The sequence below is a fragment of the Rhodococcus sp. SGAir0479 genome (genome assembly GCF_005484805.1).
Classification (GTDB): domain Bacteria; phylum Actinomycetota; class Actinomycetes; order Mycobacteriales; family Mycobacteriaceae; genus Prescottella.
This window is the reverse complement of the sequence record NZ_CP039432.1, coordinates 1943514-2057275: the sequence shown is the minus strand read 5'-3', so window position 1 is coordinate 2057275 and position 113762 is coordinate 1943514. Positions and strand designations below refer to the sequence as shown.

Here is a 113762-nt window from a genome sequence, read left to right as displayed (position 1 = left end):
TACACGACACTGCCGGCGAGCTGCCGACCCGTCCACGCCGCGTCGGTCCACCGCGCCGGGTCGACGTCGTGCAATCGGGACGGAAGGTGCACGCCCTCCGGTTGCCGCGGCGAGCGCGGATCGGGCAGCACCGTCGGCGAATCGTCGAGCACGAAGCCGTACCGCGCTCCCGGAGCGGCGGCCACGTCGGCGCGCCACCACCCGTCGGGGGAGCGGATCATCTCGTGCTCGACTCCGTCCACGTGGACCCGGACGGTAGACGGGATCGGGGCCCAGACCTCGAAGGTGTGCACGTGATCAGCATGCACCGATCCCGGGCCCACCGCAGCCGACCGGTCAGCGGATGAGGGTGCCCAGATCCACCGGCAACTGGATGCCCGTGACGTGCCGGGCTTCGTCCGAGGCCAGCCACGCGACCGCCGCGGCGATGTCCTCCGGCTGGCTGATCTGGTCGGGGAGGCTGCCCATGAAGATCGGGGCGAGGGTGTCGCGATACTCCTGGACCAGCGCGTGCATGTCGTTGACCTGCATGCCCGTTTCGACGCCGTTGGGGTGGACGGTGTTGACCCGGATGTTGTGCGCCCCCAGCTCCACCGCGAGGGTCTTGGCGAGTCCCGTGACACCGTGCTTGCTGGCGACGTAGTGGCCGAGGAACGGCAGCCCCCGCAGGCCCGCGACCGAGCTGGTGATGACGATCGACCCGCCCTCACCCTGCTCGATGAGGTGCGGAATCGCCGCCTTGACGGTGTGGAACACCCCGGTGAGGTTGACGTCGAGGGTTTCCTGCCACTGCTCCGGGGTGATCTCCCACGACATCGCTCCCGAGCAGATACCCGCGTTCGCGACGACGACGTCGAGCCGGCCGAGGGTCGCGATGCCGTCGGACAGCGCGTCGCGCACCGCGGCGAAGTCGCGGACGTCCGCCTTGGTTGCGACGATCTTGCGCCCCACTCCCTCGACCAGCGCGACGGTGTCGGCGAGGTCGGCCTCGGTGGCGCCCTCGTACGCGGTGGACGCGAAGTCGGTGCACGCATCGACGGCGATGATGTCGGCGCCCTCGGACGCCAACCGGACCGCCTCGGCGCGGCCCTGACCGCGCGCCGCGCCGGTGATGAATGCAACCTTGCCGACGAATCGGTTCGCGCTCATGGGTTCTGCCTCCGGTCTTCGGGCGATTGTGTGACCGGGACCATATTCGGCGGCCAGTATGGAGGGAGGGACGGTCTCGGTCACCGGGAGGATGACCATCCGCACGCCAAAGGAGGTACGCGATGAGTCGACCGCACGGGGTGGGTGCGACGGCGGTCTTCGTGGCGGCGGCACGCGCCCTCGAGAGCGAGCGTGCCGACAGGCTGTTCGACGACGTCTGGGCGGGCGAGTTCGTCCGCCGGTCCGGGTGGCAGCCGCCGTCCGAGCAACTCGACGGCGACGACCGGGAGGTGCTGACCACGTGGGTGGCCGCGCGGACACGATTCCTCGACGAATACGTCACCGTCGCCGTCCGGTCCGGTTGCCGGCAGGTGGTGTTGCTCGGCGCCGGTCTCGACACCCGGGCGTTCCGGCTGTCGTGGCCCCAACCGGTGACCGTCTACGAGCTCGATACGCCCGACATGGTGGAGTTCAAGTCCGGCGTGCTCGGCGACGCCGCCCCCGGTGCGGTCGCCCGTGTCGTCGTGCCCGTCGACCTGCGCGAGAACTGGCCGGCCGCCCTGCAGGACGCCGGGTTCCGGTCCGACCTGCCGACCGCGTGGATCCTGGAAGGTCTGCTGATGTACCTGCCGGACGACGCGGTGGATGCGCTCATGACGCGGGTGGGTGAGTTGTCGGCACCGGGCAGCGCCCTCGGCGCGACGATCACCGACATCGACGTGGCGGCCGCGCTCGACGACTCTCCACTGTTCCGGGACAGCCCGATCAGCCGCGAGGACTGGCTGGCGATGCTCCGGTGGAACGGCCCCGCGGACCCGGTGGCCTGGTTCGATTCGTACGGCTGGCACGCCACCGCCGTGCCGGTCGACGACCTCGCCGAGAGATACGGGCGAACGGTCCCGGACTCGGCTCGGCTCGGACGCCTGCGGCCCGGCCACCGGTGGCTGGTGTCGGCCGAGCGCAAGTGAGCGGCCGACCGAGCGGTCAGGGCCGATCGAGCCGGACCAGCAGGGCGATCGGCAGTCGGTCGAACATCTCGGACAGGGGTACCGACCCGGAGTACAGCTCACCGGTGAGGCGGTCGAACCAGCTGCCCGTGGGCAGCGCGACGCTGGAGCTGCCCCAGCCCTGCTCGACGAGTCGCACGCTGTGCCGGGTGGCCAACGCGATGACGTCGGACGCGCCGCCGGCCGGCCCGCGCGCGAAACCCAGCAGGTGATCGCGGGCCGAGCCGACGCCGAACACGGGAACGTAGTGGCCGCCGACGAAGCTGTCCGGCCGCTCCCGGCGCAACCGCAGCGCGATGCGCGTGACGTGCAGTTTCGCCGCACCCGACTCGTCGAGCGCCGGGGATTCCACGCCGGGCACGTCCATCGACTTCAACAATGTCCGACGCACCTCGTAGTCGACGGTGCGCCGGTTGTCGGGGTCGACGAGCGAGTCCTCCCACAGTTCGGTGCCCTGGTACACGTCGGGGATGCCGGGCCCGCACAGCTGGAGCAGTTTCTGGCCCAGCGAATCCGACCACCCGTGCGGTGCCAGCTGGCGCGCGATGAGGCCGATGCTGCGTCCCACCGGGCCGTCCACCACGCGTTCGATCCAGGCGTGCACGGCACTCTCGAAGTGGTCGTCGACGGCGGTCCACGAGGTCCGCGTGCCAGCCTCTCGTACCGACTTCTCGGCGAATCGGTGCAACCGACCGCGAAATTCCGGCGACGGTGGCGCATCGTCCACCGGCCAGACACCGAACATGTTCTGCCACAGGAAGAGTCCGGTGACACCGTCCGGGCTGGGCGCCGACATCTCCCAGTCCGCGACGCAGTGTGCCCACAGCTGGGGGACCTGCGACAGGACCCCGATGCGGGCGCGCACGTCCTCGCCGCGTTTGGTGTCGTGGGTGGACAGGGTCGTCATGGTTCGGGGCCACCGACGCGCGCGGTCGCCGTTGCGCAGATGGAATTCGGCCGGTGACAGCCCGAAGCGCCCGGGGTCGCCGCCGACCTCCTGCAGGGAGACCAGGCGCGCGGTGCGATAGAAGAGCCCGTCCTCGACGGCCTTCGCCGTGAGCGCACCGCAGAGTTGGTGGAAGCGGGTCCGGGACTCGGAGCCGGCGACCATCGCCGCCGCGAGGGCGGTCAGCGCCGGTTCCCAGTCCGGATTGTGCTGCAACACTTCGGCGATCATCTGCGGCAGGGCCCCGGCCACCGGCGTGTAGTCGGTCCGGTAGGCCGGGGCGACCGCGAGCACTTCGGTGAGCGCATCCCGCAGGGTGTCCGGGTTGCAGAAGACCGGCGAGTCCCGCAGGACCGCCCGGCCCAGCCGCCGGAGATCCGGTGCGAGGTCGCCGTGTGCCGCCTGCCGGCGCAGCTCGACCTGCTGCTCGTGCAACCACGACCGGTCACCGGCGGCGCCCGCGCGGGCGGCGAGCTCGGTCAGCGTCGCCGCGCCCGTCGGGTCGACGAACACGCCCCCGTACGTGGCCAACGCGTCGTACCCCGTGGTCCCGTCGATCGGTAGCGTCGGATCGAGTGGCTCGTCCGCGCCGAGGATCTTCTCGGCCACGATCCAGCGCTCCGGCCCGACGATCGCGCGCAGACTCTCCAGATATCCGGCGGGATCGCTCAATCCGTCCGGGTGATCGATCCGGACGCCGTCGACGAGGCCGTCCCGAACCCACGTCGCGAACTGGTGGTGGGTGGTGTCGAACACCCGCGGGTCCTCCTGGCGGATCGCGGCGAGGTCGTTGACCGCGAAGAAGCGCCGGTAGCCCACCGCGCCCTCCCGCCACCCGACCAGCCGGTACGCCTGCCGGTCGTGGACCTCGGCGGGGTCCCCGTCCTCGGTGCCGGGGGCGATCGGAAAACGCAGGTCGCCCACCGCGAGGAGCGGGGTGCCGTTGCCGCGGTCGATCCGCAGGTCGCGCAGGTCCGCCCGGTCGCTCAGGACCGGCAGTGCGATCTGGCCGTCGGCGCCGTTGTCGTCACGCCAGTCGATGTCGAAGAAGCGCGCGAAGGGCGATCGTGCGCCGTGCGCGAGAACGTCCCACCACCAGCGGTTCTCGGCCGGGCGCGCGATGCCGGCGTGGTTCGGGACGAGGTCGACGACCAGTCCCATGTTGCGCTCGCTCAGTTCCGCCGACAGCGCCACCAGCGCGGCACGGCCGCCCAGTTCCGCCGAGACGGTGGTGGGATCGGTGACGTCGTACCCGTGCGTGGACCCCGACGTCGCGGTGAGGATCGGGGACAGGTACAGGTGGGAGACACCGAGCCGGTCGAGGTAGTCGGCGAGACGTCGGGCGTCGTCGAGGGTGAACGCGTCGCCGCGCAACTGGAGCCGGTAGGTGGCCGTGATCGCCCTCATGACGTCCGCTCCCGTCGGAGCACCAGCAACGAGCGGGACGGTACCGCGAGGACGTCGCCCGGCACGGCCACGAGATCCGAGGTCCCGGTGGGGGAGTCGGTGTCCAGCTCGCCGACCCACCGGACGTCGGGATCGTCGCGGGGGACGGTGAAGTCGAGATCGTCGTCGTGAGCGTTGAACAGCAGCAGGAACGAATCGTCGACGACGCGGCGACCACGGTGGTCCGGTTCGGGGATCGCGTCACCGCCCAGGTACACGGCGAGCCCCTTGCCGAAGCCGCTGTCCCAGTCCTCCGTGGTCATCTCGCGTCCCGACGGCGTGAGCCAGGCGATGTCGCGGCCGCGCTCGTCCCGCACCGGACGCCCGGCGAAGAAGCGCCGGCGCCGGAACACCGGATGTGCGGCCCGCAGCCCGGCGACCCGGCGGGTGAACTCGAGAAGATCGGCGTTCTTCTCGACCAGCGACCAGTCCATCCACGACAGCGGGGAGTCCTGGCAGTACACGTTGTTGTTGCCCAGTTGGGTCCGGCCGATCTCGTCGCCGTGGGCCAGCATCGGGGTGCCCTGACTGAGCAGCAGCGTCGCGAGGATGTTCCGGCTCTGGCGAGCCCGCAGCGCCCGGACCTCCGGATCGTCGGTGGGGCCTTCGACACCACAGTTCCACGACCGGTTGTGGCTCTCGCCGTCTCGGTTGTCCTCACCGTTCGCCTCGTTGTGCTTCTCGTCGTAGGACACCAGGTCGGCGAGCGTGAAACCGTCGTGGGCGGTCACGAAGTTGATGCTCGCGCTCGGGCGACGACCGGTGGCCTCGTACAGATCCGACGATCCGGTCAGCCGTGACGCGAATTCGCCGAGCGTGGCGGGTTGTCCGCGCCAGTAGTCGCGGACGGTGTCGCGGTATTTGCCGTTCCACTCGGTCCACAGCCCCGGGAAGTTGCCCACCTGGTAGCCGCCCTCACCGACGTCCCACGGTTCGGCGATCAGCTTGACCTGGCTCACCACCGGATCCTGCTGCACCAGGTCGAAGAAGGCGGACAAGCGGTCCACGTCGTGCAGTTCCCGCGCCAGCGTGGACGCCAGGTCGAAGCGGAAGCCGTCGACGTGCATCTCGGTGACCCAGTACCGCAACGAATCCATGATGAGTTGCAGGGTGTGCGGGTGCCGGGCGTTGAGACTGTTGCCGGTGCCCGTGTAGTCCCTGTACAGGGCGGGATCGTCGTCGTCGAGGCGGTAGTAGGCGGCGTTGTCGATGCCGCGGAAGATCACCGTCGGACCGCGATGGTCGCCCTCGGCGGTGTGGTTGTAGACCACGTCGAGGATCACCTCGATTCCGGCCTCGTGGAACGCGCGGACCATTGCCTTGAACTCCGTGACCACACCGCTCGGCTCGGTTGCCGACGCGTAGCCCGTGTGCGGCGCCAGGAAGCCGAGAGTGTTGTAGCCCCAGTAGTTTCGCAGTCCCCGGTCCAACAGGATCTGGTCGTGCATGAACTGGTGCACGGGCATCAGCTCCACCGCGGTGACGCCGAGGGAACGCAGATGCTCGAGCACCGCGGGATGGGCCATCCCGCGGTAGGTGCCGCGCAGGTTCTCCGGCACACCCGGATGCGTCGCGGTCATCCCTTTGACGTGCGCCTCGTAGATGAGGGTCTCGTGGTACGGCGTGCGCGGCGGCCGGTCGGAGCCCCAGTCGAAGTACGGGTTGATCACCACCGTCGTCATGGTGTGACCGCGGGTGTCCTCGCCGAACGCGTACAGCGACGGGTGCCCGTCGAACACGCCGTCGAAGGCCTTGCCGTAGGGATCGAGGAGCAGCTTGGACGGATCGCAGCGCAGACCCGACGCGGGATCGTGCGGGCCGTGGACGCGGAAACCGTACCGCTGGCCCGGCCCGATCGACGGGAGGTAGGCATGCCACACGTACCCGTCCACCTCGTCGAGCGGAACCCGGGTCTCGGTACCGTCCCCGGCGATCAGACACAACTCGACGGCGTCGGCAACCTCGGAGAACACCGAGAAATTGGTGCCCACCCCGTCGTAGGTGGCACCGAGGGGATAGGCGCTGCCCGGCCACACCTCCACCCGCGAGGGTTCGTGCGGGTCGAGACGTTCCATGCTGGGAAACCTTAGCCGTTCGGTGACCGGTTCTCCTGCGGGACGAGACCGTCCGTACCGGTTCCCCGCTACGGTTGGAGAGGATCACGGGCACGAGCGAAAGGTGCGGACGATGACCTCGATGACGACGACGCGCAGGGTCGCGTCGGTACTCGCCCCCACGGCCGTCGCGATCGGTGCGTTGGTGGGCGCCGGGCCGGTGGCGGCGGCGGAACCTGCCCCGGCGCCGGGCATCCTCGGTGTCGAACTCGACGAGGAGGAAGGTCGCCCGACGCTCGAGGTCGACTTCGTCGACCTGCAGGGCGTCCACCGGGAGATCGACATCGACCTCCAGACCGGACGCATCGTCGAGGACGAGCCGGAGGGCTGAGACCGGCTCAGCCCGAACGGGTTCCGTGTTTCTCGAGGGGCACCGTGTTGGGGCCCACGACGAGCTGGCCACGGTGGACCACCAGCAGCCACACCGGCAGTACGGCAATGCACAGCACCGGAATCACCCCGAACGAGGCGACCATCGTGGCGCCGATGAACAAGCCGAGCCAACAGCTGCGCACCGCGACCACCAGCGCCCCGAGTACCGCGCACGATATCGAGAGCGCGAGCGGGACGGCGTCGACCACGGCGTGCACCCACAGTCCGACGTTCAGTCCCACGAAGACGGACGCGAAGGTGCGCCCGCCCCGGAACCCGCAACTCGACGCGACGAGCAGTGCGACGAGGTTGATCAGGGCGAAGGCGGCGAGCCGTCCGGCGGACTGGTTCGGGGCGTCGGCCGTGACCCGCGCCATGTTGTCGGCATCCTTGAACAGGGTCTCGGGCCCGCCGATGGCACCGAGGACACCGAGAACCACGCCACCGAGCCCGATTCCGAGCACGGGATTGGGCAGTGCGTGGAACAGCGCGTGCAGACGATGGAACAGCGGTACACCCAACAGGAACAAGCCCGCCGTGCCGACGGCGACGAGCGAACCGGCGAGCACGTGCCAGAGCGTCGGCGCACGGTAGTCCGGTACGTCGACGATGAGCATCGGGCGGTCCAGCAGGAACATCGTCAGCGTGCCGGCCCCCGCCGCCACGAGCGGAGCGAACATGTTCTCCCACAGTTCACCTTTCGGCCGCCGGCCCGCGAGCTCGACGAACGCCAGCGGCCCAGCGAGCGGTGTGGCGAACAGGACGCCGATCGTCGCCGACGTCGTCAGCCACACCACCCGCTTCGTCGGCACGCGGGGCCACAGACGACCCAGAATCCACGCCGCCACCGCCACGTTGATTGCGATCAGGGGGTTCTCCGGACCCAGACTGACTCCGGCGCCGAGCGCCAGCACGACGACGACCGCGAGCGACGGCAACGAGCCGAGCGGGATGGGTGGGCCGACGAGGCCGGCGGTCGCCGGATCAGGGCCACCGTGGCCCGGCAGCTTCCACACCAGGAACCCGACGAGAAGCCCGACCCCGGTGAGCACGGCGAAGATCCACCACCGGGCGAACCCGTCGAAGCCGACGAGGTCGGGAATCCAGGTGTAGAGCAGGTCGGTGACGCGGTCGGTGACGACCACCATGGCTATGGGAATGACGGCGGCGGCCGCACCCACGACGACGGAGGGGATCGCCTCACGAGCGATCGTCGCGGTGCTCGGGAAGACGATGTCCACCTGTGCCTCCGGCGGTGTTCGACTCGGAGTGCTCGTGCTGCCACGCTACGACGGTCGGGCCGGACTTCGCACCGGGTCCGGCGCCCGCGGTCGATGTGCCCGACCGTCGGGTAGGGCCGCGCGGAACAGGATCACCGGTACCGAGCATCGGCACGCTCCAGTGGCAGCCCGGCTCACGGCACGATCACGGCACGGCCGCGTAGCGTCCCCGCCGCGAGCCGGCGGTACGCCTCGACGCCGTCGTCGAGCGAGAAGCGTTCGACCGCGATGTCCAGCACGCCCTGCTGTGCCAGCTCGATCAACTCGATCAGTTCGCTGCGCGAACCCCAGTACGGGGCTGCGACGTTCGTCTCGTACGCCCCGGTGAAGAAGCCGACGCGGGCCGCCGACTTGCCGTCACCGAGGCCGACGATCGTGACGTCCGAGCCCACACCGGCCACCGCGGTGGCGACGTCGAGGGTCGGCTGGATACCGACGAAGTCGAGCACCAGCGCCGCACCGGCCGGACCGGTGATCTTGCGGACGTTCGCGGCCGCGTCGGCGTCCGAAAGCACGGTCTCGTGGGCGCCGACCTCGCGCGCGAACGCGAGCTTCTCGTCGTTGACGTCGAGCGCGATCACCCGTGCGGGGGAGAGGTGTCGGAGCAACTGGATGCCGACGTGCCCGAGTCCGCCGGTGCCGATCACGACGGCGTACGCGCCTGCGCGCAATTTGCCGAGAGAGCGTTTGATGGCGTGGTACGGCGTGAGCCCCGCATCGGTCAGGGGCACGGTGGTGACCGGGTCGAGGTCACCGATCGGCACGAGGTGGCGCGGCGAATCGACGATCATGTATTCCGCGATCGCGCCCGGTGCGCCGAGGCCGGGTGGTGCGATGCCGAGCTCGGCCGCGCGGGAGCAGTAGTTCTCGAGTCCCTGCGCGCAGTGCCAGCACCGTCCGCACCCCCACGGCCCGTACACGACGACGTCGGTGCCGATGTCGAGGTCGGTGACGCCTGCACCGACGGCGGCGACGCGCCCGGCGCCCTCGTGGCCGAGAGTCAGCGGTAGGCCGTAGCCGAACTGTTCGGCGGGCAGGCTCATCACGAACTCGTCCGAATGGCAGACACCGGCAGCGGTGATCTGGAGGAGGACCTCACCGGGGCCGGGCTCGGGGGTCGGGATCTCGACGAGTTCCGGCTCCTCGCCGATACGGGTGTACTGGATTGCCTTCATGGGGTGCCCCTTCGACTGTGTGTCGTCCGACGGCCTCGTGATCGAGCATGGCACGTATCCGCGTACCGCACGCGTTCTCCGGACAGTGCGGCGGGAGTGGTGCGCACGCTGTTGTGGGAACCGGTCGGGTGTTCCTCGCTTTCGGGACACAATCGGTGGGAGGAGCTGTTCGTTGAGGGAGGGGCGATCCGGTGACCGGCGGGGCGGGCGGGGTGGGCGACCATCCGCGGGCGCAGCGATGGCTGCGGCGATATCTCACGTCCACCCTCACCCGCGAGGATCTCGACGCCTTTCTCTCCAACCTCGAACAGTCGTTCACCGGAGACGTGCCGGCCCTCGCCACGGACGCCGAACTGCAGCGTGACCTGCGCTCCGCGATCCGCAGTCAACTGGAGGCGTTCCTGAAAGCCGGTGGGGCCGACGCCTCGTCCACTGCACCCGTATCTGCCGACGCGCATGCGCTCGCGCGGACCGTCGCGCAGCGTGGGCTCGAGCTCCGGGTGCTCTCACAGCTGTACCACGCCGGGCACCGCGCGATGCTCGGGTTCGCAACCGCGTTCCTCGATCAGGAGGACCTCGACCCGCAGTTCAAGCTCGAGGTGCTCACCACGATGTGGTCGCAGACCAGCGAGCTGCTCAACGCCATGCTCGACGAACTTGCGGTCACGTACTCACAGGAGCGTGAACGGCTCCTGCAGGGCGCATTCGCCTCCCGCGTGGCCACGATCCGCGAAATTCTCGACGGCAACGGAGACGCCGAGCAGTCCTCGGCGCGCCTCGGGTACCCGCTCCGACTCGCCCACACCGCAGTCGTCGTGTGGACCGACGAACCCATGCACGGCAGTGGTTCGCTGGACGGGGTCGTGGCCCGGATCGCGGGCCCGCGTCGAAGCCTGTCCATTCCGTCGGGTGCACACGGCGTGTGGGGGTGGATCGCCGACGATGCCCCCGATGCCGGACCGCCCACCGTCGCTCAGCGCATGATCCCCGCGGGTGTCCGTGCCGCGGTGGGCGGGAGTGCAGCCGGCATCGAGGGGTTTCGGCGCAGTCACCGGGAGGCGCAGGCGGCGCAGCGGGTGGCCGAGACCGGACGACGGCGTGATGCGGTGACGCACTACCCGGATGTGGAGGTGGTGTCCATGCTCTCCGCGGACCTGTCTGCGATGCGTGCGCTCATCGAGCGGGAGCTCGGCGGACTGCTCGGGGACGACGCGGTCTCCGCGCGTCTGCGCGACACGATGCGAGCGGTGCTGTCCTGCAACGGTAACCAGGAGGCTGCTGCGCGGCGGTTGGGTATCCACAAGAACACGGTTCGCTATCGCATGCAGCGGGCCGAGGAAATCCTCGGCGTCGAACTGCTCGAGCATCGTCAGAAGCTCGAACTCGCCCTGGAAAGTTTGGACGTCTTCGGGATGTGATCGATCGCCTCCGCCTGGGAGAGTTCCGATCGATCGCGACACGCGACGTCAACTGGCGTGTGCGTCACGATTTCGTCTGTCAGCGAGAGCGTGGTGCAGCAACGGCAGCAGCAGGCCGGCTACGAGGAACGCGATGAGGAAAGCGGTGTTGTTGTTGTCGGAAACGCACCATACGAGCGCGCCGAGTGCCGACAACACCAGAACCCAGCCGGTACCCCGCGTGAGCGGCGCTCGGTTCGGCCGTCGAATCCACCTCGTTGCCGCTGCGGTGACGACATATGCCACCACAGCCACCGCCACGCCTACTACGACCAACATGACTATCCCCCCGGTTCCACGCTCGCGGCAGTTTCCGTGAGAGTAGTCGCCGACATTCGGAACCCGACTCGGAACTTCACTGCTCATGACGAGGAAGCGCCCGGTGACAGCAGCCTGCGGTGGGGCGTCGTCTACCGGGCGGTGGCAACCCCGGAACCGAGCCCGGAACGGGGGAGCGGATGGTCACGTGCTTCCGGCCGGCACCCGCGCAGGTGCCGGCTGAGAAGCCCTCATGCAACGCGCGGTCCGGCGCGGTTGTTCGCGGGCATGGGTTTCTTGTACGGGTCCACCAGTGACGGCGGGGTGAACCTGGGGGTCCCCCCTGCACGGAGTGCTTGGGGGCGGATGGTGGTCGGCGCCGATCTGCACTTCCCAGTGGGAGTGGTGCAGGAGTCGGTGGTGGTAGCGGCAGAGTAGGACGAGGTTGTCGAGGTCGGTGGGTCCGCCGTCGGCCCAGTGGTGGATGTGGTGTCCTTCGCAGTGGGCGGGCGGGGCGCCGCAGCCGGGGAAGGCACATCCGTGGTCGCGGGCGATCAGCGCGCGGCGTTGTTTCTTGGACACGGTTCTGGTGGTGCGGCCCAGGTTCAGCGGTACGCCGTCGTCCATCACGACCGGGGTGAGGTGGCAGTCGCAGGCGAGGCGGCGGGCGGTGGCGATGGTCAGCGGTCCGAGGTGTGGGAGGCGAGCGACGTCCTTGTCGTGAAATTGTCTGATGCCGAACAGGTCCGGGGTGTCGGCGTCCGCGTCTCGGATCGTCCACTTCTCGTGGTCGTGGTCGTGGTCGTGGTCGTGGTCGTGGTCGTGGTCGTGGTCGTGGTCGTGGCCGTGGTCGTGGTCGGCGCGGGCGAGGTCGCGGGCGTGCACGTGTAGCGACAGGTGGGGGCGCTCGCCGCCCTCGATGGGTGCCTCACCCGAGTCGAGGTAGCGGCGCAGGATCTCGGCGAATGCCTCCGCGCGGCGCTGTCCCGCGGTGCGGGTGGCCGCGGGGTCGTCGTTCGGGTTCCGCGGCTTGGTCAGCGCGGACAGCGCCGTCAAGAGCATCTCGCCGGTGACGGCATCCAAGTCACCCTTGACCGCGACGCGCCCGTTCAACGTCTTCGAGGCGTGGAATTCGTTGCGGTCGCTGTCTTCGCTGGGCGGGAGTTCGTCGGATTCGAAGATCCGCTCGAGCCGCGAGATGCAGGTGCGCACACTCATCGTGGTCGCCGCCGGATTCGCCGCGCAATCCAGGAGCACCTGTCGGCACGACGGAAGGGCCTCGTTCGGCATGCCACGCGGCGGCTGTTCGCAGAACCTGGTGATCAGAGCGGCATGCTCGCCGGAGATGGCGCCGGCGTTGAAGGCGTCAGCCACATCGGGTTCCCGCCGCAACGCCTTCCCCAACGCCAGAATCCGCGCCGCCGCCGGTACTTCCAACAGCGTGTTGGCCGCGAGCCACTGCTTGACACTGCGAAACCCCAGCGTGTCGAACGAGACTGCGCGCTCGTCGATTTCAGCTACCGCGGTCACCCGCAGGGCTTCGAGCTGCTCGATCAGACGCGAGAGATCCACCGTCGTACGCACCAGGTCCAACTCGGCCAGCCCGCGCACATCATCGTGACCGAGCGCCACGAGTGCGGCTGCTGTGGTGTTGAGTCCCCCCGGATTCATGACTCGAGGTTAGTTCGAACTGGTGTTCGAGTCAAGGTGCCGTTTCTTTCTGCGCCCGCCGCACAGCACTGGATATGTGCGGGTCGCACAGTTTCCTCTCTCTCCACTGTTCGCATAGTCCAAGCGGCACCACCCGCTTGCGTGTGACCATGGTCACGAGTCGGCCGGTGTGTCCGCACCGGCTCCGGATTGAAGGAGTGTGGCGTGTCCGTTCCCGGTGTTCCCGAGGGTTTCGACTTCACCGACCCCGATGTCTACGAGCAGCGTCTACCCGTTGCCGAGTTCGCGGCGCTCCGCAAGGCCGCTCCCGTGTACTGGGTGGCGCAGCCTCCGACGAAGGGTGGTTTCGCCGACGAGGGTTATTGGGCGGTGAGCCGGCACGCGGACGTCAAGGAGGTCTCGCGGAAGAGCGATGTCTTCTCGACGTGGGAGAACACGGCCATTGCGCGCTTCTCCGACGACATGCCGCGCGAGACGGTCGAGATGATGCGCCACCTGCTCATCAACAAGGACGCGCCCGAGCACACCAAGCTTCGCAAGATCATCGCCCGGGGCTTCACACCGCGGGCGATCCAGAGCCTGCGTCCGGCATTGAAGGACCGAGCCGAGAAGATCGTGCGGGATGCGGCCGCTGCCGGCACCGGCGACTTCGTCGAACAGGTGGCGTGTGAGTTGCCGCTGCAGGCGATCGCCGAGTTGATCGGTGTGCCACAGGAGGATCGGCACAAGATCTTCGAGTGGTCGAACAAGATGATGGGATACGACGACCCGGAGTTCGCGCAGGAATCTGCGACGGCGTCCGCCGAGATCCTCGCGTACTCGTATGCGATGGCCGAGGATCGGCGCAAGTGTCCGGCCAAGGACATCGTCACGACGCTGGTCGAGGCCGACATCGACGGCGACGCCCTGGCGTCCGAGGAGTTCGGTTTCTTCGTGCTGTTGCTCGCGGTCGCCGGCAACGAGACCACCCGCAACGCGATCACCCACGGGATCATGGCTTTCATGGACAACCCCGACCAGTGGGAGCTCTACCGACGTGAGCGTCCCGCCACCGCCGTCGACGAGATCATCCGGTGGGCCACCCCGGTCGTCGGGTTCCAACGAACGGCATTGACGGACACCGAACTGGGAGGGCAGACAATCCGTGCGGGCGACCGGGTGGTGATGCTCTATTCGTCCGCGAACTTCGACGAGGACGTCTTCGAAAACCCGCTGACGTTCGACATCACCCGCGTAGACAACGATCACCTCAGTTTCGGTGGCACCGGTGCCCACTTCTGCATCGGCGCCAACCTCGCGCGTATGGAGATCGAGTTGATGTTCAACGCGATCGCCGACCACATGCCCGATATCACCAAGCTGGGTGATCCGCGGCGCCTGCGGTCCGGGTGGATCAACGGGATCAAGGAACTGCGGGTGGACTATGGCGGGAAGTGCCCGGTGGCGCACTGACCCTGCCCGGTGGCGCACTGACCCTGCCCGGTCGCGCGCGGTCGGTGACGGTACAGGCGGAGCCCGGCGGTCCCCACCCATCGCACGTGCAACCGGGGTGGTGGGCTGCGCGCCCCCGCGCCGGGGTTTCTCGCGGAGCGGTGGAATGATGCGGGGGTGTTCCAGAACCGCGTGCGTGAGACGACCGGCCCCGTGTGGCGGCCGTTCGCCGGGATCGCCCGCAGGGTGTCGGCGGCGTTCGGGCGATCCAGCCTCGCACTGACGGGACACCGTGAGCACTTCGATCCGGCTCACCCGTGGTTCCTCACCGGCACGGAGCGGGGGAATGCTCACACCCGGATCCGGCCGTGGACGGACGGCAACGAGGTCACGCCGCTGGTCCATGGCAAAACGTACTTCGCGGCCCTGGCGGATGCTCTCCACCGTGCCGGCCCCAACGACCTGGTGCTGTTCACCGACTGGCGCGGCGACCACGATCAACTACTCGTCGAAGGCCTCACCGTGGCCGACGCGTTCGCCGGCGCCGCCCGCCGGGGCGCGACGGTCAGGGGCATCATGTGGCGCTCGCACATCGAGACGCTCGGGTTTCCCGGTCGCCGCAACCGCAAACTCGCCGAGATTCTCGAGGAGGCCGGTGGCGAGGTGATCCTCGATCAACGGGTTCCCTCGCTGGGCAGTCATCACCAGAAGTTCGTGGTGGTGCGCTACGCCGACGACCGCACGCCGGATGTTGCGTTCGTCGGCGGTATCGATCTCGCCCGGGCACGACGCGACGACGCCGACCACTTCGGTGATCCGCGCAGTCGTCCCTTTCCGCCCCAGTACGGCGAGACACCGGCATGGCACGACGCGCAGCTGCAGATCCATGGCCCCGCCGTGCGCGACGTCGAGGACGTGTTCCGCGAGCGATGGGAGGACCCCGCGGCGTTGTCTCGGTTGCCGTGGCACGCGCTGCCGGACATCGTGCGCGGGCTCACCCGGTCGCCGTCCCGATTGCCTTCTCCTGCAGCGCCGCCCGCGCCGTACGGCACCTGTTCGGTGCAGTTGCTGCGAACCTATCCACGTCGCCGGCCGGCCTATCCGTTCGCGCCGAACGGGGAGCGGAGTGCGGCCAGGGCCTACGCGAAGGTGCTGTCCCGTGCCCGCCGCCTGGTGTACGTGGAGGACCAGTACCTGTGGTCGGTGGATGTCGCACGGGTGTTCGCCGAGGCCCTGCGCCGCGAACCGCGACTGCGCTTGATAGCGGTCGTCCCGAAATTCCTCGACGACGACAGCCCCGTCACGATCCCGTCGGCGTTGCTCGGACACTCGTCGGCGCTCGACACCATCCGCGACGCCGGTGGCGATCGCGTGCTGGTGCTCGACCTCGAGAACGACCGGGGCATACCGGTGTACGTGCACTCGAAGGTGTGCATCGTCGACGACACGTGGGCGGCCGTCGGCAGCGACAACTTCAATCGTCGCTCGTGGACCCACGATTCGGAACTGACGGCCGCTGTTGTGGACGCCGAGCGGGACACGCGCGCGCCGGTCGACCCGGCCGGTCTCGGTGACGGTGCGCGGCGTTTCGCGCGTGATCTGCGGCTGCGGTTGGCCCGCGAGCACCTGGGCCGCGACGACGGCGACGACGCGGACCTCATCGACCCGGATCGATTCTTCGACGTGGTGCGGTCCAGTGCCGACGCCCTGGACAGCTGGCACGAGGCTCCCTCGGCGGGTACGCGGCCGGCCGGGCGACTGCGCCGCCATCACATCGACGTGCCGCCGCAGTGGCAGCAGCGTGCTGCCGCCCTCGTCTACCGACTGGTGGTCGACCCGGACGGGCGACCGCTCCGGATGCGTCTGCGCCGCTCCTACTGAGTCGCCCGGCAGGTCGAGGCCACCGCGGGATCCCAGTTGCCGTCCTGGCGTTCGAGCGCTGGTGGTGCGCGCGGCCGTCGGCTGGGCGGGACGGCTACCAGGGCACCTCGCCGGCGTCCTCGAAGAAGCCGCCGGTGGGGCCGTCGTCGGGCAGGATTGCCAGCCGAACGGCGACCGCCGCGCCCTGCTGAGGTGTGCGGACGCCACGGAAGTCGTTCGGGTCGGTGGCCACGAATCCCGGGGCACGCGGCGTTGATCAGGATGTCCGTGCCGACCAACTCCTGGACGTACTGCAACATGACGGCGTTGAGGAAGGTCTTCGGTGTGCGTACGCCACGGCCACCGGACCCGTCGTGGTCTCGCCCAGGGCACCCGCCTGACCGGTCGACGACCCGACGCTGCTCGGCATGTTCACGATCCGTGGTGACGCTCCGCGGCGGAGCAGCGGCAACATGGCGTTGGTGACCCGGACGACACCGATGACGTTGGTTTCCATCACAGTTCGGGCGACGGCGGGGTCCACGGCGGTGGGTTGTTGCGCGGTGTGTCACCGGTGATTCCGGCGTTGTCGACCAGGACGTTCAGGCGGCCTTCACGTTCCGCGATCAGCTCGGCGGCGGCCGTGACGCTGTCGTCGTCGGTGACGTCGAGTGGAACCGCCGATCCCCGGAACGTCGTCCGTGGCACACCTCGAGGAGAACGTGGCCGCCGCCGGAATCGAGCTGTCCGACAACGACTTCGCTGCCCTCACCGACATCGGGCAGACCGACCTCCGTAGACGGTCGAGGCGTGCCCGAATCCGGCCGGGCGGCGCAAGCTCCGGAGAGCCGGGGACTAAGGGCCGACGATGAACTGGGAGCAGCTGACCTGACCAGTGGCGCGCACCAGCACCGGTGGACCGTCGATGCTGGTGGCGTTGCCGGTCACCTCGAAAGTGACGGTCGGCGGCGTGCGGTTGTCGCGGATCGAGGTGTTCTCACCGTCGACTCCGCTGAGTCGGTAGTGCAGACCGTCCAGGCCTGTGAACTGGATCGTGACCGAGGACGGTGACGGGGTCCCGTCCGGGTAGGTGCCGTGGTCGTGGACGAAGACGTCGATGTCGAAGTCCTCACCAGGCCTCTCGCCGCCGGAGTCTTAGTCGGTGAAGTCGCTGGTTCTGGCCGCGTATTCGTAGGACCCGCCGGAGCTGGTGGGGAAGTGGGAACACTCGGCCCGCCGCAGGTCTGGCAGTGCGACTTGCCGGGGCCATGCCCCAGCCACGCGAAGCCATGTGCCCCGTTCGTCAGCCGAACCGATGTGGAGTGTCGCGTCGGTGTCCTCGGAGTACCGGTCCCCACCGCACCCCGCGAGCACCACGATGCCAGCGGCGATCAGGATCGGTCCGGCGCCGCGTCTGCTTCCTCTCTGCACGGACTCTTCGATCAGTTGTGCACGCCGGCGAAGGCCTCGGGCCGGGTTGCCGGCTGTCGGCCGTTGTCGCTCGGGTCGTGGGCGTCCCGGGCGTACTCCTCGGCGGTCACCGGCTCGGGCCCGACGACGCGGGGATCCTTTTCCCGGTCGTGGGCGGCGCCGTCATCCGGCGCGGACGTCATGACCGGCGAAACCGGGTGCGGGTCGGTGCCTTCGGATGAAGCAGGCGCGGTGGCGATCACGCCGGCGGCACCGAGCGCGACAGCACCGAGGAAGGCGCCGAGTAGAACTCTTGTCACATCAGTCCTCCGTCGCAGTGATGATCGCCCGGGCGTGCGCGACGCACTGGCTCGATTCGGTCACGGCAGGTGGGCGAGTGGAACCGTGCTGTCCGGTGGTCCGCACCCGCCCCATTGTCGACCCTTCTCGGGCGAGGGTCGGGATTGAGTCCCGGCGTGTCCGCGGTCCGACAACTCTCCGGCGGGCTCAGCGGTCGAGCGGGAACCGGTAGACACGGGACTCCCGGGCCCGGAAGCCGAGATCCTCGTACAGTCGGTTGGCCGCCACCCGGTCGGGCCTCGATGTCAGGTCCACCGTCCGAGCGCCCGACTCTCGCGCGATCCGCAGCGCCTCGCCGGTGAGCAGGCGGGCGACACCGTGTCCGCGCGCCGCGGTGTCGACGACGACGTCCTCGATTCGTCCCCGGACACCGGAGGGCAGCTGGAGCAGCACCAGTGTCAAGGTGCCGACGATGCCGTGGGCCGTGCGGGCCACCAGCAGCGTGTTGGCGTCGTTGGCCACCATCCGACGGACGGCGTCGTGGTCCACGGGCTCGGCGGTTGACGACAACTGCGGCAGCAGCCTGCCGAGCGCCCCGACGAGCTCGTCACTTGCCGTTGCGATCGCTTCCACCCGAATGTCCATGCCGCGAAGCCTATCCAGCGCCGGCTTCCCACCCGGTGTACTGCGACAGGTGTTGCGCGATCGACTTATAGTCACATAGACTAAAAGCATGACCACGACGAGTGAGGCCCTGACGGCAGTCGAGACCGCCACGACGCCGGACGATCTGTTCGGCTCTGCCGCAACCGATCTCACGGCACAGCGCGCCGCCCGGCGCCGGTTCCACCGGCTGTCGATGCTCATCCACCCGGATCGCGTCGCTCCGGCGGACGCTGCCCGCGCGGCAGCCGCGTTCAGTCGAGCCGCGGAACTGTACCGTCGATGGCAGACCGGGGGAGGCGCGGGAGCGGACGGGGAAGGCGCGACGACCTTGACCGGCCGGGCCGGCAGTTACGTGCTCGGCGCCCGCTGTGCGCGGGGATCCGTCGCCGACGTCTTCCGGGCCGTGGACGGCGACGGGGCGCCCGTCGTGGTGAAGATCCCGCGGGCGGCCGGGTCGAACGTGCTGATCGAGGCCGAACGCCGCGCCCTGTCCGACATCGCGGCGTCGGCGAAAGGCGGCAACGACTGGCTGTTGCCGTACTTTCCGCGCCTGGTCGATCGCGTCACCTGCGTCGACGCGGGCGACGGTGCGCGACGTGCGGTGAACGTCCTCGACGACCTGACCGAGGGCTTCGTGTCGCTCGCCGACATCCGCACGGCCGTTCCGGGCGGACTCGACGGCCGGGACTGGGCGTGGATGCACCGACGGCTGCTCCGCGCGGTCGCCGCCGCGCATCGGGCCGGGTGGGTGCACACCGCCCTCACCGCCGACAACGTGCTGATCCATCCCCAGCGGCACGGTGTGGTCCTGGTGGGCTGGTCGTTCGCGACCCGGCCGGGATCGGTGCCGACCGCGACGATCGGATCGCAGCGCAACGCGTATCCGCCGGAGGCCGCCGACCGCGCTCCAGCGACACCCGCGTGGGACGTCTACATGCTGCACGCGCTGATGCTGGACATGCTCGACGGATCCGCTTCGAAGCCGTTGCGGCGCTTCGCCTCCGGATGCATGCAGGCTCGGCCGCATCGCCGCCCTGAGGCCGCGGATCTGCTCACCGAGTTCGACGACCTCCTCGACCGACTGTACGGGCGGCGCCGATTCCGCCCGTTCACGATGCCCACCACGAAAGGAAAGTGATCCTCATGGGATACGGAAAGTGGGACGACGACACCTACGCCGCGGCCAAGACCTTCCGCGCGGCCCGCGGTCTCGACGACTTCGGCTACACCGCAACGATGCGGACCCGGCCGTACACCGAATGGACGGTCGATCCGAGCCTCGACCCGTTCGGGGTGAGCGTCCGCGAATCACGCGATTCGGCCGGGCACCCGGATTCGCTGCCCATCGCGGTGCTGTTCGACGTCACCGGCTCGATGGGCGTGGTGCCGCGGATCATGCAGGACAAGCTCGGCAAGCTGCACGGTCTGCTGCAGCGGAAGGGGTACGCGGACGACCCGCAGATCCTGTTCGGTGGCATCGGTGACGCCGACTGTGACCGGGTGCCGCTGCAGATCGGCCAGTTCGAGTCGGACAACGCGATGGACGAACAGCTGCGCACCGTCTTCCTGGAAGGCGGTGGCGGCGGCCAGAAATCCGAGAGCTACGAGTTGGCCGCGTATTTCATGACCCGGCACATCGCGACGGACGCGTGGGAGAAGCGGGGGCAGAAGGGCTACCTGTTCATCATCGGCGACGAGTTCAACAAGTCACGGCTGTCGGCGCGTCAGGTCCGCACGGTGATCGGAGACGACCTGCGTCGGGACGTGACGGTCGAATCGGTCTACCGGGAGCTCGAAGAACGCTGGAACGTTTACTTCGTGCTCCCGAATCAGTCGGCCTACTACGACGATCCGGAAATCGCGCGGCACTGGACCCGGCTGCTGGGGGAGCGGTTCCTGAAACTCGACGACCCGGCGGCGGTGTGCGAGCTGATCGCGCTCACCGTCGGCATGGGAGAGGACCGGATCGACCTCGGCGAGGGTCTGGCGGACCTGCGTGACATCGGCTCGGTGGCCGAGGCCGACTCGGTCGGCACCGCGCTGGTGACGCTCGGCGCGGGCCGCGCGCCGGTGACGACCGCGCGGGTGCCACTCGGCGACGCCGACGATGACGACGTCTCGTTCACCTGACACCACCCGGCTGGCCCCGGCCCGGCACGAGCCGGGACCAGTCCCACCTCGGAAGGAACGCACCGTGAGCGAGATCTTCGGAGACCGCGACATCATCGTGGTCGACCTCGGCTTCGGGGACGCCGGCAAGGGCGCCACCGTCGACTGGCTGTGCGCACCGGAAACCGGCCTGGACGTGGCCGCCGTCGTCCGCTTCAACGGCGGCGCGCAGGCGGCCCACAACGTCGTCACCGACGGCCGCCACCACACCTTCTCGCAGTTCGGGGCGGGCACGTTCTCCGAGGTGCCGACCGTGCTCTCGCGTCACGTGCTCGTCGAACCGATCGCGCTCGCCGCCGAGGCGCGCGCACTGGCCGCACTGGGGGTGGCGAACCCGCTGCGACTGCTGCACGTCGACGCCCGCGCCCTGCTCACCACGCCGATTCACGTGGCCGCGAACCGGGCCCGAGAGGATGCGCGCGGTGTGGGCCGGCACGGATCGTGCGGCAAGGGCATCGGTGAGACCGCCGCCTACGCGCTGACGCACCCGGACGCGCCCACGGTGGGCGATTGCCGGACTCCGGCCGCATTGCGCCGCAAACTGGAAGCGCTGGCGGCGCACTACCGGCCACTGCTGGCCGACGGTCGGCACCCGTTCCCCGGAGTCGACGACATGGTCGCGCTGTACGTCGAGTTCGCGGCTGCGGTGCGCGTCACCGACGACGGCGATCTCGCGGATCTCGCGGCACGCGGGCGGCTCGTGTTCGAGGGCGCGCAGGGTGTGTTGCTCGACGAGTGGCGCGGTTTCCACCCACACACCACATGGTCGACGGTCGAGCCCTCCCATGCGCGGAAGCTGATCGACCGACTCGGTCGCCGCGGCTACGTGCTGGGCGTGACGCGCACCTACACCACCCGGCACGGGGCCGGGCCGCACCCCACCGAGGATCCGGCGCTCGCGGCCGCGCTCCCCGAACCACACAACGGCACAGGCGACTACCAGGGGGCCTTCCGGGTGGGGCACCTCGACGAGGTGCTGCTCCGGTACGCGGTGGAGGTGTGTGGAGGCGTCGACGGCCTCGCGGTCACCCACCTGGACGCGGTCGAGCGCGCGGCGGCGGCCGGGACACCGATCCGGGCAGGGCAGTGCTATCGCCATGTGGGAGAACGGCTCCCGTTGGGACCCGCACAGGACCTGGCGTATCAGCAGCGCCTGACCGAGACGCTGGGCCGAGTCACCGTCGCCCAGGTGCCGCTGCCGACCGGCCGCGCGGAACTTCTCGCGCACTTGGAAACGGTGGCCGGGGCACCGGTGGCCGTTGCCGCGGACGGCCCGGACCGGGCCGCCCGCACCATCGCCTCGGCACTTGCCGCATGATCGCGGGTATGGACCAGTCCGCCGTCTCCGTCGATGTGCTCGCGTTCCGGTTCGGTAACCCCGAACCCGGGAAGCTGCGATTCGCGGTCGCTCCCCGCCGCTGGGAGCCGTACACCGGGCAGCTCGCGCTGCCCGGTGTACTCCTCGGCGCCGGGGAACGACTCCGGGACGCCGCCCGCCGCGCGGTCACCAGCAAACTCGGCATCCCCGACGACGCGATCGTCGCGATCGGTCAGCTCGCGGTGTTCGACGAGCCCCACCGCGATCCCCGCGGACCGACACTCTCGGTGACCATGTGGGCGGTGGTCACCGGCGCCGACTTCCGCGTCACCGCCGACACCGCGGTGCAGTGGCGGCCCCTCGACGCGCCCGGGGACCTGGCCTTCGATCACAACCGCATCGTCGCCGACGGCCGTGCGGTCGCGGGAAGCCGCCTGCTCTGGCACGACATCACGTTCACCCGCGCGCTGCTGGGCCCGGAGTTTCCCGCGACGTACGCGGTGGAGGTCACCACCGCGCTCACCGGAACACGGCCCGACGCAGGCAATCTCAACCGCACCCTCAAAGCACTTCCCGGCCTCGAACGCACCGACGAACGCGTCCGCGTCCAGGCCACGGGACGCCCGGCCGTCGTCTGGCGGTGGGTCGCCGACTAGGTCGCTCGTCGCCGCGGGCCGGCCGCTCGGATCGAAGCCACCGCCGCGTCGACGATCTCGTCCAGCTCGCGCGCGGCATCCACGGGCACGCCGTTCTCGTCCGGGCCGAGCGGTTCCAGCGCCGCCAACTGGGATTCCAGCAGCGCCGCCGGCATGAAGTGGCCGGTGCGCTGGTCGAGGCGGTGTGCGATCACCGCGGGATCTGCCGTCAGCTGCACGAAGAACACATCGAACGCGCTGCGGCGCAGCACGTCACGATGACCGTGCTTCAGTGCCGAGCAGGCGACGACGCCCCCGGTGCCGGCGCCGCAGTGGTTCGCCAACCAGTCGCCGACCGCCTCGAGCCACGGCTGCCGGTCGGCATCGTCGAGAGGTATCCCGCGCGTCATCTTCGCGACGTTCCGTGGCGGGTGCAGGTCGTCGGCGTCGATCCACGGCAGCTCCAGCCGCCCCGCGAGACGGCGCGCGACCGCGGTCTTGCCGACCCCCGACACCCCCATGACGACCACACACCGCCGTGTCCAGGCCACCGCCATCACGTCTCCCACCGTTCGGGTGCTGCGGATCCGACGTCATGGTAGGACCGTCCGCACCGCATCGTGCGGCGGTCACCACCATCCGGACGCGGGACCGAGAACACGATCGAGGTCCGGTGTCAGTGTGCGCACGTAGGACGCCGTGAGGTGGTTGGAGTCCCGGTAGATCAGCACGTTGCCCTCGATCACTCGGCAGCGGTCGGGGCCGCAGACGGCGTCCGAGAGGTCGAGCAGCCGAACGTTCGGCAGTCCGTCCGCCGCGGCCTGCGCGGGATCGACCTCCGAGAAGACCTGGGCGCGATCGATGCCGCAGGAGTCGGCGTCGCCGCCCCGGCCGGCCAGACAGTCCGCGGCCCGCCACTGGATCCCTTCGAGTTCGAGCCACGGCGTGTCCCGAATCCCGATGAGCGGTAGTTCGCGCTCGGCGAGCGCTCGCCACAATGCGACGTAGTTGTCGGGCGTGAAGTCGCCGGCGGCGCCCTCGGGGTTCGGCCGCGTGGACGTGCTGAAGACGATGTCGGGGCGGGTCGCACCGAGCGCGTCGAGGACGGTGAAGGTCCACTCGTCGCACTCGCCGACCTCGGCGTCGGGGCCCGGCGGCAGCACCGCCGGACAGCCGACCTTCAGATATGTTTCCACCCGGAAACGGTGCTGACGGCCGAGCTCGTCGAGCGCCGGCAGCCAGTGCTCGGCGTGTGAGCCGCCGATGAGCGCGATCGAGCGATCGGCGTCCGGGTCACCGTAGGTGCACGTGAGCGCGTCGGTCTCGCCGAACTGCGACATGCAGCCGTCGAGGGTCGCCGCCGGCAGGTCGGCATGCGCGACGAAGCGGGACGGCTGCTCCCGGACACGGGGGGCGTCCACGCCGGACACCAGCGCCGCCGCACCGGGGTAGAGCTGCGGATCGAGCTCGGTCTGCTCGGCCCACTGCTCGGAGCGGTGATCGATGAATCGGCTCCAGGTGAACGACCCCACGGTGGTCGCCACCGCGATCGTGGCCACGAGGGCGACGAGTGCGGTGCGGGTACGCCCGGACTCGGACGGCCGGCGGATCGGGGTCTCGATCAGACGCGTGGTGAGCTCCGCGAGGACGAGCGAGAGCCCGATCACGAGGAGCCCGCCGTACAGACCCACGCTCGTTTCGTCGCGCAGCACGAGGTAGGCGATCAGGATCGGCCAGTGCCACAGGTACAGCGAGAAGGCGACGGATCCCAGGCGCAGCAGCGGGCGGGTCTCGAGCAAGCGGGTGACGGGATCGAGGCCGCGATCGGGATCGCGCTCGCCGGATCCGGCCACGATCAGCGCGAGCGCGGCGCCCACCGGCACCAGCGCCCACGGTCCGGGGAACAGGCTGCGGCCGTCCAGCAGCATCCCGCACGCGAACACCACGACGATGCCGGCGACCGACAGCATGATCCGCCACGCGCGCGGCACCCGCAGTTTCGGTGCGATGCACGCCAGCACCCCGCCCGCGAGCAGCTCCCACAGCCGGGCTCCGGTGTCGTAGTACAGCCACGACTGCGGCATGGAGCTGACCGTCGCGTATACCAGCGACGCCACGGTCAGCGCGGCCAGCAGGAGCGTGAGCGGACCGCGCACCGGCCGTCCGCGGGCACGGAGCAGCCACGCCGCGCCGAACACGACGACGAGCGCCGCCAGATAAAACTGCCCCTGCACCGCGATGGACCACAGGTGTTGCAGCGGACTGACCGAGGGATCGGCCGCCAGGTAGTCGCTCGCGGTGTCCGCGAGATGCCAGTTCTGCAGGAAGAACATCGACGCCGTCGTCTGCTTCGCGGTCTCGTACCACGCCGTCGCGGGGTGGTGCAGGACCGTGAAGACGCCCACCGCGGCGAGGACCACGACCAGCGGCGGCCCGAGGCGTCGTGTGATTCGTCGCACGACCGGCACCGGATCGAGGGGATTCGGCGATTCGGCGGCCCGCAGGAGCGAACCGACGAAGAAGAAGCCGGACAGCACCAGGAAGATGTCGACGCCGCCGGACACCCGGCCGAACCACACGTGGTAGACGACGACCAGGGCGATCGCGAGACCCCGAAGGCCGTCGAGATCATTGCGGTGAGCTGGGCGAACCGGGGTTGCGGAGCCCACTGGACCCGAGAACGGGACGGTGGTGCGGGCGGACACGCAATCCTCTCCGGTCGGCTGCAGGGCAGATCTTGTCGAGCGCCGACCGCGAGGCGCCGTCGGAAGCCTCCTCACGTTACCTGCCGTGCGAGCGCGCTGCCCGGCTCGCTTACAGTCGGGCGGCGTGAACCCCCTGCGCATGCCCTCCGAACGGATCGTCCAGCTCGACACGACGCACCTGTGGCACCCCTACGGTGCGTTCCCGGCATCGACCGCCCCGCTCGTCGTCGAGTCCGCGTCCGGTGCCCGGCTGACCCTCGCCGACGGCACCGAGCTGGTCGACGGCATGAGTTCGTGGTGGTCGGCGGTCCACGGCTACCGCCACCCGGTGCTCGATGCGGCCGTCACCGACCAGCTCGGCCGGATGAGCCACGTGATGTTCGGGGGCCTCACCCACGCGCCGGCCGCGCGGCTCGCCGAACTGCTGGTCGAGATCACCCCCGCGGGCCTGGACAAGGTCTTCCTCGCCGACTCCGGGTCCGTGTCGGTGGAGGTGGCCGTGAAGATGTGTCTGCAGTACTGGCGGAGCAGGGGCAGGCCCGACAAGCATCGCCTGATCACGTGGCGGGGCGGCTACCACGGGGACACCTTCGCACCGATGAGCGTGTGCGACCCCGACGGCGGCATGCATTCGATGTGGACCGACGTGCTGGCGCGGCAGGTGTTCGCACCGGCGCCACCGCGGGACTTCGACCCGTCCTACGTCGCCGAGTTCGAGCGGACCGTCGGCGAGCACCGGGACGAACTGGCGGCGGTCATCGTCGAGCCGGTGGTGCAGGGCGCCGGCGGAATGCGGTTCCACCACCCCCACTACCTGAGCGAACTTCGACGCATCTGCGACGAGTACGACCTGCTGCTGGTGTTCGACGAGATCGCGACCGGCTTCGGTCGCACCGGCGAGCTGTTCGCGGCCGATCACGCCCGGGTGGCGCCCGACGTGATGTGTGTCGGCAAGGCCCTCACGGGCGGCTACCTCACGCTGGCCGCGACACTGTGCACCACCGAGGTGGCCGAGACGATCAGCGCCGGCGAGGCCGGCGGCGTCATGCACGGTCCGACGTTCATGGGCAACCCGATGGCGTGCGCGGTCGCGGTGGCGGCGGTGGAGCTGTTGCTCTCGCGGGACTGGCGAAGCGAGGTGGCGGCGCTCGGGGCGGGCCTCGAGCGCGGTCTCGCGGCCGCGCGGGATGTGCCGGGGGTGGTGGACGTCCGGGTGCTCGGCGGCATCGGGGTCGTCGAGCTCGACGCCCCGGTGGACATGCAGACGGCGACCGACGCCGCGGTCGGGGCGGGGGTGTGGCTGCGACCGTTCCGGAACCTGATCTACGCGATGCCGCCGTACGTGTGCACCGCCGCGGAGGTCGAGGGCATCGCAGCCGGGATGGTTGCCGCCGCGCGCAGCCAGTCGCAGACCTCCGTCGAAATGTGATCTACGTCGCTACAGTCCGGGTGTGGACAGCGACGAGGTGCCTCGTGCCCGACCGGTGACCGGGCTGCTCGTGTTCGCCGGCGTGGTGGCGGGTGTAGTCGGGGCCCTGGTGTGGCACCTCGCCGCGGCTCCCGTGAATCCGGGGTGGCTGCCCACTCTGGCGCTGTTCTCGGGCACCGGGGCGGCGGTCGGGTGGTTCGTTGCCGCGTGCGCCAACGCCGAGGGGTGGCGCGTGGTGCGTGCCCCGGTCGCCGGTCCGGGGCCGCTCGTGGTGGCGGTGTGCGGTACGGCTCTCGTTGCGGGGCTGTGCCTCGCGTGGGTCTGGTCGCTGACGCCGCCGCCCCTACCGCCCGCCGCCGGGTCGTCGTCCGGGTCTCCGGCGGCGGATCCGGACGGCGACACCCCGGTGCGGCAGCCGGGCGGGCTCGGCACTCCGCTCTGCGGAGACGCCGGGGTGATGTGCGTGTTCGTGGGTACCGAAACCGAAACTGAAACCGGGACCGGAGCCGAGGCCTCGGCGCCGCCCGTTCCGGAGCGTGTCGGCGTCGGCTCGCCGTGGCTGACACTGCCGATCCTGTCGGTGCTCGTGTCCTCGGCCACCGCCGTGCCGGTGCTGGCCGGCGGGGTTCGTGTCGTGCGCTGGGCGGTCCGCCGGGACTGACGCAGGGGTGCAGCCAAGCCCACTTGAACGGCGTTCAAGTGGGCTTGTATGGTGCTGCGGGTGGGTAATGATCACGCCGAGAACGATGCAGGCACCGTGCTGGACTGGCTGGACGACGTCGAGACGGCGCGCCGCGCGGCCGGACTGCGCCGAGTGCTCCGGCCTCGCCGCGAGGACGACCCGGTGACCGACCTGGCGTCGAACGACTACCTGGGTCTGGTGCGCCACCCCGAGGTGATCGCGGGTGCCGTGGACGCGGTCCGCCGATGGGGCGGGGGAGCGACCGGCTCGCGGCTGGTGACGGGCACGACGTCGGACCACGACCTCCTCGAGCGCGAGTTGGCGCGCTTCGTCGGCGCCGAAGCGGGGCTCGTCTTCGCCAGCGGCTATGCCGCCAATCTCGGTGCCGTGACGGCACTGTCGGGTCCCGGATCGCTCGTCGTCTCCGACGCCGGCTGCCATGCCTCCCTCGTCGACGCGTGCCGGCTGTCGCGGGCACGGGTGGTCGTCGCGCCGCACGCCGACGTCGACTTCCTGCGCCGCACCCTGGCCGAGCGGGAGGAGGACCGCGCCCTCGTGCTCACCGACTCCGTCTTCAGTGCCGACGGCGACCTCGCGCCACTGGCACGGATGCACCGAGTGTGCCGCGAACACGGCGCCGTCCTGGTGGTCGACGAGGCCCACGGCCTCGGCGTCCGCGGCCGCGGCGGGCGGGGGCTGGTCGCCGAGGTGGGCCTGGCCGGGGAGCCGGACGTCGTCGTCACCGCGACGCTCTCGAAGTCCCTCGCCAGTCAGGGCGGCGCGGTGCTCGCGTCGGCGCGGGTGCGGGCGCACCTCGTCGACGCGGCGCGGACGTTCATCTTCGACACGGGACTGGCGCCGGCGGCGGTGGGCGCGGCGCGAGCCGCGCTGTCCGTGCTGGTCCGCGAGCCCGAGCGGGCGACCGCGGTCCTGGACCGCGCCCGGGACCTCGCGCGGATCACCGGCGGCGCGGAGCCCGAATCCGCCGTCGTGTCTGTCGTGCTGGGGGACCCGGACGTCGCGGTCGCGGCGGCCGCGGCGTGCCGCGACCGGGGACTGCACGTGGGTTGTTTCCGGCCGCCGTCGGTGCCGGAGGGCACGTCGCGATTGCGCCTGACCGCGCGCGCGACACTCGGGGAGTCCGAGATGGCGCACATCGAAACCGTTCTGGCCGAAGTGCTTTCCGGCCTGCAGGTGGGGGCCCCGGCGTGAGCGTCCTGCTGGTGTCCGGAACGTCCACCGACGTCGGCAAGACGGTCGTCACGGCGGCCCTGGCCGCGGCGGTGCTTCGGAGCGGATGTTCGGTGGCGGTGTGCAAGCCCGCCCAGACCGGTGAGATGCCCGGCGCCCCGGGCGATCTGGCCGAGGTCGTCCGGCTGGCCGGGGACGCCACGACCGTCGAGCTGGCGCGCTATCCCGAACCACTCGCCCCGGACACGGCCGCTCGGCGCGCCGGGCAACCGATGGTGACCCGGGACGAGGTCGTGTCGGCGGTGCGGGAACTCGATGCGCGACACGACGTGACGCTCGTCGAGGGTGCCGGCGGGTTGTTGGTCCGTCTCGGCGCCGACGGATTCACCGTGCGCGATGTGGCCGCGGACTTGAACGCACCGGTCGTGGTGGTGGCGGCGCCGGGTCTCGGTACGCTCAACCACTGCGCGCTCACCGCCGAGGCGCTCGCCTCCGCGGGCGTACCCTGCAGCGGCTTCGTGCTCGGGTCGTGGCCGAATGATCCCGACCTGGCGGCCCGCTGCAATCTCGAGGACCTGCCGGCGGTCACGGGCTCGCCGCTGGTCGGACGCGTACCGCACGGTGTCGCGGGGCCCGACGTCACAGCGTTCCGGGCGGGGGCCACGGGGTGGTTCGACCCGGACTGGCTTCGCGCAGCACTGCTCACACGATGATGCGGCCGTCGAGGGCCGCCGCCGCGTCCTCGTCCGAGGACGCGCAGAAACAGTCGGTGATGTGCGGACACGGTTGGCCCCGTTGCACGCAGCCCTGACGTCGGACGGCTGCTCGCGCTGTGGAAGTTCGAAGCCGACGGAACAGGGTGGTTTCCCGAAGATGGGCGCAGGGCGTGGAGCAGTGGACGCGGCCGGTTCGGCGGTGACAGTCGCCGAACGCACGCGACCCCGGGTCCGACACCGATCGGTGTCGGACCCGGGGTCGGGTGGGAGGGTCTGCTAGCCGGTCACGGCCGCCGACTCGCTCTCCGGTGCGCTGGTGCGGATGAGGTGGTCGAACGCGGACAGTGCCGCGGTCGCGCCGGCACCGGCGGCGATGACGATCTGCTTGTACGGCACCGTGGTGCAGTCGCCCGCGGCGAACACGCCGGGCACGGACGTCTGACCGCGATCGTCGACGACGATCTCGCCGCGCGGCGACAGCTCGATGCTCCCCTTCAACCACTCGGTGTTGGGCAGCAGGCCGATCTGCACGAACACGCCCTCGAGTTCGAGCGTGCGGGACTCGTCGGTGGTGCGGTCCTTGTAGCTGAGGCCGGTCACCTTGCCGCCGTCGCCGATCACCTCGGTGGTGAGCGAGCTCAGCAGGATGTCGACGTTGGGCAGACTCCGCAGCTTGCGCTGGAGCACCTCGTCGGCGCGCAGCGCCGAATCGAACTCGATCAGCGTCACGTGCGCGACGATGCCGGCGAGGTCGATCGCGGCCTCGACACCCGAGTTGCCGCCACCGATCACGGCGACGCGCTTGCCCTTGAACAGCGGGCCGTCGCAGTGCGGGCAGTACGTGACGCCCTTGTTGCGGTACTCGGTCTCGCCGGGCACGTTCATCGAGCGCCAGCGCGCACCGGTCGACAGGACCACGGTACGGGCCAGCAGGGACGAGCCGCCCTCGAGCTCCACCTCGACCAGGCCGTTGTCGGTGGCGGCCGGGACCAGCTTGGCGGCCCGCTGGGTATTCATGATGTCGACGTCGTACTGTCGGACGTGGTCCTCGAGCGCGGCGCCGAACTTCGGTCCCTCGGTGTAGGGCACCGAGATGTAGTTCTCGATCGCCATCGTGTCGAGCACCTGACCGCCGAACCGCTCGGCGGCGATGCCGGTGCGAATGCCCTTGCGGGCGGCGTAGATCGACGCGGCGGCGCCGGCCGGGCCACCGCCGACGACGAGCACGTCGAACGGATCCTTCTCGGCGATCGCGGCGGCGGCACGGTCCGCCGCACCCACGTCGAGCTTGCGGACGATCTCCTCGAGGCTCATCCGGCCCGAGTCGAACAGCTCGCCGTTGAGGTAGACAGTGGGAACCGCCATGACCTGGCGACCGTCGACCTCGTCCTGGAACAGCGCGCCGTCGATCGCGACGTGGCTGATGTTGGCGTTCAGCACCGACATCAGGTTCAGTGCCTGCACCACGTCGGGGCAGTTCTGGCACGACAGGGAGAAGTAGGTCTCGAAGTGGAACGTGCCCTCGAGGTCGCGGACCTGCTCGAGCAGCTCGGGCGCTTCCTTCGACGGGTAGCCGCCGACCTGGAGCAGCGCGAGCGCGAGCGAGGTGAACTCGTGGCCCAGCGGGATGCCGGCGAAGCGGACCTCGATGTCGGTGCCGACGCGGCGGATGGCGAACGAAGGTCGACGCTCGTCGTCGTCGAGACGGTCGTAGGTGATCTTGTCCGACATCGCCGCGATCTCGGTGAGCAGTTCGGCGAGTTCGGCCGACTTGGGTCCGTCATCGAGGGAGGACACGAGCTCGATCGGCAGGGTCAGCCGCTCGAGAAGGGACTTCAGTTGGCCGGCGAGGGAAGCGTCGAGCATGCGGATCTACTCCATCCATGGGGAGGACTGTGATCTGGGGGTGGACCGGGGGACGGTGCGTCCGGAAGAGGAGTCGGGGCGCTGCTGACCGCGCCGCCGGAGGTGGGGCCGTGCCCAGCGGGGGCACGGGCCCGGACGGATCCGGGCCCGTGCCGCCGGTGTGGCTACGTCGGAGCCGAAATCAGATCTTGCCGACGAGATCCAGCGACGGAGCGAGGGTGTCCTCGCCCTCTTCCCACTTGGCCGGGCAGACCTCGCCCGGGTGCGAGCGGACGTACTGGGCGGCCTTGACCTTGCGGACCAGCTCGGCGGCGTTGCGGCCGATGCCCTCCGCGGTGACCTCGGTGAACTGGATGACGCCGTCCGGGTCGACCAGGAACGTGCCGCGGTCGGCCAGGCCCTGGTTCTCGCGGAGCACCTCGAAGTTGGTGCTGATCTCGAGGGTCGGGTCGCCGATCATCGCGTACTGGATCTTGCCGATCGTGTCGGAAGAGTCGTGCCACGCCTTGTGCGTGAAGTGCGTGTCGGTGGACACCGAGAAGACCTCGACGCCGAGACGCTGCAACTCCTCGTAGTGATCGGCAAGGTCACCGAGCTCCGTCGGGCAGACGAAGGTGAAGTCGGCCGGGTAGAAGAAGAAGATCGCCCACTTGCCCTTGACGTCCTCGTCGGACACATCGATGAACGCGCCGTTCTTGTACGCGGTCGCGGAGAAGGGCTTGATCTGCTTGTTGATCAGGGCCATTTGAACCTCTGTTCGGTCGAGTTGGATACCAGACGTCCTAGAGGTTATCCAAGATCCATAGATAGTTCCAATCTATGAGGTCTATTTCATACATACCCTTCACCTATCAATCGCGGCGCGGGCGACGGCGGCGTCGTCGCCCGTCAGGATGACCGGTCGATCACGGTCTCCGCGTAGTGCTCCAGCTTGGCGATCTTCTGCGCCAGCGGTTCGGTGTCGGGGGCGACCTCGTACGCATTGCGGAAGCCCACGATGACGTCGGTGACCCCCTTGTCCTCGAGGCGGGCGACCCCGTCGACCGTGAACCCGTCCGCGGACGCGACGTGGATCTCGAACGGGCTGTCCGCCTTGCCTTCTGCCGCGCGCAGCTTCTGCAGCTTCTCGAGCATCCGATCGAGCTCCTCGGGATCACCGCCGGCGTGCGTCCACCCGTCTCCGCGCACCACCGCGCGACGGAGCGCGGCCTCGCTGTGTCCGCCGATCAGGATCGGTATGGGCCGGCTCGGGACGGGATTCAGCTTGATGGACGGTACGTCGAAGATCTCGCCGTGGTACTCGAAGTAGCCGCCGCCGGTGAGGCCCCGGACGATGTCGATCGCCTCGTCCGTCCGCCGCCCGCGCCGCTCCCACGGCACTCCCAGGGCCTGGAAGTCGTCGGGCCACGGGCTCACTCCGACGCCCAGTCGCAGCCGGTTGCCGGTCAGGTAGGCCACCGAGGCGGCCTGCTTGGCCACCAGTACCGGAGGGCGCACGGGCAGCTTGAGCACGAAGGTGGTGAACCGCAGCGTGCTGGTCGCCATGCCCAGTGCCGTCGCCAGGATCATCGCCTCCACGAACGGCTTGTTCTCGAGGAACTCACGGCTGCCGTCGGGTGTGTACGGGTAGACGGAGTCGGACTCCTCCGGGTAGCAGATGCTGTCGGCGATGGTCATCGAGTCGAATCCGACCCGTTCGGCCGCCTGTGCGAGCGGCACGTAGAAGTCGGGGTCGGTCATCGACTCCGCATAGGTGAAACGCACGGTGTGGGCTCCTTCGGTGGATGAGGTTCGGCGTGAACACACATCCTGAAGTGGTGTAGATCACAAGTCAGCTCCCCTCCCGCTGCGTGGGAAGTCGGGGTGCCCCCGGATCTCGGGAACGGCGGCACGCCCGGTACTCCTCGAGTACTGTGAGTGGCGTCACAACGTGTAGGCAGATCGGGCAGCGGGCCGGGGCCCTCCCTCTGCACGATCCGTCCGACGAATCGACCGACATGTGTTCGGAGGTACGGATGACCACCACCGAAGTGATGGAGTTGCAGCGCACCATCGGGCAGCTGCGCCAGTGCGTAGGGTCACTGCGCAATGTCTACGGCGACGCCTCCGCGGTGCGTCGACTCGCCAACGACGTCGATCGTCTCGATATCGACGCCGGCGAGCTCAGCGAATCGCCCCCGCGACCCACCGCCCACGCCACGTCCGAGCGGGTGCAGGTGCCCGACACCCCGTACGACCGCGCACTGTGGCAGGGCGTGGACGACGAGGGGCTCGGCGGCAACCCGCACGAGCGCACGTGAGGACGCCGCGCGTGACCGAGATCGGCGCGCCGCCGCCGGCTCGGGCGTCCATCGCTGCCCGCACCCTGCGCACCGACCGGTGGTGGCTCGCACCCGCGCTCACGACGCTGGGGCTCGCGGCCTTCGTGGTGTACGCGACCATCCGTTCGTTCGTGCGCACCGCGTACTGGGTCGACGACTACCACTACCTCACGCCCTTCTACTCGCCGTGCATCAGCGCGTCGTGTGTGCCGGGTGCCAGTCACTTCGGCACCTGGGTGGGCGAGCTGCCGATGTGGATTCCGCTCGGATTCCTCGTGCTGCCGTTCCTGCTCGGCTTCCGGCTGACCTGCTACTACTACCGCAAGGCCTACTACCGGTCGATCTGGTTGGCGCCGCCGGCATGCGCCGTCGCCGAACCGCACTCGCGGTACACCGGCGAGACCCGACTGCCGCTGATCGTGCAGAACTCGCACCGGTACTTCTTCTACGTCGCGCTCGTGGTCTCGGTGGTCAACACGTACGACGCGGTGCGGGCGTACCAGGGGCCCGACGGCGGTTTCGGTCTCGGCCTCGGCAGCCTGATCATCACCGCGAACGTCATCCTGCTGTGGGCGTACACCCTGTCGTGCCATTCGTGCCGGCACGTGACGGGTGGACGCCTCAAACACTTCTCGGCACACCCGGTCCGCTACCGGCTCTGGACCTGGGTGAGTGCCCTCAACACCCGGCACATGCAGTTGGCGTGGACCACGCTGGGGACGCTGGTCGTCACCGACTTCTACATCATGCTCGTCGCGAGCGGCACCATCTCGGACCTGCGACTGATCAACTGAAACACCGATTTCCGCTTCACCGACGAGTCACCGACAGGGGGAGTGCATGGTGGACATCGAACGGCACAGCTACGACGTGGTCGTCATCGGCGCCGGAGGGGCCGGGCTGCGCGCGGTGATCGAGGCCCGCGAGCGGGGACTGTCGGTGGCGGTGGTGTGCAAGTCGCTGTTCGGCAAGGCGCACACCGTCATGGCCGAGGGGGGCTGTGCGGCCGCGATGGGCAACGCGAACTCGAAGGACAACTGGCAGGTCCACTTTCGCGACACGATGCGCGGGGGCAAGTTTCTCAACAACTGGCGGATGGCCGAACTGCACGCCCGCGAGGCGCCGGACCGGGTATGGGAGCTCGAGACCTACGGGGCGCTGTTCGACCGCACCGAGGACGGCCGCATCAGCCAGCGGAACTTCGGCGGGCACACCTACCCGCGGCTCGCGCACGTCGGCGACCGTACCGGGCTCGAACTGATCCGCACGATGCAGCAGAAGATCGTCTCACTCCAGCAGGAGGACTTCGCCGCGACCGGGGACTACGAGGCCCGCGTGCGGGTGTTCGCCGAGTGCACGGTGACCGACCTGCTCAAGGACGGGGACCGGATCGCGGGCGCCTTCGGTTACTGGCGGGAGTCGGGCCGTTTCGTGGTGTTCGAGGCGCCCGCCATCGTGATGGCGACCGGCGGCATCGGCAAGTCGTTCAAGGTGACGTCCAACTCGTGGGAGTACACCGGCGACGGCCACGCGCTCGCGCTCCGTGCCGGCGCGAATCTCATCAACATGGAGTTCGTCCAGTTCCACCCCACCGGGATGGTCTGGCCGCCCAGCGTCAACGGCATCCTCGTGACCGAGGGGGTGCGCGGGGACGGCGGGGTCCTCAAGAACTCCGAGGGGGAGCGGTTCATGTTCTCCTACATTCCCCCGGTCTTCAAAGGTCAGTATGCGGAGACCGCGGAGGAGGCCGACCGCTGGTACGAGGACCCGGACGCCAACCGGCGCACTCCGGACCTGCTGCCGCGCGACGAGGTCGCCCGAGCCATCAACTCCGAGGTCAAGGCCGGGCGGTCCACCCCGCACGGCGGGGTCTACCTCGACATCGCGTCCCGCATGCCAGCGGCCGAGATCGTCCGCCGGCTGCCGTCGATGCACCACCAGTTCAAGGAACTCGCCGACGTCGACATCACCAAGGAGCAGATGGAGGTCGGCCCCACGTGCCACTACGTGATGGGCGGAATCGAGGTCGACCCCGACACCGGTTCCTCCACGGTCGCAGGGCTCTTCGCGGCGGGGGAGTGCTCGGGCGGCATGCACGGTTCCAACCGGCTGGGCGGCAACTCGCTGTCCGACCTGCTGGTCTTCGGGCGCCGCGCGGGGCTCGGCGCGGCCGACTACGTGCAGTCGCTCGGGGCGCGCCCGGTCATTGCCGACGCCGACGTCACCGCCGCGGCGCGGGCGGCCGTCGCCCCGTTCGATCCTCCCGAGTCCGGTGCCGGGGAGAACCCCTACGCCCTCCACACGGAACTGCAGCAGACGATGAACGACCTGGTCGGCATCATCCGGAGCGAGCCGGAGGTGGAGCGGGCGATCGCCGCGCTCGACGACGTCAAGTCGCGGTTGCCCGGAGTGACGGTCGAAGGGCACCGGCAGTTCAATCCCGGTTGGCACCTCGCGCTCGACCTGCGCAACATGGTGCTGGTCAGCGAGTGCGTTGCACGGGCCGCCCTCATGCGCACCGAGAGCCGCGGCGGGCACACTCGCGACGACTACCCGGACATGGATCCGGAGTGGCGATCGACGCTTCTGGTGTGCAGCACGGTGTCGGGTGACCCGGTGCTGGACGAGCCCGGCGCGGTGCCCGACGTCATCGTCACCCGCGAGCAGCAACCCCCGATGCGAGCCGACCTGTTGGCGCTGTTCGACATCGACGAACTGGGCAAGTACTACACGGACGCCGAGATCGCCGGGCATCCGGGAAGGACGGCCTGACATGGGCTACGACGCGAGGTTCCGGGTGTGGCGCGGCGACGCGTCCGGCGGCGGCCTGCAGGACTACACCGTGGAGGTCAACGAGGGCGAGGTGGTGCTCGACATCATCCACCGCATCCAGGCCACGCGAGCGCCCGACCTGGCGGTGCGCTGGAACTGCAAGGCCGGTAAGTGCGGCTCGTGTTCGGCGGAGGTCAACGGTCGGCCCAAGCTGATGTGCATGACACGGATGTCGACCTTCGCCGAGGACGAGGTCGTCACGGTCACCCCGGTGCGCACGTTCCCGGTGATCCGGGACCTCGTCACCGATGTCTCGTTCAACTACGCCAAGGCACGTGAGATCCCGGCGTTCGCGCCCCCTGCGGGGCTGGGTCCGGGGGAGTACCGGATGAAGCAGGAGGACGTCGCGCGTTCGCAGGAGTTCCGCAAGTGCATCGAGTGCTTCCTGTGCCAGAACGTCTGCCACGTTATCCGCGACCACGAGGAGAACAAGGAGGCCTTCGCCGGGCCCCGCTACCTCATGCGCATCGCGGAACTCGAGATGCATCCACTCGACTCCGCGGATCGCCGTGACGCCGCGCAATCCGAGTTCGGGCTGGGACTGTGCAACATCACCAAGTGCTGCACGGACGTGTGCCCCGAGAACATCCACATCACCGACAACGCGTTGATCCCGATGAAGGAACGCGTCGCGGACCGGCGCTACGACCCGGTCGTGTGGCTGGGGAACAAGCTCTTCCGGCGCAAGGACCGCTGACTTTCCCTGGCGCCGAGCACGGCTGCGCGCCAGTCGGATTGGCGTGCGATCGCTGCGGGCGAACACGACACCGATGGGCTTGGCACTCGTCGCTCGGGAGTGCTAGATTTCACGGTGCACACGTTGTTCGGTTGCCCGTCGGGTGACGGGCACTGGAGATGCTCGGGAGGTGTTTCTGCTGTGCTTCGCTTCGATCCCTTCACCGATGTCGACGCACTCACTCGCAGCCTGATGTCCAATGCCGTGGGTACCTCGCGTGTCCCGCAGTTCATGCCCATGGATCTCTACCGCGTCGACGACCACTACGTGCTCCACGCCGATCTGCCCGGCGTCGATCCGGGCTCGGTGGACGTGGACGTCGAGAACGGCACGCTCACGCTGACCGCGCACCGCAGTGCGCCCTCGGAGGAGCACGTGCAGTGGCTCGCGTCCGAACGGTTCAGCGGGACGTACCGGCGGCAGTTGTCCCTCGGCGAGGGCGTGGACGCCGAAAATATCTCTGCCACATACGAGAACGGCGTCCTGACCGTGATGATCCCGGTCGCCGAGCGGGCCAAGCCGCGCAAGATCGAGGTCACGCGACTCGCGTCCGACGCCCCGCGCACCATCGAGGCCGGAAAGGGAGACACGTCGACCTGATCCGCGACGACACACCCCATGGTCCGGACGGGCGGGGTGGGCGTTCGTAGCCCGCCCCGCCCTTCCGGCGGTCCATCTTCTTCGCTCCTGCACTCCTCTCCGTCCGCCGATAGTTTGTTCGAGAAAGCATCGTGATGTCCGTCGTAACCGATCACCCGAATCCGGATCCCCGACCCCGCGCAGACACCGGCAGGCCCGACGCGGCCGCCGCTGCAACCGAGTGGCTGCGGCGGTCGGGCAGCGACGTGTCGATCGCGCTGGGCGCGCTGTCCGTCATCACCTTCTGGACGTTCGGGCTGGGAATCGTGCTGGGGCTCGGTGCGATCGGTGCGGGCGTCGTCGCGTCGCGGTCGGAGGCGGTCGAGGACAGTGAGCCCCGATCGCTCGAGACGTTGCTCGGCATTCTCAGCGGCGGTTTCGGTGTGCTGGCCGGCGCGGTCTTCCTGCTCGTCGCGGCGCCGCACTGGTGATGTAGACGAAATCGTCACTCGCTCGGCGGCGAAGGTCCGTCGTATCGTTGGGGCAATGACGAACAACGACGCAATTCCTGCCACGGCGGACGCCTCCGGCGCCCACGTGCAGAGGACCGACTCGGCCATCCCGGACTGAACCGGTGACGGCGGGCCGGGCGGCCCGCATGTCGCGCGTTCCGAACCGATGGAGCTGCCCCTCCGAGTCGACGCAGCGCCCGGAACCACGGACGCTGGTGCCGGCCTGCCGGAACTCGACGGCGCGGCCGGCGGGTACACGGACCCGATGCCGCTCACGCCGGCGCAGGCGGGGCAGTGGCTGGCCCAGCAGCTCGACCCGGCCGTGCCGATGTCGGTCGCGCAGTACGTCGACATCCGCGAGGACGGCGCCCGATTGCACGTCGCCGAGCTGTCGCGATCGGCGTCGCGGGCGGCGCGCGAGTTCGGGTCCGGCCTGATTCGTCTGGTACTGGTGGATTCTCGCCCGCACCAGATCCTCGATCCGCGACTGGACACCGAAACCCGACTCGTGGATCTGCGGGGTGAACCCGACCCGGAGGCCGCGGCGCACACGTGGATGCGGCGCGACATCACCGTCCCGCTCGACATGGTGCGCGATCGGCTGATGGAGTCGGCGCTGCTACGGATCGCCGACGACCGGTACCTCTGGTACACGCGGACCCATCACATCGCGCTCGACGGTGTCGGCGCCGCGGCGATGCTCTACCGGACGGCCGACCTGTACACCGCGGCGGTCGAGGGACGCCCGGCCCCACTCGGCGGCGCGGATCTCGACGCGGTCCACGCGGCGGACGCTGCGTACGCCGACTCGACGCGGCGCGGCACGGACCGCGAGTACTGGGTCGACCGGACGTCGGGTATGCCCGAAAGGTGCAGTCTCGCCGAACGGTCCGCGCCGGCCCACGCGCTGGGCCGGGACATCGGCGGCGTCGTCGACTCCGGCACGGCTGCGGCGCTGAGCGCAGCTCAGGACCGGTACGGCGTGAGTTCCGCAGTGCTGGTCGCGGCGGCGCTGGCCGCGTACACCTCCCGGCACACCGGCAGCGACGACATCGTGCTGAGCCTGCCCGTCTCCGCACGGACCACGGCGGTACTGCGACGGTCCGGCGGCACGCTGGCGAATGTGGTGCCGCTGCGGATTTCGGTCGGGACCTGCACGACGGTCGCCCAACTCGTCACCGCGGTGTCGGCCGCGCTCGCCGGGGCCCTGCGTCACCAGCGCTACCGGCACGAGGATCTGCGCCGCGACCGCGGCGACCACGGGGGCGGCCGGGGCTTCTCGGGGCCGCTGCTGAACCTGATGCTGTTCCCGGCAGAACTACGCCTGGGAGCGACCCGGAGCGCGCTCGAGGTGCTGTCGTCGGGCCCGGTCGAGGACCTGCTCGTCAACGTCTACCGGTACGGGCCCAGCGCGCCGCTCCGGCTCGACCTCAAGGCCAATCCCCGCCTGTACGACGCGGATACGCTCCGCACGCACCACGAACGGTTCCGTCGTCTGCTGCACGGACTGGCGACGGCCGCACCGGAGACGCCCGTCGGGGACCTCCCCGTCGTCGACGACCCCCGCGCGGCGCTGCGCTTCTCGCTGCGGAGCGGTGGCGGCGTCACCGTCGACGCGACCCTGCCCCGGCTGGTGGAGCGCGCCGCCGCCCGGGCGCCGGAGCGGGTCGCCGTCGTGTCGGGTCAGCGGCGACTCACGTACCGCGAACTGCAGGCGCGGTCCGGTCAGCTCGCGCGCCGTCTCGTCACGGCGGGCGCAGGCCCGGAGACCTCGGTGGGCGTGGTGCTGGCCCGGACCGAGGACCTGGTGGTGGCACTCCTGGCGGTCGTCACCGCCGGCGCCGGGTACGTGCCGGTGGACCCCACCGCCCCGGCGTCGCGGCGGAACTACGTGCTGACCGACGCCGGAGTGTCCTGCGTCGTGACGACCACCGACTTGGCCACCGAACTGCCGGCGGCGGTGCCGCGGCTCGTGCTCGACGACCCCGCGACGGTGCGGGCGCTCGCCGCGGAGTCCTCCGCTCCGGTGACCGACCGCGACCGGCGGGCGCCCCTGCGCACCGGACACCTCGCGTACACGATCTACACATCCGGATCGACCGGACGGCCGAAAGGCGTGCAGGTGAGCCATCGCAGCGTGACCGCGATGCTCGCGAATGCGGCGGTGGCGTTCGGGACCGGGCACGGATCGGTGTGGGCGCTGTTCCACTCGTTCGCGTTCGACTTCTCGGTCTGGGAGATCTGGGGCGCGCTCACCGCGGGCGGGACCCTGGTCGTCGTCGATCAGGACACCGTGCGGACCCCGGAGGCACTGGTCGAACTGCTGCGCCGCGAGCACGTGAACGTACTGGGCCAGACCCCGGCGGCCTTTCTCCAACTGGCCGACACCGAGTCGGCAGCCGGACGGTCGCTGCCCGACCTGCGGCGCCTGCTCGTCGGCGGCGACGACTACGACCAGAGCCGGTTGTTGCCGTGGCTCGATCGGCACGACGGCGGCGACGCCGAACTCCTGAGCGTCTACGGCATCACCGAGACCACCGTCTTCCTCACCGGGATCCGGATGAACGTCGAACGTGCCCGCGCGCCGGGCAATCTGGTGGGTGACGCCGTGCCGGGCCTGCGGCTGTACCTGCTGGACCGGCGACTGCGGCCCGTCCCGGTCGGGGTGGTCGGGGAGATCTACGCGGGCGGGTCCCAGCTGGCTCGCGGCTACGGCGGACGCGCCGGTCCGACCGCGGCCCGGTTCGTCGCGGACCCCTTCGCCCCCGACGGGGGCAGGCTCTACCGGTCGGGGGATCTCGCGCGGTGGGATCCCGACGGTCACCTGGTCTTCCTCGGTCGCAGCGACGCGCAGGTGCAGGTCCGCGGATTCCGTGTCGAGCCGGGGGAGATCGAGTCGGCGCTGCGCGAGTGCCCGGGCGTCGCCGACGCCGTGGTCGTGCCGCGCCGGGACGACGGCGGCCCGGTCCGGTTGGCGGCCTACGTGGTCCCGGACGCCGGGACGGTGCTCGATCCCCACCGTGTCCGCGAGCGTGTCGGCGGACGGTTGGCGCCGTACATGATGCCCGCCGCCGTCACGGTCGTCGCGCGCCTGCCGCTCACCGTCAACGGCAAGGTGGACCGGAAGGCGCTGCCGGAGCCGGACTTCGGCGCGGGCTCGGGGACGGGACGGCCCCCGTCGGGACCGGTCGAGGAAACTCTGGCGGCACTGTTCACCCAGGTGCTCGACGTCGAGTCCGTGGGCGCCGACGATTCGTTCTTCGCGCTCGGCGGCGACTCGATCATGGCGATCCAGTTCGTGTCGCGGGCCAGGGAGGCCGGACTGTCGCTCTCCCCCCGGGACGTGTTCGACCGGCTGTCGGTGGCCGGACTGGCCGCGGTCGCGACCTCGGCGGCCGCGCCCCCGGCCGTGCTCGAGGAGTTGCCGGGCGGCGGTGTCGGCCGGGTCGAGGGGACGCCGATCGTGCGGTGGCTCGTCGAACGCGGCGGACCGTATCGCCGGTTGTCGCAGTCGGTCTGCGTCGCGTTGCCGACCGGCATCACCGAGCCGGAGCTGCTGGGCGCGGTGCAGGCGGTGCTCGACCACCACGACATGCTCCGGGCGCGCTTCCACGCCGACGAGCCGGGATTCGTAGTGTCGCCGCCGGGCACGATCGCTGCGGCCGACGTGGTGCGCCGGAGCGGCGAGGACGCCCGGCGCGACCCGGCCGAGGCGCTCGCCGCGGCGCGCGAGGACGCCGCCGGCCGGCTCGATCCGTCGTCTGGCCGCATGCTGGAGGCGGTGTGGATCGACCGCGGACCGCATCGTCCCGGTCGGCTCCTGCTGGTGATCCATCATCTGGTGGTCGACGGGGTGTCGTGGCGAATCCTGTTGCCGCACCTGGCATCCGCGTGGCAGCAGGTCCACGAGGGCGCCGCGCCGCAACTGCCGCCCGTGGGCACCTCGATGCGGACGTGGGCGCACGCACTGACCGCGTGGGCGGGCGCGCCGGACCGGGCGCGCGAGGTGGCCTACTGGCGCAGCGCGGCGACCGAAAACGAACTCCCGCTCGGGCGCCGTCCCTTCGACCCGGCACGTGATGTCGCCGGGACGGTCGCCGCGACGGTCGTCGAACTGCCCGGGGACGTCACCGCGGCGCTGACCACCACCGTGCCGGCGACCGTGCACGGGGGCGTGGACGACGCCGTTGTCACCGCGTGGGCGTTGGCGCTGGCCGGCTGGCGGCGTCGGCGGGGGACGCCGCGCGCCACCTGCGTCGTGACGCTCGAGGGGCACGGGCGCGAGGAACAACTGATTCCCGGGGCCGATCTGTCCCGAACCGTCGGCTGGTTCACCACCACGCACCCCGCACGCCTGGACCTGACCGGCGTCGACCTCGACGTCGCGTTCGGTGGCGGCCCGGACGCGACCGAAGCCCTCAAACTCGTCAAGGAACAGTTGCGTGGCGCCCCGCACCACGGCATCGGGTACGGCGCGCTGCGCTACCTCGTCCGACCCGATCCGATCGGCGCACCGGACCGGACGGCGACGCCGGAGATCAGTATCAACAACCTCGGCCGGGTCACGATCGCGGGAGCACCGGACAGCGCCTGGCTACCGGTCGACGAGGGCGGCGACCTGGGGTCGACGATCGACCCCGCGATGCCGGCCGCCGCGACGCTCGACATCAACATGCTGACCGTCGACACCGGCCGCGGGTCGACGCTGCGGACGTCGCTCGCGTCTCCCACGGGACTGCTCGACCCGGAGGAGGTACGTGACCTCGCCGCGCTGTGGCGGTCCGCGTGCGAAGCGCTCGTGCACGCGGCCGGGGCGCCACGCGCCGGCGGCCTCACCCCGTCGGACGTGCCGCTCGTGCGCCTCGACCAGGACACGATCGAACGGCTCGAAGCCGCGTGCCCGGGGCTGACCGACGTGTGGCCGCTGTCGCCGTTGCAGGCCGGGCTGCTGTTCCAGACCGAAATCGCCGGGGACGACACCGACCCTTACCTCGTCCAACTGGTCCTCGACCTGCACGGGGCCGTCGACGACGACCGGATGCGGCGGACGGTCCAGGCGCTGCTGGACCGGCACGAGATCCTCCGGGCCGCGTTCACCACCGGGCCCGGCGGCGACCCGCTGCAACTGGTTCCCGGGCGCGTCGAACTGCCCTGGGCCGTGGCCGATGTCCGCGGGTCCGGGGACGTGGCGGGCATCCTCGCGCGGGACCGCTCGCGGCGGTTCGACATGACCACGCCCCCGTTGGTGCGCGCACTGCTGGTCCGCGTGGCCGACGACCGGTACCAGCTCGTCCTGACCTACCACCACATCCTGCTCGACGGCTGGTCGGTGCCGCTGCTGGTCCGGGAGTTGCTCGAGCTGTACGCCGCGCCCGACCACCGCCGGATCCCGGTATCGGCGTCGTTCCGGGACTATCTGGGCTGGCTGGACGCGACCGATCGGGAGGCGTCGACAGCCCGGTGGGTCGAGGCGCTCGCCGGCATCGACGAACCGACGCTCGTCGGCGCATTCGAGCGCGGGCGGCAGTTGCCGACGGTGCCCCGACCGGACCGACTGCTGCTGACGGAGGCCACCACCGCGCGGCTCGACGCGGTGGCCCGCGAGCTCGGGGTCACGCTCAGCACCGTCGTGCGGGTGGCCTGGGCGATCGTCCTGGCGGCGTGGACCCGACGCGATGACGTCGTCTTCGGGGCGATCGTGTCCGGTCGGCCTCCCGGGGTGGCCGGCATCGAGGACATGGTGGGCCTCTTCATCAACACCGTTCCCGTGCGGGTCACCCTGCATCCCGGGGAGACGCTGGCAGAACTGTTGCGCCGGTGCCACGCCGACCAGACCGCACTGCTCGGTCACGAACACGTGGGGCTGGCCGACATCGAACGCGCGACCGGAGCGGCCGCCCTGTTCGACACCATCACGGTGTTCGAGTCGTACCCGATCGACCGGGGCGGGCTCACCGCGGACACCGACATCGCCGGCATGCGCGTCGCCGACGTCACCGTCCACGACGCCACTCACTACCCGTTGGCGCTGGCCGCGTCCGTCGACACCAGACTGGAACTGCGGGTCGACTACGCCCCGGCCCTGTTCGACGCGCAGGAGATCGACGGCGTGGTGGACCGCATCGAACGAGTGCTGCTGGCCGTCGCCGCCGACCCCGACGTGCCGTTGGCCCGGCTGCGGCTGCTCTCGGCCACCGACTACGCACGGCTGGCGCCCGTGCGCGGTGGGCCGGGACGCCGGCATCGCACGCTCCCCGACATCCTCGTCGACGCCGCCCGCCTCGACCCCGACGCGCCGGCGCTCTCGTGTGGCGACGACGCGATGAGCTACCGCGCGCTCGACGCGCGTTCCACCCGCACCGCGCGTCTGCTGATCGATGCCGGTCTCGGACCGGAAACCGTTGTCGCGGTAGCCATGACGCGGTCGATCGAGTTCGTGGAAGCGGTGTGGGCGGTCGCGAAGACCGGTGCTGCCTTCGTCCCGGTCGATCCCACCTACCCGCGCGAGCGCATCGAGCACATGCTCACCGATTCCGGTGCCCGGGTGGGACTGACCGTGTCGAGCCGGCGAGATGCGTTGGGCGACGGCATCTCCTGGCACGTCGTCGACTCGGAGGCACACCGCGCCGCGGTCGGTCGCCGGTCCGACGCCCCGATCGACGACGTCGACCGCGTCGCGCCGCTCCGCACCGACAACCCCGCGTACCTGATCTACACGTCGGGATCGACCGGGACCCCCAAAGGGGTGGCGCTCACGCACCGCGGACTGGCGAACCTCGTCGCGGAAGAGCGCGAGCAGCTCGCGGTGACCGAGGAGTCGAAGGTCTCGCAGTTCACGTCGCCGAGTTTCGACGCGTCGGTGTTCGAACTGCTGATGGCCTTCGGGTCGGGCGCCCACCTGGTGATCGCGCCGCCCGACGTCGTGGGCGGTGAAGATCTGGCGCGCAGCCTCGCCGAGGGCGGCCAGACGCACGCCTTCTTCACCCCGAGCGTGCTGGGATCCATGCGACCGGACGGTCTCGGCACCCTGCACGCGCTCGCGGTCGCGGGTGAGCCGTGCCCGCCCGAGCTGGTCGGGCGCTGGGCGCCCGGGCGGCGCATGTTCAACGCGTACGGACCCACCGAGGCGTCCATCCTGTCGAACATCGCCGGACCGCTCGACCCCGACGAGCCCGTCACGATCGGTGCGCCGGCCCTCGGCTTCGTCGAACTGGTCCTCGATGCGCGCCTGCAACCGGTCCCGGTCGGCACGCCGGGGGAGTTGTACCTCGGCGGCCCGGGGGTGGCCCGGGGCTATCACCGCCGGCCCGGGCTGACCGCCGAGCGGTTCGTGGCCAGTCCGTTCGTGGTGGAGTCCGCGCAGCCCGGGGACGGCGACGACGGCACCCGGCCGGGAGACCGGCTCTACCGCACCGGTGACGTCGTGCGGTGGCGCGACGATTTGACCCTCGAGTACCTGGGCCGCAGCGACTTCCAGGTCAAGATTCGGGGGTTCCGCGTCGAGCTCGGCGAGATCGACGCCGCGCTCACCGATCATCCCGGTGTGGAGTTCGCCGCAACGCTGGGCAGAACGGCGCCGTCGGGGGAGACGGTCCTCGTCTCCTACGTCAGGTCGGGTGACGATCCGGCGGTCGACCCCGGCGAGCTGCGCAACCACCTCGGCCGCCGGCTGCCACCGCACATGGTGCCCGCGCTGATCGTGCCGATCGACGACGTTCCCCTCACGCGGTCGGGCAAGGTGGACCGCAAGGCGCTGCCGGCACCGGACTTCCCCGCGGCCGTCGACGCCACCGGCGCGGTGGCGTTCACTCCGCTCGAGGAGATCGTCGCCGAGCACCTGTGCGCGGTCCTCGGCCTGGACCGGATCGGCCCCGACGACAGCTTCTTCGATCTGGGCGGCAACTCGCTCACAGCGACGCGGGTCACGCGGCGGCTCGACGCCGCGTTGGGCGCCGACCTGGACGTGCGGGCACTGTTCGAAGCGCCGACGGTGCGCGGGCTGGCCCGTCGGGTCCGGGCGACCGGCACCGGCGGCGCGCAGCGGCCGGCGCTGCGCCCGTACGACCGGCCGGACGTCCTGCCACTGTCGTCGGCGCAGCTGCGCATGTGGTCGATCAACCAGCTCGACACCGCCTCTCCCGCCTACAACATCGTGATGGCCGTGCGGCTGCGGGGAGCGCTCGACGAGGACGCGCTGGCTGCCGCGGTCGGTGACGTGATGCGGCGACACTCGACGCTGCGCACCCGGTATCCCCTCGTCGACGGGACCCCCGCCCAGGTCGTCGTCGACCCGGACGAGGCACCGCGCGTGGACCGAATGTCGGTGGGGGCCGCGGACCTGCCCACCCACCTGTCCAGCGCGGCGTCCACGGGTTTCGACGTGAGCAGCCAGGTGCCGGTGCGGGCCCAGCTGGCGCGGCTCGCACCCGCCGACCACGTCCTCGTGGTCGTCGCACACCACATCGCCGCGGACGGCTTCTCGATGACCACCCTCGCCCGAGATGTCATGCGCGCGTACCAATCCCGCCGTCGCGGCCAGGCGCCGGACTGGGCACCGCCGCCACTGGACTACGTCGACTTCGCGCTGTGGCAGCGCGATCTGCTCGGCGATCCCGGCGACCCGGGTTCGCTGTACAGTCGACAGCTCGCGCAATGGCGGTCCACGCTGGCGGGAATGCCGGAGGTGGTGCCGCTGCCGACCGACCGGCCGCGGCCGGCCCGCCAGTCGCTGCGGGGAGCCACCGTGGGGTTCACCGTCGACGCCGGGACCCATCGTCGGCTCGCCGACCTCGCCCGGCATGCGAACGCCACGATGTTCATGGTCGCCCACACCGCGCTGGCCGTGCTGGTCGCCCGCCTCTCGGACACCGACGACATCGTGATCGGTACGCCCGTGTCCGGTCGCGGCGAGGCCGGCCTCGACGAGATCGTCGGCATGTTCGTGGGCATGTTGGTGCTGCGCACCCCGATCGACACGGGCGCGAGTTTCGACGACCTCCTCGCGGTGACGCGCGCTGCCGATCTCACGGCCTTCGCCCGGACCGATCTGCCGTTCGAGCGGTTGGTCGACGAACTCGCCCCCGAGCGGTCGACCGCGTACGCCCCGTTGTTCCAGGTGCTGGTCGAGTACCGGACCGACATGACCGGGTATCTGCGCCTGCCGGGGCTCGAGGTCGAACCGGTCGACTGTGATCCCGGCATCGCCAAGTTCGATCTGCAGTTGAGCGTGTCCGAGTCCTTCGACCCCGACGGTGCCCCGGGCGGAATGCGATTCGACCTCACCTACGCGACCGACCTCTGGAACCCCGCGACTGCGGAGGGGTTCGCCGAACGCCTGCACCGCATCCTCGACGCGGCCGCCGCCGACCGACGCCGCCCGGTGGGTGAGATCGGGCTGCTCACCGCCGCGGAACTGGTGGCCGCCGAGCCCGGCGCCGTGGTCCCGGTGCGGGGGGACACCCTGGCCGACCTGTTCACCCGCGCCGCGGCCGACCACCCGGACAGGGTGGCACTCGTCGACGGGGAGTCCCGTCGGACGTACTCCGAGCTGGCCGCCGACGCGAACCGCCTGGCCCGACTGCTCGTCGCCCGCGGAGCCGGCCCGGACACGGCGGTCGCCGTAGCCGTGCCGCGCTCGTCCGCCGCGGTCGTCGCGGTGGTGGCGACCGTCCTCGCCGGCGCGGCCTACCTTCCGATCGACGTGGGCGCGCCGCGGGAGCGCATCGCGTTCGTGGTCGGCGAGGCGGCACCGACGTGCGTCGTGACCACGTTGGGCGCGGTCGACACGCTCGGCGATCTCCCGGCTCAGGTGGTGGTGCTGGACTCGCCGACGGTGCGCGCGGAACTCGCCGCGCAGGCGGCGGGGACGATCACGAACGGGGACCGCACCGCGCCGCTGCACCCCGACAACGCCGCCTACATCGTCTACACGTCGGGGTCCACCGGCCGGCCCAAGGGCGTGGAGGTCTCCCATCGTGCGGCGCTGGGACTGCTCGCGGGTGCCTACAGCGAGTTCGACCTCCGGGCGAGCGACACGTGGACGCAGTTCCACTCGCTGGCCTTCGACGTCTCGGTGTGGGAGACGTGGGGTCCACTGTCGGTGGGTGCCACCACGGTGATCGTCGCGCCCGAGATCGTCCGGTCGCCCGGCGACTTCGTCGCCCTCCTGCAGCGCGAGTCGGTCACCGTGCTGAACCAGACGCCGGCGTCCTTCTACCAGCTCGTCGAGCACGGGGCGGACGTCGAGCTGCCGCTGCGCTACGTGTTCGTCGGCGGCGAGGAACTCGCCGTCGAGCAGGTCCGGAAGTGGTACGCGCGACGGCCGCGTCACACCGACGTGGTGGCCGAGATGTACGGCATCACCGAGGCCACGGTGATCGACACGACGGCGGTGCTCGCGCCCGACGCGTCGACGTCCACGCCGCCGGGCGCGATCGGCCGACCCCTGCCGGGGCTCCGCGTCGACGTCCTCGACCGACGCCTGCAGCCGGTGCCGGCCGGCGTCCGCGGCGAGATCTACGTGTCCGGCGACGCCGTCGCCCGCGGCTATGTCCACCGGCCCGGTCTCACCGCGGGCCGGTTCGTCGCGGCGCCGGGCCGCGCCGGGCGGCGGATGTACCGGACCGGGGACCTGGGGCGCCGCGGACCCGACGGGCGCCTGGAATTCTTGGGGCGCAGCGACTTCCAGGTGCAGGTTCGTGGGTTCCGGATCGAACTCGGCGAGATCGAGTCGGCGATGCTCCGCTGCGGCGGTGTCGCGCGGGCGGTGGTGGTGTCCCGGCGCGACGAAGGCGGCGCGGACGATCGGCTGGTCGGCTACGTCGTCCCGGCGCCCGGCCGCACCCCGGACCCGCTGCAGGTGCGTGAGGACCTCGCACGGACACTGCCCCCGTACATGGTGCCGGCGGCGGTGGTGGTGCTGGACGCGCTGCCGCTCACGTCGAACGGAAAGGTCGATCGCCGGGCGTTGCCCGAACCCGATTTCGCGGCGTTCGCCGGGCACGGGCGGCCGCCGGCCGGGCCGGTGGAGCAACGACTGGCGGTGCTGTTCGCACAGACACTCGGCGTGCCCGCCGTCGCGGCCGACGATTCGTTCTTCGCGCTCGGCGGGGATTCGATCACCGTCATCCAACTCGTCTCCCGGGCCCGGGCAGCAGGACTCCTGTTCGCCCCGCAGGACGTGTTCGAGCGCCCGACCGTCGAACGGCTGGCGACCGTGGCCGGGGAAGCCGCCGCCGCGGACCGGGTACCCGGACTTCCGGAGGTCGCGGGCGGCGGAATCGGTGTCGTGGAGCCGACACCGGTGCTGCGGTGGCTCGCGGGCCGCCGGGGTGGGTGGGAGCACTTCTCGCAGTCGGTCGCCGTCCGCGTCCCCGCCGACCTGACCGGGGCGCAGCTGCGGATGGCCCTGCAGGCGCTACTCGATCGGCACGACATGCTGCGATCCGTGCGTGTCGGCGACGGCCCCGATCTCCGCCTCGCGGTGGCCGAGCCCGGATCGGTCGACGCCGGCGACTGCCTGCGGCGCGTCGACTGTTCCCACGTGCGCGGCGAGGGTGACATCGACACGGGTGACATCGACACGGTGGCGTCGCGGGCGCGTTCCGCGGCGGTCTCCCGCCTCGATCCGGCCGCCGGCGTGATGGTGCAGGCCGTGTGGTGCGACGCGGGAGGCGAGCGGCCCGGTCGTCTCGCCGTGGCGATCCACCACTTCGCGGTCGACGGTGTGTCGTGGCGCATCCTCCTCGGCGACCTGGTCACCGCGTGCCGGCAGGCGTCCGTCGGCACGACCCCGGAGCTCCCGCGGGTGGGGACGTCGATGCGGACCTGGGCCCACGAGCTGCGCCGGATCGCCGGGGACGCGCGCACGGTGGCCCAATTGCGCTGGTGGCGTGAGGCTTTGCTGCCCGCCGACCCGCTCCTCGGGGTGCGCCGGTTCGACCCCGACCGTGACGTCACCGCGTCGCAGGTCACCATACGTATCGACGCCCACGTCACCCACCGGTTGCTGGACCGGCTCCCGCAGCTGTACCGGGCGACACCGGCGGACGCGGTGCTCTGTGCCACGGCGATGGCGATCGCCCGATGGCGCCGGTGGGCCGGGGGCCTACCGAGCGTCGTGGTCTCGGCGGAGGGACACGGTCGGGAGGAACGAATCCTGCCCGGTGCGGACCTCTCCCGCACCGTCGGCTGGTTCACCACCACCTTCCCGCTCCGTCTGGACCTGACCGGTGTCGACATCGACGACGCCTACGCGGCGGGGCGGGCCGCCGGCACCGCGCTCGCGGCGGTCAAGGAGCAGTGGCGGGCGGTGCCGGACCACGGCATCGGGTACGGGCTGTTGCGCTACCTCAACGCCGAGACCGAGTCGGCGTTCGACGACCTCGCGGAGCCGCAGGTGTCGGTCAACTATCTCGGTCGGCTGGCCGGCGACGGCCCGGCCGGGTGGTCCCTCGCCGCCGACGCGACGGTGGACGTCGCAGGTCAGGGGCCGGTCCCGAGCCCGCTCGCCCTCGACGCCCATGTCGCGACTTCCGCTGACGGCGAGCAACTGTCCGCGACGGTGCGGTACGCCCCGGACGTCCTGGACGCCGACGCGGTCGACGAGTTCGCGCAACTGTGGCGCGCCGCGGTGCACGCGTTGGCGGAGTACGCAGACCGCCCGGACAGCGGGGGACTGACGCCGTCCGACCTCGGGCTCGTGACCGCGACACAGAAGGAGATAGATCGTTGGGAGAGTGCGCATCCCGGCGCCTGTGACGTGTGGCCGCCCGCACCGCTGCAGGAGGGTCTGCTCTTCCACGCGTTGCTCGCCGGGCAGGACGTCGACGCGTACCACGTGCAAGTGGTGCTCGACCTCGAGGGCGACCTCGACCGCGATCGCCTGGCCGCCGCCGCCCAGGCCCTGATGGACCGGCACGCGAGCCTGCGGACCGCGTTCGACAACCGGGACGACGGCACCGTCGTGCAGGTGGTCCTCGGCCACGTCGACGCCGACTGGTCGGTCGCCGAGGCCCGCGACGGCGAGGACCGGATCCTCATCGACCGGGAACAGCACCGCAACTTCGACATGCGTAGCGCTCCGCTGATCCGGTTCCTGCTCCTCGACGTGGGATCGGGGCGGCATCGTCTCGTCGTCACCAACCACCACATCGTCCTGGACGGGTGGTCGATGCCGCTGCTCGTGACCGATCTGTTCGAGCTGTACGTCTCCGGTGGTCGCCCGTCGGACCGGCCCGCCCCGCAGTTCCGGGACTACCTGGCCTGGCTCGCCGCGCGCGATACCGCGGCCGCCGAACGGGCGTGGGTGACCGCGCTGTCCGGGCTGCCCGGGCCCACACTGGCGGTGCCGCACGCCGCCGGCCGACGACTGTCGGCGACCGCGGCCGAGCCGGTTCCGGTCCCGGACGCGGTGGTGGACGCGCTGGCCCGCACCGTCGAGAACGCCGGCGTCACGGTGAACACGGCGTTGCAGGCCGCGTGGGGGATCCTGCTGGGACAGATGACCGCGAGCGCCGACGTCGTGTTCGGCACCACGGTCTCCGGACGGCCGCCGGTCGTCGACGGCGTGGAAGCGATGGTGGGGCTGTTCATCAACACCATCCCGGTGCGGGTGCGTCTCGATCCGCGCGAGCCGGCGGCGCAGCTGCTGCTCCGTCTGCACGCCGCGCGTGCCGCGCTCATGGCGCACGAACACCTGGGGCTCCCCGCGATCCAGGAAGCGGTCGGCTTCGGCGGCCTCTTCGACACCGCGATGGTGCTCGAGTCGTACCCGCAGGACGTGACCGCGGTGAGCCGACTGGCGGAGCGGACCGGGGTCCGCGTCACCGGTGTCGAGGGCCAGGATTCCACCCACTACCCGCTCTCGCTCATGGCGTTCGACGACGGGCGGCTGCGGCTGCGGTTGCGCTACGCGCCCGAGGCCGTTTCCCCGGAGACCGCGGCCGACCTCGCGGACCGGCTCGTCCGGATCGTCGAGGCGATCGCCCGGCGACCCGATGTTCCGGTGGGCCGCGTCGACGTCCTCGGCGGCGCACGGCGCGCCGAACCGGTCGCGGTCGCGACCGCGGAGGCCACCGCGCCGCGCCCGTGGACCGACATCCTGAGCGCCGGTGCGGCCCTCGATCCGGACGCGGTCGCGCTCCGGTGGCGTGGCACCGACACGACCTACCGGGAGTTCGACGAGCGGTCGACCCGGCTGGCGCGACAACTGCTCGACCGGGGCGTCGGCCCGGAGGACTTCGTTCCGGTCGCGGTACCGCGCTCGGCGGACTCGGTCACCGCCACCTGGGCCGTCGCGAAGACGGGGGCGGCGCCGGTGCCGATCGACCCGAAGCTGCCGGACGCCCGGGTGCGCTACATGCTCGACGACTGTGCCGCCGTCGTGGGCCTCGCGGCGTCCCGCGACCACGGGCTGCCCGACGGCCTGGACTGGCTCGCGCTCGACGAAGTGGACCTCGACCGCGGCGCCTCGGCGCCGATCCGCGACGACGAGCGGACGCACCCGATCCGGCCCACCGATCCCGCCTACCTGATCTACACGTCGGGGTCCACCGGAGCGCCCAAGGGCGTCGTGGTCACCCACACCGGCCTGCCGTACCTCGCGGCCGCACAGATTGCTCATCAGAACGTCAGCCCGAAGTCCCGTGTCCTGCATGTGTGTTCGCCGAGCTTCGACGTCTCGATCCTCGAGTTGACGCTCGCGCTGGCCGCGGGCGCGACCCTGGTGATCGCTCCGCCCGACGTCTACGCCGGTCCGGAACTGGAACGCTGCGCGCGAGACGAGCACATCACCCACCTGCTCGTCACTCCGGCGGTGTGCGGCACGCTCGACCCGGCCGCGCTGCCGGACCTCGAGGTCGCGGAAATCGGCGGCGAACTCTTCGGCGCCGAGCTGGTCGACGCGTGGGCACACCGTACCCGCCTGCTCAACGCGTACGGCCCGACCGAGTGCACGGTGTGCGTCACCACCAGCGAGACCCTCGAGACGGGCCGCCCCATCACTCTGGGCGGCCCGGTGCCGCGGTCGGCTGTGGGCGCGGTCGTCGTCGACGGGTGGCTGCGGCCGGTACCCGAGGGCGGGGAGGGGGAGCTGTATCTCTTCGGTCCGTGCCTGGCCCGCGGCTACCGGGGCCAGCCGGCGCTGACGTCGGGGCGTTTCGTCGCGAACCCGTTCGGGCCCCCTGGATCCCGGCTGTACCGCACCGGCGACCTGGTTCGGCGCGCGGGCCCGCACGGCGTCCAGTACGTGGGGCGCACCGACTTCCAGATCAAGATCCGTGGACTGCGTATCGAGGTCGGTGACGTCGACGCGGCGCTCACCGCACACCCCGATGTCGAATTCGCGGCGTCGCTCGGACACCGGGCGCCCAACGGCGAGACGGTGCTGGTGTCGTACGTGCGGCTGGGCGCCGGCGGGGTGGCCGATGCCGCTGCGCTGCGGAAGTTCGCGGCGACGTCGCTGCCGGCCTACATGGTGCCGTCCGCGATCACGATCCTCGACGACGTTCCGATGAACGCCAACGGCAAGCTCGACCGCCGCGCGCTGCCGGAACCGGTGTTCGCGACCGTCGACTATCGGCCGCCGGCGAACCACACCCAGCAGGTACTCGTCGACGTCTTCGCCGACGTCCTGGGTGCCGAGCGGGTGGGGGTCGACGACAGCTTCTTCGAACTCGGCGGCAACTCGCTCAGTGCGGTCCGGGTGGTCGCCGAGGTCCAGTCGCGACTGGGCACGGCGCTGCCGATGCAGTGGGTCGTCAGCGCGGCCACGCCGGCGGCGATCGCGGCCCGGCTCGACGGCGCCGAGGCGCCCGCCCCCGACGACGAGCTCGTCCGCATGCGCGGAGGAGACGGCACGGAACCGTTGGTGTGCGTCCATCCCGCCATCGGGTTGACCTGGTGCTACACCGGCCTGCTGCCGTACCTCGGTGCGGGGCGGCCCGTCTACGGCATCCAGTCGCCGGGGATCGGCGACAAGACGTACGCGCCGGCCACGATGGAAGAGCTGGCCCGCCGGTACGTGGACCGCATCCGGCAGGTGCAGCCACACGGTCCCTACCATCTGCTCGGCTACTCGGTGGGCGGCGCCATCGCCCATGCGATGGCGGTCCGCCTGCGGTTCCTCGGCGAAGGGGTGCGCACCCTGGTCATGCTCGACACCCGGACCGCCGACTCGGCACCGGACACGGCGCCCGCTCCGACTCTCGGGATGTTGTTCGCGGAGTTCGCCGGGGTCGACGGCGCGGCCGACGACGGCGAGATGACTGCGGAGCGCGCCGCGCAGTTGTTGCGCGACGACGGCGGGCCGTACGCGGCGCTCACCGCGGACGACGTACGCCGCCTCTACGACGACTACCTGCACACCATCCAGCTCGGCCGAACGTACCGGCCGGAGCAGTTCGACGGCGACGTCGAGTACGTGGCCGCCGCGGACGACGAGCAGGCGCCGCGCGAAAACCCGTGGACCGCCCACGTGTCCGGCCGCGTGCGGATTCATCCGGTGCCGTGGACGCACAACCGGCTCACGACGCCGGACGCGCTCGCCGTCGTCGGCCCGCTCGTCGGGACGTGGCTGGACGGCCGGCGGTGACGCGGCGATGGCGGCGCGGCGTTGCGAGTTCCGCTTCTACGGGGAGCTGAACGACTTCCTGCCCCCGCGGCTGCGGCGGTCCGGCATCGCGCTCGAGTTCGACGGCGCCCCGTCGGTCAAGGATCGGATCGAGTCGCTGGGCGTCCCGCACACCGAGGTCGACCTGATCGTCGTGGACGGTGAGCCGGTGACCTTCGATCATCGGCTCGCGGGCGACGAACGCGTCGCGGTGTACCCGACCTTCCAGTCCCTCGACCTCGGCGACATCCGACGGTTGCGCCCCCGGCTCCCGGAGACCCGGTTCGTCCTGGACGTGCACCTGGGCCGGCTGGCGCGCTACCTGCGGCTGCTCGGGTTCGACAGTTCCTACGACGACGCCCGGTCCGACGACGATCTGCTCCGGTTGTCCCGCAACGAGAATCGCGTCCTTCTCACCCGTGACGTGGGTCTGCTCGAGCGCGCCGCGCTGGTCCACGGCGGGTACGTACACGAGACGGACCCGCGCCGTCAGTTGCGCGAGGTCCTCGATCGGTTCCGGCTACAGGAGCGCATCGACCCGCTCACCCGCTGCGCCCGCTGCAACGGTCTCATCGGCCCGGCGACGCCGGCCGCGGTCCGCGGCCGGGTGCCGGGCGGGGTGTGGCGTGAACAGCATCGCTTCAGCCGGTGCCACGACTGCGGGCAGGTGTACTGGCCCGGCGGCCATGTCGACCGCCTGCGGGCACGGTTGGCGGAGTTCGGGATCTGGTTCTGAAGTCCCGGACCGCTCCTTCGGGTCTGCGGCGAAAGCGGTTGCGGAGCGCCATGCAGCCTGTATCGTCGCCCCCTGACGACCGACCGAACCGGACGTGGGCAGGCCCGAGAGTCTGCGTGACCGGCGGTCCGTCGAGCGTGACCGGACCCGACCGCTGACCCGGAAAGACTTAGGTGCATGCAGAAATCGAGATTCGCCGTCGTTGCTGCCACGGTGGCCGCACTGCCGCTCCTCACGACCGTTCCGGCGCACGCTGCGTCGCTGGACATTCCCGGACTCATCGGTGAAGGCGTCGACAACTTGGAGTACACCGTGGCGTCGGGTGTGGGCGACACCGTCTCGTCCCTGGGCCGGTTCGCCGAGGCGCACGCGTATCTCGCCGGCGACCCGAGCACCCGGTACGTCGTCGTACTCGGAGCGCGGCTCGACCCGGGCGGCACGCGGCCGGCCGTCCTCGATGCGCGGCTGGACACCGCCGCAGCGATCGCACGCATCCATCCGGCGAACAAGGTGATCGTCTCGGGCGGTCCCACCCAGCCGCTGCCGTTCAGCGAAGCTCAGTCGATGTTGGTGGGGCTCGTGCTGCGTGGGGTCAACCCGGCGAACATCATTCTCGAGAACGCGTCGTACTCGACGGTCGAGAACGCCCGCAACACCACCGGAATCTTGGCGTCGGCGGGTGCGCAGGGTGCTGTCCTGGTCACGTCCGCCTCCCACATCGACCGGGCGCTCGCCACGTTCCAGGCGGCGTCGGGGCAGTTCCGGTACGTGCCGGTCGCCGCGCCGGGCTGACGATCAGCGCGCGAACAGTGCCCGCACGAAGGCCGACGCGTCGGGCAACGACGCGCGCATCGTCTGAATGTGGTCGGTGGGATACGTCCGGAGCGTGACGGGTTGCCGCTGGGCGGTCAGTTCGGTGGCCAGCTTCGCCGCCAGCGGCGCCGGGACCATCTCGTCCGTGAGGCCCTGGCCCAGCAGCATCGGTCGTTCGTAACCGGTCGTCGGGACCTCGAGCATCTCGCGGAGGGCCCCGGTGAGGGCGGGGCTGTCGAGCGGGCGGGCGACGAGGTCACCGATCGAGACGTCCTGCAGACGCGGCGCCATCTGTTCGTAGCAATCCGTTTCGGCGGCGTCGAGGGCCGCGCGGCCGACGTCGGTGAGGTGGCTGTCGATATCGAGATCCGGACGCGCCGCGCGGAGGCCGGCCAGGATGTAGGACACGAAGACGGTGCTCCCGGTCAACGGCAACTGCGGAAATTCGGGGCGCACCAGGCCCACCAGGTTCTCCAGATTCGACGGCGCCCCGGTCGCGACGCCGCCACGGAAGTCGAGTTCGGGCGCGTACCGCGGCGCGTGTGCGGCCGTGAGCATCGCGGCGTGTCCGCCCTGCGACTGGCCCAGCACCGCCCACGCGTTCGACAGCTCGGGCGCCGCGGCGCGGCCGGCCCGGACCATGTCGATCACGCTGTGCGCTGCGGTCTTTCCGTCGAGGTACGGGTGCACACCCGGCGTGCCGAGGCCGACGTAGTCGGTCGCGACGATCGCGTAGCCCTGTGACAGCCAGGACGCGAGGTAGGGGAGGCCGACGGTGCCGGTGACGGTGGGTGCGCAGCGGTCCGCCAGTCCCACGGTGCCGTGGGCCCAGGAGATGACCGGCCAACCGCCCGGTGGCGGCTGCCCCGGCGGCGTGAACACGGCGCCGGTGCTCAGCGCGGGAAGACCGAGGGGTCCGGTGGTCCGGTAGGTCACGGCGACTCCGGAGGCGGCCCCGGGAATCCAGAACACCGGGTCCAGGTCCGATGTCGCGACGAGCGTCCCGGGGACTCTGGGACTCTCCGGGGCGGCGTCCGCGATTGCGGACGCGCCGCCCACTGCCACCACGAGCGCGAGCACCATCTGACTCAGGCGTCGTCCGAGCATGTGCGCCACCCCCACCGGTCCGCGCTGTCGGCTTCCCAGTGTGCGCCGGTCGGGACGCGGGGGTGGGGGATTCGACGAAGAAGGGGACCGGCGTGCTCGGTCGCCTCACGGCGAAATGCGCAACGCAGCTCCAGCCGGACGGAACTCTGCGAAGGCGGTGTGTTGAGCCCGGGGGACACGGAGCACGCCGATCCAGACTGCACAACGCCGGTTTGCTGCGCAGTATTCCGCCCCGTGCGACGTGATGTCCGTCATGGTGAGAATTCTCGTCCGAACGGGCGATGAGCGGCGAAACGGGCCGGAGCTCGGGTGTCGAGTCGCACTCTCCGGCAACGGCATACGATCGACACGTTCTACCGTCGATCGTGGGGGATGCGCTACATGGGGCTGGGTGAGTACAGCGGGGAGTACACCGGCGAGATGGTCGCGCCGCCGACCTGGCTGGTCGTGCTCGCGGCGATCCCGATCCTGCTGACGTTGCTGTTACTGGTCGGCTTCGCGTGGAAGGAATGGCGCGATCACCGGCGGATGCGGTCCTCGCCCGTGCATGCGGCCGCGTGGGCGATGGATCCCGACGAGCTCGACCGGGCCATCCGCGCGCTGGGTGCCCGCGAACGGGCTCTGCTGGACGCCGGGGATGTCGATGCCGCGGACGCCGTGGCCGCGGACATGCTCATCTGTGTCGCGGTGTCCGAACGGCGGGACGGCGCGGGCTGAGCGCGGCGATCGGCGTCGAGGCCGGGTGGCCCTCCGGTGACCGTGTGGTTGGCTGGTGTCCGTGATCGCCGGTCACTTCGCGGTCGAATCGACCCGGCACTGGCCGGCACGCAGTGAGCGGTGCTGGCGAGTCCGGTTCGCGGTGTGCTCGGCCGGCGGCGTCTTCCTCGTGGTGGCCGGGTTCTGGATGTGGGCGCTGGCGGAGACGGGCGGCCCGGGATCGTTCGCGATGGGCGGCGTTGCCGTCGGATTCGCCGCGGTGACCCTCGGGTGCACGTTCTTGCTCGCGCCGCGGTCGGTGCCCCGTCCACTGGTCGACGCCGACGACCGGCGGCGGTGACCGGCTCAGCGGCCGGGGCGGACGGCCTCGGCCAGCCGGGCGCGTACGCCGTCGATGAACAGAGCGAGGCCGAAGTCGAAGCGCACCTGCGGGTCACCGTCGAGCAGATCGTCGTCGGAGCCGACGTCGACGCCGGTCTCGGTGTCCGGGGACGCGGGCGTGCGGGTCAGTGCGCCCATCGCCTCCATCTGTGCCCGTGACTGCTCGTCCACGGTGTGGCCCAGGACGAAGTACAGCAGCGTGTAGGCGGCCAGTTCGGCGTACGGACGGGGGAGCCCGGCGCGGACTCCGGCGCCCACGAAACTTTCGCGGGCCAGGTTCGACGCCATCCGTGAGGCGTAGGTCGCCGCGACGAGTTCGGCACCGTCGCGGTGCGCCAGGAGCGCGCTGCGGATGCGGTGCGCGAGTTCGGCGATGCCGTCGTCCCACCGATCGGAGGAGACGGGGGCGTCCACCCCCTCGAGGATCCGGTCCGCCATCGCGCCCAGCAGCGTCTGCTTGTTCGGAAAATGCCAGTACAGGGCCCCGGGTTGGACACCGAGCGAGGTCGCGAGGCGACGCATCGTCAGATCGGCGAGCCCGTACTCGTCGAGGATCGCCATCGCGCCGTCGAGGACGTCGCCGCGTCGTAACTGCACTGCCCCACTCCTGCCGATTCGATCCCCGCGGCGGGGACGGCGTGTACTTCCGGCCACCGTCACCCGCTCCGCTGTGCCTTTGACACTAATCGACCGTCGCTCTAACGTGAACGCCGTTCAACTTGTACGGCGTTCAAGTTCGCCACCGACGGTAGCCGTCGAATCCGTCCGGTCCCGGTCCCGGGACTGTTCGCACCCGAGGAGTTCGCAGTGACCAGTGCCCCCGACGTCGTCGATCTCGACATTCTCGCGACCGCCCGCGAACAGGTGCTCGAGCGCGGGGAGGCGCTGACCCAGGAGCAGGTACTCGCGGTACTGCGCCTGGGTGACGACCGGCTCGAGGAACTGCTGGCACTGGCCCACGACGTGCGCATGAAGTGGTGCGGTCCCGAGGTCGAGGTCGAGGGCATCATCAGCCTCAAGACCGGCGGCTGCCCGGAGGACTGCCACTTCTGTTCGCAGTCCGGCCTGTTCCAGTCGCCGGTCCGCGGCGCCTGGCTCGACATCCCGAGCCTCGTCGAGGCCGCCAAGCAGACCGCGAAGACGGGGGCCACCGAGTTCTGCATCGTCGCCGCGGTCCGCGGGCCCGACGAGAAGCTGCTGGCGCAGGTCGCCGCCGGAATCGAGGCCATCCGCAACGAGGTCGACATTCAGATCGCCTGCTCCCTCGGCATGCTCACGCAGCAGCAGGTGGACCAGCTCGCCGCCATGGGCGTGCACCGCTACAACCACAACCTCGAGACCGCGGAGTCGTACTTCCCGAACGTCGTCACCACTCATACGTGGGAAGAGCGGTGGGAGACGCTGCGCATGGTCCGCGCGGCCGGTATGGAGGTGTGCTGCGGCGGCATCCTCGGCATGGGGGAGACCGTCGAGCAGCGCGCCGAGTTCGCCGCGAACCTGGCCGCGCTCGAGCCCGACGAGGTGCCGCTCAACTTCCTCAATCCGCGCCCGGGCACGCCGTTCGGTGATCTCGAGGTCCTGCCCGCCAGTGAGGCACTCAAGGCCGTCGCCGCTTTCCGGTTGGCGCTGCCGCGCACAATCCTCCGGTTCGCGGGCGGAAGGGAGATCACCCTCGGCGATCTCGGTGCCAAGCAGGGCATCCTCGGTGGCGTCAACGCCGTCATCGTCGGCAACTACCTGACCACCCTGGGACGCCCCGCCGAGAGCGACCTGGATCTGCTGGTGGATCTCGAGATGCCCATCAAGGCCCTCAATGCGACCCTCTGACGGGGTGGACGACCCGGCGGCCGAGCGGTACAACCCGTTCACCGGCCGCCGAATCGTCGCCGGGGTCGACGACGTCGTGCCGGCGGCGGCCCGGTTGGGTCTCGAGCCGCCGCGGTTCTGCGAGCAGTGCGGACGCCGGATGCTCGTTCAGGTGAGCCCGGACGGCTGGTGGGCGAAGTGCTCGCGCCACGGTGTCCTCGATTCGACCCTTCTCGGCCGCAGGTAACGTCCGGGGTGTGACGACACACCGCCGCCCCCGAACCCGTGCCACCCTCGGGATCGTGGGGGTGCTCACGGTGCTCGGCGGTCTGGCCGGTGTCGTGTGGGCGTTCCTGGCTCCGGCCGTGCGGCTGCTCGTCGTCGCCGAGGACCGGGGTGTCGTGTTGACCGGCGAGAGTCTGCACCGTTTCGATGCGGTGGCCATCTTCGTCGGGATCGGCGTGGTGCTGGGTGTGCTGTCGGCGGTCGTCGTGTGGGGGATGCGTCGGGTTCGCGGACCGGGCGCGGTCGCTGCCCTCGTGATCGGATCGGGGCTGGGAGCGGGCGTGGCGGCGCTGGCGGGCCTCGGTGTCGCGCATCTTCGCTTCCCGCGGGCCGCGGGGCCCGCGGTCGGCACGATCGTCGCGGACGCGCCGGTGCTGTCCACGCCGATGGTCCTCGTGGCGCAACCGCTCGCGGCCGCGCTCGTCTATCTGCTGCTGGCAGCGCTGAGCCCGTACGACGACCTGGTGGGTGAGCACGACGACGTGCCCGTCGCGGGGGCGGACGGCGCAGTGGCCGACGGGCGCGCCTGACGCGCTCTCACGGCAGCGCCGCGTAAACCCGGGGAACACTCTTCGCCGTCCGCTCGGTGAACGTCGTGAACGGGGTGGCGTCGATGTTCCGGGTGGCGCCGCGGTCCGCGCGTCTCCAGGTGCCGACGACGCGCCCGTTGTCGACGACGGTCGGTTTGAACATGCCGTTGTTCCCCGGGTGGAGAAGACACTCGAACTCGGCGGCGACCGCCGCGGTCCGGTCACGATAGCCCAGGATGAACTCGTCGAATCCCGGCAGCAGGAAGACCCCGCGCGCCGATCGCTGGTGCTGCTCGAGAAGCGCGGGCACGGCGGGGTCGAGGAAGTAGTCGCGCCCACCCACGGACAGATGCTCGAGGTCCGGCGCGGCCGCCTCCAGCGCGGTACGCGCCTGGCGGACAGGCAGTTTGGTCCACCACACGAAATCGTCGAGGGTGGCCGGTCCGTGGCTGCGGAAATACCGGAGGGCCCATTCGGCGAGGGCGGCGTCGATGTCCAGCACTCGCGGGCGTTCGATCCACTGGTCGATCCGCACCACCCGCTGCCGGCCCTCGCGCACCGGACCGAGGCACACCACCCCGGTCAGGGCGAGTGTCCACAACAGGTGCGGACCACGCTGCTGCCCGGTTTCGATGCCGGCTTCCTCCCACGCCCGCATCAGTTCCGGGCGGTCGAGGGCGGTCCCGTCGAGGGCGGCGAGCGCCACCTCGCGTGCGTGCGTGACGGCGGCGTCGTCGATGCCGAGACCGCGGTGCCGAGCCGCCGCACTCGAGACCGTGCGCGCGCCGGACAGTGCCAGCATCCACGGCAGATCCTCCGCCGCGACGAAGTGCAGCGTGCCCCGCATCGGCCACGACCGCACCACCGCGCCGGAGTTCAGCGCGTCCAGAATCGATGCCCGCCCGTCGGGGCCGGACCGGAGCGCCACCGAAGTGAGTGCGCCCGGGAAGTCCTGGGCCTGGGCCGCGGTCAGCCAGCGCACGGTGTCGACGGCGGACGGTGACGGCGGGCCCGCCACGCGTTGCGCGACGAGCCTCAGCCGGGCCAGCTCACGAACCGTCGTCATGCCGCCAAACTAGCGGCGCCCCCCGACATTCGGGGACTCGACGCACCGTCGAGCCGCGTCAGGCGCCCTCACGCACGGCTCACGCCATGAGGACTGTGTTCATCGTGTAGTCCTTCGTCGGGCCGGACACGGTCCACTGCACCGTCCAGCGCGGGACCGTGCCGCTGGACGCATCCTGCTCGACGTCGATCCGGCCCAGGTAGACGTCTGCGCCGCACGGATGCTCGACCTGCTCGCCCGTCGTCCACGGGTGGAAGAAGCGGCCGTCCTCGAAGGTGACGATCCACCGTCCGTCGCGTCGCACCACCCACAGGGTGCGGTACACCGGGAGTTCTTTGCCGTCCGTGCGGAGGACGCCGCTCTCGTGCCACCGGATCTTCGCGTCGGCCTCGGCGGTCAGTTCGATGTGGCCGGACACCGTGCTGCGGGTGCTCGTGAGCCGGTCGTCGATGGTCCGCGAGAACGTCCATCGGCCGGTCAGGGACAACGGGTCGGCAACAGCTCGGTCGGTCACGCGATCGATGGTAGAGCGCGGCGTCGTCCGTCCGGGACGGGCATCGCGTCGCCGCCCCGCCTCGGGCGGATCAACCGGGTGGTCGCAGCGCCGCGAACTCGTCGGTGACGCGAAGCCGGGAATCGGCGAAGCGGTAGAGGGCGGCGGGACGGCCGCCGGTACGTCCCGAGCGGGCGGTGTCACCGGTGGCCGTGATGACTCCCCGACGGGTGAGGACTCGCTGCAGATTCGTCGTGTCGACCTGGTAACCGAGTGCGGCGCAGTAGATTTCACGCAGCGTCGACATCGTGAACGCGTCCGGGGCGAGGGCGAACGCGATGTTCGTGTACGAGAGCTTGGCGGCCAGCCGAGCGCGCGCGTGTTCGACGACGGTGCCGTGGTCGAACGACATCGCCGGCAACGCGGAGACCGGATGCCAGGCGGTGTCCGGCGGGAGCTGGGGGTCGGCGGGCAGCGGGACGAGACCGAGGTAGGTCGAGGCGATCCGCCGATCACCGGGGACGCGATGCGGGTCGCTGAACACCGACAGCTGTTCGAGATGGGCCACCTCGCGGACGTCCACCTTCTCGGCGAGCTGCCGGCGGGCCGAGGTCTCGAGGTTCTCGTCGTCCCCGAGGGTTCCGCCGGGCAGGGACCACGTGCCCTTCTGGGGATCGAGTGCGCGCTGCCACAGCAGCACCATCAGCTCGTCGGCGCGGCACCCGGTCCGCCCGTGATGGCCGTCACCTGCGGCGATGGTCTGCGCGGTGGACCGAACCTGGAACACCGCGGTGAGCACTTCGTGGACGGTGCTACTATGGGGCATGTTTTCGATCGTAAGTCGAAAACCTCGTTTTCGGAAACTCGGGCCAGCCCGCCCGGGTTCAGTGACGGAGCCGTCCAAGGGGGCTTCGAAGAAGGAGTGGCCATGACATCGACGATTCCGCCGCTGTGGGCCGACGGCACGAAGCAGATCGTGGACGGTCCCGGCGGATACACCGGTGTCGAGGCCGGGCCCGCGTGGGCGGCCGAGGTGCGCCGGCTGGCGACCGAGCGCAACGCCACGATCCTGGCGCACAACTACCAGCTGCCCGAGATCCAGGACGTGGCCGACCATGTCGGGGATTCGCTGGCGCTGTCGCGGATCGCGGCCGAGGCACCCGAGGACACCATCGTGTTCTGCGGCGTCCACTTCATGGCCGAGACCGCGAAGATCCTCAGCCCCGAGAAGACCGTGCTGATTCCGGACGAGCGCGCCGGATGCTCGCTCGCCGACTCGATCACGGCGGACCAGCTGCGGGAGTGGAAGGCCGAACACCCGGACGCGCTGGTGGTTTCGTACGTCAACACCACCGCCGAGGTGAAGGGCCTGACCGACATCTGCTGCACGTCGTCCAACGCGGTCGACGTCGTCGCGTCGATCGACCCCGACCGTGAGGTGCTGTTCCTGCCGGACCAGTTCCTGGGCGCCCACGTCAAGCGAGTGACCGGCCGCGAGAACATGCACATCTGGGCCGGTGAGTGCCACGTACACGCCGGGATCAACGGGGACGAGCTCACCGCCAAGTCGAAGAGCCACCCCGACGCGGAGCTGTTCGTGCACCCGGAGTGCGGCTGCGCCACCTCCGCGCTGTACCTCGCGGGGGAGGGCTTCGTGCCCGAGGACAAGGTCAAGATCCTCTCGACGGGCGGCATGCTCGACGCGGCGCGCGAGACCGGCGCGAAGCAGGTTCTCGTCGCCACCGAGGTCGGCATGCTCCACCAGCTCCGCAAGGCCGCCCCGGGCGTCGACTTCCAGGCGGTCAACGACCGCGCGGCGTGCCCGTACATGAAGATGATCACGCCCGCCGCGCTGCTGCGCTGCCTCGTCGAGGGTAAGGACGAGGTCCACGTCGCCCCCGACGTCGCCGAGCGGGCTCGCAAGTCCGTGCAGCGCATGATCGAGATCGGGAACCCCGGCGGCGGGGAGTAATGGTCGCCGGTCCCGGGGGTGACGGCGTCGTGTGGGAGGCGCGGGCAGATCTGGTCGTCGTCGGGGGAGGCGTGGCCGGGTTGACCGCTGCGCGCACCGCCGCCGAGCGGGGTCTGCGGGTGCTGGTGGTGAGCAAGGGCGGACCCACCGACACCGCCACCCAGTACGCGCAGGGCGGCATCGCGGTGGTGGGGGACCCGCGAACCGACTCGGTCGATTCGCACACCGGCGACACCTGTGTCGCGGGAGCGGGACTGTGCGACGAGGCCGCGGTGCGGTCGATCGTCTCCGCGGGCCGTGAGGCGCTCACCGCGCTCACCGCGCTGGGTGCGGTGTTCGACGTCGGGACCGACGGGGCCGTGGCCCGCACGCGCGAGGGCGGGCACAGCACCCGCCGCATCGTGCACGCCGGCGGCGACGCCACCGGTGCGGAGGTGCAGCGGGCCCTGAACGCGGCCGGCATGCCGGTGCTGTTCGGTGCGGCGGCCGCCCGGGTCACGACCGATCGGCGCGGGGTCACCGGACTGATGGTGCTCTCCGACCGGGGGCTCGGAGTCGTCCACGCGCCCGCGGTGGCGTTGGCGACCGGCGGCCTCGGCCAGCTCTACTCGTGCAGCACCAACCCGGAGGGCGCCACCGGTGACGGCATCGCGCTGGCACTCGAGGCGGGTGCGGCCGTGGCCGACCTCGAGTTCGTCCAGTTCCACCCCACCGTGCTGTACGCGCCCGGCGGGGTCGGGCGGCGCCCGCTCATCAGCGAGGCCGTGCGCGGCGAGGGCGCCCGCCTGGTGGACGCCGACGGGCGGTCGGTGACCGACGGCGTGCACCCGCAGGGCGATCTGGCCCCGCGGGACGTGGTCTCCCGGGCCATCGCCCGGCGGCTGCGGGAGAGCGGAGCGGACCACGTCTACCTCGACGCCCGGCACCTGCCCGGCTTCGCGAACCGGTTCCCCACGGTCACCGCGGCGTGCCTGGCCGCGGGCATCGACCCCACCGCGCAGCTCGTCCCGGTCGCCCCGGCGGCGCACTACTCGTGCGGAGGGATCGTCACCGACGTGCACGGGCGCACGGGCGTCCCGGGTCTGTACGCGGTCGGCGAGGTGGCGCGCACGGGGCTGCACGGCGCCAACCGGCTCGCCTCGAACAGCTTGCTCGAGGGGCTCGTCGTGGGCACGCGGGTGGGCCACGCGGCCGCCGAGCGCGTGGACGTGGCCGTGGAGGCGACCGACCTGCTGCTGCCCTTCCGCCGCAGGGCGCCCCGAGAACGCGTCCAGGAACTCCTGACCTCCCATGCCTCCGTCGTGCGCGAGGGCGAGGGGCTGGCCGGTGTCGGCGCCGAACTCCTCGGCAGCCCGATCGCGGTGGCCGGCACCGATCGCGCGCTCGAGGACACCGCGCTGACGGTGGCGGCGTCGGCGCTGGTGCTGGCGGCCTCGGCCAGGCGGGAGAGCCGCGGCTGCCACACACGGGCCGATCACCCGGACGCGGCGGAGGAGTTCCGGCGTCCTCTGCCGGTGCGGATCGGGCGCGACGGCGAACTGGAAGTAACGGAAGTACAAGCGCTGCAATCGATGGGAGCACAGTGAGTAGTACGCAGGACCGGCTCGATCCGCAGGAGACGCTCGCGCTGGTGCGCACCGCCCTCGACGAGGACCTCCGGTACGGCCCCGACATCACGTCGGTCGCGACGGTGCCGGAGGGCGCGGTGGCGAAGGCGGCGGTGGTGACGCGGTCGGCGGGGACCGTGGCCGGCATCGATGTGGGACTGACGGTGCTCGACGAGGTCATCGGCGCCGGGAACTACCAGGTGCTGGACCGGGTCGCGGACGGCACCCGCGTGCAGCCGGGTGACGCGGTGCTCACCGTGGACGCGCCGACCCGGGGGTTGCTGACCGCCGAGCGCACGATGCTCAACCTGATGTGCCACCTGTCCGGCATCGCCACCGCGACCTCCGGGTGGGTCGACGCCGTGGCCGGCACGAACTGCCGGATTCGTGACAGCCGCAAGACCCTTCCGGGGCTGCGTGGACTGCAGAAGTACGCCGTGCGGGTCGGCGGCGGGGTGAACCATCGGATGGGGCTCGGCGACGCGGCCCTGATCAAGGACAACCATGTCGCCGCGGCGGGTTCGGTGGTGGCGGCGCTGCGAGCGGTCCGCGCGGCCGCGCCGGACGTCGAGTGTGAGGTGGAGGTCGACACCCTCACCCAGCTCGACGAGGTGCTGGCCGAGGGCGTCGAGCTGGTGTTGCTCGACAACTTTCCGCTGTGGCAGACGCAGATTGCGGTCCAGCGGCGGGACACCGTCTCCCCGGAGACCAAGCTCGAGTCCTCGGGCGGCCTCACGCTCGACGTGGCCGCCGACTACGCGGCGACCGGTGTCGACTTCCTCGCGGTGGGCGCGCTGACCCATTCGGTGACGGTGCTGGACCTGGGTCTCGACATGTGAGCCGGCCGTTCCCGCGGGCCGCCGCGGGAACGGCTCACCGGCCGGGCGGATTCTCGCCGTCCGGGTCCGCGGCGAGTTCGCCGTGCTGGATGTCCGTGACGATCCAGTTCGCGGACTGTCGCAGTTCCTCGAAGGCGGCGTCGAACGCGTCGATCAGCCATGCACTACTGGCGGCGGCCAGGGGGCGTGGATCCGTTGCGCCGTCCTGGTGGATGCCGACGGTCCAGGTGCCGGACGCGTCGGGATCGGCGGACAGCCCGCCCGGGGTGTTCGCGGCCAGTGCGAACCGGCTGAACTCCAGTTCCACCCGAATCGCATAGCGCCCGTCGAGGTTGACCACCGTGGTGGGGCGGTGGGTCGCGGTGGCCAGGGCTTCCAGCGCGTCTGCGTACCGCGCCGCATACTTCTTCCGCTCGGGCATGACGCAACCCTACGCACACTTCGTCCGCTCGGGCTGGCCGAACAAGCAATTGGTCGACGGTCGGTGGCGTGCGGGGGCGGTGGCGGTTCGTCACCCCGCCGCGGCGTAGCTCTCCGTCGCCTGCCGCCGTAGCTGGTCCAGCGCCTGGCGGAGCAGGCGCGAGACGTGCATCTGGGACAGTCCGACGCGGTCGGCGATCTCCGACTGGGACAGCTGGTGGAAGTAGCGCAGCCACAGCAGAGTACGCTGGCGCTCGTCCAACGTGGCCATGAGACGACGCAACTGGTGGCGGTGCTCGACGCGGGACAGATCGGAGTCGCTCGCGCCGAGCGTCTGCATCCGCGAATCGGTGCCGTCCGGCAGTGTCGCATCGAGGGACTCGCACGAGTACAGCTCGCCGACACGCTCGGCCTCGGCCGCTTCCTCCACCGACATCCCCAGCGAGGCCGCCACCTCGTCGATGCCGACCCGGCGCCCCAACTCCGTTGCGAGAGTGTCCGTCCGGTTGCGCACCGCGAGGTGGTTCTCCTGCAGGCGACGAGGGACGTGCGTGGCCCACGTGAAGTCGCGGAAGTACTTGCGGATCTCGCCGCTGATCGAAGTGACGGCGTACGGGACGAAATCGGTGCCGCGGGCTGCGTCGAAGCGTCGTGCCGCACCCACGAGCGCCAGCGCGGCCACCTGCTCCAGTTCGGCGAGTGGCACCCCCCGGTTCCGGTAGCGAGCGGCCACCCGCCGGGCCATCGGAAGCGCGCAGACACAGAGCCGGTCGATCAGGCGTTCGCGTTCCTCGTGGTCGAGATCGGCTCTTTCGAGCGCGGCGCGCAGATCATGCACACAGTCGCGCACCTTCTCGTCGCACAGTTCACGTGAGTCCTCGTGGGCGCTGAGGGTAGAGAGCATCGCACATCCTGTTCTCAGTGAGCGGAAAGTGGGCGGGCCGTGACCATCGGTCGGGGGTGTCGCCGGACTGGCTGCCCGGCCGGCGCGGGTGGATTCGACGGACCGTTCATCGACGTATTCATCCGTGAGCCCTCCCGGAGGCGACCCGCCGGCGCCGAAATCACGGACCGACGGGAGAGGATTGATCGGTCGGCTGTAAGACAAAATCTATACCGTCAGCGAGAGATTTGCAGTGCGACGCGACGGCCGGCGTCGGGGAGCGGGGCCTCGGGTGCCCGCGCGCGGAAATCCTGAGCGCCGATCCCACGAGTGGAACGTTTGACCTGGACGTTGGTCCTGCTCGCGCCGGGGCCGTGGGTCCTGTGAGGGCGTCCTGCCAGGTAGGACGCCGAAACGTGGGTCCCCGGGGAAGCTTCGGGTGCGGTCCCTGGTGGAGGCACCGGTCGCCGCGAAATCGGTTCCAGAGAAAAGTTGTCTCCGTAGGTATAGATTCTCTCTGTGTGGGAATCCTTCCATCGGAATGTTCGGGAAGGGAGTGTCGATGTCTCAGCGAGTGATCACCGACGAGGTTCTTTCGCCTCGGCGGCCGGGCCCGGCCGCAGGCCTGCGAGCCTCGGCGGCAGTCGCGGGGGCATGGGCGCTCCTCTTCGCTTTTCTGGCGGCGCTCCCGGGATTGGTGGCGGTCGGAGTCGGCTTCGCCCTCGTCGACGTCCTGACCGTCTCGTCCGTCACCGGAGGGTGTCTGTTCGCGGCAGTGCTGATGCTCGGTGGGTTCCCCCGGGGTCAGTAGTACGACCAGGCTCCCTCGACGCCACGACCGCTCGACTCGGTGCAGTGAAAGGTGAAGAAACGTGAGAAGTTCGACCAGCAGTGAGTTCGGGGCCGATCGGCACCAGCCGTTGGACGGCATCGAGATCGTGCGCTACCCGGACCCCAGCCCACTCGACGGATGGTGGGCGAAGGTCGTGGCGCAGCGTCCCCCGGCCCGCTGACCTTCTGCGGCTCGGGCCGCCCCGAACGCGTTCGGTGGTGCGGTGTGGATACGGCGGGTTCGCCGTCGCCGCTCGACAGCGGTGACTGTGCGCATCGGCCGGTGAAAACGCATGTCCTCCACCGAGTGTGCGGGCAACGAGCGTCCGGTTCGCCCACCGGGCAGCACCCCGGTTCGTGTGCGATATTCGAGCGGTGCGGCCGTACCGCAAATTCTGATGTGACCGATGGTGTCCCGCTTGCGGATGTGGTGACCCGACCCGGAGGAGATCGATGAGGGCGATTCGAGTGGCGTCCGTGCCGTCGTCGCACGTCTACGTGCGACACCTGGCGGCGCCGGAGCTCGACGACGACGTCGTCCGGCTCCCCGATCCCGTTCCCGCGGACGGCCGGAAGGTGCCGGGCGGCTGGTGGCCCCCGTTGATGCTCGACCCCGCCTGGATCCGCGAGAACGCGACGGAGTTCGATGTCTTCCACATCCACTTCGGATTCGACGCCGTCACCCCGGACACGTTGCGGGAGATCGTCGATACCCTCGGCGGACTACGCAAGCCCCTCGTGTACACGGTGCACGACCTGCGCAATCCGCATCACCCGGATCCCGGCATGCACGACGCACAACTCGACGTGCTGATCCCCGCGGCGGACGAGGTGATCACGCTCACCCCCGGAGCCGCTCGGGTGGTGGACCGGCGGTGGGGACGTGAGGCGACCGTCCTGCCGCACCCGCACGTGGTGGGTGAGGAGTGGTTCGGGCGCCGCGATCCGTCCGCCCCGGAGCCTTTCGTGGTGGGTTTGCATGCCAAGAGTTTTCGGCCCAACATGGACGTCCTGCCGATCGTCGAGACCCTCACGCGCACCGTGTCGGACCTACCCGACGCCGAGCTGAGGATCAATCTGCACGACGAGGTCTTCGACCCCGACAACCACTGGTACGCCCCCGAGACCGGCGAACTGCTGCTCAAGTACGACGAGCACGACCACGTCACCGTCGACGTCCATCGCTACTACTCCGACGACCAGCTGTTCTCGTATCTGTCGTCGCTGTCGGTGTCGGTGTTGCCCTACCGGTTCGGAACACACTCGGGGTGGCTCGAGGCCTGCCACGACCTCGGCACCCGAGTGGTGGCGCCGTCCTGTGGTTTCTACGGGCAGCAGAAGGACTGCGAGAACTTCATTTTCGACGAGGATCGTTTCGATCCCGCGTCGCTGGACGAGGGCATTCGACGGGCGTACCGGGAACGATGGACTGCGCCTGCCCCCACCTGGGAGGAACGGATGTCGGAGCGGCGCTTCCTCGCCCGCGCCCACCGCGCCGTGTACGAGCGGGCCCTCGGATGACACGCGGGCTGCGGGTCGCGATCGTCGCATCGTCGAGTCATCCCATCCGTCAACCGTTCGCCGGAGGTCTCGAGTCCCACGTGTGGCACCTCGCGCGTGCACTGGAGCGGGCGGGGCACACCGTCACGCTGTTCGCCGCGGACGGCTCGGACGCCGAAGCTGCCGCCGCGGCACTGCCTGTCCGGACATTCCGGCCCAGCCGGCAGGCCTGCAGTGACCCGTCCATGCCGGAACGGGAGTTCCTCGGCGACCACCACGCCTATCTCGGTCTCATGCTCGAACTGGCGGAGAGCGGAGCCGACCGATTCGACGTGGTCCACAATCACAGCCTCCACTACCTGCCCGTGGCGATGGCGCCGACTCTGCCGATTCCGATGCTCAGCACCCTGCACACACCGCCGACGCCGTGGCTGGAGTCCGCCGTGGCGCTCACCGGTGGTGCGGGCGTGGATTTCGTTGCGGTGAGCGGACATACCGCGGCCGCGTGGGAGGGCGTCGTCGGCCGCCCCATCCGGGTCGTCCCCAACGGCGTGGACACCGACGCGTGGCCCCTCGGGCCCGGCGGCGAGGGCGCCGTCTGGTTCGGCCGGATCACCGAGGAGAAGGGCACCCATCTCGCCATCGAGGCGGCCGAGCGAGCCGGCACCCCGCTCCGCCTCGCCGGCCCGGTGAGTGATCCCGGGTACTTCCGCACGCACGTCGAGCCGCGTCTGCGGCCCGGGGCGGTCGATTACGTCGGCCACCTGCCGCGCGCCGCGCTCGCCCGGGTCGTGGGCACGTCGGCGGTCTCGCTCGTCACCCCGGACTGGGACGAGCCCTACGGGCTCGTGGTCGCCGAATCGCTCTCGTGCGGCACCCCGGTCGTGGCGTTCGCACGCGGCGGCATCCCGGAAATCGTCGACGAGCACAGCGGCCGTCTGGTCGCCCCCGGTGACGTCGCGGCCATGGCCCGCGCGATCGGCGAGGCATCCGACCTTCCGCGCTCCCGGGTGCGGGCCCGCGCGTTGTCGGCCTGTTCGGAGACGGCGATGGTCGCCACGTACGAGGACTGCTACCGGTCGGCCGTGCGAGAGGGCACGGCCCGGCGGCTGCGTGAGGTGTCGGTCGCATGATCGGTTACTACGTGCACCACCACGGCCGTGGTCACCTCACCCGCGCCCGTACGATCACGCGCCACCTGGACACCCCCGTCGTCGCGCTCACCTCGCTCGAACTCGCCGACTCCGAGCCGTTCGATGCGGTGGTCACCCTCGAGCGGGACGATGCGTCTCGGGATCCGCGCAACCCCACCGCGGGCGGCGCTCTGCACTGGGTGCCGCTGCAGGACCCCGGCCTGCGGTCGCGGATGGCCGCGGTCGCCGAGTGGATCCGCGTCGCGCGGCCGCAGGCGATGATCGTCGACGTCTCCGTCGAGGTCGCCACGTTCGCGCGGCTGATGGGCGTGCCCACCGTCGTCATGGCAATGCCCGGCGAGAGGGACGACGCGGCCCACCGGTTGGTGTACGACATCGCCGACCACATCATCGCCGCGTGGCCGCGGGACTTGTACGCCCCGCCGTGGCTCGAGCGGCATGCCGCGAAGACCACCTACGTCGGCGGTGTGAGCCGCTTCGACGGCCGTGCGCCCGAGACCCCCACCGGTTCCGGCGCGGTCCGCGTGACGGTGCTCAACGGTGCCGGCGGAACGTCCTTGACCGCACACGAGGTGGACCGGTGGCGCGCGAGCGTGCCCGGCGTCGACTGGACCACGCTCGGCGGGCCGGGAGCGTCGTGGAAGGAGGACCCCTGGCCGGATCTGTGCGCCGGCTCGGTGGTGGTCACGCACGCCGGCCAGAATGCGATCGCCGACGTGGCCGCCGCCGGCACCGCGTCGATCGTGGTACCGCAGCAGCGCCCGTTCGCGGAACAGGAGACCACCGCAGGTGTCCTGGAAGCCGCCGGTCTGGCGGTGGTGCACACGGCGTGGCCGACCGCCGCCGAATGGCCGGACCTGATCGGCCGTGCACTCACCGCAGGCGGACGCGACTGGTCGCGCTGGAACACCCGCGGCGCCGCGGGCCGCGCCGCCGCCGCGGTGGAACGGGTACTGGACGGAGCCGGTGCCGCATGAGGACCGCCATCGTGACCGTGGTCGCCGGCCGCCACGACCACCTGAGAAGCCAACTGCGTCGGCTCGGGGACTCCACCTCGGCGGTCGACGATCACGTCGTGGTGTCGATGGGCGACCGTGCGATCGCCGACATCGTCGCCGAACACGGTGACGCCGCTCGGACGGTGGAGATCTCGGCGGCCGCGCGGTGTCTGCCGCTCGCGCGCGCCCGCAACCTGGGCGCCCGCGCCGCGCTCGACCGCGGCGCGGAGCTGCTCGTCTTCCTCGACGTGGACTGCATCCCGCACCCACGCATGATCGACCGCTATCGCACGGCCGCCATGACGCCGCGGCACCGCGACGATCTGCTGTGCGGACCCGTGACCTACCTCGATGCGGCGACGTCGACCGCACTCCGGGAGCAGCCCGGGCGCGCCCAGCCCCCGGCCGACCCGCACCCGGCCCGGCCGGCGCCTCCTGACGGGGCCACGCTCGCCGACGACCGTTACGAACTGTTCTGGTCGCTCTCGTTCGCGGTCCGGTCCGCCGTGTGGCACCGCATCGGCGGTTTCTGCGAGGACTACACCGGTTACGGGGGCGAGGACACGGACTTCGCGCAGAGCGCAGCCGCCGCCGGAGTGGGACTGTCGTGGGTCGGGGGAGCGGACGCCTTCCACCTTCACCATCCCGTGTCCGACCCGCCGATCGAGCATCTCGACGACATCCTGCGCAATGCCGCGGTGTTCGAGCGGCGATGGGGCTGGTGGCCGATGCGCGGCTGGCTCGATGCCTTCGCGGCGAACGGCTCGATCCGCTTCGACGAACAGAGCAACTCGTGGCTCCGCCTCGACCCCGACCGTCCGAGCGTCGCACGCGCGGCGCCTCCCGACCCCGTTGCCGCCGGGAGCGTTCCCGGCGAGTGACTCCGACCCCGACCCTGCCCGACGAAGAAAGGACTGTCTCCTTGTCCACGAACGAGTTCGACGTTCCGGGTGCGCCCAGCGCCCTCACCCCCGAGAAGTCCGAGCCGACGAGTGGTCCGGTTCCCCGGCTCACCAAGCCCGACCAGTCGGCGCCCGCTCAGGTCTCGCCGACGGGAGCGGCCGACGGCGATCGCCGTCAACAGGGCGAAACTCTCACCACCGCGCAGGGTGCCCCCCTCGCCGACACGGATCATTCCCTCAAGGCGGGCCCGCGTGGTCCGATCCTGATGCAGGACCATCACTTCCGCGAGAAGATCACCCACTTCGATCACGAGCGCATTCCCGAGCGAGTGGTGCACGCGCGCGGTGCGGCCGCGCACGGCGTGTTCCGGGCGACCGGCGCGGCCGAGAAGCTCACGTCGGCGGCCTTCCTCCAGAAGGACGTGGAAACGCCTGTCTTCGTGCGCTTCTCCACGGTCCTGGGTTCACGCGGGTCGGCCGACACGGTCCGCGACACCCGCGGGTTCGCGACCAAGTTCTACACCAGCGACGGCACCTTCGACCTGGTCGGCAACAACATCCCGGTGTTCTTCATCCAGGACGCGATCAAGTTCCCCGACATCATCCACGCCGGCAAGCCGCACCCGGACCGGGAGATCCCGCAGGCGCAGAGCGCGCACGACACCTTCTGGGACTTCGTCACCCTGCACACCGAGGCGACGGCCCACACGATGTGGAACATGTCCGACCGCGGTATCCCGCGCTCGTACCGGATGATGGAGGGCTTCGGCGTCCACACCTTCCGTCTGGTGAACGCCGACGGCGAGACCAGTCTGGTGAAGTTCCACTGGAAGCCCCGCCTGGGTGTGCACTCCCTGGTGTGGGAAGAGGCCCAGATCGCGGCCGGCGTGGACCCCGACTTCCATCGCCGTGACCTCGCCGACGCGATCGAGAGCGGCGCGTACCCGGAGTGGACCCTCGGCGTCCAGGTGTTCCCGGACACCCCCGAGCAGGAGTTCGAGGGCATCGACCTGCTCGATCCCACGAAGCTGGTGCCGGAGGAGCTGGCCCCGGTGCAGCCGATCGGCGTCATGACGCTGACCGCCAACACCACCAACTTCTTCGCCGAAACCGAACAGGTCGCCTTCCACCCGGGCCACCTCGTGCCGGGTATCGACGTCACCGACGATCCGCTGCTGCAGGGCCGACTGTTCTCCTACCTCGACACCCAGATCAGCCGACTCGGCGGACCGAACTTCGCGCAGCTGCCCATCAACCGTCCGCACGCGCCGGTGAACGACATGTTCCGTGACGGCATGCACCAGACGGCGGTCCACGACGGCGTCGCGCCCTACAAGCCGAACAGCCTCGACGGCGGCTGCCCCTTCACGGCAGGGGCCGGAGCCGCCTTCATCGATGTCCCCACGCCGATCGAGGCGACCACCAAGCAGCGGACGAAGCCGAGCTCGTTCGACGACCACTTCAGTCAGCCGCGGATGTTCTACGCGAGCCTGTCGGAGGTGGAGCAGCTGCATCTCGCCGAGGCCTACTCGTTCGAACTCGGCAAATGCTACGAACAGGCCATCAAGGAGCGCGCGCTCGAGGTCCTCGCACGCGTCGACGGCACCCTGTGCGCCCGGGTCGCCCAGTCGCTGGGCCTGCCGGTGCCCGAGGGCGGCGCGGACGCGTCGTCGGACCTGCCGGAGACCGGCCCCAGTGCGGCGCTGTCCCAGCTGGGGCAGGAATGGCCGGTCGACGGCCGCATCGTGGCGGTCGTCGTCGACGAGGGGACGGACGCGCAGGCCCTGGACGCGGCGCTGGACACCCTCTCCGGCAGCGGCATCCTGCCGCTGGTCACCGCCCCGCACGGGGGCCAGCTCACCTTCGGCGACCGCACGGTCACCGCGTCCCGGACCTACGACACGGCCCGGTCCATCGAGTTCGACGCCGTCGTCGTCCTGACCGCGGAAGTGGACCCGCGGGTGGCCCGTCTCGTCGACGAGGCGTACCGCCACGGTAAGGCGATCGGCGCCGACGCCGCCGGAGCGGAGAGTCTGCCGACGGGTGCCCGCGAGAAGCCCGGTGTGCAGGTGTCCGACGACCTGGGCGAGGTGTCCGGGGGCGTCGTCGAGCTTCTGCGCTCGCACCGCGTCTGGCAGCGGTAGCCGATGCGGCAGCCACCTCGAAGGGCCACGTCCGTACGGTTCGACTCCCGCCCGGCTGGGTAACCGGGTGCGTATGGATCTGATGACCAGAGCGGTCTCGGCGCCCTTCGAGGTGGGTTCGGCGATCCGGCACGCGCGGATCTTCCACCCGCATGGAGCGTTGTTCGACGGCACGGCACACTTCGACCGGGACTTCGGTCCGGTCCCGGGTGGGGAGCCGCTCCCCGTCCGCGCCCGCCTGTCGCGTGGGATCGGAACACCCCGGCAGCTGCCCGACATCCTGGGGCTCGCGGTGCGTGTCCGGCTCCCGGCCGGTCCGTGGGATCTGCTGTTCGCCACCGCGTACCTGCCGGCACGGGTCGCGCTCGTGCCGGCAAGGACGTGGGCGAGCGCGCGGTACAGCACACTGGTGCCCTACCGGACGGCGGACGACCGATCGCCGCGGTGGCTCACGGCGACGCCCCAGGGCGCGCAGCCCACGGGCTCCGCCGCGATCGACGACCTGGCGGCGCCGCTGTCGTTCGCGGTGCACCTGGCCGCCCGCGGTGCCCCGGTGCCCGCCGGACGGATCCACCTCGAGCACCGGCTACCGAGCGACGACAGCGTGCAGCCCTCGTTCGACCCGGTCCTCAACTGCCCACCCGGGCTCGAGATGTGGCCGACGTGGCTGGCGAAGCTGCGCCGCACCGCATATGCCGGCAGCCGGAAGGGGCGTGAAGCCGTCGGTGCCCGCGACCCGGAGCGAGGCGGCGCGCTCTGACGTCCGGTCGAGCCGTGCAGGGTGGCAGTCTTTCGGGAACACTTGATGGTCCGGATACGGAATGTGAGTGATCAGATGAGTACTGCAGCGTCGGACGGGGTCATGATCACCGTGTGCCCCGACGGCCCGCTCCTCGTACGCGGCGCCGTCGAGTTGGTGGGCACCGGTGGGGAGCCGATCGACAACCAGCGCAACGTCATCGCCCTGTGCAGATGCGGGGGTACCAAACGCCCGCCCTTCTGCGACTCCACGCACAAGAAGAAGCGGAAGCCTCTCCCCGCCGACCGGTCCGCGCGGCAGGGAGCCGAGGAAGGAAGATCGTGATGGTCCCGGTCCGAGAAGACACGACCGCCGAGACGACCGGCCGGATGGCGATTCCGGCGCCGCGCGGGGAGGCCAGCGCGATCCTGGTCGACGTCCTCCAGGGGGTGGGCAACCCGGACAGTTTCCGTTCTGCCGCAGCGTCCCTGGGCCGGAGCTATGCGCCCGAGCCCGTCCGCATGCTCCACGACGACGACGTCCAGCTGACACTGACCCTGCTCTACGAACTGCATCTGCAGGGCATCGAGGGCGTCGACGACCGGTGGGAGTGGGATCCGCGACTCCTCGAGGCCCGCGCCGCGCTGGAGGGACCCCTCGAGGCCGCGATTCGTGCTCTCGCCGCCGACCGGGTCACGCGGGCGCGCGCCGAGTTCGGTGACGACGTGGTCCGCGCGCTGTGGGACATGACCGCTCCGACACGTGCGCCGGGCCTCTCTGATTTCATGGCGTCGGATGCGGACGACGAGCAGTTCCGTGAACTCTTCATCCACCGCTCGCTCAATCAGTTGCGGGAAGCGGACCTGTACACGTTCGGTATCCCGCGCATGGCGGGCGCTCCCAAGGCCGCGCTCCTCGAGATCCAGATCGACGAGTACGGCCAAGGCCGGCTCGATCGCATGCACTCGCGGTTGTTCGCGAGCACCATGCGCGAACTAGGGCTGTCCGACACCTACGCGCGGTATCTCGACGCCGTGCCTGCGGTCACGCTGGCCACGTTGAACGCCCTGTCGTACTTCGGGTTGCATCGCCGCAACGTGGGCGCGCTCATGGGCCACGTGTGCGCGATCGAGACGACGTCGGCCCTGCCCAGTAAGAAGTATTCGGCCGGTCTGCGCCGGCTCGGGTACGGCACGGCCGCCACGCTGTTCTTCGACGAACACGTGGAGGCGGACTCGGTGCACGAGCAGATCGCGGTCCGTGACCTTGCAGGCGGTCTCGTCGCCGACCGTCCCGAACTGGTCGACGACGTTCTGCTGGGGGCCGCCGCCTGCCTGGCGCTGGACGATCTGCTGGGTGAGCACATCACGGACTGTTGGTCGCGAGGACGCAGCTCGTTGCGGTCGTGACCGACCTGTCCGGTTTCGTCGTGGCGCTTCCGGGGTAGTGATCCGACAGATCCTCGGGAGGTACCATGCAGAAACCTGTCACCATGCCCTCGAACGTCGACGGCAAGTTGTCGGTTTTCGACAAGTTCGCTACGGCCACAAATGATTTCACGTCTCGTGCGGCGTTCTTCGTGGCGTGCGTGCTCATCGTCGTGATCTGGGCGCCGTCGTTTCTGGTGCTGCAGAACATCGACACGTGGCAGTTGATCATCAACACCATCACCACGATCGTGACGTTCCTGCTGGTGGCGCTGCTGCAGAACACGCAGAAGCGTTCCGACGACGCGGTGCAACAGAAGCTCAATGCCATCGCCGACGGGTTGGCCGACCTGATGGAGGAACTCAGCGGCGATCACCCCGGTCTCCAGGTGGATCTGAAGGAGCTCCGGGCGGCCGTCGGCATCGAGCAGCGCGAAGGCGCGTAGACCGATCGAGACGATCTCGACCCCACGAAAGGAGTCGACAGTGCAGACGACGCCGGGCCGGCGACTGGCCCTGTTCGCGGTGAGCGTTGCGGGCGGAGTGGGCTCGGCCCTCCTCGCGCGGCGGACGTTGGGACGCATCGACACCGGCGGCGTGCGTGGTCCCGCCACCGAGCCCGGACGCGCGATGCTGGCGGCGGCGGTCCTGCACGGTGCGGCATTCGCGCTCACGCACAACTCGCTCGAGGCGGCCCGGCTGGCCCTGCGCCGCAAGGGGATCGGCGTCACGTCCCGCGAGTGACTTCAGACGGCGGTGGCGAGCGCGGCGGCCGCGGCGAAGAACAACGTCGCGAATACGCGGCTGGTGAGCTGGAGCTGTCGCGGTGAGCGCAGGAGACGCAGTACCCGCGCCGCCAGACCCGTGTAACCGGTCATCACGACGGTGTCGACCGCGACCATGGTCGCTGCGATGACCGCGTACTGCGGCACCAGCGGTGCGGCCGGATCGAGAAACTGTGGCAGCACGGCGAGCATGAAGACAATTGCCTTCGGGTTGCTCGAGTTGACCAGGAACGCGCGCAGAACCAGAGCGGCTGCCGTGGTGCCGGGGGCCTCCGTGGCGGGCTCGGGCGGTGTCGGAGTCGAGCGCCACTGCCGCACACCGAGGTACGCGAGGTAGGCGACGCCGAACCACTTGACGACCAGGAAGGCCGTCGCCGAACCGGCAAGCAGCGCCCCCACCCCGGCGGCGACGATCCCGATCTGCAGCAGGAGCGCCAGCTGCAGCCCGAGGATGTTCCAGTACCCGCGCAGAAAGCCGTGCCGGAGCCCCGTCGACATCGACGCAATGGCGCCGGCTCCCGGTGACAGGCTGATCACCCAGCTGGCGCCGAAGAACGCGAACCAGACCTGCCACGACACGAGCGGGAAATGTACTCCCGGTCCGGGTGCGCGGGAGCGGTGGGGCGGTCAGGAGCCGCCGGAACCGGAGCCGAGGCAGCTACGCGGGGGGTCGACCAGCGAGCAGAACGCCGGCGGCTTCACCGGCCGGTAGTCCGTCGGCACTCCACCGGCGGCGACGAGGCCGCGGTACGTCGCGACGGCGTCGGTGGGACGGCGTGTGAGTGTCGGATCGGTGCGGGCGTCGACGGTGTACAGGCCGAATCGCGGCCGGTACGAACCCCACTCGTAGTTGTCGGTGATCGACCAGTAGTTGTAGCCGATGACGTCGGCGCCGTCCTCGCGGGCGCGCTCGATCCAGTAGACGTGGTCGCGAAGGTGATCCGACCGGGTGTAGCCGTCCGGCCGATCCCGGCCGCCGTCGGTGGGCATACCGTTCTCGACGACGTACAGCGGCATTCTCGGCAGCTTGCGGTGGTACGCCATGAGCGCGTGGTAGATCCCGTCGGGCTGCGGTACCACGTCGTAGAACCGATCGGTGGCCGCGGCGATCGCCGACACGTTGTCCAGAGAGGCGCCGTAGTAGTAGTCGATGCCGAGGAAGTCGAGTTTGTCGGTCACCCGATCGACGAACAGGGTGTCCAGCATTCCGAACACGGCCGGGATGAACGCCAGGTTGCTGCCCACGCGGGCGGCCGGGTCGAGCTCGTGGATGCGGTCGTAGATCGTTCGGTGGGCGCGGGTCATGCCGTCGAACATCATGTGGACGTCGGGTAGTGAGATCCCGCCGAAGGTCAGCTCACGCTGCGCGTACGTCGTCGGCTCGTTGAAGGTGATCCAGATCGCCCCGGCGTCCTTGTAGCGGTCGACGACCTTCTCGGCGTTGGCCAGCCAGTCGTCGACGGTTCGCGGATCGGCCCAGCCGCCCCGGTCCGCGACCCAGCCCGGGTACACCCAATGGTCGAGGGTGATCATCGGCGTCATGCCGTGGCTGCGGATCCGCCGCACCACGTCGTCGTAGTAGGCGAATTCGGTCTCGTCCCACGTGCCCGGACTCGGCTGGACCCGCGCCCACTCGATGCCGAACCGGAACACGTCCACCCCCAGCCAGGCGGCGTTGTCGACGTCCTCGGTGTAGCGGTGCCGGAAGTCGACGGAGTTCCCGATCGGGTCCTCGGTCCGGCCCGACGCCGAGTACCGCGCCCAGTTGCTGTCCGGGGACGACCCCTCGGACTGGAAGCCGGATGTCGCGACGCCCCAGAGGAAGTCGTCACCGGCCGGTGCGGCCTGCCCGAGGGGTGCGGCGAGGAGTGTCGCGACGAACGCGAGTGCGATGGCGCTCAGGAAGGTTTCGCTCAGGAAGGTTTTCACAGCTGCCCCTCAGAAGACGGTGCCGACGTCGGCGGCGACGACCGCGTCCATGCCGAACTCGGCGAGCGCGGCGATCGTCATGGACGGGTTGCAGGCCCCGGTCGACCCGGGGATGCGCGCGCCGTCGAGGACGTAAAGGCCGCGCTGCCCGTGTACGCGGCCGGCGTCGTCGCACGCGGACCCGAACGGGGCGCCGCCGAGCGGGTGGAAGGTGTTGGTATCGAAGGCGTTGACGTCGGCGGCGATCACCCCGAAGCCCGCGCCGACGATCTGTTCGATGCGTGCGCGGATCGCGTCGGTGAGTTGCCGGTCGTAGGCCTGGCTCCAGGTCAGGACCGCGTCGTCACGGGTCGGGTCGTAGTGCCACACACCGAGCCCCGGCACCACGCCGTATCCGATCACCGACGTCGTGTGGGCGTCCATCGGAAAGGGGACGGGACCGGTGACGATGGTGAGCGCACCCGCCGGATTGCTCCAGTCCTTGACGCCGACGCAGGCCGGACCGCCCTGCCAGGCTCCGGGGCTGCCGTCGAGCCGCGTCACCATGAAGATCCGGTCGCCGTTGTTGCCCCACCCGGTGCCGACGGCGTCCGGAAGGTCGGGGACCAGGTTCTTGGCCCGCGCCTTGACGAGCAACCGGGTGGTGCCGGGGGAGCCGGCGGCAAGGAACAGGGCGTCGGTGACGATGCGCTTGCGTTCGAGAACCGCACCGTCCGTCCCGATGCGGTCGCAGTGCACCGTCCAGGTGCCGTCCCGACCGCGTTCGATGTCGTTCACGCGGTGCAGCGGTGCCACCTCGACGCGTCCGGTCGCGCGCGCCTCGGCCAGATACGTCACGTCGAGCGAGAACTTGCCGCCGTTGTTGACGCCGTAGATGAGGTCACCGTTGGTGTACGACGGACGCATCTCGCCCCGTAGCTCCCGCCGCGCGAAGTCCCAGTCGATGGGCATCGGGACCCGGAAGGTGTCCAGCCACTGCTGCGCGGCGGCACCCAGGAACTGGCGCGACGAGAGGTACTGCGGGCTGGCGAGCACGTCGTCCGGGATGGTGGCGATCCGCAGTGTGCGGGCGACGCGTGGGTAGTAGACCTTGTCCATCCGCCCGTAGTCGATCGACGGGGAGACGCACCGGGTGAAGTTCTCCTCGTTCGGTTGCATCGTCATTCCGTGATAGACCAGCGAGCCGCCACCGACGCCGGTGCCGCACAGGACGTCCATGCCGTTGCCGGGGATCCGTTCCATCAGACCCGTGAAGGGCGCGAAGACCGCCGGGGGAGCGCCGGTCATCACCGGATGCGGTTGCAGCCACGCCGAGCGCTGGTCGGGTGCGAACATGTGCGGAAACGTCTCCGCGTTCGGGCCGGTCGGCCACCAGATGCCGCGCTCGAGCACGAGCGTGTCGACACCGGCCCGGCCGAGATGCGCGGCCGCGATCGATCCGCCGAAGCCGCTGCCGACAACCACGGCGCGGCGGCGGTCCTCGGTCGCCGCTGGAGCCGGGGTGGCAGCGGCCGGTGCAATCACGGTGGCCGCGGCCGTCGTCGCGGCGGCACCGCCGAGGCCACCGAGGAAGGCGCGGCGCGTCAGGCCGTCGCGGCGGCGATGCATCGAAGGGGGATCCGGGTGCACAGCGGCTCCTGCCTGAGACTCTTCGCGGATTCCCGGACTCTATGGTGGACAGGTGTCCAGTGTGGTGTCTTTCGGGCAAATGGCAGTTCAGAGCCGCTGCCGGTCGCGGCTGCGGCCCCATTCGGCGCGCACGCGGGGCCGGAGCGCAACCAACTTGCACCCATCGCGGATAATCGAGGTGAACCCATGTTCTCCAGAGAGGACCCCTCATGCTTGCCCGCACCGACCTCCGTGGTCGTACCCCTTCCACCGTTGAGCTCCGGGGAGCACTTCCCCGTGGCGGAGTGGACGTGGACGCGGTGCTGCATCAGGTCCGTCCCGTCGTCGAGGACATCCGCGACCGCGGCGCGCAGGCGGCGCTCGAGTACGGCGAGAAGTTCGACGGCGTCCGGCCCGGGACCGTCCGCGTGCGCCAGGCCGAGCTGGACCGTGCGCTGGCCGAACTCGACGCCGACGTCCGCGCGGCCCTCGAGGTCGCGATCGAGCGGACCCGCAAGGTGCACGCCGACCAGCGCCGCACGGACACGACCACCGAGGTCGTCCCCGGCGGCACCGTCACCGAGCGCTGGGTGCCCGTCGAACGGGTGGGGTTGTACGTGCCCGGTGGCAACGCCGTGTACCCGTCGTCGGTCGTGATGAACGTCGTCCCCGCGCAGGCCGCGGGCGTCGAGTCCCTCGTCGTCGCGTCGCCGCCGCAGGCCGCGTTCGGTGGCCTGCCGCACCCGACGATCCTGGCGGCGGCCGCGCTGCTCGGTGTCGGCGAGGTGTGGGCCGTCGGCGGCGCGCAGGCCGTCGCGCTGCTCACCTACGGCGGCACCGACACCGATGGTGCCGAGCTCGCGCCGGTCGACCTCATCACCGGACCGGGCAACATCTACGTCACCGCCGCCAAGCGGCTGTGCCGTGGGCTCGTCGGCATCGACGCCGAGGCGGGCCCGACCGAGATCGCGATCCTCGCCGACCACACCGCCGACCCCGTGCACGTCGCGGCCGACATGATCAGCCAGGCCGAGCACGACGTCATGGCCGCGAGCGTGCTGGTGACCACGTCGACCGAGCTCGCCGACGCCGTCGATGCGGCGCTCGTCGCGCAGCTCGAGCTCACCAAGCACCGCGAGCGTGTCGAGACCGCGCTGCGCGGCAGCCAGTCGGGCACGGTTCTCGTCGACGACGTCGAGGCGGGATTGCGGGTCGTGAACGCCTACGCCGCCGAGCACCTCGAGATCCAGACCGAAGCCGCGTCCGCGGTCGCCGCCCGCGTGCGGTCCGCCGGCGCGATCTTCGTGGGCCCGTGGGCGCCCGTGAGCCTCGGGGACTACTGCGCCGGATCCAACCACGTGCTGCCCACCGCGGGGTGCGCGCGCCACTCCTCGGGTCTGAGCGTCCAGACATTCCTGCGCGGCATCCATGTGGTCGACTACTCGGAAGCGGCACTGAAGGACGTTGCCGGGCACGTCATCACGCTCGCCAACGCCGAGGACCTCCCGGCCCACGGCGAGGCCGTGCGTCTGCGGTTCGAGGCTCTCCAGTGAGCGCGGCAGCCGTCCCCGGATCGGCGGTCGGGATCGACGACCTCCCCATCCGGGAGAATCTGCGCGGTCAATCCCCTTACGGCGCACCGCAGTTGACGGTGCCGGTACAGCTCAACACCAACGAGAACCCGCACCCGCCGTCGCAGGCCCTCGTCGACGACGTTGCCGAGGCGGTGCGGGCGGCCGCGGCGGACCTGCACCGCTACCCGGACCGGGACGCGGTGGCGCTGCGAACGGACCTGGCCGAGTACATGACCCGGCAGACCGGTGTCGCACTCGACGTGTCGAACGTGTGGGCGGCCAACGGATCCAACGAGGTCCTGCAGCAGTTGCTGCAGGCGTTCGGCGGACCCGGCCGCAGCGCGATCGGCTTCGTGCCGTCGTACTCGATGCACCCGCTGCTCGTGGCGGGCACGCAGACCGAGTGGATCGCGGCGGCGCGCCACGACGACTTCTCGCTCGACACCGCGACCGCGGTGCGCGTCATCGAGGAACGCCGCCCGGACGTCGTCTTCGTCACCAGCCCCAACAACCCGACCGGGCACAGCATCGGACTCGAGGACCTGAAGCAGATCCTCGCCGCTGCGCCCGGCATCGTGATCGTGGACGAGGCGTACGCCGAGTTCTCCTCGGTGCCCAGTGCGGTCGGCCTGATCGACGAGTTCCCCACCAAGTTGGTGGTGAGCCGAACGATGAGCAAGGCGTTCGCCTTCGCCGGCGGCCGGCTCGGCTACCTGGTGGCGGCGCCGGCGTTCATCGACGCCATGCTGCTGGTGCGCCTGCCGTACCACCTGTCGGTCGTCACCCAGGCTGCGGCGCGGGCGGCGCTGCGGCACGCCGACGAGACCCTCGGCAGCGTCGCCGAACTCGCCGCCGAGCGGGACCGAGTGAGTGCCGCACTGACCGCGATGGGGTACAGCGTCGTACCCAGTGACGCGAACTTCATCCTGTTCGGGCTCTTCGAGGACGCCGCCCGGGCGTGGCAGCACTACCTCGACGAGGGTGTCCTGATCCGCGACGTCGGCATCCCCGGACACCTGCGCGCCACGGTGGGCCTGGCCGCCGAGAACGACGAACTGCTGCGGGTGAGCAGCAAACTTGCCTCCACCGAGTTGAAGGGCTGAAGGACTGCGATGAATGATCGGATCGCGCGCGTCGAACGCACGACCAAGGAGTCGAGCATCGTCGTCGAATTGAACCTCGACGGCACGGGCAACGTGTCCGTCTCGACGGGAATCCCGTTCTTCGACCACATGCTCACCGCGCTCGGCGCGCATGCCAGCTTCGACCTGAACGTCCAGGCGACCGGGGACGTCGAGATCGACGCCCACCACACCGTCGAGGACACCGCGATCGTGCTCGGTCAGGCTCTGGGGCAGGCACTCGGCGACAAGCGCGGCATCCGCCGCTTCGGCGATGCGTTCATCCCGATGGACGAGACCCTCGCGCACGCCGCCGTCGACGTCTCGGGGCGCCCGTACTGCGTGCACACCGGCGAGCCGGAGCACATGCTGCACAGCGTGATCGGCGGCTACCCCGGTGTCCCGTACTCGACCGTGATCAACCGCCACGTGTTCGAGTCGATCGCGCTCAACGCGCGCATCGCCCTGCACGTGCGGGTGCTGTACGGCCGGGACCAGCATCACATCACCGAGGCCGAGTTCAAGGCCGTCGCCCGCGCCCTCCGCGAGGCGGTCGAGCCCGATCCGCGGGTCACGGGTGTGCCGTCCACCAAGGGCGCGCTGTAGTCACATGAGCACCGTCTTCATCTACGTCCTGTTCCTCGCTGCGGGCTTCGCCATCGGCGGCGCGTACGCGCTGTGGAAGGTGAACAAGCTCGCCTCGGGTGTGCTCGTGGCCCTCGCCGTACTCGCGGCGGTGTCGGGGATTCTGCGGCTGATCTGATGCGTGAACTCCTGCGTACTCGCGGGATCCTGGTTGCGCTGCTCATGGGCGCCACCACCTTCGGTGGATGGTCGTTGCTGCTGCCGGTGGTCCCCAAGGCGATCGCGGACGGCGGAGGCTCCGACGCTGCGGCGGGCGCGTCCACGGCGATCTTCATGGCCGCGACCGTCGCCACGCAGCTGAAGGTCCCGGCGCTGCTCCGGCGGTACGGCTACCGCGCCGTCCTGGCGCTCGGTTGCGTGCTGCTCGGGCCGCCGTCGCTGGCCTTCCTGTGGAGCACGGCCACCGGTCCGGCGCTGGCGATCTCGGCCGTCCGCGGCGTCGGATTCGGCATGGTCACGGTCGCCGGGATCGGGTTGCTGGCGGAGTTGGCGCCGCGGAACCTGCTGGGCCGTGTCACGGGCGCGAACGGGGTGGCCATCGCCGCCGCGCAGATGATCGTGCTGCCGCTGGGGCTGGCGCTGTACCAAGCGGGTTCCGAGGCCGTCGTGTTCGTGCTGGGTGCGCTGATCCCGACGCTGTCGCTGGTGTCCATCTCGCGGCTGCCGGCGGTCCCGAACCCGGGCCTGCCGGCCGGCCGCAAGGGCCTGCCCGCGGCGGTTCTGCTGATTCCCTGCCTGTCGATGCTCGTCGCCTCCGCCGCGTACGGCGGCATGTCCTCGCTGCTGCCCATCGCCTCGGAGGGCCGCGCGGCGATCGCCGGATTCGCGCTGTCGGCGTCCGCGGGGGCGATGCTGGTCGGCCGCTACGGTGCCGGCGTCGTCGCCGACCGCATCGGAGGTGGGCGCACGTTGGTCCCCGCGCTGGTCCTGGTCGGTGCCGGGATGGCCCTGGTGGGCCTGTCCGTCGCGGGGATCGGCGGCGACGCCGCGCTGGTGGTGGGCGCGATGGCGTTCGGCGCCGGTTTCGGCGCCGTCCAGAACGAGGCGCTGCTGACCCTGCTCGCGTCGGCCGGACCCGATCGGGTCGGTGCGGCGAGTGCCGCCTGGAACATCGCGTACGACGGCGGCACGGGGGTGGGCGCGCTCGCCCTCGGCGTGGTGGCCGGGGCGCTCGGCTACCCGGCGGTGTTCGCGCTCTCGGCGATCGCGGCGCTGGTGGTCGCACCCACCGCGCTGGCTCTGCGCGGCGCCGGACCCGGGTCCCGATAGAGTTTCCCCATGACCGCACGCAAGGTTGCCCTTCTCGACTACGGTTCCGGAAATCTCCACTCGGCGCAGCGCGCCCTCGCCCGTACCGGCGCGCTCATCGAGGTGACCTCCGACCCCCAGGTGGCGCTCGCGGCCGACGGCCTGGTCGTGCCCGGCGTCGGCGCGTTCGCGGCGTGCATGGAGGGACTGCTCTCGGTCAAGGGCGAGCGGATCATCGGTCAACGGCTCGCCGGCGGGCGTCCGGTGCTGGGCATCTGCGTCGGCATGCAGATCCTGTTCGACCGCGGCGTCGAGTTCGGGGTGGAGGCCGACGGCTGCGGTGAGTGGCCCGGCACCGTCGAACGGCTCGAGGCCGACGTCCTGCCCCACATGGGGTGGAACACCGTCGAGGCACCCGAGGACAGCGTGCTGTTCGCCGGGATGGACCCCGAGACCCGCTTCTACTTCGTGCACTCCTACGGCGTGCGGCGGTGGGAGTTGCCGCCGTCCGATCTCATCGCCCCGCCCAGGCTGACGTGGGCCGAGCACGGCGACCGTTTCCTGGCCGCCGTGGAGAACGGACCGCTGTCGGCCACCCAGTTCCATCCCGAGAAGTCCGGCGACGCCGGCGCGCAGTTGCTGGAGAACTGGGTTCGCAGTCTGTGACGCGCGGCGCCGACGACCGGTCGGAAGGCGATTTGTCCGTCGCCCGGCTGGCCGTCGCCACGATGGGGACCGCCGCGGCGGTGCTGGTGCTGGTCGCCGCGCTGATCGTGCTCGTCGCGCCCGGCCCGCTCGTCGGGCTCGTGCTCGCCGTCGCCGGGGTGGTCGGCGCCGTCGCGGCCATGGGCGTCGTGTCCGGACGCATGACCACGCGCGCGTACGGCGACCAGGGCCGACGACGCGACCGGCCGGGAAACGACCCGACACCCGGCCGCGCGCGATGACCCACTAGGATCGGCGCAGTGAGCCTGGTCCTTTTGCCTGCAGTAGATGTCGCCAACGGTGAAGCTGTTCGCCTCGTTCAGGGAGAGGCGGGGAGCGAGACCAATTACGGTGCGCCCCGCGACGCCGCCCTGGCATGGCAGAACGACGGTGCCGAGTGGGTGCATCTGGTCGACCTCGACGCCGCCTTCGGGCGCGGATCCAACCGTGAGCTGCTGGCCGCCGTCGTCGGCGAACTCGACGTCAAGGTCGAGCTGTCCGGTGGCATCCGCGACGACGAGTCGCTCGAGGCCGCTCTCGCGACGGGCTGCGCCCGCGTCAACCTCGGCACCGCCGCCGTCGAGAACCCCGAGTGGTGTGCCCGCGCCATCGCCAAGCACGGCGAGCGGATCGCCGTCGGCCTCGACGTCAAGCTGATCGACGGCGACTACCGGCTGCGTGGCCGCGGCTGGGTCTCCGATGGCGGTGACCTGTGGGAGGTGCTCGAGCGCCTCAATCGGGACGGCTGCTCGCGCTACGTCGTCACCGATGTCAGCAAGGACGGCACGCTGACCGGCCCCAACCTGGAACTGCTCAGCGCGGTGTGCGCGGCCACCGACGCTCCGGTCGTCGCCTCCGGCGGCGTGTCGACCATCGCCGACCTCGAGGCCATCGCCGGTCTCGTCGACGAGGGCGTCGAGGGCTCGATCGTCGGAAAGGCGCTCTACGCAGGACGATTCACGCTCCCCGAGGCGCTGGCCGCGGTCTCGCGTTAAGAACGGCTGTCGCGATGAGTCGGTCCCGGAACCCGCACGAGTTGCTCGCTGTCGCGAGCGAGGTGCTCGACGGCGCGCGGGACCGGTTCGTCGCGGGGCTGGGAGCCCCGAGCGCGGTCCGCAAGGGCCCCAAGGACTTCGCGACCGCCGTCGACCTCGAGCTGGAGAAGTCGGTGTCGGCCGAGCTCGAGCGTCGCACGGGCATCGCGGTCCACGGCGAGGAGTTCGGGGGACCCGAACTCGCCGACGGGGACGTGTGGATCCTCGACCCGATCGACGGGACGTTCAACTACTCGGCCGGGCTGCCCACCGCGGGGATGCTGCTGGCGTTGCTGCGCGACGGCGTGCCCGTCCTGGGTTTGACGTGGCTCCCGTTGACGGGCGAGCGCTTCTCCGCCCACGAGGGCGGGCCGCTGTACCGCAACGGGGAGGCGCTGCCGCCGCTCCCGCGGGGGGAGCTGTCCTCGGCGATGATCGGCTTCGGCGCGTTCAACATCGACAGCCGCGGCCGGATCCCGGGCGCGTACCGCTTCGAACTGCTCGGTCAGCTCAGCCGGGTCTCGTCCCGGATCCGTATGCACGGCTCGACGGGTGCCGACCTCGCCTACACCGCGGCCGGAATTCTCGGTGGCGCGGTGGTGTTCGGCCATCACGTGTGGGACAACGCGGCCGGAGTCGCGCTCGTGCGGGCGGCCGGCGGCGTCGTGACCGATCTGCGCGGGGACGACTGGCACGTCGGTTCCCGATCCGTCCTGGCCGCTGCGCCCGGTGTCCACGCCGAACTGCTCGACATTCTGCACTCTCTGGGCGACCCGGAGAAGCGGCCTGAAGGAGGGCCACGACAATGACTTTGGCTGTGCGGGTGATTCCGTGTCTCGACGTCGACGCCGGGCGCGTCGTCAAGGGTGTCAACTTCGAGAACCTGCGTGACGCCGGCGACCCCGTCGAGCTCGCCGCGACCTACGACGCGCAGGGCGCCGACGAGCTCACCTTCCTCGACGTCACGGCGTCCAGCGGAGACCGCGGCACGATGCTCGACGTCGTCACGCGCACCGCCGAGCAGGTCTTCATCCCGCTCACCGTCGGCGGGGGCGTACGCACCGTCGAGGACGTCGACCGGTTGTTGCGCGCCGGCGCCGACAAGGTGAGCGTGAACACCGCCGCGATCGCCCGGCCCGAGGTGCTCCGCGAGATGTCGGAGCGGTTCGGATCGCAGTGCATCGTGCTCTCGGTGGACGCGCGCACCGTGCCGGTCGGTCAGGAACCCACCCCGTCGGGCTGGGAGGTCACCACCCACGGTGGCAAGCGGGGCACCGGTATCGACGCCGTCGAGTGGGCCGTCCGCGGCGCCGAGCTGGGAGTCGGAGAGATCCTGCTCAACTCGATGGACGCCGACGGCACCAAGGAGGGTTTCGACCTGAAGATGATCCGTGCCGTGCGCGCCGCCGTGCACGTGCCGGTCATCGCCAGCGGTGGGGCGGGCGCGGTCGAGCATTTCGCTCCGGCCGTCGACGCCGGCGCGGACGCCGTCCTCGCGGCCAGTGTCTTCCACTTCGGGGACATGACGATCGGCGAGGTCAAGTCGGCGATGCGCGCGGAAGGGATCACCGTCCGATGAGTCTGGATCCGTCGATCGCCGCCCGCCTCAAGCGGAACGAGGCCGGTCTGTTCAACGCGGTGGCGCAGGAGAAGTCCACCGGCGACGTCCTCATGGTCGCCTGGATGGACGACGAGGCGCTTGCGCGCACCCTCGCGACCCGCAAAGGCACGTACTATTCGCGGTCGCGTCAGCAGTACTGGGTCAAGGGCGAGACGTCCGGCCACACCCAGTACGTGCACGAGGTACGTCTCGACTGCGACGGCGACGCCGTGCTGCTGATCGTCGACCAGGAGGGCGCGGCGTGCCATACCGGCACGCACACGTGCTTCGACACCGACGTGCTCCTGGCCGCCGAGTCCTGACCTCGACCCGCCCCGCGGGGTCGGCCGCTCACGCGGTGCGGAGGCGGGCCGGGGGAGCGAGTGCCGCGGCAAGCAGCGCCACCGCCGCCGACAGCCAGAATGCGGTGGTGAGGCCGGTGCGATCGGTGACGACACCGAGCAGCGGCGCCGCGGCGGACTGGCCCACGGCCACGAGCAGGAACGTGAGCCCGACGGCGGCGGCCGGGCGGGCCGGGTGGATCCGGATACTCCAGAGCAGCAGGATGCCGGTGAGCGCGATGTAGAGGGCCCCGAAGGCCGCCGACGCGCCCACGGCCACGGCCGCCTGCGGGGCTGCGGCCGCCAGCAGCGCGGTGGCGAGGCCCAGCGCGAGCGTCGACAGCGTCCACGCGCGACGCAGCCCCAGCCGCCGGGTCAGATCACCGGAGGCGGCGCCCAGCAGTCCGCAGGCTCCCAGCACGATCCACGCCGTGGTCGCCAGGGTCCGGCCGTGCCCGCCCGCTGTTTCGAGGAGTTCCTGGCCGAAGGTCCAGGTGGCCGAACTCGCCACCCCCACGGCCACCGCCGCGGCGAACAGGCGCAGGGCGCCGGCGGGGAGCGGGAGCCGGCTGCGTCCTGTGCCGCCGGCCGTCCCGGCCGCGTGATCGCGCGTCGTCGGAACCCGGATCCACACCCACACCGTCACCGCCGCCGTGATGATGGCGAACGCCAACCATGCTGCGCGCCAACGATCGTGCGCGAGCAGTGCCACCGGCCCGGACAGCATGACGCCGAGTCCGGTTCCGGCGTTGACGACGGTCTGGACGCGGTCGCGGCGGGCGGGCGCGACCCGATACTCGATCGCGTGCGCGAGGGCGGGGGAGGCCAGCCCGGTGCTGGTCCCGGCGACCGTCACCCCCACGGCCAGCACGAGGCCGGTGGGTGCCAGCGCGATCATCGCCGTGCCGACCGTGGCCAGGACGCCCGCGGCGACGGACACGGCGCGGGCGCCGAATCGTGCAGTGGTGACGGTGGCGGCCACGGTGCCGACGCAGTAGGCGGCGTAGCCGGCCGAGGCGATCAAGCCCGCCTGACCGGCGCTGAGCGCGAACGTCTCGCGGAAGGACGGCAGGAACAGCCCGTAGGCGAACCGGGCCAGCCCGTAACAGACCGCGATCAGCGAGAGACCGGCTCCGGCCAGCCGCACCGTGCGGGAGGCCGACAGCGTGGCAACGGTCGTCGCCGACGCGACCTGCGCAGTGTCCGGCATTCCGGCCTCCGTTCCCCTGACGCTCGGGTATACCGATCTGTGAAGTAGCTGGACCCCCACGCTAAGTACACTGGTCGGTGAAGTCAAGGGAGGTCGTACCGTGGTCGCAGCCGAGTCGCGTCTTACCGTCGGGGCGCAGCGGATTCTCGATTCCGCCTCGGAGTTGTTCTACCGCAACGGAATTCACGCGGTCGGGGTCGATGCCATCGCCGCGCGGTCCGGTGTCACCAAGCGCACCCTGTACGACCGTTTCGGCTCCAAGGACGCGCTGGTCGTCGCCTATCTGACGCAACGCCACCGGCAGTGGTGGCAGCGCTTCGAGGAACGCCTGGCGGCCGCCGAGCACCCTCGCACCCTGGCGGTGTTCGACTCCTATCTCGCGGACGTCGACGACGGCGACCGCGGATGCGCCTTCATCAATGCCGCCGGCGAGCTGCCGTTCACCCACCCCGGTTACGAGGTCGTGCGCGACCACAAGACGAAGGTGTACGACCGGATCGTCGAACTGGTCGGCGAGGACACCCGCGTGCGGGACCCGCAGGCGGTAGCCGAGCACGTATTCCTGCTTCTGGAGGGGGCGGTGGCGCACCGGGGGATCGACGGTTCGGCCCGCCGCCTCACGCGGGCGCGTGAACTCGCCCGCCGGTGTCTGACGGAGGCCTGTTGACGCCGCTGCGGTGACGTCGGCCCCGGGCGCGCGAAAGCGCCCCGCCCGGACGGGCGGGGCGATCCGACGGCGTTCGTGCCGGTAGTCGGTCCACTTCACACAGGGGTTGGCACGAACGCCGGAGAAAGTGCATGTCGGATGCTCGCCATCGACCACCACCTTCCCGTGGGTGTCCGGAGCGACCTCGACATCGGGGACCAGCTGGTTCTGGGCGACGCCACCAGCTGCGCTGCTGAACCGATAACGCCTGACCGGAGACGCCGGACGCGTCTGCCGGCTTCCGCCAGCCTACTCGTCGACGATGAACGAGCCCCGAGCCGAGATCAATGGAAGTATGGCGGTATGGCCGAGAGGGAACCCGACGGTCGCGGGGAGGGATCCGCATCGCCGGTGGGGTCGTCCACCGGGTTGGAGCAGCGGCTGCGCTCCGCCATCGAGGGGATGGCTCGCGACATGCGGGACGAGCACGCCGACCTGGACGCGACGCTCGCGGTGATCACTCGCGCCGCTGTCGACCTCGTCCCGGGGGCCGAGCATGCGGACATCACTCTCATCACCAAGGGTGAGCGGTTCGAGTCCCGTGCGGGTACCTCCGATCTGCCGCGCCGAATCGACGACCTGCAACAGGACGTCCAGGACGGACCCTGTCTGCAGGCCATCTGGGAGCACGAGACCGTGCAGGTGGACGACATGGAGGACGAGGACCGCTGGCCCAAGTTCGCCCGGGAAGCGGCGCGAGCGGGCGTGCTGTCGATGCTCGCCTTCCAGCTGTACACCACCGAGTCCAATCTGGGTGCGCTGAATCTGTTGAGTTCGTCGCCCCGCGCGTTCGACGGGACGGCGGTGAGCATCGGCGGCAGCCTGGCCACGCACGCGGCGATCGCGGTGATCGCCGCGCAGCGCGAAGAGCAGTTCCGACAGGCGCTGAGTACGCGCGACACGATCGGTCAGGCCAAGGGCATGCTCATGGAGAAATTCTCCGTCGACGCCGACCGCGCCTTCGAACTGTTGCGGAAGCTCTCGCAGGAACGCAACGTGCCCCTGTACGAAATCGCGCGCAAACTCACCGAGGCGGGTGAGCGACCCGGCGATTGACGGGGACCACGCGCGCCGTCACTGTTCCGGCCGCACCGGTTCGAGAAGTCCGGGATGGTTGTTGTCGACCTTGTTGACCTCCGTGCTCACCTCGTACGGGTGCAGATGCGGCTCCGGGACCGAGTTCACCATCGCCTGGACCTCGTCGCGGTCGGCGATCGCCGGGTCGAGCCAGTGCTCCCAGAACGACTCCGGCAGGACCACCGGCGAGCGGTCGTGGATATGTCCGGTCGTGTCGGTGGCGCGGGTGGTCAGCACGGTGGTCGTCCACAACCATCGGTCCGGGTCGTCCTCACGCTTCGCCGGGTCCGGCCACAGCTCGTACAGTCCCGCCATTGCGAGGACCCTCTCGTCACCGTGCAGGAAGAACGGGATCTTCCGGCCCGCCTCGTCCTTCATCCACTCGAAGTACCCGTCCGCGGGAATGATGCAGCGGCGCTTGGTGGCAGCGTTTCGGAAGGAGGGTTTCTCGGTGATCGTCTCCGAGCGTGCGTTCACGAGGCGGCTGCCGATTTTCGGGTCCTTCGCCCAGGCCGGCACCAGGCCCCACTTCGCGGTCCGCAGTTGCCGCTCGGCGTCCGCCTCGGGCTCGTTGCGCGGGGTGCGTTCGAGCACCACGCGCACCTGCTGGGTCGGGGCGACGTTGTAGGACGGTGGCAGCTCGGCGCCGACCGACTCGGCCACATCGAACAACGACCGCAGTTCCTTGTCGGTGGTGGTGCTTGCATATCGTCCACACACGTCGCGTCTCCCGTCGTCGCAGGTACACCGCGCACGATAGCCGGAGCCACAGACACCCGCGGGTCAGCGCGCGGTGCGCCCCTCCCGTCCGGGAGTTCCGCGCCGAATCCTGCACGCGGACACGCACGTTTCCTGCGGCTGCGGCCGTATTCTCGGGCGTGGGACAGTGGACCGCGAGAGGACATGCATGATCTCCGACGACGATCTCCGGATGCTCGACCTCGCCACGGAGGAGTTCGAGCGAGCGCTTCGCCGCGACGGGGCGATCGGTTCCGCGCCGAGCCGGTGCGAGGGCTGGAGCACGCGAGAGGTCGCGAACCATGTGCTCGGCGGTGCCGTCCGCTACACGCTCTATTTCTCGGGAGCCGATCCGGTGAAGATCGCCGAGTCCCGCACCGCCGACCATCTCGGCGACGATGCCGTGGAATCGCACCGCACACTGTCGGCGGCGCTGCGGCAAGAGTTCGTCGAGCACCGCGACGACGGCATCGTGCTGCCTCACCTGATTGCAGACGTCGATGCACCGACGCTCCTGGTGATGCGGGTTCAGGAACTGGTGCTGCACTCGTGGGACATCGTCTCGGTGTTCGAGCCCGACACGCGGCTCGACCCGGCGCTCTGCCGGTTCCTGCTGGACCGGGGTACCGAGGTGCGGGCGATGCTGCGGTCCCACGGCGCGCTGGGGCCGGTGAGCACCTCGGCGGATACGGGACTGACCGCGCGAGTGTTGGCCGCGTGGGGGCGGACCTGACGGCCCGCACGTCGCAGATGTCCGTGTGCGGCGGGTCGTAGCTGCCGAGCACGACGCCGGACAGTCGATTACCGTCGCTCATGACCGTTTCGACGGTTCGGCCGGCATCCGGGGTCCAAGGTTCGGATGTGTCGGTGAGAAGGGTTGCGTCCCTTGTCGTCCGACGCGGTCGTCGGTTCGAGGAGCCGGGTCGGCAAGGTCACTCGGTCTCCGGGAGTCGCTCGGCTCCTCGGACCGAGACGCCCGGTTCGGTTCTTCGCTCCCACCGGGGAGGTGTCAAACCGGCGCGGATCGGGAAGACGAGAGTGGTAGAGCCCGAACGCCGAGGACGGAGAGCGCGATGGCAAAGGACCACACCTACGACGCGAACGAGGATCCGGACGCCGACCCCGAGATGATTCAACCGAACCGGCTGCGCCCCCAGCCCAATCAGGCCGAGGGTGCCGACGATCCGGACGAAACTGGGCAGCCGGCGACGGAGGACACCGACGACTGACGGGTGGCGGGGCCCGGCCACGTTCGGGCCCGGCCACTCCTCGAGGTCGATCGCCGAGCTCGTCGATCACCTACGCGCCTCGGGCCGGGTGGTCACCGGCGGGGAAGCCGGTGTCGACGCCGTGTTCACGGGCGTGTATCAGGATTCGCGGTGTGTGCGGCCCGGTTCCCTGTACGCGGCGTTGCCCGGCCGCCGACATCACGGCGCGGCGTTCGCGTCCGACGCCGCGGCGCTCGGTGCGGTCGCGATGCTGAGCGACCGGCCGTCGGACGTGCTGCCGACCGTCGTCGTGGACGACCCCCGCGCGGCCCTCGGCCCGGTGGCGGCGTGGGCGTACGGCAATCCGTCGGCCGCCCTCGACCTGTACGGCGTCACGGGAACGAACGGCAAGACCAGCACCGTCTACATGGTGGAAGCCGGGCTGGGCGCCGCCGGTGTCCGCTCCGGAATCGTCACCGGCATCACCGTGCGCGGGCCGGGGAACGTGCGGGCGGCCACCCGGACCACCCCGGAGGCCTGCGAGCTGCAGCAGACCTTCGTCGAGTTCACGCGGGCGGGGGTGGAGGCGGTCGCGATGGAGGTGTCGAGCCACGGGCTGGCCGAACGCCGCGTCGACGGATCCCGATTCGGTGTCGCCGTCTTCACCAACCTCGCCCGCGACCACCTGGACTTCCACTCGGACATGGAGGCCTACTACTCCGCCAAGGCGCGCCTGTTCACCCCCGAGTTCGCCGACTCCGCGGCCATCTGCATCGACGACGCCTACGGGCGCCGGTTGGTCACCGAGACCGCCGTCCCGCACCTGACCTTCTCCGCGCACGACCCCGCCGCCGACGTGTACGCGAGTTCGGTTCGCCTCGATCGGTGGGGCAGCTCGTTCACCGTCCATCACGGGACGCGGCGGGTCCCGGTCCGGCTGCAACTGCTCGGGGGCCACCAGGTCGACAACGCCGTAGCCGCCTTGGCCGCGTTGACGGCCCGCGGAATCGACCTCGCGACGGCTGCCGCCGGGATCGAGTCGTTGCGGGCCGTGCCCGGCCGCCTCGAGCGGGTCGACGCCGGACAGCCGTTCCTCGCGGTGGTCGACTACGTCCACAATCCGGCGGGCCAACGCCGGCTCTTCCCCTACCTGCGGACCGTCGCCACGGGAAGGATCATCGTCGTGCTGGGCGCCACCGGGGAGCGGGACCCTGGCAAACGGGCGCCACTCGGTTTCACCGCCGCCACGTTCGCCGACACCGTCATCGTCACGGACGAGAGCGCCTTCTCCGACGACGCCGCGGCGTTGCGCAACGAGGTGGCCGCGGGCGCCCGGCAGGCCGCGCACGCAGACGTCGTGGTGATCCCGAACCGGGGCGACGCGATCGCCGCCGCCGTCGCCGTCGCGCGTGCGGACGACGTCATCCTGGTCGCCGGCCGCGGGCACGACCCGCTGCTCGTCGACAACGGGGTCGCGGTCGCGTTCGACGACCGCGCGGCCCTACGCCGGGCCCTGCTCGCGCACACCTTCCAGCGGCGACGGTAGGTTTTCGCCCCGACGGGGTATATGCGGTGTCGTGACCGGAACCAACGCCCCGCCGACGTCCACCCAGGACTCGTCGCCCCGTCTGAGCCGCTCCGTCGGTGGCGTACTGCTGTACGTGTTCATCATCGGCGACGTCCTGGGCGCGGGGATCTACGCCCTCATCGGTGTGATGGCCGGGGAGGTCGGGGGCGCGGTGTGGGTACCCCTGCTCGTGGCGCTGGCGATGGCCCTCACCACCGCCGCGTCGTATGCCGAACTCGTGACGAAGTACCCCGAGGCGGGCGGTGCGGCGGTCTTCGCGCGCCGGGCGTTCGGCTCGGACACCGTGTCGTTCCTGGTCGGCTTCGCGATGCTCGCCGCCGGCGTGACGAGCGCCGCGGGGCTCGCGCATGCGTTCGCGGGCGAGTACCTCGGCACGTTCGTCGAGCTGCCGGTGCTGGTGGCGGCGCTGTCGTTCCTCGTCGTCGTCGCCCTGGTGAACGCCCGCGGAATCCGCGAATCTCTGCGCGCGAACCTGCTCATGACGGTGATCGAGGTCGGTGGTCTCCTGCTCGTCATCGTGCTGGCCGCCATCGTGCTCGCCCGCGGGGACGGTGAACCGGCGCGACTGCTCGAGTTCGACGCCGATCGGTCCCCGGCGCTGGCCGTGCTCGCGGCCGCACTGTTGGCGTACTACTCGTTCGTCGGTTTCGAGACGTCGGCCAACCTCGCCGAGGAGGTTCGGGACGTGCGCCGGGTGTATCCGCGGGCGCTGTTCGGTGCGCTGCTCACGGCCGGGGCGGTGTACGTGCTGGTGGGCATCGCGGTGTCGATCGTGCTGCCGCCGGACGAGGTCGCCCGGTCGAGTGGCCCGCTTCTCGAGGTGGTCTCCGCGACCGACCTGGGGGTGCCGGACCGGCTGTTCGGAGCGATCGCGCTGGTGGCCGTCGCGAACGGCGCGCTCCTGACGATGATCATGGCCAGCCGCCTGCTCTACGGCATGGCCACGCACGATCTGGTGCCGTCCGTGTTCGCCCGGGTCCTGCCGAATCGCCGCACGCCGTGGGTGGCGATCATCGCGACCACGGCGGTCGCGATGGTGTTGTGCACGACCAGCACGCTCGACGCGCTCGCCGAGACGGTGGTCCTTCTGCTGCTGTTCGTGTTCGTGAGCACCAACATCGCGGTCCTGGTACTGCGCCGGGACAAGGTCGACACGCCCCACTTCCGGACCCCCACGGTGATCCCGATCCTCGCGCTCATCACGTGCGCGGTGCTCCTGACGCAGCAGAGCGCGGCGACGTGGCTGCGGGCCGGGGTGTTCCTCGTGCTCGGAATGGTCCTCTACGCGCTGGCACGGCTGCGGTCACGGCGCAGCCAGGACGGGCCGGCCCGCACCGGAGGTCGGACATAGAAGTGGATCGGCTGCGTTCGGTCGCCTCTCGGCGGTAGGCGCAACGCAGCTCCAGCCGAACGGAACTCTGCGAGGGCAAGGGTGTGAGCCCGGGGGACACGGAACGCAACCGATCCAGCCACCTCAACGCCGATACCGACGAACCTGTTCCGACGTTGCCGTGGCCTGCCTCACGACCGAGACAGGCGGTCGGACAGCAGGCGTTTGCCTTCCTCGCCGCCCTTCCGGCTCGCGGCCTGCGCGCGGCGGAAGAAGTCGGCGAGTTCGGTGTCACCCTCGCGTTCGGCGTCCTGAATGTACGTCTCCAACCTGAGCGCGTTGCTCAACGAGGCCTCGACGAACCACACGAGGTTGTAGTCCTTGTCCGGTGTGCCGGTGACCGAACCGGTCTCCTCATTCGTCATCGTGGTGTCCTTCCCTGGATCGAGCCGAGCGAGCCGTCTCGCTCGCGTGCGGTCGCCGGGTACCCACAAGTGAGCGGTTCGAACTCCGCGGCGACGGCCCGCACGCCGATAACGGGCCGGGGCGCACCACCGGCCTGCTACGGGTGCAGATGCCAGGTTCGCTGCCGTCGCGCGTCTGCAGTGGAAGGGGTGTCCGAGGGGGGACGAAACCGGACACCGGCGATGGACGACAATGCCCCGCCGACGCCGAGACCGAGGATCAGCACCATCAGCATGAGGAAGAGATTGGCGGACATATCGGCCCTCACCTTCACCCTGTAGCCGTCGCCCCCTTCAGCCGTCACCAGGCTCGACGCGTCCTACGAGGGTAGAGGCGTCGCGAGCCCCGGTCGATGGCGTGCGCATGTTGCTACCGATTCGTGACGATGCCCTCGACTTCCGCGTCCGGGCCCGTCGTCACCGAGCGACGAAGTACCGCCGACGGGCGGGCGTGACATCGTGGCAGTGGGCCGGCTCGTGTCGGGGCGGCCGAAGGCAGGGAGGGAGGCACGGCTGTGGCAATCGGTCAGGTGGCAGCCTGGGACGTGGAGGAAGGCTGGGGGGTGATCTCGTCGTCAGAGACGCCGGGCGGGTGCTTCGGCCATTACAGCCACATCGAAGGCACCGGTTTTCGCTCGCTGGAGGCAGGGGAGACCGTCGAGTTCGACTGGGAAAAGCCAGGCTACAAGCAGGATGGATACGACTTCCGAGCCACTCGCATCAGGCGGCTGCGACGGACGGATCAGCACACCTAGCATCGCGTGGCGATACGTGTTCCTGGGGGACAGGGGGCCTGCATGGCGTTCGGAGTGCTCGCGACGGTGCTCGCCGGTGCCTTTCACCTGGTGGGGGCCGTTCTGTGCGCGCGCGTCAACACCGGCCGCGTCATGCCGATGGTGCGGGGCGTGCGTCCGGCACGACCGGCGCGACGAGTTCGCCGCTTCGACACTGCGGGCTGGACAGCGAGCGTCGTGGGTGCGCTCGCCATCGGTGACGCGTTGTGGGATTCGCGACCCGGGGCGAGCATCGCCGTCACTGTCGCCATTCTCGTTCTGGTGAACGGGCTTCCCGGACTGATCGTCGCAACGCTGCACAACCGGCGCCAGCCGTCCTGAGTCGAGTGCTGCACGGGTGGTGCCGCCGCGCCGCGTATCGACGTCCGCCGGACATCGGGACGGATCGGGGAGAATGAGTCGGTGGCGCTCACAGACCGGCGAGATGCGCGGTCCCGTACGAAGTCGTTGACTGCGGCGTTCTGGGTCCTGACACTCCTGTTCGCGTATGCGTTTGTCGGTCTTCTGTTCTGGTGGTCGGCACCGGGGTATCTCGCGGCGGCGAGCGTGCTGACCTACCTGTGGTGGAAACGGCGGCGTCGCAGCCGGTTTGCCATCGCGTTCGGTGCGGTCTGCGCCTTGTGGGCGGGGATGGCGTGGGCGCTGAGCGGGTGGGCGCTCGTGGTCCCGACCTCGATCCCGGTGGACAGCATCGGTGCGAGGTGGGTGGATTGCGGATCGGTCGTCAGGCCGGTGCCGGCCGACGAACTGACGGTCATGTCCGACGAGCCCGATGAGGAGGTGACGCAATCACATCCGGTGCCGCCGAGTTGGATGGAAGAGAAGTGCGCGGAGACGCTCTTTTACCGTGGTAGCAGGGCGGCAGGTGTGGCGTTGATCGGCGTGTTCGCTGCTGCCAGGGTCGTCGGGCACGTCGTCTCACGGGCAGGCCCTCGCGCGGCTGCAGCCGGGACGATCGCATAGGGGTGCCCCGCTGCCGGGCACGCGCCGCCCGTTCCGATCGTGCTCTCGCGTCAGCCGCCGTTGTGTAATTCGACCTGTTCGAGCCAGATTCGCTGCGTGAAACCGCCTCTGGCGGCGCGTTTCCGGTCCGCCTCGTACTTCAGCTCCGCTTCCGTTATCTCGAGTTCGGTCATCAACGCCGTGGCCACTTCGAACAGGTCGGCCAACTCATGGATCCGGTTCGCCGGCGACGCCTCCTGTACTTCCCTGGCTTCCTCCACGAGCTTGGCGGTGAGGGCCGCCAGATACTCTGTGTCGTTGACGATCTGCCGCCAGTCCGGCCGGTCGCCGTTGCCGAGTATTACGTCGGGAATTTTGTCTCGGACCAGCTTCCGATGGACTTCGACGGTCTCGCTGCTTCGCATCCGTCGATTCAATCACCGTCCGGCAGGTCCTTCCGCTCAGGTGAGCGCTGACCCCGCGTGCGGACGGCGTGGTCAGAGGCGTAGTTCGGACAGGACCAGGCTCCGGTCGATTCGACGTGCGAGAGTGGTTCGGTGAATCCCGCGCACCAGCAACATGGTTGGACTGTTCGCTTCGACTCGGGCTTGTCCGGCGCTGCCGCGGTGGGCCTGGACGCAGGTTTCGCGGTGGTCGTCGACGTGTTGTCGTTCACGACCTCACTGTCGGTTGCTGTCGATCGCGGCATCGAGGTGCTGCCGTTCCGGTGGCGGGACGAGTCGGCGGCCGCCTACGCGGGGCAGCATGATGCGGTCCTGGCAGTCGGACGCCGTGAGGCTGTTGCGGATTCGGTGAGTCTGTCTCCGGGCAGCATTCGGCGGGCGGTCGGACTGGACCGTCTGGTATTGCCGTCGCCGAACGGTTCGGCGATCGCGCACTCGTTGGCGGAATCGGCTCGGGTGTGTGTCGGTGCTTCGCTGCGCAATGCGCGGGCGGTTGCCGAGTGGATCGCGGCAAATGACGACGGGAATGCGTCTGTGGCGATCATCGCCGCGGGCGAACGGTGGCCGGATGGGACTCTGCGGCCGGCCGTCGAGGACGTGTGGGGTGCGGGCGCGGTGCTCGCCGAGCTCGGACGATTGCGGCCGGGCTGGGCGATGTCGCCGGAGTCGGAGATGGCGGTGGCGGCCTGGCGTGCGGTCCGCAAGCGGGTGGGTGTCGCGCTGGAGCAGTGCGCGTCCGGACGGGAACTGACTGCCGCCGGATACGGACCGGATGTTCGGGTCGCGGCAGAGGTCGACGAGAGTTGTTCCGTGCCGGTGCTCGTCGGCGGCGTATTCGTCGATCGCGGCCAGCGGCACGCGTCCTCGTAGGCGCCCGACCGACGTGCAGGCTGAAAGTGCCGTCGCGAAGATCCCATCTCGCACTTCGATTGCGGCGCAAATGTGGCAAGAGCGTGCCGATCGGCCCCTGACCGATTGCGCGTGACGGATCAGACGTCAGAGCAGATCCTCCGCGATCTTTTCGACCCGGAGGACGCCGTCGAACAGATCCTCGCCGATACCGGCGCGCAGCTTGGCTTCGACGCCCGCCGCGAGGTGGTCGGCCTCTTCGATCGTCTCGGTGCCGAGAGCGGTCAGCCGCACCTCGATCAGCTTCTGGTGCATCGGCGACGGTCTGCGGCTGATGAGTCCCTTGCCCTCGAGGGTCGCCAACATGGTGGCGGCGGCCTGGGGGCTACCCATTCCGTTTCGTGCCAGTTGAGCTGCGGAGGTCGGTTCGAGGTATTTCACCGACAACAGGGTGGCGTACTGCGGGACGGTGAGGCCGAGGGGTTGCAGCGCTGCCGCCTTCGCGTCGATGAGCAGTCGCGAAATACGCCGAATGTGCGTCCCGATCCGGTCGTCGAGTACCTCAGACAGCGTTCTGCTGCCAGCGTCTTCGGTCACTGAAGGCTGCTCCTCTGCAACTGAGTGTCTGCGTGGCAGCAGGTTGCCAGCATGGGTCAGTCTGACATCCCGACGGTGCCCCTCGATCCCAGAGACGCCGCCCATCCATGCAAATCTGCATTGTTATGTAACAACATGTTGTTACAGTGCCGGTGTCCGTACGGCCAGAGCGCGTCCGCAGGTCGGCCGCGTGGAGGGGTGGGGGAGACGAGATGTTGGCATCCTATTCGTCAGCACGAGCAGTCACTTACGAGGAGAGCAAGCGCGAGGTCGTCACCGAGCAAGGCGTCTTGCGATATCACGAGGCGGGGGAGGGGCCGCCCCTGGTGTTGTTGCACGGCTCCGGGATCGGAGTCAGCGGATGGCGAAACTATCGCGGAAATCTCGGCGTGTTCGCGCAGCATTTCCACTGTTACGTGCTGGAGTTTCCCGGATTCGGCATCAGTGACCCGGTGGAGGGATCCCCGGTCGGCGCTGCCGTCGGGTCGGTGACGCGGTTCATGGACGCGATCGGGCTCGAATCTGCTGCGGTGATCGGCAATTCGATGGGCGGTGTGGTGGGCGCGCAAGTCGCGATGCGGCATCCAGACCGCGTCGCGAAGCTCATCACCATCGGCGGTGTCGGCCCGAACATCTTCAGCCAGAGCCCGAGCGAAGGTACCCGTCTGCTGCGGGAATTCGCCGACGCACCCAGCCGCGAGAAGCTGGTGCGATGGCTCGAGTGCATGGTCTACGACCCCGCCGTCGTCACGGAGGAAAGAATCGAGGAGCGTTGGGAGACCGCGCAAGACCCGTCCTCCCACAGGACGCTCGCCGCTATGTACGGGTCCGAAGCAGCGGCCGCTCAGCAGCGGACGCTCGAGACCTCCGATGCCCCGCCGTACTGGTCGATGATGGGCAAGGTTCGGTGCCCGACCCTGTTCACGTGGGGACTCGACGACCGACAGTGCCCGCCGGAAATGCCGCTGGTCCCGCTTCGCCTGGCGCCCGACGCCGAGCTCCACATCTTTCCGAACTGCGGTCACTGGGTGATGGTCGAGGCCAAGGACGCGTTCGAGCGCGTTGCGCTCGAGTTCCTCCTTCGCTGAAAGTTCCGCCCCTCGAACGCGATCTGTGGTGGCCGAGGTTGCTTTCACGGCACCTGCAGGACCACCACGCCGGGACTGACGGGGCGGTGGTCAGGGGTCCGGGCATCGGCGGTGGCGGTCACGACGCCGCCGCCCGTGACCACTGTCGACGGGATGTACGCGCAGAAGTCCTGCGGCGCCGGACGGCTGTAGTCGATCGGGACACGTCGAATCTGCGTGGTGCCGGTGGCGCCGGTCGTCAGATTGCGCCAGTCCACGGTCATACCGATGCAGTCGTAAGAGTCGATGGGATAGGTGGTGGGACGGGCGAGGTCGAAGGTGACTTCACCGGGCGCGTCCACCCTGGCTGTGGGGGTCAGGGGCACCAGCGGCGGAAGGTAGCACCTGAAACCGACCCCGCACCCCGAGAGGAAGGTGGCCGGGATCTGGAACGGTGTCGCCGGAGCCCCGGGGTCGACGGGCGGGCTCGCCGGCGCGCCCGTTGCCGTGACGAGCGGCGTCAGGGTGGTTGCCGCCGCAACCGCCCCGGTGACGACTAGGCGATGAAGTGTTGTACGACGCACGGTGTGCCTCCCACGTGAGTCCCCGACGGAGCGGTGGAGCCAGCGTAAGCCGCGAGCGCGCGTATCTCCGGCGATTTCCGAGACGGGCTGCATCTGAGGATGCCGAAATCGGTTGAACGGGCGGACGCTCTGTCGAAGTAGGCCGATCGCGGGGACCTCGGCGAAAACGCCGTCGTCGACGGCTGCGTGGCCGGCCGCCGAATCGCCTGGCTTCAGTCGGTGTGGAGGACGGCGGTGGTGTCGATGGTCGCGGGGTTTCCACGGGAGTCGGTAGGGCGCAGGTCGGGGAGCGGGAGGCCCGCTTCGTCGACGAGAACGGAGTGAGCCTCGCCGGGAGCGAACGTGTGCCGTTCACCCCACTGACGCATCGCCACGACGACCGGAAAGAGGTCTCGTCCGGCGTCGGTGAGTACGTACATCTGTCGGCGTCCCGATTTTGCCGTCTCCCGTTGCAGGAGGCCATGATCGACCAGTCGTCGGAGTCGGTCGGTGAGGATGTTGCGCGCCACCCCGGTGCGGTGTTGGAAGTCGGTGAACGACCGCGCACCGTCCATCGCGTCGCGAATGATCAGCAGGCACCATCGGTCGCCGACGAGGTCGAGCGTGCGGGCGACCGGGCATGCGGGGTCGGTCCACGTCATGTCGTCACGCTTACGGCGCAGGTCATCACGACTCCCGAATGAGTTGCAGTTTGAAACCATTCTGCCCTATCCTCCGATCAGTTGCATTTTGCTACTGATCGGAGATGGCTCGGTGGGGCTTCCATTCACCCGAAGGGTGCTGCTCGCGACGGTTTGTGGAGTTGCCGTAGCGACGATCTACGTGGCCCAGCCCGTACTCGCCGAGATCGGTAGCGACCTGGCGGTGCCGGAGGCCGACCTCGGCTGGGTCGTGGCGGCCGGGCAGGTCGGCTACCTGATAGGTCTTGCCCTTCTGGTCCCTCTGGGGGACATGCTCGACCGACGCAAACTCATCAGCGGCCACCTACTCCTCGCCGCAGTCGGCATGCTGGTTGCGGCTACCGCACCCAGCCCGGTGCTCCTCCTGGTCGGGCTGGCCGTCTCCGGTCTGTTCGCCGTCGTCGTCCAGACCACCGTCGCGTTCGCTGCCGACCTGTCGAGTCCATCGGAGCGGGGCCGCACGCTCGGCGTCGTCACGTCCGGAGTGGTCATCGGCATTCTGGGGGCACGCGTGCTGGCGGGAGCGCTTGCTGCCGTGTGGGGTTGGCGCAGCATCTACCTCGTGCTCGCGGTACTGCTCGTGGCGCTGTCCGTCGGCGTTCTCGAGATACTGCCAGCCGACCGCCGTGGGGGTGACACGTCCTACGGCGAAGTGGTGGCCTCCTTCGTGCATCTGTTCCGGGTGCCACTGTTCATCACGCGAGGGCTGATCGGGTTCTTCCTGTTCGCTTCCTTCGGCACGCTCTGGAGCGGGCTCGCGTTACCGCTCGCGGCCGAACCGTGGCGACTGAGCCCGGCTCAGATCGGGCTGTTCGGCATCGCAGGACTCGCTGGTGCGCTGGGTGCCGCGCGGGCCGGCCGATGGGCCGACGCCGGCAAGGCCAATCTCGTCACCGGCGGCGCACTCGCGCTGCTGGCGGCCTCCTGGTCGGCGTCCGGACAGGCGACCTGGTCACTGTGGCTCGTCGCCGTCGGGGTCATCCTTCTGGACTTCGCGGTTCAAGTCGTGCACGTCAGTAACCAATCCCTGCTGACCGCCGCGTTTCCGCACCGAACCAGCAGCGTCGTCGGCGGTTACATGATCTTCTACTCGTTGGGTTCGGCGGTGGGCGCAACGGCCACCACCACGATGTTCGCGACCGCGGGATGGGCCGGATCTGCGGTTCTCGGAACAGCCTTCGCGCTGTGCGGATTCCTCGTCTGGGCGCTCGGCCGTCGCGCAGTTCCTGCGCAGACCCCCGGAGACGCGCTCGCCGTCGACGAATCTCGTGACGTCTCCGGGGTAGGAAAGGACTCCTGAACGCCCGCGCGGACGCACCGCTGTCGCGTTGGTCGTTCGCCGTCGGCCGCTACGATGCGCTGCGGTGGTGCGTCGAAGGGTGGTCATGGTGGGGATCGGAGATCGCGTGCTGCCCGGGGCCTCCTCGGCGGTGCGGTTCGGGAGAGAGCGTGTCCGGGCCGTCCGCGAACGCGCCGGCACCCTGCGCAGCGTGTGGCGGCGTCGGCGCTTCTATGCCACTCACCCGTCGAGAGCCGCAGATCCGGACATCCGAGCGCGGGAGAACGCCTTCTTCCGGCTCGCCGTCGCGGTCATCTCCGACAACGAACGGATCGAGACCAGTATCGAGTACGCCGAGCGAGCCGACACCGCACAGGGACGCCGCGACGCGCGCGGTGATGCCGTCGCGGCGCGTCACGAGGCCAAGCGCGCGTTCCCTCTGCTTGCGGGTGCCCTCGAGTCCGAGATCGCTGGGACCTCCAGCGCGGAGGTCGTTGCCGCGGCGCGGGAACTTGTCGAGTGCATCGGACAATACCTGCGCGGCAACACCGTCTCCGCGTATCTGCATCCCGCAGATGCGCTCGCCGACCTACACAGTGAGCTGTACGACCAGTCCGCATCGGCACGTAGGCGTGAGGGGTCTGGTCCTCGGGTCCGGACCGACCGGGCTGGCGCTGTCAATGACGAATCGGCGGATTGACCGCACCGGCATCACGGAACTCCGCTGGAGCGAAGAGGTCTGGGCGATGGACGGGCTGACTTTGTCGCTGGTACGGTCACCGGCATGACTTGGCAGAAAGGCGCATGAGCGCCGGACTCGAGCGCAGATTCCTGCGCCCACGCTACGTTTTCTCCGCAGGCACCTTCATCTGGGTGGTCGACCGAACCCAGCCTGTCGCCGCATTGTTCGATCCGCACACCGAGCAGTTTGCGCGTGTGGTGGCCTGGACCGACATCCCGCCGCCGCCCCCGGGGTCCGGGCAGTCGGAGATTGTGGCCGATTCCGCCGGGTTGTGGGTCCAGAGCCACCGGGACGGGCCACTGGCGCGTATCGGGATCGACGGCATTGTTCGCGGTGAATACACCCAGGGCCACCGCCTGATCTGCGCTGGGGAGGCAGGCGCCTGGTGCATCAGCGTAGGTCGACGGCGGCGTGACATCGCAGCGTCTCCGGATGTTCCGCCGCGGCGCTTCTCCCCGCGACGGCCGGAAAATCTCGTGGCCTTGCCTGATGGTGGCACCCGCCGTGTCGTCGTGGAGGCCGCCGCGGTCGTCTCGGTGGAGTTCGACGAATCGTCGCTGTTCGTCGGGATCGAGCACGACCCGTGGACGCGGGTACCCGCGTCACCGGCGGCAGGAGGCGCACAGAGCGGCTTCGAGGTCAGGTACCGCTCCTCGGTGCTGCAAGTACCGCTGGACGGGCCGATCCCTTTGCGAATCGGACCGCAAACACACCCGTGCGAGCAGGACCGTGCGGTCGGGTACACCAGCGAGTACGCCGATTCTTCCTACAACGAGGCCCACCGCCGTAAACGCGCCGTCGATGAACTCTCGCGCTGGCATTGGGGCACTGACTCCGCCCGCCCCGGCACCACCATGGTGCGCGCCTACCGACCCGACACCGCAGTGCCGGCGACAGAGATCGAGCTGGCTGGGACGCGGGTGAGCGATGGAGCGGTCGCGGATGGTCGGCTGTGGATGGTGGCGAGAGCGGAACGTCTCACCGGGTCAGAGAGCTCGGTGCTCGTCGCGGACGTCGACGGCAGCGCCCATTCGGTGCCGGTCACGGGCATCGACATCACCGACTGGTGCCACTCCGCAGGTCCGGAGCCGCTGGATCACGACTCCTGCGTGGCCTACTGCGTGACTGGCCTGAATCGGATGCAATTTTCGGACTACGTCCACGAGGTATCCGCGGCCTACGTCGGGCAGTGCCCACACGGCAGTGTCCACATCCGCTTCCGGCACGTCGACTATCCCGGCGTCACCTTGGTGGCACCTCGCCGACTGTACGACGAGTTCGGGGGCCGCCTCGACGGCTTCTTGACGTACGTTCCGGCCCAACTGATGGAACAGGCAGGGACGCGCGCATACCCGCCGGTCTCGGAAGCTGTCGACGGCGTGTTGTACGTCTGAGTCGCACCACCGATCGCGTCGGTGGTCCGACGGGCGAACGCCCCGACCTGACCGTCGAGTGAGAGCACCGACGCGGGCGGCCGCGGGCCGGGCACGACCTCCGGCAGGGGCGGGGAGGGGGTCAGACCGCGAGGTAGCGCAGCATCACCACCGTGTCGAAGTGCCTCGTCTCGGCCAACCGGAGTCGAATGTGGTTGTCCAGCGGGGGGAACATCGGGGTGCCCCCGCCGAGAACGACGGGCGAGAGGAACAGCTGGTACTCGTCGATGAGACCGTGGGGAATCAGTGAGGTCGCCAGGTTCGCGCCGCCGACCTCCATGGTGCCATCTCCGTCGGCCTTGAGTCTGCGGACCTCCTCGACTGCGTTCTCGCTGACAAGTCTGCTGTTCCAGCGAACCTCCGTGAGCGTTCGGGAGAACACGACCTTGGGCTTCTCCGTCCAGAGCTTCGCGAAATCGCGTTCGATGCGCGAGGCGCTCGCGGGCACGTACGGCCAGTGCGCGGCCATCAGCTCGTAGAGTCTGCGCCCGTGCAGCGAGACCTCGATCTCGCGGTACCGATCGTTGTGAAACTGGTGCAGTTCCTCGTCCGGTTCGGCCCAGTCGATACTCCCGTCGCGGTCGTTGACGAAGCCGTCGAGGGACACGCCGAAGGTGTAGATCAGTTTCCTCATGATTGGACAGACCTTCCGCGGTGGAAAAACTAAGCGGAGCGCGTCCGGCGCTCACCCCGCGACACGAATCGAAGCCGATACGACCGGCCGGTGCCCATGCCGCAAGCGGCGGACGCGGCCTGCCATAGTGGGCCGACGCGCGCGTTGCGAGTTCTCCTTGCCGGCTTCGGCTTCCTGTTCGGATTGCTGGTCGGCGGTGTCGGTCTGCTGGCCTCGTGGACGAGTCGTCCCGTCCGAGTCGACTTCGCGTACGTGGCCGGCGATCCCTTCGCGGGCACAGTAGGTCGTGCTCTCGACTACTCGTCACTGATCGTCGTCGTCACGCTGCCGCTGCTGGGGGCGGTGCTGGGATGGGTGGCCGCGGTCGTCGCGGGCCGTCGGGGCTGGCGGCTCGCGCGCGGCGGGTCGTGACGGCGGGTCACGGGCGGAATACTGCGCGCACGCACCCGTCCTGCTTGTCCTTGAACATCTCGTACCCGCGGACCGACTCTTCGAGCGGCATGTCGTGGGTGATGAGTACCGCGGGATCGAGCTCGCCCTTCTGGACGTGCTCGAACAGCCTTGGGAGATAACGCTGGCCGTGCTGCTGCGCGGAGCGGATGGTCAGACTCTTGTTGGTGACGGCGCCCATCGGGAACTTGTCGGTGACCCCGTACACGCCCAGCACCGACACCACCCCGCCTTTGCGGCACGCGAGTACGGCCTGCCGCAGCGCCGTCGCCCGATCGGTCTCGAGCCGCAGAAATTGCTTGGTGCGGTCGTAAAGTTCCTGCACACCCGTGCCGCGGCCCTCCATCCCGACGGCGTCGATGCACGCGTCGGGACCGCGACCGCCCGTGGTTTCGCGCAGTACGTCGCGGACGTTGCAGTCGGTGTAGTCGACCGTCTCGGCGTCGCAGACCGTGCGTGCCATCTCGAGGCGTTCCGGGAACCGGTCGATCACCACTACCCGTTCCGCGCCGAGCAGACGGGCACTCTTCGCCGCCATCAACCCGACCCCGCCGGCGCCCCAGATCGCCACCGTGTCACCTTGGCTGATGTCGCAGAAGTCCGCGCCCATGTAGCCGGTCGGCACTGCGTCGGACAGGAACAGCGCCTGCTCGTCGGACACGCCGTCGGGTACGGCGAAACAGTTGACATCGGCGAACGGCACGCGGATGTACTGCGCGTGGGAGCCCTGGTAGCCGCCGAACGGATGGGTGTAACCGTAGATTCCGCCCGTGGGGTAACCGAAAACCGGTTGCTGCAGATGAGCGTTGGGATTGGTGGTGTCGCACACCGACGGCAGGTCGTGGTCGCAGTACCAGCACGCCCCGCAACTGATGAACGACGGCACCACAACCCGCGTGCCCTTGCCGATCTTGTCGACTTCTCGTCCCGTGTCCACCACTACGCCCGTGAACTCGTGACCGAACACGTCGCCCTCTCGCATGCCGGGCAGATAACCGTCGATGAAGTGCAGGTCGGACCCGCAGGTGGTGGTGAGCCGCACCTCCACGATCGCATCGTGAGGGTTGACCAGCCGCGGATCGTCGACGGTCTCGACGGACAGGTCGTTGACGCCGTTCCAACAGAGTGCGCGCATGAGGGTCCTCTCTCGTCAGTGGGCGGCGGTCACTGCGTGGCGGGGCGCGCGCTCGGGTTGTCGCGCAGGGTCGGTATCTCTCCCGTCTGCAGGAGCGCACGGGCGCGGTAGAGCACCGCGAACGCGGCGAGTGACGAGAGGAAGTCCGGCAGGGGTGTGTCCGCCCGGAGGCTCACCTCGGTGCCGAGACCGCGCGGCGCCTCCCGGAACCTCAGCTCGAACCCCGGATTCGCGCCCGCGTCGTCAGGCTGGGTGGCGGTGAATCGGAAGGCGTCGCCGTCCTCGTGCAGGACCGCGCGCCACGACTCCCCGCCGTCCGACGCGCCGGCGGGGGTCCAGACGTACTCACCGGGCGCGTCTCCACTCCGTACGTCCGCCGAACGATCGAAGACGGCCGACAGCGAATCGGGGTCGCGCCAGAACTGCTCGACCTCGTCGCGCGCGCTGCTGATGGTGACCGACTGGGTCTTCTCGGAGGACGTGAGGTGGCCGACCACCTCGCCGACGACCTCGCCCACCTTCTTCTTGACGTTGTCGAGATACTGCATCGGGACCTCCGCCCGGTTGACTGTGCCTAGCTGTCGTCCTCGTCCGAGTCCGAACGGCGCACCACGTCGGGCGCATTCTCGCGGGTCGCCATGCCGCCGTCGCGCCCATGGTCGGCCGGGCCCGGCGGATCCTCGTGGACCTCGTCCTGCCCGGTGCGCCCGGTGTCGTGCTGGGTCATCTCGTGCCTCCTGCGGTCTTCGGTTCTCGATCGTCGGTCGTCGGGTGCTGTGCGCGGCGCCTATGGCTTGCCGCGGTCGGGTGTCTGCCGCGCCACGCCGTGCCGCAGTGGGGTCGAACCCTCGGCTGCCTGGGCGGGGTTCGCCGCCGAGCTGCCCGCCGTCCCCGACACGGGAGGAGCGTTGCGCGGATCCCCGGCGGACGGTGTCGCGCCGGATTCGAGGGCCGCGATCCGGGCGCTGAGGATCTCGACGATGTGCGGCCGGTGGGCGTTGGCCCGCTCGTGTTCGAGGAGTTGCTGCACCTGACCGAGGTCGAGCGAACGCACGCGGTGCTGGACATCGCTCGTCGACAGTTGATCGTAGTCGGGGAGGGGAAGCGATTCGTTGCTCATCGGGGATGGTGCTCCTTCGTGGACGGGACGTTCTTCGAGTCGGAACGGATTGACCCGCAGTGCTATTCGGTCGGGTCCGGATGCCAGCCGCGCACATCGGGGTCGTCGTCGGCAGGCGGCTCGGGGTCGTGCCATTCCTCCGCGCGCGACGGACGATTGCCGCGAAGCATCCCTTCGGTTTCCTTCTTGAGCTCCTCGTCCTCGACGGGGCCGTGCTTGCTGTTGCCACGTTCCATGTCGGTGACCTCCTTGTCACGGTCTCTGCCGGGGGAGTGCCCCTCGCGCCCGGTTTTCAAACAGAGGCGGGCGGGCGCTCGGCTCAGCTCTCGACGACCACGCGGAACTTTTCGAGCGACGGATCGGACGCATCCGGAATCACCATGCCGGCGGCGACCCCGCTCCGCAGGTAGTCCACGACCGCCTGGTCCAGCCGTTCGCCCGGAACCACCGTGGGAATGCCCGGCGGATAGGGGGTGATCTGCTCGGCGGCGATGCGTCCGGCCGCGCGGCCCGCGTCCACCATCTCGATGTTGCCGAAGAAGGCGTCGCGGGGAGAGAGCACCGATTCGAGCTGCAGTTCCGACGGACTCGGCAGATGGATCTCGGGTGGACTCGCGAACGACTCCGCCGCGCGGGCTACGGCGCCCAGGGATTCGACGAGACGGTCGATGGTCGACCCGTCGTCCGCCATCGAGAGAGTGGCGAGAATGCGCCGATGATCGGTCATGCCCAGATCGACCTGGCAGTGCTCCCGGAGCCAGTCGGTGCACTGGTAGCCGGACACGCCCAGACCGCTCACGTCGATGAGGATCTGCAGGCGATCGAGGTCGTGCGAGGCCTCGTCGCCGAGCAGCCTGTCCTCGAGCACGGTGAAGCCGTCGACGGCGGCGATCCGCTCACGGGCATTCGCGGCCAGCGCCAGTGCACGTCCCAGCAGGTCGTGACCGTGTTCGACCATCTGCCGCCGCCACCCGTCCATCGCGGAGTACAGCATCACGTTGGGGCTCGTCGTCATCAGCAGGTCGGCGCACTGAGCCAAATATCGGCCCTCCACCAGATCACCCTGCACGTGGAACACCGACCCCTGCTCGAACCCGGCGCCCATCTTGTGGACACTGACCACGCAGACGTCGGCGCCGGCGTCCATCGCCCACGTGGGCAGGTCCTCGTGGAACGGGAGATGCGCGCCCCACGCCTCGTCGACGATCAGCGGTTTTCCTCGCTCGTGACACACCTCGGCGATGCCTTCGATGTCGGCGCACGTGCCGTACGGGCTCGGACTGACGACGAGGGCTCCTGCCGCGTCCGGGTGCTTCTCCCAGGTCTCGCGGACCTGTTCGGGAGACGGCGGATGCGAGAAGTGCATCTCTTCGTCCCATCGCGGTGTGATCCAGCGCGGGGTGACGCCGCTGAAGACCAGGCCGGCGACGATCGACTTGTGGGAATCACGGGCCACGAGCAACCCGCCCGGGTCGTCACCCGCCACCGCCATCATCGCCGCCTTGACCGACAGCGAGCTCCCGCATGTCGAGAAGAAGGCCTGGTCAGCCCCCACGGCCTCGGCCATCAGTTGCTCGGCGTTCGACAGGTACCCGTTGGAGGACTTGCGATCGTCGAGCCCGCCCGACGCGAGGACGTCCGCGCGGAACGGGTCGTCACCCAGGACATCCCGTACCCGCTGGTCGGCGCCGCGCCCCTGACGATGGCCCGGCGGCGAGAACCCGTAACGGTCCACCCGGTGGTACTGCTGCAGTGCCTCCAGCAGAGGCGCCCGTGACTGATCCATATCGGTCACGTACCCAGAAGGCCGCGGCGGCAACCGGGCCCGGTGCTGCGGTTCGCGCGGCGCCGGCGTCAGGGAATGCGGACTCCTCGGAACCGGACCTCCC

At 70.1% G+C, this 113762-nt stretch carries 109 protein-coding genes and 2 pseudogenes (2 of these 111 cut by a window edge); 69 read left to right on the top strand and 42 right to left on the bottom strand.

What is annotated here, in order from left to right:
* On the bottom strand, window positions 1-293 hold the 5' portion of the coding sequence (gene treZ / locus E7742_RS09620) for a malto-oligosyltrehalose trehalohydrolase (RefSeq protein ID WP_137798749.1). It extends 1465 nt beyond the left edge of the window; only the first 293 of its 1758 coding nucleotides appear in the window; it begins with the start codon at window positions 291-293; its stop codon lies beyond the left edge, outside the window.
* A 43-nt stretch (window positions 294-336) separates the two neighbouring features.
* A complete protein-coding gene (locus E7742_RS09615; protein ID WP_137798748.1) occupies window positions 337-1149 on the bottom strand; it encodes a mycofactocin-coupled SDR family oxidoreductase in 813 nt (270 codons plus the stop codon).
* Between the two features lie 122 nt (window positions 1150-1271).
* On the opposite strand from E7742_RS09615, the gene E7742_RS09610 reads away from it, so the two are divergent.
* Window positions 1272-2117 (top strand): SAM-dependent methyltransferase, encoded by an 846-nt coding sequence (locus tag E7742_RS09610; RefSeq protein ID WP_137798747.1) that lies wholly within the window; start codon window positions 1272-1274, stop codon window positions 2115-2117.
* A gap of 16 nt (window positions 2118-2133) precedes the next feature.
* Here the strand turns inward: E7742_RS09610 and treY are convergent, their stop codons facing one another.
* Both treY and glgX read right to left on the bottom strand, forming a co-directional pair.
* A complete protein-coding gene (gene treY, locus E7742_RS09605) occupies window positions 2134-4509 on the bottom strand; it encodes a malto-oligosyltrehalose synthase (RefSeq protein ID WP_137798746.1) in 2376 nt (791 codons plus the stop codon).
* A complete protein-coding gene (gene glgX / locus E7742_RS09600) occupies window positions 4506-6623 on the bottom strand; it encodes a glycogen debranching protein GlgX (RefSeq protein WP_137798745.1) in 2118 nt (705 codons plus the stop codon). Before glgX ends, treY begins: the two co-directional genes overlap by 4 nt.
* A 112-nt stretch (window positions 6624-6735) precedes the next feature.
* Between glgX and E7742_RS09595 the strand changes: the two genes are divergently transcribed.
* Window positions 6736-6993: a PepSY domain-containing protein gene (locus tag E7742_RS09595; RefSeq protein ID WP_254699220.1), complete on the top strand. Its 258-nt coding sequence runs from the start codon at window positions 6736-6738 to the stop codon at window positions 6991-6993.
* 7 nt (window positions 6994-7000) lie between these two features.
* Here E7742_RS09595 and E7742_RS09590 read toward each other — a convergent pair whose 3' ends face one another.
* A complete protein-coding gene (locus tag E7742_RS09590; protein WP_137798744.1) occupies window positions 7001-8275 on the bottom strand; it encodes an ion channel protein in 1275 nt (424 codons plus the stop codon).
* Window positions 8276-8448: 173 nt separating this feature from the next.
* Window positions 8449-9489, bottom strand: a complete 1041-nt coding sequence (locus tag E7742_RS09585; RefSeq protein ID WP_137798743.1) for an NAD(P)-dependent alcohol dehydrogenase — start codon at window positions 9487-9489, stop codon at window positions 8449-8451.
* 191 nt (window positions 9490-9680) lie between these two features.
* Between E7742_RS09585 and E7742_RS09580 the strand changes: the two genes are divergently transcribed.
* Window positions 9681-10907: a PucR family transcriptional regulator gene (locus E7742_RS09580; RefSeq protein WP_254699219.1), complete on the top strand. Its 1227-nt coding sequence runs from the start codon at window positions 9681-9683 to the stop codon at window positions 10905-10907.
* A 548-nt stretch (window positions 10908-11455) separates the two neighbouring features.
* Here E7742_RS09580 and E7742_RS23610 read toward each other — a convergent pair.
* Window positions 11456-12875: pseudogene (locus E7742_RS23610) on the bottom strand (DUF222 domain-containing protein).
* 204 nt (window positions 12876-13079) lie between these two features.
* Between E7742_RS23610 and E7742_RS09570 the strand changes: the two are divergent.
* A complete protein-coding gene (locus tag E7742_RS09570; protein WP_137798741.1) occupies window positions 13080-14327 on the top strand; it encodes a cytochrome P450 in 1248 nt (415 codons plus the stop codon).
* A gap of 192 nt (window positions 14328-14519) precedes the next feature.
* Window positions 14520-16187: a phospholipase D family protein gene (locus E7742_RS09565; RefSeq protein WP_137801124.1), complete on the top strand. Its 1668-nt coding sequence runs from the start codon at window positions 14520-14522 to the stop codon at window positions 16185-16187.
* 94 nt (window positions 16188-16281) lie between these two features.
* On the opposite strand, the gene E7742_RS23355 is transcribed toward E7742_RS09565, so the two are convergent.
* Together E7742_RS23355 and E7742_RS23350 are read right to left on the bottom strand one after the other, a co-directional pair.
* A complete protein-coding gene (locus tag E7742_RS23355) occupies window positions 16282-16419 on the bottom strand; it encodes a hypothetical protein (protein ID WP_217497528.1) in 138 nt (45 codons plus the stop codon).
* A gap of 263 nt (window positions 16420-16682) precedes the next feature.
* Window positions 16683-16874 (bottom strand): SDR family NAD(P)-dependent oxidoreductase, encoded by a 192-nt coding sequence (locus tag E7742_RS23350; RefSeq protein WP_217497527.1) that lies wholly within the window; start codon window positions 16872-16874, stop codon window positions 16683-16685.
* Here E7742_RS23350 and E7742_RS23870 point away from each other — a divergent pair.
* A pseudogene (locus tag E7742_RS23870) lies at window positions 16847-16948 on the top strand (oxidoreductase); the annotation flags it as partial. The gene E7742_RS23350 and the pseudogene E7742_RS23870 overlap by 28 nt on opposite strands.
* 660 nt (window positions 16949-17608) lie before the next feature.
* Here E7742_RS23870 and E7742_RS09550 read toward each other — a convergent pair.
* Window positions 17609-17896: a hypothetical protein gene (locus tag E7742_RS09550; RefSeq protein ID WP_137798740.1), complete on the bottom strand. Its 288-nt coding sequence runs from the start codon at window positions 17894-17896 to the stop codon at window positions 17609-17611.
* Between the two features lie 187 nt (window positions 17897-18083).
* Window positions 18084-18521, bottom strand: a complete 438-nt coding sequence (locus E7742_RS09545) for a GNAT family N-acetyltransferase (RefSeq protein ID WP_137798739.1) — start codon at window positions 18519-18521, stop codon at window positions 18084-18086.
* 88 nt (window positions 18522-18609) lie between these two features.
* On the opposite strand from E7742_RS09545, the gene E7742_RS09540 reads away from it, so the two are divergent.
* The 4 genes from E7742_RS09540 to E7742_RS09525 all read left to right on the top strand — a co-directional run bounded on the left by E7742_RS09540 (window position 18610) and on the right by E7742_RS09525 (window position 22685).
* Entirely contained in the window at window positions 18610-19680 is a 1071-nt protein-coding gene (locus E7742_RS09540; RefSeq protein WP_137798738.1) for a hypothetical protein, read from the top strand.
* A gap of 5 nt (window positions 19681-19685) precedes the next feature.
* Entirely contained in the window at window positions 19686-20672 is a 987-nt protein-coding gene (locus E7742_RS09535) for a hypothetical protein (protein WP_137798737.1), read from the top strand.
* Window positions 20673-20736: 64 nt separating this feature from the next.
* Entirely contained in the window at window positions 20737-22029 is a 1293-nt protein-coding gene (locus E7742_RS09530; RefSeq protein ID WP_137798736.1) for an adenylosuccinate synthetase, read from the top strand.
* Window positions 22030-22037: 8 nt separating this feature from the next.
* Window positions 22038-22685 carry an NUDIX domain-containing protein gene (locus E7742_RS09525; RefSeq protein WP_137798735.1) on the top strand — a complete coding sequence of 216 codons (648 nt, stop codon included), beginning with the start codon at window positions 22038-22040 and terminating at the stop codon, window positions 22683-22685.
* Here E7742_RS09525 and E7742_RS09520 read toward each other — a convergent pair.
* Together E7742_RS09520 and E7742_RS09515 are read right to left on the bottom strand one after the other, a co-directional pair.
* Complete coding sequence (locus E7742_RS09520; RefSeq protein WP_175420452.1) at window positions 22682-23221, bottom strand: gluconokinase; 540 nt, start codon at window positions 23219-23221, stop codon at window positions 22682-22684. The two genes, E7742_RS09525 and E7742_RS09520, sit on opposite strands and share 4 nt — an antisense overlap.
* 72 nt (window positions 23222-23293) lie before the next feature.
* On the bottom strand, window positions 23294-25369 hold the full coding sequence (locus tag E7742_RS09515; RefSeq protein ID WP_441346889.1) for an acyltransferase family protein: 2076 nt from the start codon (window positions 25367-25369) through the stop codon (window positions 23294-23296).
* A gap of 139 nt (window positions 25370-25508) precedes the next feature.
* On the opposite strand from E7742_RS09515, the gene E7742_RS09510 reads away from it, so the two are divergent.
* Genes E7742_RS09510 through bioD form a run of 4 tightly spaced genes read left to right on the top strand, consistent with a single transcriptional unit; the run spans window position 25509 to window position 29384 of the window.
* Window positions 25509-26798: an adenosylmethionine--8-amino-7-oxononanoate transaminase gene (locus E7742_RS09510; RefSeq protein ID WP_137801122.1), complete on the top strand. Its 1290-nt coding sequence runs from the start codon at window positions 25509-25511 to the stop codon at window positions 26796-26798.
* 22 nt (window positions 26799-26820) lie between these two features.
* Window positions 26821-27459 (top strand): hypothetical protein, encoded by a 639-nt coding sequence (locus E7742_RS09505; RefSeq protein ID WP_137798733.1) that lies wholly within the window; start codon window positions 26821-26823, stop codon window positions 27457-27459.
* A 48-nt stretch (window positions 27460-27507) separates the two neighbouring features.
* Complete coding sequence (locus tag E7742_RS09500; protein ID WP_137798732.1) at window positions 27508-28692, top strand: 8-amino-7-oxononanoate synthase; 1185 nt, start codon at window positions 27508-27510, stop codon at window positions 28690-28692.
* Complete coding sequence (bioD, locus tag E7742_RS09495) at window positions 28689-29384, top strand: dethiobiotin synthase (RefSeq protein WP_137798731.1); 696 nt, start codon at window positions 28689-28691, stop codon at window positions 29382-29384. Before E7742_RS09500 ends, bioD begins: the two co-directional genes overlap by 4 nt.
* Before the next feature lie 279 nt (window positions 29385-29663).
* Here bioD and ahpF read toward each other — a convergent pair whose 3' ends face one another.
* From ahpF to E7742_RS09480, 3 genes are all read right to left on the bottom strand, one after another.
* Window positions 29664-31253: an alkyl hydroperoxide reductase subunit F gene (gene ahpF / locus E7742_RS09490; protein ID WP_137798730.1), complete on the bottom strand. Its 1590-nt coding sequence runs from the start codon at window positions 31251-31253 to the stop codon at window positions 29664-29666.
* Between the two features lie 181 nt (window positions 31254-31434).
* The gene (gene ahpC, locus E7742_RS09485; protein WP_137798729.1) at window positions 31435-31998 is read right to left on the bottom strand and encodes an alkyl hydroperoxide reductase subunit C; all 564 of its coding nucleotides are present in this window, start codon (window positions 31996-31998) and stop codon (window positions 31435-31437) included.
* Between the two features lie 143 nt (window positions 31999-32141).
* Window positions 32142-33017 (bottom strand): TIGR03619 family F420-dependent LLM class oxidoreductase, encoded by an 876-nt coding sequence (locus tag E7742_RS09480; protein WP_137798728.1) that lies wholly within the window; start codon window positions 33015-33017, stop codon window positions 32142-32144.
* A gap of 251 nt (window positions 33018-33268) precedes the next feature.
* Here E7742_RS09480 and E7742_RS09475 point away from each other — a divergent pair, with 251 nt between their 5' ends.
* From E7742_RS09475 to E7742_RS09435, 9 genes are all read left to right on the top strand, one after another.
* On the top strand, window positions 33269-33553 hold the full coding sequence (locus E7742_RS09475; protein WP_137798727.1) for a hypothetical protein: 285 nt from the start codon (window positions 33269-33271) through the stop codon (window positions 33551-33553).
* 11 nt (window positions 33554-33564) lie between these two features.
* A complete protein-coding gene (locus tag E7742_RS09470) occupies window positions 33565-34368 on the top strand; it encodes a hypothetical protein (protein WP_254699217.1) in 804 nt (267 codons plus the stop codon).
* Between the two features lie 46 nt (window positions 34369-34414).
* A complete protein-coding gene (locus E7742_RS09465; protein WP_137798725.1) occupies window positions 34415-36346 on the top strand; it encodes a fumarate reductase/succinate dehydrogenase flavoprotein subunit in 1932 nt (643 codons plus the stop codon).
* Window position 36347: 1 nt separating this feature from the next.
* Window positions 36348-37103: a succinate dehydrogenase/fumarate reductase iron-sulfur subunit gene (locus tag E7742_RS09460; RefSeq protein ID WP_137798724.1), complete on the top strand. Its 756-nt coding sequence runs from the start codon at window positions 36348-36350 to the stop codon at window positions 37101-37103.
* Window positions 37104-37283: 180 nt separating this feature from the next.
* Complete coding sequence (locus E7742_RS09455; protein ID WP_137798723.1) at window positions 37284-37742, top strand: Hsp20/alpha crystallin family protein; 459 nt, start codon at window positions 37284-37286, stop codon at window positions 37740-37742.
* A gap of 134 nt (window positions 37743-37876) precedes the next feature.
* Entirely contained in the window at window positions 37877-38212 is a 336-nt protein-coding gene (locus E7742_RS09450; protein ID WP_137798722.1) for a hypothetical protein, read from the top strand.
* 187 nt (window positions 38213-38399) lie between these two features.
* Window positions 38400-54824, top strand: a complete 16425-nt coding sequence (locus E7742_RS09445; RefSeq protein WP_137798721.1) for an amino acid adenylation domain-containing protein — start codon at window positions 38400-38402, stop codon at window positions 54822-54824.
* Between the two features lie 7 nt (window positions 54825-54831).
* Entirely contained in the window at window positions 54832-55578 is a 747-nt protein-coding gene (locus tag E7742_RS09440) for a Mut7-C RNAse domain-containing protein (protein ID WP_137798720.1), read from the top strand.
* 177 nt (window positions 55579-55755) lie between these two features.
* A complete protein-coding gene (locus E7742_RS09435; protein WP_137798719.1) occupies window positions 55756-56370 on the top strand; it encodes a YdcF family protein in 615 nt (204 codons plus the stop codon).
* Window positions 56371-56373: 3 nt separating this feature from the next.
* Here the strand turns inward: E7742_RS09435 and E7742_RS09430 are convergent, their stop codons facing one another.
* Window positions 56374-57498 carry a lipase family protein gene (locus E7742_RS09430; protein WP_137798718.1) on the bottom strand — a complete coding sequence of 375 codons (1125 nt, stop codon included), beginning with the start codon at window positions 57496-57498 and terminating at the stop codon, window positions 56374-56376.
* A gap of 381 nt (window positions 57499-57879) precedes the next feature.
* On the opposite strand from E7742_RS09430, the gene E7742_RS09425 reads away from it, so the two are divergent.
* On the top strand, window positions 57880-58215 hold the full coding sequence (locus tag E7742_RS09425) for a hypothetical protein (RefSeq protein ID WP_254699215.1): 336 nt from the start codon (window positions 57880-57882) through the stop codon (window positions 58213-58215).
* A 61-nt stretch (window positions 58216-58276) separates the two neighbouring features.
* On the top strand, window positions 58277-58555 hold the full coding sequence (locus tag E7742_RS09420) for a hypothetical protein (protein ID WP_137798717.1): 279 nt from the start codon (window positions 58277-58279) through the stop codon (window positions 58553-58555).
* 5 nt (window positions 58556-58560) lie between these two features.
* On the opposite strand, the gene E7742_RS09415 is transcribed toward E7742_RS09420, so the two are convergent.
* Entirely contained in the window at window positions 58561-59193 is a 633-nt protein-coding gene (locus E7742_RS09415; protein ID WP_137798716.1) for a TetR/AcrR family transcriptional regulator C-terminal domain-containing protein, read from the bottom strand.
* Between the two features lie 210 nt (window positions 59194-59403).
* Between E7742_RS09415 and bioB the strand changes: the two genes are divergently transcribed.
* From bioB to E7742_RS09400, 3 genes are read left to right on the top strand one after another with little or no spacing between them, the layout of a single operon-like run.
* Entirely contained in the window at window positions 59404-60423 is a 1020-nt protein-coding gene (gene bioB / locus E7742_RS09410) for a biotin synthase BioB (RefSeq protein ID WP_137798715.1), read from the top strand.
* Window positions 60410-60649: a biotin synthase auxiliary protein BsaP gene (gene bsaP, locus E7742_RS09405; protein ID WP_137798714.1), complete on the top strand. Its 240-nt coding sequence runs from the start codon at window positions 60410-60412 to the stop codon at window positions 60647-60649. The genes bioB and bsaP overlap by 14 nt, the downstream gene beginning before the upstream one ends.
* 10 nt (window positions 60650-60659) lie before the next feature.
* On the top strand, window positions 60660-61217 hold the full coding sequence (locus tag E7742_RS09400) for a DUF2567 domain-containing protein (protein ID WP_254699214.1): 558 nt from the start codon (window positions 60660-60662) through the stop codon (window positions 61215-61217).
* A gap of 7 nt (window positions 61218-61224) precedes the next feature.
* Here the strand turns inward: E7742_RS09400 and E7742_RS09395 are convergent, their stop codons facing one another.
* The 3 genes from E7742_RS09395 to E7742_RS09385 all read right to left on the bottom strand — a co-directional run bounded on the left by E7742_RS09395 (window position 61225) and on the right by E7742_RS09385 (window position 63602).
* Window positions 61225-62283 (bottom strand): winged helix DNA-binding domain-containing protein, encoded by a 1059-nt coding sequence (locus tag E7742_RS09395; protein ID WP_137798713.1) that lies wholly within the window; start codon window positions 62281-62283, stop codon window positions 61225-61227.
* Between the two features lie 79 nt (window positions 62284-62362).
* A complete protein-coding gene (locus E7742_RS09390; RefSeq protein ID WP_137798712.1) occupies window positions 62363-62797 on the bottom strand; it encodes a DUF6314 family protein in 435 nt (144 codons plus the stop codon).
* A gap of 70 nt (window positions 62798-62867) precedes the next feature.
* Window positions 62868-63602: an NUDIX hydrolase gene (locus E7742_RS09385; RefSeq protein ID WP_137798711.1), complete on the bottom strand. Its 735-nt coding sequence runs from the start codon at window positions 63600-63602 to the stop codon at window positions 62868-62870.
* A gap of 102 nt (window positions 63603-63704) precedes the next feature.
* Between E7742_RS09385 and nadA the strand changes: the two genes are divergently transcribed.
* The 3 genes from nadA to nadC are packed head-to-tail and all read left to right on the top strand — an operon-like array spanning window position 63705 to window position 67194.
* Entirely contained in the window at window positions 63705-64748 is a 1044-nt protein-coding gene (gene nadA / locus E7742_RS09380; protein ID WP_137798710.1) for a quinolinate synthase NadA, read from the top strand.
* Entirely contained in the window at window positions 64748-66334 is a 1587-nt protein-coding gene (locus tag E7742_RS09375) for an L-aspartate oxidase (RefSeq protein WP_137798709.1), read from the top strand. The genes nadA and E7742_RS09375 overlap by 1 nt, the downstream gene beginning before the upstream one ends.
* Window positions 66331-67194 (top strand): carboxylating nicotinate-nucleotide diphosphorylase, encoded by an 864-nt coding sequence (nadC, locus tag E7742_RS09370; RefSeq protein ID WP_137798708.1) that lies wholly within the window; start codon window positions 66331-66333, stop codon window positions 67192-67194. The genes E7742_RS09375 and nadC overlap by 4 nt, the downstream gene beginning before the upstream one ends.
* Before the next feature lie 34 nt (window positions 67195-67228).
* On the opposite strand, the gene E7742_RS09365 is transcribed toward nadC, so the two are convergent.
* Together E7742_RS09365 and E7742_RS09360 are read right to left on the bottom strand one after the other, a co-directional pair.
* Window positions 67229-67615, bottom strand: coding sequence for a hypothetical protein (locus E7742_RS09365; RefSeq protein WP_137798707.1), 387 nt, complete (start codon window positions 67613-67615; stop codon window positions 67229-67231).
* 90 nt (window positions 67616-67705) lie between these two features.
* Window positions 67706-68518: a sigma-70 family RNA polymerase sigma factor gene (locus E7742_RS09360; protein WP_137798706.1), complete on the bottom strand. Its 813-nt coding sequence runs from the start codon at window positions 68516-68518 to the stop codon at window positions 67706-67708.
* Between the two features lie 541 nt (window positions 68519-69059).
* On the opposite strand from E7742_RS09360, the gene E7742_RS09355 reads away from it, so the two are divergent.
* The 12 genes from E7742_RS09355 to E7742_RS09305 all read left to right on the top strand — a co-directional run bounded on the left by E7742_RS09355 (window position 69060) and on the right by E7742_RS09305 (window position 78936).
* Window positions 69060-69308, top strand: a complete 249-nt coding sequence (locus E7742_RS09355; RefSeq protein WP_137798705.1) for a hypothetical protein — start codon at window positions 69060-69062, stop codon at window positions 69306-69308.
* A 61-nt stretch (window positions 69309-69369) separates the two neighbouring features.
* Window positions 69370-69510: a hypothetical protein gene (locus tag E7742_RS23200; protein WP_175420451.1), complete on the top strand. Its 141-nt coding sequence runs from the start codon at window positions 69370-69372 to the stop codon at window positions 69508-69510.
* Window positions 69511-69781: 271 nt separating this feature from the next.
* The gene (locus E7742_RS09350) at window positions 69782-70849 is read left to right on the top strand and encodes a glycosyltransferase (protein WP_137798704.1); all 1068 of its coding nucleotides are present in this window, start codon (window positions 69782-69784) and stop codon (window positions 70847-70849) included.
* Complete coding sequence (locus E7742_RS09345; RefSeq protein WP_137798703.1) at window positions 70846-71961, top strand: glycosyltransferase; 1116 nt, start codon at window positions 70846-70848, stop codon at window positions 71959-71961. Before E7742_RS09350 ends, E7742_RS09345 begins: the two co-directional genes overlap by 4 nt.
* Complete coding sequence (locus tag E7742_RS09340; RefSeq protein WP_137798702.1) at window positions 71958-72959, top strand: glycosyltransferase; 1002 nt, start codon at window positions 71958-71960, stop codon at window positions 72957-72959. The genes E7742_RS09345 and E7742_RS09340 overlap by 4 nt, the downstream gene beginning before the upstream one ends.
* Window positions 72956-73861, top strand: a complete 906-nt coding sequence (locus E7742_RS09335; RefSeq protein WP_137798701.1) for a glycosyltransferase family 2 protein — start codon at window positions 72956-72958, stop codon at window positions 73859-73861. Before E7742_RS09340 ends, E7742_RS09335 begins: the two co-directional genes overlap by 4 nt.
* A gap of 41 nt (window positions 73862-73902) precedes the next feature.
* Window positions 73903-76026, top strand: coding sequence for a catalase (locus E7742_RS09330; protein WP_137798700.1), 2124 nt, complete (start codon window positions 73903-73905; stop codon window positions 76024-76026).
* An 82-nt stretch (window positions 76027-76108) separates the two neighbouring features.
* Window positions 76109-76786, top strand: a complete 678-nt coding sequence (locus E7742_RS09325; protein ID WP_368076960.1) for a phosphodiesterase — start codon at window positions 76109-76111, stop codon at window positions 76784-76786.
* A 75-nt stretch (window positions 76787-76861) separates the two neighbouring features.
* Window positions 76862-77110: a CDGSH iron-sulfur domain-containing protein gene (locus E7742_RS09320; protein WP_441346888.1), complete on the top strand. Its 249-nt coding sequence runs from the start codon at window positions 76862-76864 to the stop codon at window positions 77108-77110.
* Window positions 77110-78174, top strand: coding sequence for an iron-containing redox enzyme family protein (locus tag E7742_RS09315; protein ID WP_254699213.1), 1065 nt, complete (start codon window positions 77110-77112; stop codon window positions 78172-78174). Before E7742_RS09320 ends, E7742_RS09315 begins: the two co-directional genes overlap by 1 nt.
* 65 nt (window positions 78175-78239) lie before the next feature.
* A complete protein-coding gene (locus E7742_RS09310; protein WP_137798696.1) occupies window positions 78240-78638 on the top strand; it encodes a low affinity iron permease family protein in 399 nt (132 codons plus the stop codon).
* Between the two features lie 40 nt (window positions 78639-78678).
* Window positions 78679-78936: a hypothetical protein gene (locus E7742_RS09305; protein WP_137798695.1), complete on the top strand. Its 258-nt coding sequence runs from the start codon at window positions 78679-78681 to the stop codon at window positions 78934-78936.
* 2 nt (window positions 78937-78938) lie between these two features.
* On the opposite strand, the gene E7742_RS09300 is transcribed toward E7742_RS09305, so the two are convergent.
* Genes E7742_RS09300 through E7742_RS09290 form a run of 3 tightly spaced genes read right to left on the bottom strand, consistent with a single transcriptional unit; the run spans window position 78939 to window position 82514 of the window.
* The gene (locus E7742_RS09300; RefSeq protein WP_137798694.1) at window positions 78939-79556 is read right to left on the bottom strand and encodes a LysE family transporter; all 618 of its coding nucleotides are present in this window, start codon (window positions 79554-79556) and stop codon (window positions 78939-78941) included.
* 48 nt (window positions 79557-79604) lie between these two features.
* Window positions 79605-80870 carry a glycoside hydrolase family 1 protein gene (locus E7742_RS09295; RefSeq protein ID WP_175420595.1) on the bottom strand — a complete coding sequence of 422 codons (1266 nt, stop codon included), beginning with the start codon at window positions 80868-80870 and terminating at the stop codon, window positions 79605-79607.
* Between the two features lie 45 nt (window positions 80871-80915).
* A complete protein-coding gene (locus tag E7742_RS09290) occupies window positions 80916-82514 on the bottom strand; it encodes a GMC oxidoreductase (protein WP_137798693.1) in 1599 nt (532 codons plus the stop codon).
* 230 nt (window positions 82515-82744) lie between these two features.
* Here E7742_RS09290 and hisD point away from each other — a divergent pair, with 230 nt between their 5' ends.
* Genes hisD through hisI form a run of 11 tightly spaced genes read left to right on the top strand, consistent with a single transcriptional unit; the run spans window position 82745 to window position 90764 of the window.
* Window positions 82745-84067 carry a histidinol dehydrogenase gene (gene hisD, locus E7742_RS09285; protein WP_137798692.1) on the top strand — a complete coding sequence of 441 codons (1323 nt, stop codon included), beginning with the start codon at window positions 82745-82747 and terminating at the stop codon, window positions 84065-84067.
* Window positions 84064-85191 carry a histidinol-phosphate transaminase gene (locus E7742_RS09280; RefSeq protein WP_137798691.1) on the top strand — a complete coding sequence of 376 codons (1128 nt, stop codon included), beginning with the start codon at window positions 84064-84066 and terminating at the stop codon, window positions 85189-85191. Before hisD ends, E7742_RS09280 begins: the two co-directional genes overlap by 4 nt.
* Window positions 85192-85200: 9 nt before the next feature.
* Window positions 85201-85815 (top strand): imidazoleglycerol-phosphate dehydratase HisB, encoded by a 615-nt coding sequence (gene hisB, locus E7742_RS09275; RefSeq protein WP_137798690.1) that lies wholly within the window; start codon window positions 85201-85203, stop codon window positions 85813-85815.
* Between the two features lie 4 nt (window positions 85816-85819).
* Window positions 85820-85972 (top strand): hypothetical protein, encoded by a 153-nt coding sequence (locus E7742_RS23195; RefSeq protein WP_175420449.1) that lies wholly within the window; start codon window positions 85820-85822, stop codon window positions 85970-85972.
* A complete protein-coding gene (locus E7742_RS09270; RefSeq protein ID WP_137798689.1) occupies window positions 85972-87123 on the top strand; it encodes an MFS transporter in 1152 nt (383 codons plus the stop codon). The genes E7742_RS23195 and E7742_RS09270 overlap by 1 nt, the downstream gene beginning before the upstream one ends.
* A gap of 9 nt (window positions 87124-87132) precedes the next feature.
* Entirely contained in the window at window positions 87133-87768 is a 636-nt protein-coding gene (hisH, locus tag E7742_RS09265) for an imidazole glycerol phosphate synthase subunit HisH (protein WP_137798688.1), read from the top strand.
* Window positions 87765-88049 (top strand): hypothetical protein, encoded by a 285-nt coding sequence (locus tag E7742_RS09260; protein WP_254699212.1) that lies wholly within the window; start codon window positions 87765-87767, stop codon window positions 88047-88049. Before hisH ends, E7742_RS09260 begins: the two co-directional genes overlap by 4 nt.
* An 18-nt stretch (window positions 88050-88067) precedes the next feature.
* On the top strand, window positions 88068-88802 hold the full coding sequence (priA, locus tag E7742_RS09255; RefSeq protein ID WP_137798687.1) for a bifunctional 1-(5-phosphoribosyl)-5-((5-phosphoribosylamino)methylideneamino)imidazole-4-carboxamide isomerase/phosphoribosylanthranilate isomerase PriA: 735 nt from the start codon (window positions 88068-88070) through the stop codon (window positions 88800-88802).
* 14 nt (window positions 88803-88816) lie between these two features.
* The gene (locus E7742_RS09250) at window positions 88817-89650 is read left to right on the top strand and encodes an inositol monophosphatase family protein (RefSeq protein WP_137798686.1); all 834 of its coding nucleotides are present in this window, start codon (window positions 88817-88819) and stop codon (window positions 89648-89650) included.
* Window positions 89647-90420, top strand: coding sequence for an imidazole glycerol phosphate synthase subunit HisF (gene hisF / locus E7742_RS09245; protein WP_137798685.1), 774 nt, complete (start codon window positions 89647-89649; stop codon window positions 90418-90420). The genes E7742_RS09250 and hisF overlap by 4 nt, the downstream gene beginning before the upstream one ends.
* A complete protein-coding gene (hisI, locus tag E7742_RS09240) occupies window positions 90417-90764 on the top strand; it encodes a phosphoribosyl-AMP cyclohydrolase (protein ID WP_137798684.1) in 348 nt (115 codons plus the stop codon). Before hisF ends, hisI begins: the two co-directional genes overlap by 4 nt.
* A 28-nt stretch (window positions 90765-90792) precedes the next feature.
* Here hisI and E7742_RS09235 read toward each other — a convergent pair whose 3' ends face one another.
* On the bottom strand, window positions 90793-91992 hold the full coding sequence (locus E7742_RS09235; protein WP_137798683.1) for an MFS transporter: 1200 nt from the start codon (window positions 91990-91992) through the stop codon (window positions 90793-90795).
* A 100-nt stretch (window positions 91993-92092) separates the two neighbouring features.
* Between E7742_RS09235 and E7742_RS09230 the strand changes: the two genes are divergently transcribed.
* The gene (locus tag E7742_RS09230) at window positions 92093-92659 is read left to right on the top strand and encodes a TetR/AcrR family transcriptional regulator (protein ID WP_137798682.1); all 567 of its coding nucleotides are present in this window, start codon (window positions 92093-92095) and stop codon (window positions 92657-92659) included.
* Between the two features lie 453 nt (window positions 92660-93112).
* A complete protein-coding gene (locus tag E7742_RS09225; RefSeq protein WP_175420594.1) occupies window positions 93113-93754 on the top strand; it encodes a GAF and ANTAR domain-containing protein in 642 nt (213 codons plus the stop codon).
* Between the two features lie 18 nt (window positions 93755-93772).
* On the opposite strand, the gene E7742_RS09220 is transcribed toward E7742_RS09225, so the two are convergent.
* Complete coding sequence (locus E7742_RS09220; protein WP_137798680.1) at window positions 93773-94495, bottom strand: SOS response-associated peptidase; 723 nt, start codon at window positions 94493-94495, stop codon at window positions 93773-93775.
* Between the two features lie 187 nt (window positions 94496-94682).
* Here E7742_RS09220 and E7742_RS09215 point away from each other — a divergent pair, with 187 nt between their 5' ends.
* The 4 genes from E7742_RS09215 to E7742_RS09205 all read left to right on the top strand — a co-directional run bounded on the left by E7742_RS09215 (window position 94683) and on the right by E7742_RS09205 (window position 98660).
* Entirely contained in the window at window positions 94683-95246 is a 564-nt protein-coding gene (locus E7742_RS09215) for a maleylpyruvate isomerase N-terminal domain-containing protein (protein WP_137798679.1), read from the top strand.
* A gap of 340 nt (window positions 95247-95586) precedes the next feature.
* Window positions 95587-95742 (top strand): hypothetical protein, encoded by a 156-nt coding sequence (locus E7742_RS23190; RefSeq protein ID WP_175420448.1) that lies wholly within the window; start codon window positions 95587-95589, stop codon window positions 95740-95742.
* A gap of 49 nt (window positions 95743-95791) precedes the next feature.
* A complete protein-coding gene (locus tag E7742_RS09210) occupies window positions 95792-97267 on the top strand; it encodes a UDP-N-acetylmuramoyl-L-alanyl-D-glutamate--2,6-diaminopimelate ligase (protein WP_175420593.1) in 1476 nt (491 codons plus the stop codon).
* Between the two features lie 31 nt (window positions 97268-97298).
* Entirely contained in the window at window positions 97299-98660 is a 1362-nt protein-coding gene (locus tag E7742_RS09205) for an APC family permease (RefSeq protein ID WP_137798678.1), read from the top strand.
* Window positions 98661-98830: 170 nt separating this feature from the next.
* Here the strand turns inward: E7742_RS09205 and E7742_RS09200 are convergent, their stop codons facing one another.
* Together E7742_RS09200 and E7742_RS23185 are read right to left on the bottom strand one after the other, a co-directional pair.
* Complete coding sequence (locus E7742_RS09200) at window positions 98831-99064, bottom strand: hypothetical protein (protein WP_137798677.1); 234 nt, start codon at window positions 99062-99064, stop codon at window positions 98831-98833.
* A 137-nt stretch (window positions 99065-99201) separates the two neighbouring features.
* Window positions 99202-99360, bottom strand: a complete 159-nt coding sequence (locus E7742_RS23185) for a hypothetical protein (RefSeq protein ID WP_175420447.1) — start codon at window positions 99358-99360, stop codon at window positions 99202-99204.
* Between the two features lie 258 nt (window positions 99361-99618).
* Here E7742_RS23185 and E7742_RS09195 point away from each other — a divergent pair, with 258 nt between their 5' ends.
* The 3 genes from E7742_RS09195 to E7742_RS09185 all read left to right on the top strand — a co-directional run bounded on the left by E7742_RS09195 (window position 99619) and on the right by E7742_RS09185 (window position 100860).
* Entirely contained in the window at window positions 99619-99858 is a 240-nt protein-coding gene (locus E7742_RS09195; protein WP_137798676.1) for a cold shock domain-containing protein, read from the top strand.
* A gap of 42 nt (window positions 99859-99900) precedes the next feature.
* Window positions 99901-100218 carry a hypothetical protein gene (locus tag E7742_RS09190; RefSeq protein WP_137798675.1) on the top strand — a complete coding sequence of 106 codons (318 nt, stop codon included), beginning with the start codon at window positions 99901-99903 and terminating at the stop codon, window positions 100216-100218.
* Between the two features lie 81 nt (window positions 100219-100299).
* Window positions 100300-100860, top strand: a complete 561-nt coding sequence (locus tag E7742_RS09185; protein ID WP_137798674.1) for a hypothetical protein — start codon at window positions 100300-100302, stop codon at window positions 100858-100860.
* 50 nt (window positions 100861-100910) lie between these two features.
* Here the strand turns inward: E7742_RS09185 and E7742_RS09180 are convergent, their stop codons facing one another.
* Window positions 100911-101264, bottom strand: coding sequence for a nucleoside triphosphate pyrophosphohydrolase (locus E7742_RS09180; RefSeq protein ID WP_137798673.1), 354 nt, complete (start codon window positions 101262-101264; stop codon window positions 100911-100913).
* A gap of 132 nt (window positions 101265-101396) precedes the next feature.
* Between E7742_RS09180 and E7742_RS09175 the strand changes: the two genes are divergently transcribed.
* Window positions 101397-102173, top strand: coding sequence for a 2-phosphosulfolactate phosphatase (locus E7742_RS09175; protein ID WP_137798672.1), 777 nt, complete (start codon window positions 101397-101399; stop codon window positions 102171-102173).
* Window positions 102174-102299: 126 nt separating this feature from the next.
* Here the strand turns inward: E7742_RS09175 and E7742_RS09170 are convergent, their stop codons facing one another.
* Complete coding sequence (locus E7742_RS09170; protein WP_137798671.1) at window positions 102300-102749, bottom strand: MarR family winged helix-turn-helix transcriptional regulator; 450 nt, start codon at window positions 102747-102749, stop codon at window positions 102300-102302.
* 212 nt (window positions 102750-102961) lie between these two features.
* Between E7742_RS09170 and E7742_RS09165 the strand changes: the two genes are divergently transcribed.
* Window positions 102962-103837 (top strand): alpha/beta fold hydrolase, encoded by an 876-nt coding sequence (locus E7742_RS09165; protein WP_137801116.1) that lies wholly within the window; start codon window positions 102962-102964, stop codon window positions 103835-103837.
* A gap of 44 nt (window positions 103838-103881) precedes the next feature.
* Here E7742_RS09165 and E7742_RS09160 read toward each other — a convergent pair whose 3' ends face one another.
* Window positions 103882-104202 carry a hypothetical protein gene (locus E7742_RS09160; protein WP_137798670.1) on the bottom strand — a complete coding sequence of 107 codons (321 nt, stop codon included), beginning with the start codon at window positions 104200-104202 and terminating at the stop codon, window positions 103882-103884.
* 410 nt (window positions 104203-104612) lie between these two features.
* Window positions 104613-105041 carry a winged helix-turn-helix transcriptional regulator gene (locus tag E7742_RS09155; protein WP_137798669.1) on the bottom strand — a complete coding sequence of 143 codons (429 nt, stop codon included), beginning with the start codon at window positions 105039-105041 and terminating at the stop codon, window positions 104613-104615.
* A 112-nt stretch (window positions 105042-105153) separates the two neighbouring features.
* Between E7742_RS09155 and E7742_RS09150 the strand changes: the two genes are divergently transcribed.
* From E7742_RS09150 to E7742_RS09140, 3 genes are all read left to right on the top strand, one after another.
* Complete coding sequence (locus tag E7742_RS09150) at window positions 105154-106380, top strand: MFS transporter (RefSeq protein WP_302661134.1); 1227 nt, start codon at window positions 105154-105156, stop codon at window positions 106378-106380.
* 64 nt (window positions 106381-106444) lie between these two features.
* Window positions 106445-107059 (top strand): hypothetical protein, encoded by a 615-nt coding sequence (locus E7742_RS09145; protein WP_137798667.1) that lies wholly within the window; start codon window positions 106445-106447, stop codon window positions 107057-107059.
* A 104-nt stretch (window positions 107060-107163) separates the two neighbouring features.
* Window positions 107164-108495 (top strand): hypothetical protein, encoded by a 1332-nt coding sequence (locus tag E7742_RS09140; RefSeq protein ID WP_137798666.1) that lies wholly within the window; start codon window positions 107164-107166, stop codon window positions 108493-108495.
* Between the two features lie 121 nt (window positions 108496-108616).
* On the opposite strand, the gene E7742_RS09135 is transcribed toward E7742_RS09140, so the two are convergent.
* Window positions 108617-109168, bottom strand: coding sequence for a dihydrofolate reductase family protein (locus tag E7742_RS09135; protein ID WP_137798665.1), 552 nt, complete (start codon window positions 109166-109168; stop codon window positions 108617-108619).
* Window positions 109169-109264: 96 nt separating this feature from the next.
* On the opposite strand from E7742_RS09135, the gene E7742_RS09130 reads away from it, so the two are divergent.
* Window positions 109265-109579: a hypothetical protein gene (locus E7742_RS09130; RefSeq protein ID WP_137801115.1), complete on the top strand. Its 315-nt coding sequence runs from the start codon at window positions 109265-109267 to the stop codon at window positions 109577-109579.
* 7 nt (window positions 109580-109586) lie between these two features.
* Here the strand turns inward: E7742_RS09130 and E7742_RS09125 are convergent, their stop codons facing one another.
* The 7 genes from E7742_RS09125 to E7742_RS09105 all read right to left on the bottom strand — a co-directional run.
* Window positions 109587-110753 (bottom strand): zinc-dependent alcohol dehydrogenase, encoded by a 1167-nt coding sequence (locus E7742_RS09125; protein ID WP_137798664.1) that lies wholly within the window; start codon window positions 110751-110753, stop codon window positions 109587-109589.
* Window positions 110754-110782: 29 nt separating this feature from the next.
* Entirely contained in the window at window positions 110783-111301 is a 519-nt protein-coding gene (locus E7742_RS09120; protein ID WP_137798663.1) for a hypothetical protein, read from the bottom strand.
* A gap of 26 nt (window positions 111302-111327) precedes the next feature.
* Entirely contained in the window at window positions 111328-111480 is a 153-nt protein-coding gene (locus E7742_RS23180; RefSeq protein WP_175420445.1) for a hypothetical protein, read from the bottom strand.
* Window positions 111481-111540: 60 nt separating this feature from the next.
* A complete protein-coding gene (locus tag E7742_RS09115) occupies window positions 111541-111873 on the bottom strand; it encodes a hypothetical protein (RefSeq protein WP_137798662.1) in 333 nt (110 codons plus the stop codon).
* 62 nt (window positions 111874-111935) lie between these two features.
* Complete coding sequence (locus tag E7742_RS23175; RefSeq protein ID WP_175420444.1) at window positions 111936-112109, bottom strand: hypothetical protein; 174 nt, start codon at window positions 112107-112109, stop codon at window positions 111936-111938.
* Between the two features lie 83 nt (window positions 112110-112192).
* The gene (locus tag E7742_RS09110; protein WP_137798661.1) at window positions 112193-113659 is read right to left on the bottom strand and encodes an aminotransferase class I/II-fold pyridoxal phosphate-dependent enzyme; all 1467 of its coding nucleotides are present in this window, start codon (window positions 113657-113659) and stop codon (window positions 112193-112195) included.
* Between the two features lie 68 nt (window positions 113660-113727).
* Window positions 113728-113762, bottom strand: partial view of a GNAT family N-acetyltransferase gene (locus E7742_RS09105; RefSeq protein WP_137798660.1) — the end only. It continues 724 nt past the right edge of the window; 35 of the gene's 759 nt are visible here — the last part of the coding sequence; its start codon lies beyond the right edge, outside the window; the stop codon is at window positions 113728-113730.

What these genes read in the sequence shown, in the direction of transcription:
- E7742_RS09615 (WP_137798748.1), bottom strand. Translation starts at nt 1,149, where the DNA reads ATGAGCGCGAACCGATTCGTCGGCAAGGTTGCATTCATCACCGGCGCG.
- E7742_RS09610 (WP_137798747.1), top strand. Translation starts at nt 1,272, where the DNA reads ATGAGTCGACCGCACGGGGTGGGTGCGACGGCGGTCTTCGTGGCGGCG.
- treY (WP_137798746.1), bottom strand. Translation starts at nt 4,509, where the DNA reads ATGAGGGCGATCACGGCCACCTACCGGCTCCAGTTGCGCGGCGACGCG.
- glgX (WP_137798745.1), bottom strand. Translation starts at nt 6,623, where the DNA reads ATGGAACGTCTCGACCCGCACGAACCCTCGCGGGTGGAGGTGTGGCCG.
- E7742_RS09595 (WP_254699220.1), top strand. Translation starts at nt 6,736, where the DNA reads ATGACCTCGATGACGACGACGCGCAGGGTCGCGTCGGTACTCGCCCCC.
- E7742_RS09585 (WP_137798743.1), bottom strand. Translation starts at nt 9,489, where the DNA reads ATGAAGGCAATCCAGTACACCCGTATCGGCGAGGAGCCGGAACTCGTC.
- E7742_RS09545 (WP_137798739.1), bottom strand. Translation starts at nt 18,521, where the DNA reads ATGGACATTCGGGTGGAAGCGATCGCAACGGCAAGTGACGAGCTCGTC.
- E7742_RS09540 (WP_137798738.1), top strand. Translation starts at nt 18,610, where the DNA reads ATGACCACGACGAGTGAGGCCCTGACGGCAGTCGAGACCGCCACGACG.
- E7742_RS09535 (WP_137798737.1), top strand. Translation starts at nt 19,686, where the DNA reads ATGGGATACGGAAAGTGGGACGACGACACCTACGCCGCGGCCAAGACC.
- E7742_RS09525 (WP_137798735.1), top strand. Translation starts at nt 22,038, where the DNA reads ATGGACCAGTCCGCCGTCTCCGTCGATGTGCTCGCGTTCCGGTTCGGT.
- E7742_RS09520 (WP_175420452.1), bottom strand. Translation starts at nt 23,221, where the DNA reads ATGGCGGTGGCCTGGACACGGCGGTGTGTGGTCGTCATGGGGGTGTCG.
- E7742_RS09510 (WP_137801122.1), top strand. Translation starts at nt 25,509, where the DNA reads ATGCCCTCCGAACGGATCGTCCAGCTCGACACGACGCACCTGTGGCAC.
- E7742_RS09500 (WP_137798732.1), top strand. Translation starts at nt 27,508, where the DNA reads ATGGTGCTGCGGGTGGGTAATGATCACGCCGAGAACGATGCAGGCACC.
- ahpF (WP_137798730.1), bottom strand. Translation starts at nt 31,253, where the DNA reads ATGCTCGACGCTTCCCTCGCCGGCCAACTGAAGTCCCTTCTCGAGCGG.
- ahpC (WP_137798729.1), bottom strand. Translation starts at nt 31,998, where the DNA reads ATGGCCCTGATCAACAAGCAGATCAAGCCCTTCTCCGCGACCGCGTAC.
- E7742_RS09475 (WP_137798727.1), top strand. Translation starts at nt 33,269, where the DNA reads ATGACCACCACCGAAGTGATGGAGTTGCAGCGCACCATCGGGCAGCTG.
- E7742_RS09465 (WP_137798725.1), top strand. Translation starts at nt 34,415, where the DNA reads ATGGTGGACATCGAACGGCACAGCTACGACGTGGTCGTCATCGGCGCC.
- E7742_RS09460 (WP_137798724.1), top strand. Translation starts at nt 36,348, where the DNA reads ATGGGCTACGACGCGAGGTTCCGGGTGTGGCGCGGCGACGCGTCCGGC.
- E7742_RS09450 (WP_137798722.1), top strand. Translation starts at nt 37,877, where the DNA reads ATGTCCGTCGTAACCGATCACCCGAATCCGGATCCCCGACCCCGCGCA.
- E7742_RS09445 (WP_137798721.1), top strand. Translation starts at nt 38,400, where the DNA reads ATGGAGCTGCCCCTCCGAGTCGACGCAGCGCCCGGAACCACGGACGCT.
- E7742_RS09440 (WP_137798720.1), top strand. Translation starts at nt 54,832, where the DNA reads ATGGCGGCGCGGCGTTGCGAGTTCCGCTTCTACGGGGAGCTGAACGAC.
- E7742_RS09435 (WP_137798719.1), top strand. Translation starts at nt 55,756, where the DNA reads ATGCAGAAATCGAGATTCGCCGTCGTTGCTGCCACGGTGGCCGCACTG.
- E7742_RS09430 (WP_137798718.1), bottom strand. Translation starts at nt 57,498, where the DNA reads ATGCTCGGACGACGCCTGAGTCAGATGGTGCTCGCGCTCGTGGTGGCA.
- E7742_RS09425 (WP_254699215.1), top strand. Translation starts at nt 57,880, where the DNA reads ATGGGGCTGGGTGAGTACAGCGGGGAGTACACCGGCGAGATGGTCGCG.
- bsaP (WP_137798714.1), top strand. Translation starts at nt 60,410, where the DNA reads ATGCGACCCTCTGACGGGGTGGACGACCCGGCGGCCGAGCGGTACAAC.
- E7742_RS09395 (WP_137798713.1), bottom strand. Translation starts at nt 62,283, where the DNA reads ATGACGACGGTTCGTGAGCTGGCCCGGCTGAGGCTCGTCGCGCAACGC.
- E7742_RS09385 (WP_137798711.1), bottom strand. Translation starts at nt 63,602, where the DNA reads ATGCCCCATAGTAGCACCGTCCACGAAGTGCTCACCGCGGTGTTCCAG.
- nadA (WP_137798710.1), top strand. Translation starts at nt 63,705, where the DNA reads ATGACATCGACGATTCCGCCGCTGTGGGCCGACGGCACGAAGCAGATC.
- E7742_RS09375 (WP_137798709.1), top strand. Translation starts at nt 64,748, where the DNA reads ATGGTCGCCGGTCCCGGGGGTGACGGCGTCGTGTGGGAGGCGCGGGCA.
- E7742_RS09365 (WP_137798707.1), bottom strand. Translation starts at nt 67,615, where the DNA reads ATGCCCGAGCGGAAGAAGTATGCGGCGCGGTACGCAGACGCGCTGGAA.
- E7742_RS09360 (WP_137798706.1), bottom strand. Translation starts at nt 68,518, where the DNA reads ATGCTCTCTACCCTCAGCGCCCACGAGGACTCACGTGAACTGTGCGAC.
- E7742_RS09355 (WP_137798705.1), top strand. Translation starts at nt 69,060, where the DNA reads ATGTCTCAGCGAGTGATCACCGACGAGGTTCTTTCGCCTCGGCGGCCG.
- E7742_RS09350 (WP_137798704.1), top strand. Translation starts at nt 69,782, where the DNA reads ATGAGGGCGATTCGAGTGGCGTCCGTGCCGTCGTCGCACGTCTACGTG.
- E7742_RS09345 (WP_137798703.1), top strand. Translation starts at nt 70,846, where the DNA reads ATGACACGCGGGCTGCGGGTCGCGATCGTCGCATCGTCGAGTCATCCC.
- E7742_RS09340 (WP_137798702.1), top strand. Translation starts at nt 71,958, where the DNA reads ATGATCGGTTACTACGTGCACCACCACGGCCGTGGTCACCTCACCCGC.
- E7742_RS09335 (WP_137798701.1), top strand. Translation starts at nt 72,956, where the DNA reads ATGAGGACCGCCATCGTGACCGTGGTCGCCGGCCGCCACGACCACCTG.
- E7742_RS09325 (WP_368076960.1), top strand. Translation starts at nt 76,109, where the DNA reads ATGACCAGAGCGGTCTCGGCGCCCTTCGAGGTGGGTTCGGCGATCCGG.
- E7742_RS09320 (WP_441346888.1), top strand. Translation starts at nt 76,862, where the DNA reads ATGAGTACTGCAGCGTCGGACGGGGTCATGATCACCGTGTGCCCCGAC.
- E7742_RS09315 (WP_254699213.1), top strand. Translation starts at nt 77,110, where the DNA reads ATGGTCCCGGTCCGAGAAGACACGACCGCCGAGACGACCGGCCGGATG.
- E7742_RS09310 (WP_137798696.1), top strand. Translation starts at nt 78,240, where the DNA reads ATGCAGAAACCTGTCACCATGCCCTCGAACGTCGACGGCAAGTTGTCG.
- E7742_RS09290 (WP_137798693.1), bottom strand. Translation starts at nt 82,514, where the DNA reads ATGCATCGCCGCCGCGACGGCCTGACGCGCCGCGCCTTCCTCGGTGGC.
- hisD (WP_137798692.1), top strand. Translation starts at nt 82,745, where the DNA reads ATGCTTGCCCGCACCGACCTCCGTGGTCGTACCCCTTCCACCGTTGAG.
- hisB (WP_137798690.1), top strand. Translation starts at nt 85,201, where the DNA reads ATGAATGATCGGATCGCGCGCGTCGAACGCACGACCAAGGAGTCGAGC.
- E7742_RS23195 (WP_175420449.1), top strand. Translation starts at nt 85,820, where the DNA reads ATGAGCACCGTCTTCATCTACGTCCTGTTCCTCGCTGCGGGCTTCGCC.
- E7742_RS09270 (WP_137798689.1), top strand. Translation starts at nt 85,972, where the DNA reads ATGCGTGAACTCCTGCGTACTCGCGGGATCCTGGTTGCGCTGCTCATG.
- hisH (WP_137798688.1), top strand. Translation starts at nt 87,133, where the DNA reads ATGACCGCACGCAAGGTTGCCCTTCTCGACTACGGTTCCGGAAATCTC.
- E7742_RS09250 (WP_137798686.1), top strand. Translation starts at nt 88,817, where the DNA reads ATGAGTCGGTCCCGGAACCCGCACGAGTTGCTCGCTGTCGCGAGCGAG.
- hisF (WP_137798685.1), top strand. Translation starts at nt 89,647, where the DNA reads ATGACTTTGGCTGTGCGGGTGATTCCGTGTCTCGACGTCGACGCCGGG.
- hisI (WP_137798684.1), top strand. Translation starts at nt 90,417, where the DNA reads ATGAGTCTGGATCCGTCGATCGCCGCCCGCCTCAAGCGGAACGAGGCC.
- E7742_RS09235 (WP_137798683.1), bottom strand. Translation starts at nt 91,992, where the DNA reads ATGCCGGACACTGCGCAGGTCGCGTCGGCGACGACCGTTGCCACGCTG.
- E7742_RS09225 (WP_175420594.1), top strand. Translation starts at nt 93,113, where the DNA reads ATGCGGGACGAGCACGCCGACCTGGACGCGACGCTCGCGGTGATCACT.
- E7742_RS09215 (WP_137798679.1), top strand. Translation starts at nt 94,683, where the DNA reads ATGATCTCCGACGACGATCTCCGGATGCTCGACCTCGCCACGGAGGAG.
- E7742_RS23190 (WP_175420448.1), top strand. Translation starts at nt 95,587, where the DNA reads ATGGCAAAGGACCACACCTACGACGCGAACGAGGATCCGGACGCCGAC.
- E7742_RS09200 (WP_137798677.1), bottom strand. Translation starts at nt 99,064, where the DNA reads ATGACGAATGAGGAGACCGGTTCGGTCACCGGCACACCGGACAAGGAC.
- E7742_RS23185 (WP_175420447.1), bottom strand. Translation starts at nt 99,360, where the DNA reads ATGTCCGCCAATCTCTTCCTCATGCTGATGGTGCTGATCCTCGGTCTC.
- E7742_RS09190 (WP_137798675.1), top strand. Translation starts at nt 99,901, where the DNA reads ATGGCGTTCGGAGTGCTCGCGACGGTGCTCGCCGGTGCCTTTCACCTG.
- E7742_RS09180 (WP_137798673.1), bottom strand. Translation starts at nt 101,264, where the DNA reads ATGCGAAGCAGCGAGACCGTCGAAGTCCATCGGAAGCTGGTCCGAGAC.
- E7742_RS09165 (WP_137801116.1), top strand. Translation starts at nt 102,962, where the DNA reads ATGTTGGCATCCTATTCGTCAGCACGAGCAGTCACTTACGAGGAGAGC.
- E7742_RS09155 (WP_137798669.1), bottom strand. Translation starts at nt 105,041, where the DNA reads ATGACGTGGACCGACCCCGCATGCCCGGTCGCCCGCACGCTCGACCTC.
- E7742_RS09140 (WP_137798666.1), top strand. Translation starts at nt 107,164, where the DNA reads ATGAGCGCCGGACTCGAGCGCAGATTCCTGCGCCCACGCTACGTTTTC.
- E7742_RS09135 (WP_137798665.1), bottom strand. Translation starts at nt 109,168, where the DNA reads ATGAGGAAACTGATCTACACCTTCGGCGTGTCCCTCGACGGCTTCGTC.
- E7742_RS09130 (WP_137801115.1), top strand. Translation starts at nt 109,265, where the DNA reads ATGCCGCAAGCGGCGGACGCGGCCTGCCATAGTGGGCCGACGCGCGCG.
- E7742_RS09125 (WP_137798664.1), bottom strand. Translation starts at nt 110,753, where the DNA reads ATGCGCGCACTCTGTTGGAACGGCGTCAACGACCTGTCCGTCGAGACC.
- E7742_RS09120 (WP_137798663.1), bottom strand. Translation starts at nt 111,301, where the DNA reads ATGCAGTATCTCGACAACGTCAAGAAGAAGGTGGGCGAGGTCGTCGGC.
- E7742_RS23180 (WP_175420445.1), bottom strand. Translation starts at nt 111,480, where the DNA reads ATGACCCAGCACGACACCGGGCGCACCGGGCAGGACGAGGTCCACGAG.
- E7742_RS09115 (WP_137798662.1), bottom strand. Translation starts at nt 111,873, where the DNA reads ATGAGCAACGAATCGCTTCCCCTCCCCGACTACGATCAACTGTCGACG.
- E7742_RS23175 (WP_175420444.1), bottom strand. Translation starts at nt 112,109, where the DNA reads ATGGAACGTGGCAACAGCAAGCACGGCCCCGTCGAGGACGAGGAGCTC.
- E7742_RS09110 (WP_137798661.1), bottom strand. Translation starts at nt 113,659, where the DNA reads ATGGATCAGTCACGGGCGCCTCTGCTGGAGGCACTGCAGCAGTACCAC.